The following is a 101,421-nucleotide window of genomic DNA, read 5'->3' as shown; positions in this document are numbered from 1 at the left end:
ATCTTATCAATTTCAGCCTTTGGAACTTTTCTAAGCTTAAGTCCGAAAGCCATGTTATCATATACAGTCATGTGTGGATACAGAGCGTAGTTCTGGAATACCATGGCGATATCTCTGTCCTTAGGCTCTACATCGTTAACAACTCTGTCACCGATCTTAAGTGTTCCTGAAGAGATATCTTCAAGTCCAGCGATCATACGAAGTGTTGTTGACTTTCCACATCCTGAAGGTCCTACGAAAATAATAAATTCTTTATCCTGAATCTCAAGGTTGAAGTCTTTAACAGCCTCAAAACCATTAGGATATACTTTAGTTACATGCTCAAGTGATAAACTTGCCATACCTTATATTCCTCCTAATTCATCAATAGCTTAATGCTATAAACAAGTATAGCGGTGGAGGTGTTTATTTACTATTCACTTATTTCACAAATATTTTACAATTCATTAGCAAAACTGACTAGCAATCAGGCGACTTTTCCACAATTCTGAAATATTGACGAAGAATCTAAAAATTCTATATGCAATTTGACCATTGCCTATTCGTGATAAAAGACTACCTGACCTGCTCCACGAGCTTTCGACTCCGTCAAAGCTGCTTTTGATGCAGCGAGAAGATTAGCATATTTTTTGCCATCCTTAGGTGCCACAGCTCCCCCAACACTCAGCGAAACTACGCCGTCCTCATTTCCCTTCATGGTCTTGAAATCATGCGTGAGCATTACCATTGAATCAACTTGCTTTCTGATATCCTTTCCGGCACTTATATCTTTCATAAAAACAACAAACTCACCGTTGTCAAATCCGCCGACAACATCTGACACCCTGTATTTTTCAGATAGCTTTTTGGCAAAACCAACAATAATTGCATCGACGATCTCTTCGCCTTTTGCTATTCGCAGGTCTTTTAAACCATTTATAGCAATAAGGAACATAAGTCCATATTGGCTATCGGATTCACCCAGGTATGCATTTATCTGCCTTTCAGTAGATTCTTCAGTCAAAAGACCTGTTCTTGTATCTCTATCCTTCTTATTTCTGTTTCTTTTGCTAAAAAATGTAGCTAAGAGATGTCCCAAAAACAGACTTACGCAGAGAAGTACAAGAAGCACCATAACCCAAATATACATGGCATAATAATCATGAAGCGGCTCATCTAAAGCCCTGTCCATGTTCTTATAACTTATATAAGCTACAAGAGCACCTCCGGAAAGTGGTGCCGGCACAGTGATCATATACCCGTATTTAGGCATTTCTTCAAAAAATGGATTACGCTGAGCTATAGCATGCTGGAATTTGTTCTGGTCAGAGCCTTCAGGTAACGCCTCCCAGATAAAATCAATATCCGCATCATTGTTGCGTAGCCTCTCACCATACTCTGTAAGGATATGACCTCTGACAGCAACCCACGCACCGTAGTCAATAAGCTCCTGTTTTTCAAATATTCCTTCTGATAAACTCTCGATATTGAGAATAGATATAAGATACCCTTTGTTTTCTTGCGATAAATTCAATCCATTTACAAAAGCAACGCTTCTGCCACCAAAGGGATCTTCATTGATAATGAGCACGCCGGAACTTCCGACATCAAAGCCTCCGACAACCTGCTCAAAGAAACTATAATCAGATAAATTTACAGTCTTTCCGCGCTCATTATACCCTGCACCTTCTATATCACAGATAAAAGAAGTATTGCTGTCTGTGCTATTTACAATAAGCTCCAGCCAGCTTATGATCTCTTTCTTATCTGAAATAAGATCACATCCGATAAGAGCCTTTGTGCAAGTATCCTGATAATCACGGATCCTGATATAATTTATATCTTTATCGTACATCACTGAAGAAAGCTCTGAAGAGACTGTCTCATTAACATACTTGGAAATGCCATCTCTTAGCACTTCCCTGTAAGATCTAAAAACAATCCCCATAAGAACCGCAAACATAAGCACTATTGTAGCGCACGTTACAAGAGCTTTCTTCATTTGTCACCTCTTAAAAACACAAGACAATCAATTCTGCTCTTCCTCATCAAGCTTCTTTATAGCTGCATCGAGTTCTTCCTCTTCAGAGAGGTTTTCCTCTTCAGGTTCAAATCGCTTGAACGTTCCATTATAGAGCATAGCATTTAAATAACTTGGTCCGGCAAATCCCAAAAGTATAAGTACCGGAACAGCTTTTAAGTCAAAGAAATAAAAAACAACAAGCGGAATTCCGGAAATGATAGTCATAAGAATTGTCTTTGGGAAAGCAAGTATTGCCATGAGCAAAGAATTCTTTAAGGTTGCTGCATTTGTATTTACAAACTTAGAAAGGATTGGAAATACATACAGTGAAACCATATAAAGGAATGCGCTCAGAGCAATGATCGCATATCTGTAAATTCCACTTAAATTATTAAGGATAAAGAAATCCAAAACAAGGATTCCGGCTATCGCAAATTTAATGATCTGAAGAATCATTCCCTGCTTAAAGTTCTCTTTGAATGATCTGAAATAGGTCTTTGTAATATAACTGTCTTCATCTCTTACGATCTTCAAAAGAACAAAATGCATAGCAGTACATGCAGGTCCTAAAATACTTGAACAGATAATACCAAATATCCATGCCCATAATACTGCGCTAAGGAAGTAGTTGTAATCAAGTTCAGCTCCATCAAAAAGAACCGGACCAAGCGCCGGTCCAAGGAAAAGAACCTGCTCAAAAATAAGTGGTATGGCAAATATCAAAGTAAGGATATTTACCCACATAACATCTGCGAGTCTTGTAAGAGCTCGCATCAAAGGACTCTCTAAATCAAAAATTTTTCCCATAAGTTAACTCCTCAAACAAAGCTTCATTGGTGTGAATCTGATGCCGTCGGCCGTCATTTCTTCAGCGACATCTTTAAATCCCCTTTTGTGGTAAAAACCGACAGCTATCGGTGCAGCATTGACTGTCAGTTCATCCACCCCCTCTTCTTCAAGAGCATACTTTGACACATACCTGACTAGTGCAGTCCCAATGCCATAATCATGGTAATCCCCGTCTACAAAAAGAAGTGATATGTGTTTCCGTTCTCTAAGAGAAATCATTCCCAGATATTTATCGTTATAAACCGCAACAAAAAGTTGATATTGCCCGGCGATAAACATCTTTCTGAGCATATCGTCATTTACAAAATTTCTGAAATTGGTTATTCCTTCTTCAGAATAATCAGGGGCGTCAAACCTTGCAAAAGTATCCCATGCAAGTTTCATCGCCCCATCCCAATCAGAATGGTAAGCACACCTTACCATTATTTTTGATCTGTCAATTTGCAGTGCCACTCTTTAACACTCTCATTATCCAAGCATACTGATCTTCGTATACTTTTTCTCTTCCAATCTCCTGCTGAAGTTCATGACGCATTCCGTCATAAATCTTAAGCTCTACATCTTTGATCTCAAGTTTATTCTTGTAAATATCGTAAAGTTTGCTAAATGCTTCTCCATAGTTTCCAACAGGATCTTCAGCACCACCTGTAATGAGAATAGGAAGGTTCTTAGGGATATCTTCCATTCTGTCAACATCCTGAATTCTTGTCAGAAGTTCAGCCATAGTCTTGAATCCGTTAAGAGTGAAAACGAAGTTACATCTTGGATCAGCAACATATTTATTAACGCTTTCTTCATTGTGTGAAAGCCAGTCAAACTTTGTCTTGTGATCAGGGATCTTCTTTAAATATCCCTTAAATGCCATGTTATTGATCATCTCAGAACGATACTTTGTTCCAAAAATAACCTGTAAAACACTTACCAAAGTGCTCAAAGACTTAACTGTTCCGCTTGGCATAGCAGCAGTTCCCTGGATTATAGCACCATTTATACCTGTGCCATAGCGTGTGATGTACTCTCTTGCTACAAAAGACCCAAAGCTGTGACCAAGGATAAATACCGGAACTCCGGGATACTCTTCCTGAGTCATCTTTTTCAATCTGTGAGCGTCACGTACAAGCACCGTTGCAGGGTCGTCTTTGCAAAAGAAACCATAGGTACCCTTTCCGGCTGTAACAGAACCGCCGTGTCCTAAATGATCGTTTCCCATTACAAGTATGCCTTTTTCTGCTAAAAAGTTCGCAAACTCTTCATAACGATCAATGAATTCCTGCATTCCATGAATGATCTGTAAGATAGCTACCGGCTTACCTTCAGGTATCCATCTGACTGCATGGAGCATGGTCTGTCTGTCTCTTGATTTGTAAGTCAATTCCTCTTTGCGTACCATTGGAAAAACCTCCCCATAATTGTTTGTATACTTATATGATACCATTTATTCCAAAGCTTCGCTCGAAAAACATATTATCAGCAGATTTCTGCTCCTGATGGCATATCTTTTTCAGGTGTCATAAGGGCAAGATTTCCTTCTGCATCCTCTGCGCAAAGGAGCATTCCCTCTGACATTACACCTGCAAGCTTAGCAGGCTTAAGGTTTACGAGAACCATTACCTTCTTGCCAACCATTTCTTCAGGAGAATAGTACTTTCTGATTCCTGATACGATCTGTTTAACCTGGCTTCCAATCTTAACCTGTGAACAAAGAAGCTTCTTGGACTTCTCAACTGCTTCACATTTGATGATCTCACCAACCTGGAACTGCATTGCTCCAAACTGGTCAAAAGTAATCTCTTCTTTTGCAGGGATATCAATAGCCTCTGCCTTTTCGCTCTCCTGCGCCTTTACAGGAGTAGCTGGAGCAAGTCCTGCTTTAGCCAGATTCTTTGCGGCTTCAGCCTGTGTTCTCTCAAACTCTTCCTTCTGCTTTTTGGTTATCTCTGCAGCCTTCTCAAGAACATCCTTTAAGTCCTTACGAGCAAAAAGCATCTCTGGATTCTCAGTAACTTTTGTACCATTCTTGCAAACGCCAAATGTACCAAGAGTATCAAAATCTCTATCAGGAGTATTAAGCTGCTCTTTTATCTTCTGTGCTGTCTCAGGCATAAATGGATCAAGAAGAGCTGCGCCAATTGAAATAGCTTCTACAAGGTTATAAAGAACTGTTGATAATCTGTCCTTTTTGCTCTCGTCTTTTCCAAGTACCCAAGGCTCTGTCTCATCAATATATTTATTGCATCTCTTGAACAGTGCAAATATCTCTGTAAGTGCATCTGCAACTCGAAGCTCATCCATCTTTGCTTCTACTTTTGCATAGCATCCTGTTACAACAGCCTTAAGATCAGCATCTACTGCCTCTGTAACGTTCTTGTCAGCCACAACGCCGCCAAGATACTTATTGCTCATAGCAATAGTACGGTTTACAAGGTTTCCAAGTGTATTTGCAAGGTCTGAGTTGAATCTTTCTACTAAAAGCTCCCATGTGATAACACCATCATTATCGAATGGCATCTCATGAAGAACAAAGTATCTTACAGGGTCTACGCCAAAGAGACTAACAAGGTCATCTGCATAGATAACGTTGCCCTTTGACTTACTCATCTTTTCACCGCCCTGAAGAAGCCATGGATGACCAAATACCTGCTTAGGAAGTGGCTCACCAAGTGCCATAAGGAAAATAGGCCAGTAAATTGTATGGAATCTTATAATGTCTTTTCCAATAAGATGAAGGTCTGCAGGCCACCACTTTTTGTACTCTTCTGAGCTGTTACCGTCAGCATCATAACCGATTCCTGTGATATAGTTTGTGAGGGCATCAAGCCATACATATACTACATGCTTTTTATCGAAATCAACCGGGATTCCCCATTTGAAAGATGTTCTTGAAACGCACAGATCCTGTAAGCCTGGAAGAAGGAAATTGTTCATCATCTCATTCTTTCTTGATGCAGGCTGAATAAACTCAGGATGTGTGTTGATATACTCAATAAGTCTGTCAGCATATTTGCTCATTTTAAAGAAATATGCCTCTTCCTCTGCAGGGTGAACAGGACCGCCGCACTCCGGGCACTTTCCATCCTTAAGCTGAGACTCTGTATAGAAAGCCTCACACTCAGTACAGTACATTCCCTTGTATGATCCCTTGTAAATGTCGCCCTGGTCATAGAACTTTTTGAATATCTTCTGAACCTGTTTAACATGATCCTCATCTGTTGTTCTGATGAATCTGTCATATGATGTATCCATGAGGTTCCAAAGACCCTTTATTGTGTCTGAAACCTGATCTACAAATTCCTTAGGTGAGCTGCATCCTGCCTCGATTGCTCTTGTCTCGATCTTCTGGCCGTGCTCATCTGATCCTGTCTGGAAATGAACATCAAATCCATCTCTTCTCTTATATCTTGCAATAGCATCAGCAAGCACTATCTCATAGCTGTTTCCGATGTGTGGCTTACCTGATGTATAAGCTATCGCAGTTGTAATATAGTATTTACCCTTATTCTGCATTAAATAAACCTCGTCTTTCTATATCAATTACCAGCACAAAAGCTCATAGCCTGTCTCAGTTACCAAAAGCTCTACTTCCCACTGTGCTGATGGCTTAAGATCTGCTGTATAAACAGTCCAGTCGTTGTCCTCATCGATGAATATCTCGTTAGTTCCCATGTTTACCATAGGTTCAATTGTAAATACCATACCCGGAACCATGAGCATTCCTGTTCCCGGCTTACTTACAAAGCTTACAAAAGGTTCTTCATGGAAAGCGTTTCCACATCCATGTCCGCCAATCTCTCTAACTACAGTATATCCATTCTTTAAGGCATGCTGATGAACCGCATTGCCCATATCTCCGATAGGTGTCCATGGCTTAACTGCCTTAAGTCCCTCTTCAAGGCACTCTTTGGTAACATCTACAAGTCTCTTTTTCTCAGGAGAAACATCACCTATGCAAAACATTCGTGATGAATCAGAGAAATAGCCATCAAGTATTGTAGAACAGTCAACATTTATTATGTCGCCATCCTTAAGGATAATATCTTTAGATGGAATTCCGTGGCACACTTCTTCATTAATAGATGTGCATACACTCTTAGGAAATCCTTCATAGTTAAGATCTGCAGGGATTCCTCCCATCTTGGTAGTTGTGTTATACACAATATCATCAATTTCCTGAGTGCTCATTCCGGCATGGATCTTTTCACCGATCTCATCCAAAACAGCCATATTTATGACTGCACTCTTTTTGATACCTTCAATATCCTTTTCAGTTTTGAAAAGGCTCCTGTCAGGGATTATCATACCCTGATGCTCGAACTGTATCAGTTTATCGTCAAAAGCAGCATGGCAACTCTTATATTTTTTGCCGCTGCCGCACCAACAGGCATCGTTTCTTTCTAATCTTTTATACATATCATTCCTTCTTCATAAAAACGATAATTTCACAAGTATAGTATGCCTTTTCAGGCTTTAACTGTCAACTTGCTGTTAACTATCTCCTTAACAGGACTGTTCCTTCTAAGGTAGTCGATCAAAAGATCCGGCATCTCATCAGGAAAGCTCTTTACTGTTTTGCTGTTTCCTATGCATGCATATCCGCCGGTACCTGTAGCTCTGTAATTGCTGGTAACAAGTGTGTATGTCTTATTGTCCTCGAGCTCAGTTCCATCAAGCTTCCTTAAAAGAGTGACTCTCTCTCCGAGAGGCTTTGTGATATCAAGAACATACTCAAGTCCTGCATAAAAGTCGTAGTTGTAATGCTCGATCTTTGGCTGTAAAAAGATATTTGAAATCTTAAGCTTTCCATCTTCATCGATCTCAAAATATTCAGCACATCTCTCAAGGGCTTGTTTGATTACAGCCTTTGTAACTTCTTTTACCTCAACAGTATTGGAGAACTGGTAAATTCCAAGAACGTCCCTTACTGTTATATCCTTCTTAAGTCCAAGAGGATCGTTGGAAAGGCTGGTGCATGAGAAGTCAGCACCTGTATATTCAAGCTGCACCTGATTAAATATCGCAGCAACCTTACTTCCCTTTATAGCAACTTCAAGCTTTGGCTCAGGGTCGATAGCCTTTTCAAGGCATCCGATCGGCTCATCGAGCCATTTCTGAATCTTTGAGTTGAGGTCATCCATGAAATCATGGGCTTTAGCGATTTCAGCATATTTTGCATCAGGTTCTTTTACCGGAACAAGGCTTGATGTGATATCCCAGGCACCATCCTTCTTGTCAGCAAATACTTCGCAGTACTTCATAGCCTTTGCCGGTGGCTGAACACCGTAGCTGCCCTCTATGCTGATGCCCTCCACAGCCATATGCTGATGGCCTGTAAGAACAATGTCAAAACCAAGCTCTCTCATGATCTTGCATGCCTGATTCTCTGTTGTATCAGATAAAAGCTCTCCGGATGAAAGATCTTCCTCGAAGCCTCCATGATAGATGCAAACTGTTATGTCGCATTTATCCTTCATTATTTCAAGTTCTTTTTTTACTGCCTCAATAGGATCAGAAACCACGAGCTCTGTAAGGTGGTCCTTCTGTTCCCAGACATTAACATATCCTGTAACAGCTCCTGTGATTCCGACTTTGGTGCCATCCTCAAGTGTATGAATCACATGTTTCTTTATTCCAAGGGCATCTCTCTTATCCTCTACATTTGCAGAAATAAGTGTTGCATTCATAGCAGTAACAAAATCGAGGATAGCATCATAACCAAAATTAAAGTCATGATTACCAAGTGTATAGTAATCAAGCCCCATAGCGTTAAAACCTTCTGCTGCAGGGTTGAAATCATATTCATCCTTATGCTCCAAATAATAGGAAAGAAGAGGTGTTCCCTGAAGGGAGTCTCCTCCATCCAAAACAAGTGTATTTCCGTCTTTGGAAATTTGTGCAGCTATGCAAAAAAGCCCCGCATTCTCGGGGCAATTGGTAGCGTAGTTAATTGGATACACATGTCCATGTGTATCAGATGTAAAAATGATGTGCATTAATTAAAAAATCCTTTCATCTGCCTATTATAGCTTTGAAGTTATCTATATTCTCTGTTATGTTTCCTTTGAATATACTTGATCCAGCTACAATAACATTCGCTCCAGCGTCTATAACTTCCTTTAAATTGTCACAATTGATTCCGCCATCAACTTCCAGATCAGTTGAAAGACCTTTTTCATCTAACATTTGTCTGGTTTTGCGAATCTTATCCATTGTTTCAGCAATAAATTTCTGTCCACCAAAACCTGGTTCAACAGTCATTATAAGAATCATTTCAACCTTGTCAAGATATGGAATGAGTTCATGGACTGAAGTGCCTGGCTTTATGGATAATCCGGCTTTTTTACCATATTTATGGATTTCATCAATTACTGCCTGTGGATTTGAGGTGGCCTCAAGATGGAAAGTTATAAGGTCTGCTCCGGAATCTACAAAATCCTTTATATACCTGATAGGATCTGTGATCATAAGATGCACATCAAAGACTTTGTCAGTTACCTTTCTTATACTTTTGATAACCGGCATACCATAGGAAATGGATGGCACAAATGTGCCATCCATAACATCAATATGAATATACTCTGCTCCGGCCTTGTCAGCTTCTGTGATCTGCTGTCCAAGCACGGTAAAATCTGCAGATAAAATTGAAGGGCTTAAAATTATCATTACTTAAGGAATTCCTTTACTGATGCGTATACACCCTCGCCGTCAAGTCCATACTTATGAACAAGTTCTGAAGCTGTTCCTGACTCGCCGAATGTATCCTGCATTCCGAGTTTCTTTACAGGAGTAGGTGCAAGTTCAGAAAGTGCATCGCATACAGCGCTTCCAAGTCCGCCTATAACGGAATGTTCCTCAACTGTTACAACTTTGCCTGTCTTCTTGGCAGATGCTGCTACAAGCTCTTTATCAAGAGGCTTGATTGTGCAGATGTTGATTACTTCTGCTGAAATGCCGTCTTTAGCAAGCATTTCTGCTGCACTTAAAGCTGAATCTACGCAAATTCCTGTAGCTACTATTGTAACATCTTTTCCTTCTCTGACAACATTTCCTTTTCCAATTTCAAATTTGTAATCAGGTCTGTCATTAATGATGCTGCATGCAGCACGGCCAAATCTGATATAAACAGGGCCTTCATGCTCAACTGCTGCACGTACGCAAGCCTTTGCTTCAATGTCATCAGCAGGGCACATAACAACCATTCCAGGGATTACACTCATAAGAGCGAAATCTTCGTTACACTGATGGCTGGCTCCGTCCTCACCAACTGTGATTCCGGCATGTGTTCCACCAATCTTTACGTTAAGATGAGGATATCCTACTGAGTTACGAACCTGCTCAAATGCACGTCCTGCTGCGAACATTGCAAAAGAACTAACGAAAGGAATCTTTCCTGTTGTTGCAAGTCCAGCTGCGATACCCATCATGTTGCATTCTGCAATACCACAATCAATGTGTCTTTCAGGGAATTTCTTCTGGAAAACTGCTGTCTTTGTAGAAGCTGCAAGGTCAGCATCTAAAACTACAAGGTTAGGATACTCATCACCGAGTTCTGCAAGAGCATTACCATAACTCTCTCTTGTTGCTATTTTCTTTACATCGCTCATAGTGCTGCACCTGTCCTTTCTAATTCTTCCATAGCAAGCTTAAACTCTTCATCGTTAGGAGCTTTGCCATGCCAACCTACCTGATTCTCCATAAATGAAACGCCCTTGCCCTTAACTGTGTGAGCAATGATAGCTGTAGGCTGTCCCTTTGTATTCTTAGCTTCTTCAAAAGCTTTTCTTATTTCATCAAAATTATGACCATCAATGTTGATTACATGGAAGTTAAATGCTTTAAACTTCTCATCGATAGGATAAGGAGAACATACCTTATCAATAGGTCCATCAATCTGTAATCCGTTGTTATCTACGATTACGCAGAGGTTATCAAGTTTTCTGAATCCGGCAAACATAGCTGCTTCCCAAACCTGTCCCTCTTCAAGCTCTCCATCACCAAGGAGTGTGTATACACGGAATGACTTGTTATCAAGCTTAGCTGAAAGAGCCATACCACAAGCTGCTGAGATTCCCTGTCCAAGAGATCCGCTGCTCATGTCAAGACCTGGAAGATACTGCATGCTTGGATGTCCCTGAAGTCTTGAACCAAGTTTACGAAGAGTTGTAAGCTCCTCCTTAGGGAAATATCCTCTCTCTGCCATTACTGAGTAAAGGCCAGGAGCACAATGTCCCTTTGAAAGAACGAAACGATCGCGGTCAACATTCTTTGTGTCCTTAGGATCGATATTCATTTCTTCGAAGTAAAGATAAGTGAAAATATCTGTTGATGACAGAGATCCGCCCGGATGTCCTGCCCCAGCTGCATGAAGTGCTGTGATAATACTTTTTCTGACTTCATTAGCTGTTTTTTGAAGTTCCTGATTGGTCATAATTATTTTTCCTTTCTATTTTTCTGCCCTCGCTAAGTGATTACTTTTGTCCATAATAAGCATTGGCGCCGTGTTTACGGTAATAATGCTTATCCTGAAGTTCTTGTGGAGCTGGCTTAACTTCCGGATTAATAGTTTCGCACCTATAGGCCATTTTTGCAACCTCTTCTGTAACTACTGCGTTATGAACTGCTTCATGCGCATCCTTGCCCCAGGTAAATACACCGTGGTTTTTGCAAAGAACTGCAGGTACAGCCACAGGGTCTTTTCCCATGCGCTCAAACTCATTAACAATAAGATGTCCTGTGTTCTCTTCGTAAGCAGATTCGATTTCTTCCTTTGTAAGACATCTTACACATGGTATCTCCCCATAGAAGTAATCCGCATGAGTTGTTCCATAGCAGGGAATACTTCTTCCTGCCTGAGCCCAGCTTGTAGCATAGGATGAATGTGTGTGAACAACACCGCCTACTTCCTTAAATGCTTTGTAGATCTCAACATGTGTAGGTGTATCGGATGATGGGTTTAATTTACCCTCAACCTTGTTGCCATTAAGATCCATAACAACCATATCGTCAGGAGTCATGGTATCATAGTCAACACCACTTGGCTTGATAACAAAAAGACCGCTCTCTCTGTCAATCGCACTAACATTTCCCCAGGTAAAAGTTACAAGTCCATACTTAGGTAACAATATGTTTGCTTCATAAACTTTTTTCTTTAATTCTTCTAACATTTTTCTACGCTCCAATGTTTATTCTATTATCAGACCGCTAATTAATCTTCGTAATTATTGCGATAGGCTTATCAATTTATAACATTACTTTAATGAATCAACTGCTGCTCTCTCTATAGCCAGACCTGCGTTGTAATCCTTCATAAAATCGTCAAAGCCTGCAACATCTTCTTTATTTGGTTCGCAGGTCTCAACCTTTCCGCTTGCAAACACCTTATCAGAAAGATATTTCTCAAGAGTCTCACCATCCTTTTTCTGCATCATGAATCCTGCAAGGATTGCCTGTCCCCAAGGGCCGCCTTCTCCAGCTGTCTCCATAAGTTTAATAGGAGTATTGAGCGCTGCTGCCATTACTCTGTCGCCAACGCCTCTTACCTTGAAGAAACCTCCCTGTCCAAAGAAGAAGTCTGCCTTAACATTTTCTTCTTTCATAAGGATGTCATTTCCTGCCTTGAGAGCACCAAGTGCAGTATAAAGATGTGTTCTCATAAAGTTAGAAAGATTGAATTTATCATCAGGTCTTCTCACAAACAGAGGTCTTCCCTCATTAAATCCTGTAATACTCTCCCCTGAGAAGTAGTTGTAAGCAAGAAGTCCGCCGCAGTCAGCGTCACCTTCCATAGCTTTGCGGTAAAGTGTTCCATATAATGTGTCATCATCAATGTCTTTTCCGATTGCTCCTGCAAACTCTCTAAACAGAGATACCCATGCGTTGAGATCAGATGTGCAGTTGTTGCAGTGAACCATTGCAACCTGCTCTCCTGATGGTGTTGTAACAAGGTCAAGCTCAGGATATGCCTTTGAAAGGTCATGCTCCAAAACAACCATTGAAAACACTGAAGTTCCAGCAGAAATATTACCTGTTCTAACTCCAACTGAGTTGGTTGCTACCATTCCTGTTCCGGCATCTCCTTCAGGAGGACAAACCGGGATACCAGCCTTCAAATCTCCTGATGGATCCAGCTTTTTGGCGCCTTCTTCTGTAAGAAAACCAGCTCTTTCACCTGCAGGAAGTGACTTTGGAAGGATGTCAGAAAGTTTCCAGTCAAAAGAATATGATGCAACCAGTTCATCGAACTGCTCAACCATCTTTTTGTTGTAATCGCATGTTTTTGAATCAATAGGGAACATTCCGGAAGCATCGCCAACTCCAAGAACTTTTTCTCCTGTGAGCTGCCAATGAATATATCCGGCAAGAGTTGTAAAGAAATCAACTTTTGAAACGTGCTCTTCCTTATTAAGAATAGCCTGATAGAGGTGGGCAATGCTCCATCTCTGTGGAATATGATATCCGAAAACCTCTGTAAGTTTGTCAGAAGCCTCTTCTGTAATAGTATTTCTCCATGTTCTGAATGGCACAAGAAGGTTTCCCTCTTTATCAAATGCCATATAACCATGCATCATGGCAGAAAAGCCCATAGCCCCCACGCCCACCAGCTTAATGCCATATTTCTTTTCAACATCATCTTTAAGGCCCTTATAGCAATCCTGAAGGCCGCCCCAGATATCATCAAGTGTATATGTCCAGATTCCGTTGTCCAGCCTGTTCTCCCAGCCATGTGAGCCGGATGCTATTGGATTATAGTCTTCATCTGTTAAAACAGCTTTGATTCTTGTAGAGCCGAACTCGATTCCAAGAAAAGTCTTCCCCTCTTCAATAAGCTTTTTTACGTCACCCATACCTTTTCTCCTTTTACCCCATTCTTTTACTTATATAACTAATATTTTAGTTTTTGGTAAACACAAGATAATTATATACGTATTCGCCTTTTTGTGTATATTTATTTCGCTAATTTTAAAAGAAGTTGCCCCCTTTTCGAGGACAACTTCCCGCTATTTATCAGTAATGTTCACATGTCAAAAGAGCTTTCTATTTTTATCACTTTATGATGTGAAGAAAAGCAAGTAGTTTAGCCATAAGCCCAGTCTTTACAGCAACTGCTGCGGCCGCTACAACAACTACAGTCGCTCCTCCTGCTGCTACAGGCACAACAGGGATTGGTGTTTTTTCCGAAGGAGTTGCCTGCTCATTTGAAGGCTTCTCTTCAGCACTTTGACCTGCGGTCTGAGAACCATTGTCACCTGAATTATCTGCAGTTGCTGCCGTTTCAGTCTGCTGTTCTTCTTGTGTACTGCCATCTGTCACTGTGTCTGAGTTTTCTTCTCTTTCAGCGCCGGCAACCTCCTGCTCGTCGTCCCTATTGTCATTTCCAAAGATACGATTCACAAAATTGTTAACCTTGTCAGCAACTTTTTTAACTACATTCTCAATTGCTTTTACTACAGGAACAGGTTCTACCTTCTTGGCAGGAACTGATTCAGAAGTACTTGTTGTATCAGATTCAGAAGAAGATGATTCTTCATCTGTACTTCCTGATCCCTCACTTGCTGAATCAGAATCTGATGTTGAACCCGATGAAGTTCCTGTTGAGCCACTCTCAGTTGTCTGCTCCTCTTTTGATGAACCTGATGAGCTTGATGATGACTCCTGTGTTGTTCCAGCAGAACCTGATTCCTCGCTTGACGCTGAGGAACCAGCCTCAGAACTTGATGCTGAAGAGCCTGCTTCTGAGCTTGCTTCTGAGCTTGCTTCGCTGGAAGGATCATTTTCCTCTGATGAATCATAGTTGTATGAAGCAGCTTCGTAGCTTCCATTTAATGTAGCAATCACGTCGGAATATGTAATACCTGCTTTAGCAAGTGTCTCCATTCCTTTATCAGTAAGCTTTAAGAAATCTCCAAGGTCTATTTTACCGTTGCTGCTTCTGATACTCTCTGCAACCGCAAGAGGATCCGCAGCGTTTGCGTAAGGTGCTTCAAGTGAAACAAACCAGTCGTCTGCTACCGTAAGGCCATCACTATTGGCAGATGCTCCATCGTTCCAGAAGAAATTGAGGGTACCATAAATCTTTGATGTGTCCTGTGTTCCCTTTGGCTTGAGCGTTTCGTTTGTGCTTGTTCCGGTTGTTCTGTATGAAAGCACGCCATCTACATAGAAATCAGTATTAGCTGTGTCATTTGTATAAAGAGCCACATTGCTGCCGCCGTTATTGAATGACATGCTGTTGTAAACCTGAATGTCAGGACCGGAGTTAGAATCAATACCTTTCGCTTTGTTGCCCCATGCAACAGAATTTATGAGCTTGTGTGGGCCTGACATGCTTGAACCGCCCATCTTAAATCCGTTACCGTTACCTTCATTTGTTCCGTCAACGCCATAACCATTTGCAAACGCAACACAGTTCTGGATTGTAACCTGCCCTATGCAACCTGATTCTACCTTGGCAAAAAGATCCCAACCGTCATCGGCGTTGTTATAGGAAATACATCCATCAAAAACTATTCCATCTGCAACTGTGAGCTTTGCCGCAAAGCCATCTGCATCTTCGTATCCCGCATCTGCATTGCTGTAGGATGTGCAGTTAAGGATAAGATCATCACTTGGCCAGTCATCCCATTCATCTGTAGAAAGATATCTGCTTACCTGGATACCTGTATTTCCATTTTCATATGCATGAACATCTTCAAGTGTTATATGACTTCCTGATACCTGGATACCCTTTTGGGAATTACCTGATCTTGTACAGTCAATTCCGCTCACATACCAGTAGTCTCCTGCAAATACAAAACCGGCGCATGCACTGTTAAAATCAAATACTGCTCTATCATCAGAATCAGCAATCATTCTGATTGGCTTAGATGAAGTTCCATCAATTCCCCTTGCAACTGTAACAGTACTCTTAAGTGAATATGTGCCGCCGGCAAGTCTTATTGTCTGTCCGGGCTGTACATATTTAACCGCTGTATAGATGTCTACTGGAGAATTCTCTGTTCCTTCCCCTGTGCTTGTGCCCTCAGGGGATACATATATCTCTTTTGCATCACTGATAGTCTTGTAATTTACAGTATGCGTAAATGTGCTTGCTTCATATGATGAAAGGAGCTGATACTCATCATCCTCAGGATGGAAAAATTCATCCGGGATAAATTTCACAGCAAAGGTGTTATCGCCCTTATTAAGTGTTGTTTCAACACTCTCAACTGCGTTTGCCTCCACAGTCTTGGCATTTACAAGAATATTTCCTTTTGCATCTGTAATTGTCAGTACGCCGTCCGCGTTACCTGTGTACTGAAGTGTATATTCAGCTGTATTGGAATAAGCAGCTGAAATGATCTTGTAGCTTGGTGTTACATACGTAATAGGTCTTTCTTCTGCCAATTCATCATCTTCAGGATTTACAAGTGTAAGTTCAATATCGCTGAAGGTTGCTGTAGCATTTCTTGATGCAAAGAATCCGGCATAAACATAGTCACTGTCAATATTTTCAAGCGCCTTAGTATCGTAATACTTGTTTGTCGTTGTGTTTCCTTCAGCATCTGTGTAGCTTACAAAGTATCCCGTGTTGTTCTTTTGAATCTTAAGTTTAAATTCTGTTATAGGATTTGCTACTGTTCCACTTACATCTTTCGAAGCATTGCCAACAATATTGTATGTACCTGCTCCGCTGCTGCCGCATGATGTCTCAAGTGTTCTCATTGTTGATGAGAATTCACCATTTACCGCGGTTGAATCGTTTGCTTTTAGTCTCTCCAGATTATCCTGGGTAACGCCTATCTTCTGCTGCGATCCAAGTCCAAGTTTCATTGAAATCTTGCTGGCGCTTGTGTCATCTGTCACTTCTCCGGCAACTGTATCATAATAGTATTCAACCTTTGTGGCACTTGCCATGTAGGAGTTATTCCAGAATACTGAAGAATCTCCATTTACTCCAACGGCGTCTGCTGCCATAAGTCCAAAGCCTTCCTGACCATTTGAAAGTGTCCAGGAATCTATTGTTACCGTTGCTGAAAGAGTAAAGTTCTTACTTGCAGGTATTGTCGCATAGTAGAATGCAAGACCGTCTGTAGAAGCAGGAACAAGCTTACCCTTACCGTTCGTTGATGCTACAGTGATTGATCCATCATCATGAACTGTTGCTTTGTTGTAGGAAGTATTAACTCCTGATCCGAAGGCAGCAAAAGTCCACTCCTGCTCACCATCTTCAGTAACTTCAATACTCATTGTGCTTTCAGCTGAAGTCTCTTCGCCTCTTTTTGCTGATAATACAAGCTTGTACTCATGGCCAACTGTAAGCCCCTTGAAGGTATAGTTGTACTCTGTTGAAGTATTTGTTACCACCTCTTCAGGAGTGTATGTTGTCTTTATTTCTGATGATGATTCATTTTCTGTATCAATGGCTAAAAGAGTATACTCAGTAGCCTCTTTTACAGAGTAGAATTTTACTGTTACAGTTCCATTCCCCTTATTTACCGCATTTTTAAACTGTGGAGCTGTAAGAGGAAGTGTAAAGTCAAACTGTTCGGACTTAGCGCTTGTCTTTGCCTCTGTTTCCGTGTCGTCATCTCTTGAGAGAGATGCTACGAAATAGTATTTACCACTAATATCAGGGGTAAAAGAAAAATCGAAGGACTCTTTTTCTGCTGAGGACTTAAGTGTTTCTTTTTCAGCTCCGCTCTCATCATACATTGTTACTGTAAGGGCGTCACCGCCATCTGTCCCGATAAGTGCATTTACTTTGACGTCAATCTTATTTGCATTGCTTTCGTTAAGTGCAACACTTTCGATAACAGGAGCACTCACACTGCTCCAGTCGGCTCTGGTTACTTCTTTTGCACCCTCTGTTACTTCAACTTTGTATATGTAATTATTATTTCCTGCACCTCCCAGATAATGTGTTCCTGCTTTTTCAAGTGTAAAACTTGTGATGTATAAAGAGTCCTTTTTAGATGCCTCACTAGATGTATACTCTGTTTTTCCTTCTGAATCCAAAACAGCCATCTGCCTGTCATCAGCACCTGCACCCCACCACACTTTAAGCTCAGCATTATCAATGGAGGTCGCAAATTTCACCGAATTTACGTTTGTTTTCGCGCCACCGCCAAAATTTATTCTTTTAGTTGCTGTAAAATCATCACCGAACGTTTTTGTTTTTTCTTCTACTTTTGAGCTTGAACTATAACTAATTGTAAAGAAGTCATCTGTACCAGCTTTTTCAGTATCACCATCTGCTTTTGCACCTTTGTCAAAAGTAGCTATATCAGCTGCGTTTAAGCTATATACTTTTTCACTATCTTCCTCTGCTGAACCCTGAGTTCCGCTAGCAACGGGTTCCTCGGCTGTTGTTCCATCAGGGAAAGTAATGGTCATGTCATTACCATTTTCCTCAAACGGATCCCATTCGCCCAAAAATGCTGCTACTGATATTGCTGTGCCATCTGAGCAAACAGCTGTTTCAGGCTGCTGTGCCCAAGTTACACGAGATGCACTGTTATCTTCTCCCGATACTTCATATGTGCCATATTCAACGCATCTTGAGGATTCGCCTCCAAGAGTTGTATTCCAACCTTCCGGCTGAATAAGTGATACTTTTGAGTCTGCGTCATAAACATACTTGCTACTTGAATCAAGACTCCAATTTGTAGCCTCTACTACAGTGTCAAAGAAAACTACCTCTGAAGTATTAGCCTGCCAAGGTCTGCCGAACTGTCCAGGCTTTGATGTATAGCTTGATGCTGTATCAACTCCAGGCGTTGCACTTGTAACTCTGCAGTTGTACATAAGATATCCGCGTGTACCTGAAGACTTCTGCTGAGCTGCTGTAATATAAGCAACATCGTTTTTATCTTCACTTGTGTTAAGAACAAGGTCGCACTTTGCGAATACTGCTGTCATTCCGCCAAAGATGTAGTCTGTTCCGCCATATACTGCACAATCATAGAACGCTGCTGTAGCACCTTCTCCGCCGTAGAGAGTATCCTGACGACCAATTATGCGGCAACCATCAAAATAACTTTCTGTAGCAGATGATGTAAGAGCAAGAGCTGCAGCTCTTTCTACATAGCTCTTATTCTGCAGCGTTGTATCGCCAGCTTCCATACCTGAACGGGCTGTAGTTCCCTCTTTTGCACCACTCTGAGGAACGATCACATCCTCTGCTGCCTTTGCTGACATATACTGGTTAAAAGAATTTTCAAAAATAATATCTTTTGCTTCAAATCCGGAAGCACTTACTACAACAGTTGCGTTCCAGTATGTCGCTGTTCCTGAACCAGGATTAACAACTGATGCATAGCCATTTGCTTTGTTAGTAGCAAGAACGTCGCTATCGTACTTGTAATCACTTCCCATACTGTAGTATGTGTAGCCATGTCCGTAATACCATGTAATACGAACTGCATTGTCATCAATATCTACACCTGAATTTGTAAGTGTGTTTGTAGGATTAGAACTTGCGTTTTTAAGTGTTACGTTAGGAACATCAATTACAAGCATTTCCTCATAGTTACCCGGTTCAATGCTTACTGTGACTCTTTCATTATCTTCTCTTTCCATGAGACGGATTGCTTCAAGAGCTTCTCCAATGGAATCATAATCTGCCGCTTCTGATGCTCCAACTAATATTTCTGACTTGTATTCTGTCTGATATACCGTTGCAATTTTGGTAATGTATGATGAACCCAGAACAGTTATGTCAAAAGTTCCCTTTTCACCATTGTAGTTGTAGGTAAAAATATCATTCTGACTTGTGGAATCTGTTTTCACATTAACGGATTCCTCTGACTCATTTTCAAAGTAATATGAATACTGATAATTGGCAGTTACCTGTATCTGGCACGCACCTTTTACCGGAACAGATATTGTTCCTGCTCCGGAGTATAAATATACTCCGTTATGTGATCTTCCATTTGTCCATGATAATCCGTTATAGGTTCCGGATGTTGCATTTGTAAATTTAGCCACAAATGACTCGGCACTAAAATCCCATTCTGTTATATCTGAAGAAAACATAATTTCTTTTGACACATCAGCGCCATTTACGATGAGATTGCTTGTGAGCTGCTGCACAAATTCACCTGAATTTGTTACCTCTACTACATACTGGCCATCCCTTAGTGCAATATTGTCAGTTCCTGTAAACTCATAGACATATCCGTCAGCCACATAATCATTTTCTGTATCAAGTCTTGTAAAGGTAAATGTTGCTTCTGCCAGATCATCAAGAGTTGCTCCACCCGGAACAATTGTAATGTTGTAAACCGGCTTTGGTTCAAATTCGATTGCATAATCAGTTTTACCGCCATTTACAGCTATTTCAGTAGTTAAAAGATTATAATCTTCAACCTTTGCATAGCTTTCCGTTGAAGTATCTTCTTTGTCCTCAACGCTAACTTTATAGGTAACTGCATCCTGAAGCTTTACTTCATAAGCAATAGCACCTTCCTCTGCTTTAAGTGTAATTGATGGGACAAATACTGACTCCTCATCATCGGGGGTAAATGTAAATTCTGCCGCGTTCACAAATTCTTCTGCATCTTGTGTATCTATACCTGTAATTTTGCCATTATACGATACAAGATTTACGCCTGTAACATCTACCTCAATAGAAGTATCCTCACTTATATTTACAGACTTATCCGATTTAATTACATAGCTATCAGCTCCCACTAAGGACATATCATAATCAAAACCTTCTGCAAGCTCTGCCGTAAATGAACCTTCACTGACCTCAGCTCTGACCTCGTTGCCATTTTGCCTATTAGTAAATACTATGGTAAAAGGCTCCGTTCCTTCATAACCAACTACTGTACCTGTAAGCTGAGCATATTTGGCATGTTCACGAAGAATTCTTGCTACTACAAGCTTCTCGGTAGCAGAATACAATTTGTATTGAGCTTTGCTTGCAGGGTAGTATACAAACTTCGATACTGTGCTTGAACCAGCAGTATGTGTATAACTGGTTGAATCATCTTTATCAGAGACATTTTCAAACACAACCTCTGAATCTTTTCCATTGCTTGCTACATATGCTGTGATGATATCATCAGCCTGGCATTCTACTGCTATATAAACATCCTCTGTAGATCCTTTATTTGAATAAAGATATCCACTGTAAACATTGCCAGCAGAGTCTTTTAATGACTTTGAGTCGTAACGAGTTAGCTTGGTGTTAGTGGTTCTTAATCTGTGTGTACCACTATATCCACCATCATCGAACAAGAAGTCCCCATCATCAACTGAGAATGATGCAATATTCACTCCTGTAGAACCTGCATCAACACTGTAAAAAGAGTTGATAGTATCTACTGTTAATCTGTTATTGTAAGCATCTCCTAAATCTTCTGCTCCAAAATCCCATACATCTGTCTTGGAGTCATCAAAGTTTCTATCTTCTGATTCTTCTTCAATCTCTTCTGTAGCTGCACTGCTTGCTGCTTCCACCGAAGAAGCACTACTTGCCGCAGAACCTTCAACTGAAGATGCACTTGTTGCTGCAGTTCCTTCTGATGATGCTTCACTTGCAGCTGAAGAGCTTGCAGATGCTGCTCCTGAAGATGCACTTCCACCAGCAGCTGCTCCTAGCAAGGTCGCTCCTGCTGTTGCTGCAGTCAAAGAAGTTGCCACTTCAGTTCCAGCCAAAGTTGTAGCTGCTTCCTCTGTTTTAACTGTTAATGTTTCTTCTTTTTCCTCATCAACACTTGATACTTCTGATGATGCATCAGAACTCCCATCAGTGCTACCCTCTTCGGAAATCTCACTTGTAGATTCTGATGAGTTGTCAGTTGTTTCTGCATAGACAACAGTCTGCGGCATCGCCAGGGTGACATTTGCCATCACGATCGTAGCAGACATAAGTACAGCCCCAACCTTTGTCCATGCCTTTTTGCATAGTCCCTTTCTTACCATTGTTCTCCTCCCAATTTATGTGTCTCCCACAAAACACAATTCATTAACGCCCCTATAAAAATGCAAGTTTATACTTTCTTAATAATGTAAACGCTTACATTTTTATAATTCGTGTTCCCATCATAACATAGAAATAATGACGAAAACAATATCTTAAAACCGGTTTTCGTTGTGATATTGCACTAATTAATCAACAAATTTATAGGGCAAAAACTGTGCATTTTTTATGATTAGCGATAGACAATATTTTTTTTGCATCTAACAATATGTAAAATTGCATTGTTAGCGCTTTCAGAGACCCCTACTAAAAAACGCCTGACCACCATAAGGCAATCAGACGTTTAATACTATATTCAAAAGTACTCGTATTTATTTGGGATCTCCCCTAAAGGTATTTCGAATCAGCAAAACAGGATTTGCTCTCTTCATTCGAAAGCCACCCTTGGAGATGTATAGAGGCTTTCCACCTTTTTTCCATAATGGTCTCCCCTCTCCGTTTGGATTTCCGGTTCTTACAAAAGCTGCCACGTAATCCATAATCAGTTCTGACGCAGCCTTATCCTTCTCGCCATAAGGCCGAAAGCTCTTATCAAGAGTTCCAAAGAAATACCTCAGATCCGAAGAATGAAAGGCACCGTTATCATCTCCCGGCGCATCAATATCAAAGAAATAGCGATATCCTCTATTGCTCTTTATAAATTTCCAAGCCATGTGGTAAAGGACCACATTGAACATATCGTTGGATGTGGTACCTGCCATATAGTCAATGCGCAAAGGATGCTTCACCAGCTGCGCCGTATCTTTTTCCAGAAGATAACCATCCACAACCGGCTGTGTGTTCACCAGATTGTCATTTCGCTCAGTTTTGATAACTTCAACAGCTGCCATCACTTCTTTTTCATCCAAGTGCCGGAATTCTTCTAAAGTCTTTACCCCGGCTATTTTCATTACTTCTTTCCAGTATTCTCTGGTTTCAGTAGCAGGCTTTGGCCTAGCTTTCTTAGGAAAAAGGCCTCCACCAGAGAGCATGATAGCACGCTTAAAGAGACCTTCTGCTTTTTGAGAAAGACAGAGGTATTGCAGAGAAATCGCTCCAGCGCTTTGTCCCATAGCTGTGATATTTTCAGCATCGCCGCCAAAGGAAGCTATATGTCTTTTTACCCATTTAATGGCAACTAAAATATCGTCCAGTCCAAAGTTTCCGTCGCGGCCATTCTTTTCCTGTATTTCCTCATGAGTCAGATATCCAAAGGCTCCCACCCTGTAGTTAATGCACACAAGTATGATTCCACGTTTCGCATAACCGGCACCGTCAAGATAGCCTTCAGAATTAGCCATGGAATTAAAGCCTCCGCCGTGGATAAATACAAGAACCGGTGCGTTTTTAGCATCTTTTGGCGCATAGATGTTGAGGTTCAGGCAATCCTCACTATAGGTAAAACTTAGTCCCTCTCTGAATTCCCGATGATAAAAAAGTCGCTCTGGCACATCAAGATGGGGAAAGTAGGTCCGGTACTGAGTACAGGCATCGCCGAAGTGCGTGGCATCATATGTCCCCTCCCATTTTTCTACGGGAACAGCATAGGAAAAACGCTCTGCCTTTGCATAGCGAATCCCAAGAAAGGCCAGGTCGTCTTCTCTCTCAAGGCCTCTGATCCTGCCAAGGCCTGTTTCTTTTTCAATAAACTTAATATCACTCATAGATTTTCATCTCCAAAGTATGCTTCCTTTTTTGCCTGAAGTTCTGTCACTTTCTCCTTTGAAAGCGGATACCAGACGATCAGGAATAGCGCCATCAGGGCAAACATTACAGCAGGGATCAGGGTTGCCAGTACATACATCAAAGACAGCTGTGCCCCGGTAAATTTGAATTCCAGCGTACTTGCAGTGTCATAATATCCCATTGCCAAAAGAGCTGCATTTACCGCAATAGCTGAGATTACCTGCCCCAATTTACGGAAGAAATTAAGGAACGCATAAGCTGTTCCGTTATCCTTACTTCCGGTTGTAACTTCGATCTCGTCTATGGCATCCCCCGCCATAGCCCACAACTGCAGGACAAATAGGTTTAAACCAAATCCGGAGACAAAGCACAAAAACATGAAAGGCATAAGTGCCGCTGCCGGATCCAGGAATTTCAAGAAAAACATTAAAAAGTTCGCTGCTGCCGCAATGATCATACCTACGGAAGTAATCTCTTTTTTGCCATACTTTCTGGCAAGCTTTGGAGTAAATGTCATCAGTATTGCCATTGGAATATAGGTAAGGATAGTCGGAAGTGATACAAAAATACCGCCCTTTCCAAAATAGTAGCGGATAAGATACACATAGTAGCTTTGAGTAAACATCTGCCCTGCCAAAAGAAGCATAGCTACCACTGAAATAGATAACATGGACTTGTTTCCAAAGATAAGCTTTAAAGCTTTGCCTGCTGTGCCCTTTTCATGATGCTTTGGCTCCGCCTTCACTCTCTCTTTTGTACCAAGGAATGCAAATAGAAGCGCTATCATAGATAAAAGAGCCATGAGAATAACGCCGGTTAAAAGAACATCATATTTTACAATGGATTGACCTGTTGTTTTATCAGTGCTAAAGCAAAGCATTGAAAGCACCATGACAGGCATAGAACCAAGAGCCGCACCAACAGCACGAAATACTGACAGTTTGGACCTTTCTTTGTCATCCAAAGTGATAACACTTGCAAGGGAGCCGTAAGGAATCTGAAGCATGGTATAGATCATTCCCCATGCAACATAGGTCACTGTCGCATAAATGTAGGCAGGCAGATTGTCTCCCGGCGTACCAAAACCCGGGAATTTACAAAACAACAGAATAGATGCTATAGCAAGCGGTATTGCCACGCGAAGAAACCACACACGATATCGACCATGCTTTGAGACCTTTGCTGTATCACAGATGCGCCCCATAATTGGGTCATTCACCGCGTCCCAGACTCTTGTCAACACAAACATGATCATGATAAAGAACGGACTTAAGATAAGTACATCCGTATAGTAGGTCTGAAGGATTGAAGTCACCAGCCCAAACACCAGGCATCCACCCGCATCCCCCAATGCATAGCAGACATATTCTGCGGTCCTAAGGCCACTGGCCCTTTGGATCACACTTTTTTCTTCATTTTTCCCCATAGAAATTACCCTCCTGTTCTTGAATAGAAAAATAGATACTGCTGCATAACCCCATTAAAAGGAGCATAGCTTTCAAAAGAAAAGCCTTTTTGATAATGTGCATCAAGAACTTTTTTTATCCAAACATCAATAGGAAACGCATCAAGCCTGTGATAGCCAAAAAGAATCTCACAATTTGCAACCTTAACCCCAACACCAAATAATTTAAGGAGATTCTCCATCAACTCTTCATCAGAAAGTTTCCCCCATCTATCAAGATCCACAGCGCCGCTTGCCACATCAAGTGCCGCCTGATGAACATACTTATCTCTATATCCAAGGCTACAGGATGATAGCTGCTCCATTGATAAAGCTGCTATTTTTTCAGGAGTGGGAAAAGAATATATTTTTCCAAACTCTTCTCCCTCATCAATTACATTCCCCGCAAGAGCGCAGAGTTTTTCAATTGAAGCTTTGATAGCTGGAATATTCTTTCTCTGAGATATGATAAAAGAAATAAGCATTTCCCACGGATCCTGCCTGAGAATCCTTATTCCTTTGCCATATTCAGAAGCATTATAAAGATATTCATCTTTGGTTTTATCAATCCTTGCACGAATATCGCTATAGCTGATGTCCATATCAAAATAGTTTTTCCAAAAAGAATCATATTCTTTTTGGTCACAGCTAAATTCGTACCTGTTTTCGTCAAGTTTTTTAACCAGCACATGTTTGTCTAATGCTGCAACGCTGTAATGCTCCTGCGACCCTTCTCCGCACCTGTTAAACCTGAAGCACTGACCGCTGTCAGCTATTTTCCCAAGATCAAAATCATCTTTAATTTCTATTATCACTTTTTGCTCCTGTTTTTCTCATTTCTTTTCCATGTTATCCACATAGCCCCTGTCCCAAAGCATGATGTTGAGCTTTGTAGCCAGCTCCACAGCAGGCTGTGTGAAGTACTGATTGGTCATGACAACACCAACCATCCTGCCATAGTAGTCGCGCCCCGCGTATATCTCCTGGATAGCCTTGACTCCAATTGGCTTATCGTAACATTTACACTGAAAAGCATATGTCACGCCATCTTTTTCAGCAAGGATATCAGCGCCAAAGTCGCCGCTGCCCTTGGTCACTTCAACTTCGAGAAAGCCATTGTTTTTTAACAGATCCGCGCAATAATACTCGAAGTCATGCCCCTCCATTTCATCCATAGGAAGCGGGCGCATTTTATGTCTTTTAATTAGATAAAGTATAAGGACAGCAAGTAAAACCACCGCTGCCCCTATAACTGCATAAATTATATTATCTCTAAACATTAAAGTTTCATATCTCCGTCTTTTACCCAGCCAAGTTTTTTAACACCTGCATTTATTATAAGTGAAAAAACAGCCGGAAGCACTATGGAAATCATTAAAAGTCCAAACCAGTCAAATCCTGTGATAGATGCCTTGGTGCCGTTTGCAACATCGCCAACCCATCCTGTATAAACTCCGATAGGTCCTACCATTCCGCAGGTTCCCATTCCTGATGAAACCGGAGCTCCATTCATCTGCAATCTGAAAAGACATGTAGCAATAGGGCCTGTTATGGCTGATGCAAGTGTTGGAGCAATCCAGATTCTTGGATTTTTAATGATGTTTCCCATCTGAAGCATTGATGTTCCGATTCCCTGTGAGACAAGACCGCCCCACTTATTTTCTTTAAAAGAAATAACTGCAAAGCCGATCATCTGAGCACAGCACCCCGCTACTGCCGCTCCACCTGCAAGCCCTGTAAGTCCAAAGGCCGCACAGATAGCTGCTGATGAAATAGGAAGTGTGAGCGCCACACCAACAAGAACAGAAACCAATATTCCCATGAGAAATGGCTGTAGCTCAGTTGCCCACATAATGAGGTTTCCTATCCACATAGCTGCCCTGCCAATAGGCGGTGCAATGAGCCATGAGAAAAATACTCCAATGCCTATAGTTACAAGAGGTGTAACCAGAATATCAATCTTTGTCTCCTTGGAAACTGCTTTACCAAATTCAGCTGCAAGTATTGCAACAAATAAAACTGCCAAAGGGCCGCCTGCTCCGCCCAAAGCGTTCGCAGCAAAGCCAACTGTTATCATTGAAAAAAGAACCAGTGGTGGGCACTTAAGAGCATATCCTATAGCTGCTGCCATTGCAGGTCCGCTCATCGCTGTAGCCAAACCGCCAACTGTATATTCTGTACCGGCAATCGTTGCCACTGTTTTCATCAAAAAAGGAACATGGAACTGAGTCCCGATTGTGTTGATGATAGTTCCGATAAGAAGTGAACAGAATAATCCCTGAGCCATGGCTCCAAGTGCATCAATCCCGTATCGCTTTAAAGAAATCTCAATATCTTTCCTCTTCAAAAACTCTTTAAACTTTTCCATACCATTCTCCCTGTTATAGTTTTGTTTTCTAGCATCCCCACGATTATACTATAACACTTTAGAGAATTGAACTAAAAAAGTGACAACAGACAGTATTTTCCGCAAATGCAAGTATATTTTTACTTTTGTGTCTTTATTTTCAGACCGCGCAAATACTCTTTTGCTTCATCCGTAATCCTATAGCTCTCAATTGCCTTCTGAATTGTCTTGTTATGGGTCCATACATCAAGCCTGTGATCTTGGATATACAAAATTGCTGACTCATACTGCTTGGCAAGAGCTGTAGCAAAATACCAGGCAATCATCATGTTGATGTAGTACTCATCTGATCTGATCTTTGACACTTCTTTAAGGTATTTTTCATCAAAGTCCTCGTCCAGAAAATGCTGCATCAGCATACCGATAGCAAACCTGATTGTGTAGGTTTTATCTGACTTAAGCCACTTTGGTATTTCTTTTAGCAAATCCTCTTTATGCTTCTTGAAAACCTTTGGTGACATCTGGTCGCACGTAGCCCAGTTATCCACAAATGGAAGGAACCTGTCCACCCGTTTTACACATTCAGCATAATCTTTTATCTCAGAGATGATAAACGCATGGAGCTGATTCTCATCGAAATACTTGTGTGGAAGGTCATTCAAAAACTCATCAATTCCCTCCGTCTTTGCCAGTTCTTTGGCATACTTCCTAAGATCAGGTGTCCTTACCCCTATAAACATCTCTTTTTCCGCAGTTGGTATGAGTCCGCTCTGGAAATCCCTATACTTTATATCCTGCAATTCAAAAAGCCTTGTTCTTATTTCTTCAATCATCGTAATCTCTCTTTCTCCATAATTATCCATAATGTTTTGCTCATTGGTTTTCTTCCCTTGAAGAGCCTTCCTCAATCTCATTTATCCGTGTAAAATACTCTGTTGCATTTTCATGATGAATATATGCTCCATTTTTTATCTGCACACGGAGGCTTGCAGGATTATCTTTATTAACAGACATATACACTTCATGAATGCACATCTGTCTTGCCTTCGTAAGGGTAAGCTCAAGTCCTTTTGTTGCATATCCCTTTCCACGATATTTTTTTGAAATACAATATCCAATATGACCAGGTCCTTCTCTCAAAAAATCATTCAGACAATGCCTTAAATTAAAAACACCGACATAAACATCTTCGTCAACGAGCACATATGTGGTATCAGGAACAAATCCTTCAGGAAGATTTTTCCCCATTGACCAATTTCTCTTTTTTTCAATCCACTCAAGAAATTGTTCATAGCTATAACCATATACATTATTCATGTACCCGTTTTCATTTTCAGGAAAGGACATATAAAGTTCATATGTTTTTCGATAATCAGAATCCTGTACTCTTACTAGTTCCATAACAAATCCTCCATTTATTTTTTTATATAAAGAAAGCCTCATCAAACTACTATTGTCTGATGAGGCTTCACTCTTTATAATAAATTTTAACAATATCACTAAATATATTGTCGTTCCTCATCATCTACAACGCCAAAAGTCCCCTGATTTGGATTCACGGGATTAGTATTTGGTGTATTAAAATTATTGAGGAATGTATATTTCATATCTTTTCTGCTTTCTTCAATTTTTTTATGAGTATAATCATGTAACGCCGTCATGTCAACCCAAAATCCTCGCATCATAGAATAATCAGCAAGATTTTCATTTTTTTACAACAACATATCTCTCTTACAGATATTCATTAAGTCCATAAAGATGTTATAAACATTGGCGATGCATCATTGCTCTTTTCAAAACCACAGTTCTGGTAAAAATGCATTTCCTTGTCATAGGCAATTACAGCTATTCTAAGATAATCCTGATACTTATCTTTAATCTTATTGATTAGTGTTCTTCCAATCATTTGATTATGATATTCGGGATTAACTAATAAATAATGGACATATGCATTCATTATTCCATCATCCATGGCGCAAACCATTCCGACTAATTTGTCCCCATCGTAGGCAGAAAAAACTGTGTTGAAATTTTTCATTGCAATGCATAGTTTTTCCGGATAATGACCTGATGACCAGTCAACTGACAGAAATAAGTCTTCTAACTCATTTTTATTAAAATCATGTTTATCTGTATATTTGATTTCCAACGCAGACTCCTATATTAGTTCCATTTCAGATTCCATTTTAACAAAGCCATATTTTTCGTATAAAGGCCGCCCCATATCTGTCGCTTCCAATGATATTTGATATATTCCACGTTCTTTTGAAACATTAACAAGCATATCTAAGGTTTTATACGCAATCCCTTGTCGTCTATAGCTCGGATCTGTATACATATTCATGATGTAAGCTTTCTTGCCACTGGGATTATGATAGGTCGGCATAACATTATAAAAGCTAACACCGCCAGCCCCTATAAATCTACCATCATCCATTACCAAAATCGCACAATGCCTACCATCAGCCAATGCCTTTTTATAATAATTGTAAGATTCTTTTTCTACCTCTGTCATATCAACAGAATCATCTAACTTATTTGCCGCTCTTAAAACTTTAACACGGGAAGCAGTCAATAAATCAATATCATCCAAGGTTGCTATTCTATATTCCAATATTTTTTCACTCCTATGATTGCTTTTGCTATATCATCTTAGTCTGTCCGTACCGAACCAAATAGAAAATCATCTTTTCTTTCATCTCTTTCTACATCTAAAAAAATGAAGTTTGTACAATGAACAAACCATCTCGACATGTGTTCTAATGTACAAACCAAAGTAACAAAGAAAAAGAACGAGCAAACCGCACACTGTAACATGATCCGCGGTAAAAAACCCGTTCCCAAAGAATTCTTTCTTATGCAGCAGCATCAATCAGGATCTTGACATTATCCGCTGTGAAAACATAAAAACATTTGGATGGGCGGCGTATCCATCATATCAGATTCCACTTAGGGAGCGCAGGGTGCCTTTCCTGCTCGTCAAATGTTCTTATATCCGGAGTTTAACATCAGATATTTCGCGTAGTCAAGTGGTTTTAACGAGCCTTCTTTGCCACTATAAGGTATCTGTGAATAGTACCTTCTACAAAACCATTCTTGTCAATTACTTCCTGCATTTCAAGTAATTTGTCAAAGCATTTTTCAACAGAGAAACCCGGAAATTCCCATTCGATAATATGCGCGAACCATACAAATGCCCCAACATCGTAGAACCTGATTGGTTTAAATACTTCTTCAGCTCTTATTATCTCAAAGCCTGCTTCTTCAAACTTCTTTCTCTGAATTGATAATTCAAGTTCCGGGAAAGGTGCAGGTACATCCGGTAGAACCATCTCAACAAGATCTCTGTCGTTCTTGCCTCCTACCTGCTGTGTAATAAAAAGCCCTTCCGGCTTGAGAAGTCTATGTGCTTCCACAGGATCAAAGCTTCCATGCCTGTTTATCATTATGTCAAAAGAGCTGTCAGCAAAAGGGATATTTGACTCATCATCGCAAGATCTGAAATCAATCCCAAATGGTAAGAGAACCTCCTTACACAATTCAACATTAGGGGCATATCCTTCAGTAGCTGCAGTATTCTTGTATGGGTGCTTCAAAGATAATAAAAACTCGCCACCACCTGTATCAAAATCCAACAGTTTCATATCAGGAAGAAGAAACTCTTCGATTATCTTTTTGTAGTCCCATGGGAGGTCATCCTCTTCTTCATATCTATCATGAATATGAGAAAAATCCCACCCATGTATGTGTGCAACCTTCTCCTCTGCTTCCCACTCTTTTCTTAATTCACTTATTCTATCTGTATTCATATCTGCTCCTTTTCAAATAAAAATCTGTTCTTCATTATTTGTTCGGTGCAGTATGTGACAGCAAATAAATTTTATTAACCTCGGTACAACCTGCTGTCAGCATTAAAACTGCACCGAGTAGTTATCTCGCATTCTCATGATTACCTCCCATGCGACATCTGTTTATCCAGATTGTCACAACAAAGATATTATATACAATGCTATAAGCACGCGTAAATACTAATCTAATTATAATCCAAGAGAACTAAGTCGCTGCGCGACGGCCTGCCAAGGCTGTGGCGCAGCGACTTAGTTCAACCAGACTATATCCATCAACCTGCATAGCAGTGGAAACTCTTGTATAGATATAGCATTTATTCTTCTGCCTTCATAAATAAGTAACCCTCCAAATTTCTGTTGACAATTATTACAAACCTCTTTAAGATAAAAATCAAGAAATGGGTTTATCATCGGGTAGGGCATCAGCCTGACAGGACTTGCTCGTTTCTTTTTTTATTTCCATAACATCATATAAATATTTCTTTCCGCTTCCCGCATGCCTGATTAAGAGTCTTGCGTGGAATATGTTGTATCCACTGTTTTCCCCATCATCACCGTAAACAGGCAGCCCGAATCTTGTATCATATCTGTACCATCCGTTTTTTGCATCACGTCCATGTTTTTTCTTCCTATTTTCCTCAAACACCCCATTTGTTGCTATTTCGATCATTTTTCTTTAGCCCGTCATAATAGGCTTTATATCTATAAGCTGTACGACGGCTGATATCTCCCCTATCTACAATCTCCATAATTGTAAGACCGTCCTCATATAGCGCCACAAAGTCGTTATATGACTTCATCCAATGCTCATCATGCTTCTGTCTACCGGCAAACTTTTTACTTTTATAGAATTCAAGTTCTTCCCTAAGTTTTTTATTCTCTTCTTCAAGTTCCGATATTCTTTTCAAAGCATCTTCAAGCGCCATAGCCATAATATCCTCCTTTGTGCCAATATTCTTATGGCACAATTATAATATTGTGTGATTGTAGTGTCAATTTACACTTGGCACCTATGCAGCACTCTTTTTATTTAACAGCCTTGAGTCATGAAGTATTCCTGACTTTTTGGAATTATCGAGAAGATCACTGTCTTCGTCAACCACTTCACCGTGGAATTCAAGTCCGGGATCAAAATCGAAATCGAAGCATAAAAAGGCTCCTTGCCACTGAACCTAATCAGTAGCGAGGAGCCTTGGTCTGCTTACTCTTCTTTTGTAAGAACTTTTCTCTGCCAGCTTCTTTTTCCACACTCCGGGCATTTCATATACCTTGTCCGTCCCATGTGCATAGCAAGATTTGTCTGCCAGTATGTAGGAACATATCTGTGGTGGCAATTCTGGCATTCATAGTATCCAGCCTTTTGCTCAATGCCCACGGCGATAAAAGCGACCGTAAAAATCATTATGAGAGCAAACACGATAAGTGCAATTCGCGGCCAGACTGGCATCTCTATAAATGAAGCCACAAACACCATGACCAGTCCGGAAATGACGGCAGGAAACGCGATCCAGTATTCCGTCTTAAGCATCTGTCTGTTCTTTTCCTCAACCTCTCGCCTCATTGCCAGCAGGTTTTCTTCTGCCCGTTTGTCATATGCTTCTGCCATAATTCTTTCGCCCGACAGGAGTTCGTTGACCTTAATTTTCAGAAGTTCACACAGCTCCAGCATAATCCCGGAATCCGGCATAGCCTTTCCGGTCTCCCATTTTGATATCGCCCGATCACTGATTCCGAGCTTCTCGGCAAGGACTGCCTGAGTCATGCCCTGCTCCTTCCTGCAGGATGCTATGAATTTTCCAATTTTGATTTGATCCATATCGGGCACCTCCTTTCATGACTCAAGCATAGCCGGAATTCATGTTAATTCACACGAACCGGCAGTTGATTTTTGTCCACTCTACCGCTGGTTGAGTGCAGAAAAGCTCATTTTACTTTAACTTCACATATAGCATCTGGATTATACTTTTTGCCAAACTCAATAAGTCTTAACCACAGATGCCTCATTGTTTCCTCGATGGCTTTAATGGCCCACTAACCCCGTCCCCAAGTGGTTCCTATTCAGTGCAACGACAGTTTCAACATGGCCTGACCAGCTAAACATATCGCAGGCACGGATCTTATTGAGCGCGTAGCCGCCATCAGCAAGAATGCGCAGGTCTCTGGCAAGAGTTGCTGAGTCACAGCTGACATATACAATACGGTCAGGACTCATCTTGAGCATTGTTTCAAGACATTTCTCATCACAGCCCTTGCGAGGCGGATCTACGACTATCACATCAGGATGGAGCGCTTTTGCATTATCTTCTTTTTCGTCACTCATACCTGATTCCGCGATTGCTTCTTCGTTCTTGGCTTCCTTACTTAGCCTCTCATAGAACTCCGGAAGCACTTCCTCTGCCTTTCCGCAGAAAAATTCAGCATTATCAAGGCCGTTTCTCTTAGCATTTCGCTTGGCATCTTCAATTGCATCAGGAATAATCTCAACGCCATAGACTTTTCCTGCAGTCTTTGCCATAGCCAGAGATATAGTTCCAATTCCGCAGTAAAGATCCCATACCGTCTCATTCCCTGTTAATCCGGCATAGGAAATTGCCTGCTCGTAAAGCCTTTGAGCCTGTTTGGGATTAACCTGGTAAAAAGAAAGAGGTGAAATTTCAAATTCTAGTCCACACAAAGTGTCTGCAATTGTATCTTTTCCCCAGATAGTATGGATCTCTGTTCCCATAATAACGTTGGTCTTATCAGTGTTTATGCTGACAGAAATGCTGGTCATGCCGTTAATATTCTGGAGTTTCTTAACAAGCTCATTCTGAGCCGCTATAAATTCATTGCTATTTCCAACAGCTTTTCCTCTATAGTTAATAACAAGGCACACCATAATCTGTCCACTTGTAAAGCCCTTCCTTATGAGAACATGCCTTATAAGACCCTTGCCTGTCGCCTCATCGTAAGCTGCAATTCCATGTTTTTCCATGTGTGCAAGCACAACATTAAGGATCTCTTTATTTTCATCAACTCCGATAAAGCAGTCATCCACAGGAATAATGCTGTGGGTTCTTCCTGCATAATAGCCTGCAACAGGCTTTCCATTCTTATCTGTCCCTATTGGATACTGCGCTTTATTTCGGTATCTCCAGGGCTCTTCCATACCGATTATTGGCTCCATGATACTGTCGATAAAAGACTCGTCAAATCCGCCTAAGCGAATGATATTATTCCTTACTTTATTCTGCTTGAACTCAAGCTGTCTTTCATAGGTCATGTTCTGAAGCTGGCATCCGCCGCACTGTCTCGCAATTGGGCATCTTGCTTCCTGTCTGTGAACAGATGGCTCCAAAACCTTTTCCAAATGGGCATAGGCATAGTTCTTTTTTGCCTTCATTATCTTGGCACTTACCTTGTCACCTATTACTGCATCTTTAATAAAGAGGGTATAGCCGTCAACCTTGCCTATGCCCTCTCCGTCATTTCCTATGTCAGTTATTTCTACTGTCAGCAGATCATCTTTTTGATATTTGCAATCTGTCTTTATTTTCTTACCCATACAATTTCCAATCTATTACAAAAAAATCTCGCTAGTATAAACTCCCTGTCATCACTCTTTCCAATGAAGTCTGTGAAGTTCGCCTTCTCTCTCAAGTCCTTTAAACTCGTTCTGCCTGAGAGCTTCATATAAAACTATCGCTACTGAATTAGACAGGTTCAAAGACCTAATGTTCTCTCCCATAGGGATTCGAATGCAGGTTTCTTCGTTGTCCACCAGTATCTCCTCAGGGATTCCGGCGCTTTCTTTGCCGAACATTATAAAGTCATCCATGCCAAAAGAAACATCGGTATAAGAGTGTTTCGCCTTTGTCGTAGCATACCAGATCTTAGCCCCGGGATGCTTTGCCTTGAAATCTTCGTAGTCAATATATTTGGTAACGTCGAGCTTTGGCCAGTAGTCCATTCCTGCTCTTTTAAGGGCTTTTTCATTGATACTAAAGCCAAGTGGCTCAATAAGATGAAGACTTGTGTTTGTTGCAACACATGTTCTTCCTATATTTCCGGTGTTCTGTGGTATCTCCGGCTGATGTAAAACTATATGCATTTAAATTACTCCTCGTCATCAGCATCCATTACTGCAGACTTTGGAAGTGAAAAGATAAACTCTGTTCCAACGCCCGGAGTACTGATAACATTAATATTTTCTTCGTGAGCCTTTATTATTTCTTTTACGATAGAAAGGCCAAGGCCTGTGCCCTTCTTATCCTTTCCTCTTGAAGAATCAGATTTATAGAATCTGTCAAAAATAAGCTTCTGATCCTCTTTGGGAATTCCAATTCCGCTGTCCTTGACTGAAACGAAAACCTTGCTGTGTTTCTCTGTAGTTTCAATCTTGATGGATGAATCATGATGACTGAACTTTATGGCGTTATCCACAAGATTATAGAGCACCTGCTGGATCTTATCCACATCTGCATTTACCAGCATCTTTTCATCTGTAAGGATCAGCTCAATGGCAATCTTTTTATTTCTGCAGGTTCCTTCAAAAGACTCTGCGACCTTTCTGATGGTCTGGTTTATATCAAAATCAGATTTGTTGAGCATCATACCCTTTGTGTTCAAGTTGTTCAAGGTAAGAAGCTCATTGGTAAGTTTGGTCAGTCTGTCCGTTTCATTGATTACAATTCCAAGGTATCTCTCGTGCATCTCCTGGGGGATCGTGCCATCCTGCATTGCCACCAGATATCCTCTGATAGATGTAAGCGGAGACCTGAAATCATGCGAAACATTAGCAATAAATTTCTTTTGATCATCTTCTGCCCGCGCAATCTCGCCCGCCATATAAGACAGAGATGCTGCCAGATATCCCATTTCATCTTCAGACTCAACCGAGAATTCATATCCCATGTTTCCTGCTGCGTACTGCTCTGTCGCCTTGGTTATCTTTCTGAGGGGAATATATACAAGCTCCGTAAAAAAGATAAGGATTATCAGGGACAACAGGAAAAGAACTATCAGCATCAGATAGGATATATTCAAAAATTCATTGGCCGATTCCACCAGGTCCGATACAGGTTCATGGATAACAACATATGCCTGAACCTTATAGTTGGCAGTTATGGGCGCAAACACACTTATGACATCCTCGTTAAAAGAGCCCCAGAAGTTGCCGGTCGTATAGTATGACCCACCGAGCACAGACGGATTAAAACCATCTATCACTATCTCATCTCCGGGCCCTATTACTCTCGACGAATCAAGGACAAGTCTGCCTGAAGGGTTGATTATCCATATGGGTTCATTGTCCATGTATTTGGACAATGTGACCATTTGCGTATGTACTGCTTCCAGTGAAGTTTCACTATTGTAAAGATCTGCTGCGTACGTGTTTGCAATCTGAGTAGCAACCTGATACATGTTGTCAGTTTTATCTCTTCGCAGTCTCTCATAGGTCATGCTGTAAACGAATGTGGCAACAACAACAAACCCAAACACACCAAACAGAAGATAGGCAAGAAGAAACTTCAGATAAATAGTTCTCTTCATTTATTCTGTTACCTCAAACTTGTATCCTATTCCCCAGATTGTTGCAAGACGCCAGTTCGCGTGATCACTTAATTTCTCACGAAGTCTTTTTATATGTACATCTACAGTTCTGGTATCGCCAACATATTCATAGCCCCAGATCTGATCAAGAAGCTGCTCTCTTGTAAACACGTGGTTTGGCGAAGCTGCAAGGAAGTATAAAAGTTCAAGCTCCTTAGGTGGCATATCCACGCGCTCGCCCATGTAATTTACTGAATAGTTGGTCATATTGATCTCAAGATCAGGATATCTTACTACCTTGTCATTAGACTCAGGAACTTCCTGAACCTGAGGCTTAAAGCGCCTTAATACCGCCTTTACTCTTGCCACCAGTTCTTTTGAATCAAAGGGCTTTTCCATATAGTCATCAGCGCCCATCTCAAGACCAAGAACCTTATCAAACACCTCACCTTTTGCAGAAAGCATAATGATAGGAGTCTGTGACCTGGTCCTTATCTCTCTGCAGACCTGGTATCCATCAATTCCCGGAAGCATCAGATCAAGCAAAATAAGATTTGGTTTAAATGTGTCAAAAGTGTTTATCGCAGATTCGCCGTCATTACATATCTTTGTCTCAAAACACTCTTTTACCAGATACAAAGATATGAGCTCTGCAATATTATTATCATCGTCTACTATAAGTATTTTCTGTTTGCTAACCATGTTTTCCCCCAAAGTTTATTTAATAAAAGTTACTATTGTAACACCAGCATCGCCTTCGCCGAATTCCCCAAGTTTAAAGGACTTCACGTAAGGAACGCCCTTCAAATAATTATGAACCGCCTGTCTCAGAATACCTGACCCCTTACCATGAACAACTCTCACATTGTTAAGATGTGACATGTAGGCGTCATCCAGATACTTATCAAGAGCTGCGATGGCATCGTCGCTGTTTTTACCAATAAGATTTATCTCAGTCCTGATGCTGGCAGCACGTGAAAGATCCATCTTTGAACCTGAACTTCCGCTTGTCCTGCCATAGAACTTCTTCATGGCTGTCTTGGCATCATCATCCTTTATAAGAACCAGATCCCTGATGTTGGCTTTGGTCCTCATGATTCCGCACTGCACATAGAGATTGCCATCCTTGTCAGGCTTGGAGCTTATAGTTCCTTTAAGTCCCATGGATACGATCTTTACTGACTCACCGAGCTTAAGCTGAGACTCTTTTAATATAGGATGAGTTTCTTTTGCCTTTTCAGCCTTCTTGGAAATCGCCTTATTTTTGTCAGATATCTTTTGTCCGACATTGGTCCTTGCTCTCTCAAGGTCCTGAATTGACGCGTTTGGTCCTGCTTTTCTGAAAGTCCTTATGGTCTCATCAGCAAGATCCTTTGCTTCCTGCAAAATAGCTCTCGCTTCTTCGTTGGCCTCTCTTATGATGTCATCCTTGCGGCTGTCGAGCTTTTCAGTCTTTTCCTCAAGCTGAGACTTAAGCTGCTCAACTTCTTTTTTGTACTCGGAAATCTCAAGTCGCTCATTCTCAATGATCTTTCTGCTCTTCTCCAGGTCAGCCAAAAGATCTTCAAAGCGCTTATCCTCAGTGCTGATCTGCTCCTTAGCGGCTTCGATTATCCTGTCCGGAAGCCCAAGCTTTGAAGAGATGGCAAAAGCATTACTCTTTCCGGGAATTCCGATAAGAAGCTTGTAGGTTGGTTTCAGTGACTCTACATCAAATTCACAGCTGGCATTCTTAATTCCGGGAGTGTTAAGGGCATAAACCTTAAGCTCGCTATAGTGAGTTGTTGCAAGTGTCCTTATCCTTCTGCTGTGCAGGTCGTTAAGTATTGATATGGCAAGAGCCGCTCCCTCTGTGGGGTCAGTACCTGCTCCCAATTCATCAAAAAGACAAAGTGAATTCTCATCAGCTTTTTCAAGGATCGATACTGTATTGGTCATATGTGATGAGAAGGTAGAAAGAGACTGTTCAATGCTCTGCTCATCTCCAATATCAGCAAACACCTCATTAAACACTGACAGCTCTGACTTATCTCCTGCAGGAATCGCAAGGCCGGCCTGTCCCATAAGTGTCAAAAGACCTACCGTCTTAAGGGTAACAGTCTTACCACCTGTGTTTGGACCTGTGATAATGAGCATGTCGAAATCTCTTCCGGCATATACGTCAATAGGAACCACCTTATCTTTTGCAATAAGAGGGTGTCTTCCCTTCTTGATATCAAATGCGTGCTGGTCATTGAAAACAGGTGTTGTTCCATTGATCTCAAGTGCATAGGAAGCCTTGGCAAATATGAAATCAAGATCAGTCATGATATCAGCGTTGTACTTGATAGAATCTATATGCTCAGCAACTTTAAGGCTGAGTTCGAGCAGGATCTTTTCAATCTCTGCGCTTTCCTGAAGCCCCATTTCTCTGAGCTTATTGTTAAGCTCTACAACTGCTGCCGGCTCTATAAAAAGAGTTGAACCGGATGAAGACTGATCATGAACAATACCATTTATCTGTGATTTGTACTCTGCCTTAACGGGAATGCAGTACCTGCCGTCCCTCATGGTGACAACAGCATCCTGAAGATATGTCCTCATTGAGCCATTCAGCATCCTGCCAAGCTGCTCATGTATTCTGTCATTGGTGAGCATTATGCCCCTTCTGATATGTTTGAGGGCAGGGCTTGCATCAGAGCTTATCTCATCCTCTGACACTATGCATCTTCTGATCTCAGCTGACACAAAAGTAAGTGGCTCAAGAAGTTCAAAAGACTCTGTGAGGGAGTCACCTGTTTCATCGTCCCTTGTAGGTCTTCCATAGGTCTTTACCCTGTTAACATTGTCGAGAAATGCAGCTATTCTTAGAAGTGATACCGGCTCAAGAGCACTTCCTATCTTAAGTGCCTTAAGAGTTCCCTCAAAGTTCCTGTTATCTCCAAAAGAAGTTGATCCTTTTTTGAATATTCTTGAAATAGCATCAGAGGTCTTTTTCTGATTATTCCTTATCTCATTGATATCTGAAGAAGGAACAAGCTCCTTGCAAAGCTTTCTTCCTGGCTCCGATGTGGCGTGATCCGCCAGTTTTTCTATTATTTTATCGTACTCAAGTACGTGTAATGCTTTTGCGTTCATAAATACTAGTCCTTAACATATGCTTTTTTACATAATTACCCAAAGTACAGTTTATCATTTATACCCCCTCATGGCTAGATTTAACCTATAAAAACGTCTATAATAAGTTAAATGTTTATTGGGGGAATACGAAATGCCACTTAATCCTGAAGATAACAAAAATGAGAATCTGGCGAACACTGATTTTATCAGTGAAAAGATAAAACAACGTCCTATCAATAGAAAAAAACTTCTGCGTCGCACGGTCATCACCGTTTCACTGGCAGTTATATTCGGAATGGTCGCTTGTCTTACATTCCTTATACTTCAGCCGGTTTTCAGCGACAAACTTTATCCCGAAAATGAACCGGAAATGATATCCTTTCCAGAGGAAAAACCAAGCGAAGAACTGACTCCTGAGGAAATGTTTGCAGATGACAATCAGATAGCCGCAAGTGAAGCTTTAAGCCTTGAGGAGAGTCAGAAGGATCAGATCGATCAGGCAATTGCCTCCTATTCTTTTGACGCTTACGACTATGAAAAAATGATCACTTCCCTTCGCAAGGTTACCACTCAGGTAGAGAAAAACATCGTAAAGGTAACTTCTATCTCAAGCGACTCCAACTGGTTTACGGATTCCTATGAGACAAAAGGCTCCACCTCCGGACTCATAGTTGCTGACAACGGCACAAATCTTTATGTTCTTGTTCCTTCAGCATCTGTGTCTGATGCTGAGTCAATCGGTGTAACTTTCTGTGATGGAGCTACCGCAACTGCTGAAATCAGTCTGATCGACACCATTACAGGGCAGTGCGTGCTTACTGTTCGCAGAACACAGCTTGCAGAGGGCACAAGGCAGACAATTTCTCCTGCAGAGCTTGGAAGTTCCAGCGCCGGAAGCCTGACCGGTTCTCCTGTTATTGCTGTTGGCAGCCCTATAGGGATCCAGGACTCAATAGCTTATGGAATTGTCACTTCAGAAAAGAGTCCCATGAATCTTGTAGACTCCTGCTATAAGCTGATCACTACCGATATCTACGGAAGTAGCGATGCTACCGGTGTTCTCATAAATTTACAGGGACAAGTCATCGGAATAATAGATACATCCCACAATTCTACAGGTATGAGCAATCAGATCTGCGGCATTGGAATAACTGAGCTAAAACCACTTATTGAAGACCTTTCAAACGCAAGGCCAAGACCATATCTTGGAATCCACGGCGCAACAGTTCCTCTCGACATGCAGAATACACAGAATCTCCCTTCGGGAGCTTACATATCAAGCACCGAGATGGGATCTCCTGCCATGAGAGCCGGTCTTCAAAGCGGCGATATCATCACTTCTTTTAACGGTTATGATATCAATACCTATGACCACCTTATAACAAGGCTTGCGAGCTGTTCCCCTGATGATGTAATATCAATTACGATCATGCGACAGGCACCTAATGAGTACATAGAACTTGAGATAGAAGCAACAATGTCAAGCTCTACAACTAAATAGATTTAATATTAGAAATGAGGTTTTTTAATGAAGTTCATCAAAGATCTAACCCCCGGTGACCGCATTGCGGACATCTACATGTGCAAGCACAAGCTCAGCGCAACAACCAAAAACGGAAAAGAGTACTACTCTGTAACTCTCCAGGACAAGACAGGCACTATTGATGCCAAGATCTGGGAGCCAAACAGCGACGGAATAGACGAATTTGACGACACAGATTACATCGATGTATTTGGGGAAGTAACAAGCTTTAACGGAGCTCTCCAGATCAATGTAAAAAGAGCCAGAAAATGCCACGAAGGCGAGTATGATCCATCTCTCTACCTTCCTGTTTCTTCCAAGGACATCGATGTTATGTACAAAGAACTCCTTGGAATAATCGGAACTATTGGAAATCCATATCTCAAAAAGCTCCTGGAAGAATTCTTTATTCAGGATGAAGCTTTCATCACTGCTTTCAGAAAATCCAGCGCTGCCAAGACTGTACATCACAGCTTCATCGGCGGACTTTTAGAGCACACACTCAGCGTAACAAAGCTCTGTAACTTCTACTGCACAGCATATCCGGCTCTTAACAGAGACCTTCTTTTAACAGCTGCAATCTGCCATGATATCGGTAAGACAAAAGAGCTAAGTCTCTACCCAGTAAATGACTACACTGACGAAGGCCAGTTCCTTGGTCATATTGTAATGGGAACCGAGATGGTCGGAGAAAAGATCCGCGGAATCGAAGGCTTCCCTGTTATTCTCAAGCAGGAACTTCAGCACTGCATACTTGCCCACCACGGCGAGCTTGAATATGGTTCTCCAAAGAAACCTGCTATCATCGAAGCTGTCGCACTTAACCTTGCTGACAACACAGATGCTAAGATGGAAACCTTCACTGAGATCCTTGGAAACATCACTACTCCAGGCTGGCAGGGATTCAATAAGTTCTTTGAGTCCAATATCTACTCTACCAAAATTGAGTAAACTTCTTTTATAGGTTAACAAAAAAAACTTTAGTTTTTTGTATAAAACGACAAATATTTAAAATATTTAAGATTAATCTAAAATATCTATTGACTGTCAATCCTCCTCTTTGTAAAATTGTCACAAAGAGATGTTCGTATGTACAATTTTTTTAGGAGGATTGACTATGAAAAAGAAAGTTCTAAGTATTATCTTAGCCGGCCTTATGGGCGCCGGTGTCCTTGCTGGATGTTCCACAACCACAGTTGAAGAAGCTGGTGAAGCTACCGCCGACACACAGACTGCTACTGATTCAGGAGCTGCTGAAACACAGTCCGAATCTACAACAGAAACTGTTACAGGTGAAGGTGATCAGACAATTCATGTATTCCTCTACATGCAGGAGCATGAAAAAGCTATCTACCAGAAGCTTATTGACCAGTTCGTTGCAGATCACAAGGATCAGGTAAAAGAAGTTGTATTTGAAGTAACAACACAGGATGAATACAACCAGAAGATGATCGCCAACATGACTGCCGGAGATATGCCTGATGTATTCTATGTTGGACCTGCAGCAGTTCGTTCATATGTTGATAATGGTTATGTTCTTCCTCTTGATGACTATGTTGATGATGCAACAATAAAGAGCATCTGGGGAACAACTCAGGAAATCTACAGATATGACGGAACCAACATCGGAAGTGGTTCTCTTTATGCTTTCCCTAAGGATCTTTCATGCTTTGCTTTTGCATACAACCAGGATCTTTTCGATGCAGCAGGACTTGAGTATCCTGATCCTGAAAATCCTTACACATATGATGAGTTCATCGAAGTCTGCAAGGCCCTTACAATTGATAAGGACGGAGACGGCGAGATCGATCAGTGGGGTGTTGCAAATGCAGACCAGTTCGGTATGACTCCTTACCTTTATTCTAACGGCGTTAAGTTCTTAAACGACGATATGACAAAAGTTAACGTAGCAAACAACCCTCAGCTTACAGAAGCTCTTACTTTCTATACAGACCTTACAAAGAACGGTCTTACACCTTCTGTTGAGCAGGATACAGCCCTTGGCGGATATCAGAGATGGCTTGATGGCCAGGTTGCATTCTATGCCTGCGGTACATGGGATGTTGCAGCATTCATGGATGATGCTACTTTCCCTTATAAGTGGAACCTTTGCGGATGGCCTGTTGGACCTTCAGGTGATGGCAAGAGCCACACATGGATGGGTTCTGTTGGATACTGCGTATCTGCAACAACAAAGTATCCTGACCTTTGCGCAGAACTTGTTGCTAAGCTTTCAACTGATGCAGATGGACAGAGAGAAGTTTCAGGTATCACATCAGGCGCTTCAATTCAGCTTCCAAACATTGTTGATCTTGCTTATGGCGAATTCAAAGATGCTGTAGCAAACGGAACTGTTCCTTACGCTTCAAACGTAGATGTTATCTTCGGATACTTTGATGGAAACGACCACTACGAAGCAGCCCTTCAGGAAACAGATTACACATACAATGCAGAGTGGTTCACTCCTTTCTGGTCAGGTGTATTCAACATCAAGAATGGTGATATCTCTGTTCAGGATTATCTCAACCAGGTAGAGCCTGAAATGCAGGCAGCTCTTGATGAAGCTATAGAACTTCAGAATTCTGCAACAAAATAAAAGGGCATTACATAAAAAGCACATACATAGAGCCCCTCATAGCACTTTGCTGAGGGGCTTTAAGTTTAAAATCGGAGCAAGATATGGCAAAAAACAAAGTTAAAATTCAAAGATCCGCCATGGCAAAAAGAGAGGAACGCTGGGCATGGCTCTTTATCGCCCCTCCATTCATTGGATTTATGCTTTTCATGGCATATCCAATCGTATTTGCAGTAATTGCCAGTACAAGTAAATGGACCGGCATCAACTCTCTGTGGGGAAATATTGTCGGACTTCAGAACTACATAAAAATCTTTTCAGATGTAAAGTTTTGGAAATCAATGGGAACAACCATTATCTACATGATCGGTATCCCCATCGGAATGATACTTGGAATCCTTATTGCCATGGGACTTAACAGAAAGATTCCGGGAAAAAGATTCCTCACTACAATGTACTATGTCCCTGTTGTTTCTTCACTTGTAGCCGTTTCAATCCTGTGGGCATGGGTATTTAACTATGATTACGGTCTCTTAAACGGTATTTATAAGCTTCTTACCGGAATGCACGGTCCTAACTGGCTTGGTGATGAACAGATGGTAAAAGTATCCCTCATCATCTTCATGGTCTGGAAAGGCCTTGGCGGTACAGTCATCCTTTATCTCGCAGGACTTCAGAATATCCCTCAGGACTACTATGAAGCTGCCATGATAGACGGAGCAAACGGATGGGAAAAATTCAGGAATATCACTCTTCCTCTTTTATCCCCTGTTACCTTCTATGTACTCATTACCTCACTTATCGGTGGTTTCCAGGTATTTGTAGAAGTTCAGGTTATGACTCCAAGCGGCGGACCAAACTACAGCTCAGCAACCGTTGTGTTCTATCTGTATGAAAAAGCCTTCACAAACGGACAGCTTGGCTATGGTAGTGCCGTTGCAGTAATTCTTGCGATCATCATATTCATTATCACGGCCATCAACTTCTGGGGCCAGGATAAATGGGTAAAAACTATAGACTAAGGAGGTGTGAAAATGGATACAGCTGCATTATTCAAAAATAAAGCCGGCAAAAAAGACTACCAGACAGACCGCGTCACAACTCCCAAGGAACGGATTTTTAACATAATCATCTTCATCATCCTGTTTCTTTTCGCCCTGACTATGGTTTTCCCTCTGGTATACATGGTCGCTACATCATTTATGACAAAGAATCAGATCCTGTCCGGATCTCTAACTCTTTTCCCAGATCCGATCCTCATAGGAAAATACTCTGAGGTCCTAAAGAAGGGACAGTTTATCACAGGTATATTCAATACTATAAAGGTTGAAATTCCTGTTCTGCTGATAGGTGGATTTACTTCATCCCTGGCAGCATTTGCTTTTGCAAAAATGGAATTTAGAGGAAAGAACATATTATTCCTGGCACTCCTTGCCACTATTATGATTCCTTTCGCCGTTGTAATGATTCCTCAGTATGTTCTTTTTACCAAGCTTCACTGGACCAACTCTCTTGCACCGCTTATCATTCCGGGATGCTTTGGCAATGTGAGCATGATATTCTTCTTAAGACAGAACCTTTACAGCATACCATCAGACCTTATGGACGCTGCCAAAATTGATGGCTGTAACTACTTTAAGATTTATTACAAGATCTTCCTTCCTCTTATGAAGGGAGCCCTTGGAACACAGCTTATGCTCTGGTTTATGGGAATATGGAATGATTACCTTGCTCCAACGATTTTCCTTAGAAGTGAAAAGAACTGGACACTTCAGGTAGTTATCCGCTCATTTAACTCATATTACGCAATACAGAGCGACTACGCGCTTATCATGGCGGCTTCCGTTATTGCAATGCTGCCAACTCTGGTACTGTTCTTCCTGTTCCAGAGAATGATAATCCAGTCAATCGCCATCAGCGGAATCAAATAAATAGCTTTTATTATACGCAATAAAAAGATGCCGATCTCTACATGACCGGCATCTTTTATATTGCGTTTTTATTATCTCTTTTACTGCTCTATAGGGCTATAGGCAAGCTTAACATTTATATCCTGATTGTAGTTTCCAAAGCCCTTACCGAATATTGTAAGTCCTCCTACATGTTCAGCATTATCAGGGACTTCAAGTTTAAGCTTAAGCGGGCTCTTTGAGCTTAGTTTAAACTGATCAATAGTCACATCGGATATCTTAAGTCCATCAATGAATGTTCCTTTGTGGTTGATCACCAGCATCTTAAGCATTCCATACTGATTCCAGTTAGGGAACCACCAGTCCGGTGTGAATATTCCTTTAACATCTCCAAAATCTCCGGGAGATGTCCATGTTCCCAAAAGAGTCTCATTCAGATAGAAGTAAATATCTGATGGCCACACATTGTTAACTCCAGGTGCTTCTGAGCTAAGTTCAGCAGAAATACATATCTCATCAATCTTCTGATTGGCTGGAACAAAATTAGGAATAAGATACTCCACATACCCCTTTGTAAACCAGAGTATATCTGCCTCAAATCTGTCGGGATGAGCAAAATATCTGGTATCATCCACTTCACCTATAAGTCTGCTTGAATTGGCAAGACCGCATGTTGGATATACTGAGTAATCAGAGAAAAGACCAACCTTGATATCTGTAGTGTAGATATTTTCATCCTGTGGCTTGTCCTGAAGCTCTATAAGGATCTTATCCAAATGGACGGAGCAAACTTTCTGATTGCCATGTCCTGGAGCTTCGGAAGATACAGTTACAACTCCACATTCCTCAAGCTTTTTTATATGGCTGGTAAGGGCTCCGTTTGTAATTCCGAGCCTGCTCGCCAGATCATTCATGTTCAATGGGCCTTCATTAAGAAGAATCTTTATTATCTCTGCCCTTATATCAGATCCAAGAGCCTTAAAGAGCTCCAATCCTTCATCAATCGATCTAATCTGTAACATTTTAAACACTCTCTTTCATAATTACTCAGTGGTATTTTTAAGATATTGCACACACCAGATTGAGTGATCATTATCGCCCACAGCGCTTATACAAAACGTATCGTTTCCTGCCTCGTCACTCATCCTTACCATTATACCATGATATGTAGCATCTTCTGACTCAATTGTTATGAAATTAGTTTTTTCATTTACGGTATAAGTTCCTGTTATTCCGCCGCTTATATTCCCGTCTTTAAACTGACACTCAACCGGCTCGTTGACGATATTATTAACCTCCAGTCCGTGATCCACAACATAAAATGTCCCAGAAACAGAATCAGTTGTATATCCCTCCTCAGAGAGCGCTTCCCCATTTGTAGCAAAAGGGAATATACACGGCCATCCATCTTCGTTCATCGCCATCTGATGAACTCTCACCGCATGATATTCACCGCTTTCCTTAAATCTCTGGTGGTAAACTATGTAAAGCTTTCCATCTCCATCTACAAATGTTGATTGTCCACCAGGAGCCATGTAGGTAACGTTAAGGCTTGGCAGAGTGTAATTGCCCATGAGCTTAACGCCATAACTGCTGTAATTATTCAGGTCATCTTTTATCCCAAGGGTTGCACCCGTTGCATCCTCATATGGTCCGTCAGGATTCTTTGATCTGAATACTCTGATCTGATATCCGCCCTCCATCTGGAGATTACCATATGATAAAAAGAGATAGTAATAACCTGCGTCTTTGTCGTAATGGATGTATGGCCCTTCTATAGGATGGTGGAAACCGCCAACAAGTCTTTTGCCAAAATAAGCATCGACGCCTTCATCGTCATTGGTCTCAGGGTGAATCGGTTCCCCTGTCTGTTCATCAAGTTCCAAAAGGAAAATTCCACCGGACCATGAGCCATATACCATCCACAGCTTGTCATTCTCATCGTAAAACATAGCCGGATCAATGGCATTAGGCCAGAGCTGGTTATTATAGGCTCCACCTGATATATAGCGACTCCTTACGTTTATATCATCTCCCATGATATCTGTATAATTGGTAAGTTCCAAATCAGGCTTAGTAAAGCCTGAATAGATAATGGTCTTCTCATAGTGATAGGGACCGCCTATATCATCTGCTGTAGCTATTACTATATTGGACTTAATGTAGGATGATGTAGTACAAAAATACATCATATACTTTCCTGTGGCCTTGTTATAAATAACACTTGGAGCCCAGACAGAATAACCATTCTGCTCATTTTTTCCCACAAATGAAAAAGCATCAAAAGGCTCTGCAATGAGATTATCAAAGATCTTATTTGAGCCATTTACACCATCAGCCCAGGTATTCCATTTTATAAGGTCAGTGGAGGTTGCTGCCGTCATATGTGTTCCATAGCAGTAATATGTTCCGTCTTCTCCGATTATGACCTGCGGATCATGAAGAGACCCTCCTGTATTGACTGAACCGGTATTTATATTCTCTATAGGCATCTCTTCCGGAATCCCCCTGTCAGCAGCCTGTCCACAGGACGCGCATGATAATGTCACAAGGCTTAAAGCCGACGCTATAGCCAGTTTAACTACTCTTCTATTCATTCTTGTTCACCATTTTCGTAAGACAAAACAGGCTTTCCTTCATCATTCCACATAACAGGCATAAGCCTTGCGTGTCTGCCGGGATTATAAAGGGGATCACCATCAATTACCTTTTCGTTTCTGGCATGGAAAACACAGATATCCCTGCCATCTTCATCAACAGTAAAGCTGTTATGTCCAGGTCCAAAAATACCTCTTTTCTCGTCTGACTTTAGGATTGGATATCTCTCTTTTTCCCAGACTCTTGGGTCAAGAAGGTCGTCTTCTTCAGATGCCGTGAGCATTCCCATGCAATATGCCTCGCCTGTGTCACTGGCAGAATATGTCAAAAAGATCCTGCCATTTCTTTTAATGACAGCCGGGCCCTCATTAACCCAATATCCTACCCTCTCCCAGTCATAATCAGGGGTTGTAAGTAAAACCTGCACTGTGGCAAGCTTCCAGGGAGTCTCCATTCTTGCGATATAAAGGTTACTTATCTGTTTGCCAACGCCGACTTTCTCAGCCCAGACATAGTAATAATCGCCTTTATTCTCAAATACAGTTGCATCAAGAGAAAAGGCTTCAAAAGAGAATTCATCTCCATCTGCCCTCTGTATCTTACCAAGTTCATTCCATTTTCCTGTAATGGGATCGGCATCCTTGCACTGTAGAATGTATGGCCTGATCTTCCATTTATCTTCCTTGTTGCCGGCAGAAAAATAGATGTACCACGCGCCATCAATAAAATGGAGCTCAGGTGCCCAGATATGGGCACCCATTACTCCGCTTTCGTGCATATGCCATATTTCGATTTCTTCAGCATCCTTGAGTCCTGACAGACTATCAGATCTTCTAAGTATTATCTTGTCATAAGCCGGAACAGATGCTGTAAAATAGTAGGTTCCGTCGACATGCCTGTAAACATACGGATCTGCTCTTTGCATTATCCATGGTTCATTATATTTCAGTTCACTATTCTTGCTCATGTTTACTCCAAATTAAAATATTTTATTATATTAATTGTAGAGTCTGAGCATTTTCATGTCAACGAATATTTTAGATTGTGTTGAAATATTTTAGAAAATATCAAATTTTCTTTAGGAAACGTTCTAACCTTTCCATAGCCATTTTTAAATTATCTAAAGAATATGCATAGGAAATACGAATAAATCCCTCGCCGCAGTCACCAAAAGCGGTTCCCGGAACTACAGCAAGCTTCTCCTCTTTTAGAAGTCTTGTACAGAACTCATCGCTGCTCATTCCAAACTTCTTTATGGATGGGAATACGTAAAAGGCTCCAAAAGGCTCAAAGCAAGGAAGTCCAAGTCTCTTGAACTCATTGAGAAGATATCTTCTTCTGTGATTGTACTCCTCACGCATGATCCTTACATCTTCATCACCGTTTTTAAGGGCCTCAACTGCAGCGTACTGGCTGGTTGTAGGAGCACACATGATGGCAAACTGATGTATCTTTACCATCTGCTTCATGATCTCCTCCGGTCCGCATGCGTATCCAAGTCTCCAACCGGTCATGGCATAAGCCTTGGAGAAACCGTTGATAAGAATTGTTCTATCTTTCATTCCTGGGAGAGATACAATTGAAACATGCTTGCCATTGTAAGTAAGCTCGCTATATATCTCATCGGAGATAACAAAAAGATCTTTTTCTATAACAACCTTTGCGATAGCTTCAAGGTCTTCTTTTCCCATTACTGCACCTGTTGGGTTGTTTGGGAATGGAAGAACCAGGATCTTAGTCTTGTCAGTAACCTTCTCAAGTACTTCCTCTGCAGTAAGTCTGAACTGGTTTTCCTCTTTTAACTCTATGATCACAGGAACCGCATCAGCCAAAATAGCGCAAGGCTCGTAGGAAACATAGCTTGGCTGTGGAATAAGGACTTCGTCCCCCGGATCCACCATAGCTCTAAGAGCCAGATCAATTGCCTCAGATCCACCTACTGTAATGAAGATCTCTTTTATCGGATCATAAGTTACATCCTGTGTTCTTTTGATATAATTTGAAACTTCCTGTCTAAGCTCCTTAAGTCCGGAGTTGGATGTATAGAAAGTCCTTCCTTTTTCGAGGGAATAAATACCCTCATCTCTTATGTGCCATGGAGTATCAAAATCAGGCTCGCCCACACCAAGAGATATAGCGCCCTCAGTCTCCTGAACAATATCAAAAAACTTTCTGATCCCTGAAGGCTTGATGTCTACTACCTTTTTTCCTATTGGATTTCTCATGGTGTAATGATCTCCCTTGTGTCTTCGTACTTTTTGGTCAAAATAGTTCCGTGATCCTTATATTTCTTAAGGATGAAGTGTGTCGCTGTACTAAGCACGTTATCCAAAGTAGCAAGCTTGTTATTCACAAAGCCTGCAACCTCCAAAAGAGATTTACCTTCAACTATAACCATAAGGTCAAAACCGCCACTCATAAGATAAACGCTTGTAACCTCAGGATATTTGTAAATTCTTTCTGCAATATTATCAAAGCCCTGTCCTCTTGTAGGTGTGACCTTAACCTCTATAAGGGCATTGACCTTTTCTATGTTGGTCTTAGACCAGTCGATCATTGAGTGATATCCGCAGATAACGCCCTCATCTTCAAGAGCTTTCAGCTCATTGGCAACAAGTATCTCTTCCGCCCCCAGAAGAACACTGAGTTCATGTACATCAATGCGGCTGTTTTTCTCGATAATGCTTAATATCTCTTCTCTGGTATTCATAAACAAAAAGCTCCTCCAAATTATCTTTATCCAAGGATTTTATGGATCTCATCTGCCTGTGGCATCTCCAAAAACCTTGATTCATCTTCGTTAATTATATCTTTTCTATTACCTTCCTGCAAAAAACCTATGACAGAAGCGGGGATTCCCGCATTCTTAAGATCATCTACAAGCTTTTCTCCGTCATCTGTGGCAAAAAGAAGCGCCCCACCTGATAAAAGCTGATAAGGATTTATCTCAAAAAACTCGCAGATCTCAACTGTTTCCTGCCTCAAAGGTATGCTCTTCAAATTTACTTTTAGTCCACAGCCTGCGCGTTCTCCCATTTCCCAAAGAGAAGCAAAAACTCCGCCATTTGAGAGATCATGAACTGCACTGACTCCGGACTTAATGGCGACTGCAGCCTCTGACTCTACAGACATATATTCTTTAAAATCTATAGCGTCATTGATAAAGGGCGCCGGATACTTAGTTGTAAGCTCCTGCTTTTTTTCTTTTGCCAAAAGAGCTGTTCCCTCAAGGCCTACCCACTTGCTTATTACAAGCGCCTGTCCCGCTTTGGGCTTTCCAAAAGAAATATCATTTTCCTTATACCCTACGCAGGTTGCTGTGATGACAGGTCTTTTTACTGCTGTGGAAACCTCTGTGTGACCGCCGGCATATACCGTTCCCGCAGCCTTACTGCCATCTATACAGTCCCTGACTATTTCTTTTAAGCGCTTTTCTTCGATATCTTCGCTTAAGAGGATACTTACATCCACGTGGTCTGGCACAATTCCCTGCGCCCTCAGGCCATTTGCAGCCTTAACCACAGCATAATATCCAACTTCTTTAGCATCCAAAGCATATGTCGCTACAGATGAAAATACTTTTTTAGATTCAGAAAAAGCGCAGTCTGCCCCTACAGCTGCGCCTGTTCTTTCTTTAAATTCTGTTTTTATAAGTTTTAAAACTGAACGCTTTAAAGCATTCTCAGTAATTTTTCCAATTCTCATATAATTGCCAATGATCAGCCTTCTGTCTGTATAGTTTCTGCAGTATCTGTTCCTTCAGCACTCTCTGCCGGCTGTGCTTCCTGCGCTGCCTGCGCCTCTGCCTGCTGCTGGGCAAGCTGAGCGTTTGCCGCATTGACAGCATCTGCTGCCGCCTGAGCTGCTGCAGCTTCATTTTCTGTTCCTGCAGCACTTCTGGCCGCACCAAGTGCACCGGCAACAGCCTTAACGGTAGCCACATCACCTGTAGCTATTGCTGTGTTTATCTGTGCCATTGCAGTCTCATCAGCTCCTGCTGTACCAATTGTTACAATCTTAGGAACCATTTTGTAGTTACTGCTGTTTATAACTTCTCTGCTTACTTCAGAGCCGTTCTCAGTTACAATCTTCCAAAGCTGAGCCTTGTATCCAAGGTGGGCAGACTGTGTTCCAACATAGCCAATAGCCTGTGATCCATCACATACGAACTGATCTGCTGAAGCAGGTGTTGTCTCAAGGACTTCACTCTTAAAGCTGACCTTACGTCCGGCGTCTCTTGTCTCTACCCCGTATATCGTAAAGGTTATGTGCTTGTCAGATGTTGTTGATCCTTCAATATATATAGGATACTCGGTATTATTGACAAACTTAAAGTTCTTTCCGCCGGATTCTGCTATGGCAGCATCTGCAGAAGGCTCTACATAAGTAACTATCATTGAATGGTTGTGACGCTCAGTAACTTCAAGCTCTGCCAAAAGAACTGCATTATAAAGTGTAGTAGAAACCTGACAAATACCGCCTCCAACACTCTCAACTACAAGTCCGTTCAAATAAGAACCTGCAGGGAAATAGCCATTTGCTTCAGTAAATGGAGTAATTGTATCAAGTACGGAGAACTCTTCTCCGGGATAAACTGTAGTGCCATTTATGAGAGAACAACCATTTGCTACATTGGCGCTTCTGGCAGCACCTGAAGTCTTATAGCTTGTTGTAAAGGTACCAAGAACATCTTTTACCTTTGCCAGATCCTCTGCACTTCCAAGAGGCTTATCTTCCTTAACAGAAAGTGTGATCGTAGTGTTCTCCGGTGTGAGCTCATTTTGAACAAAGCTCTTTATTACAGAAGCAGATGCCTCTTTATCCACAATATAACCTGTCTGGCCATCAGTAACTACGAAGCCCTCATCTGTCTTTTTCAAGCTGTAGTTAACTTTTTCCTGGTCAAAAGAGCTGCTGCATCTGTCGATGATAGCTGCAAGAGCCTCATCATCAAAACCATATTCGATTTCAAAAACATGATTGGATTTCTCAAGATCTTTTAAGGCTTTATATCTCTGGATGATATTTCCCTGATGTCCAAGGGCATAGGCCTCGTTCACAACATCAGTGTTTTCCCATGTTATTCCAAGATCAGAGCCAAATATCGTAAGATTCTTATCTTCACCAACAGTAAGCGTTATTTCTGAATTTCTCTGGCTCTCAACAAATGACGAAACTGCCTGCCCCGCCTCATCAACAGTCATTCCTGAAACATCAAGCGAACCAATATATACACCACTTGCGATTGTTTTAGAGTCAGCAGCGTCTACAGGCGTTCCTGGCCAGATTACAAGAAAAGACAAAAAGAGGACCAATCCTCCAAAAAATTTTTTCATAATGCTTCCTCTGTGTTATGATGAAAATAAGCATAACTTATTACGGTTAACTGAAAGGATATTATAGATGAAATTACCTTTTTTAGCAAGTTTCATTATACTTGCTGTCTTTTTTAATATCAGCATGCGAAGGGTATCCAGAAAGATTGAAAAAAAGGAAGCTGACTTCTGGGAAAAAGAACGCGAAGCCAACAGTGTAAGGCGAAAAAGTCTTGAAAACCTTGAATATGTGCATATTCCTTACCACCTGCTTCCCTTTGATACTGCAGGAGACAATGAAGCTCTTCAAAAAGCCGAAGATGAATTAAGGGCACTGCAATTTGAAAAAATAGTTAATTTCACCGGAATCAGCAATACCGATCTAAAGCTCGAATATGGAACTGCCAATATTACCTCACTTACCCAGTACGATCAGAATTACACCACTTTAGTGCGTGCCCTGCAAAACTGGGGAGAGCTTTTATATAATGCAGGAAGATTTGAAGACGCTGCCAATGTTTTGGAATTTGCCGTTAAAACAAGAACCGATATCTCCGGAACCTACAGACTTCTTGTGGACATGTACAAAACAAAGCTTGGCCTGAATGAAGAAGAGATTCAGAAAAAGATCGATGGTCTCATACCAATTGCCAAAAACCTAAACTCATTAAGCAAAAACCAGATTCTTAACATGCTCGGTGTTGAGACTCCCACTCAAAAGAAAAAAGCTCCGCTTGTAACTTTTTGATATTTATTTTCCGGCTCTCCTATTACAATAGGGGAGCTTTATTTTTAACATTTTGACAGGCTTATAAAACAAAGAGATATTTATTATAAGTAGTTTAAAGGGGTAATATATAGTCACAAAATACATATTTGTCTGGTTAAAACCAAGGAGGTTATATGATCGATCAGGAAATGAAAAAAGCTGTTCTTGAAAACTTCGAGAAAGCTTATGGAAAAAAAGAAAATGTAAAAGCATACTTTGCTCCGGGCAGAGTTAATCTTATAGGAGAACATACAGACTACAACGGAGGTCATGTTTTCCCTTGTGCTCTTACCATCGGTACTTATGCAGCAGCTGCAAAAAGAGATGACAGAATGATCCAGCTCTTTTCTTTAAATCAGGATAAAGTTGGTGTTGTTTCATTTTGCCTCGATGACACAATCGCTCCTTCAGAGTCTGCAGGCTGGACCAATTATCCTATGGGAGTTGTATGGGCCTTTGAAAAAAGAGGCATGAAGCTTGATACAGGCTTTGACATGGTGATCTACGGAAACATTCCTAACGGATCAGGACTTTCATCATCTGCATCCCTTGAAGTTCTTACAGGTTTTGTTTTAAGAGACCTCTATGGATTTGAAGTAACAAACCAGGAGCTTGCTCTTATCGGTCAGTATTCTGAGAACAACTTCAACGGCTGCAACTGCGGTATCATGGATCAGTTCGCTGTAGCAATGGGCAAGGAAAACAGTGCCATCTTCCTTGATACAGCTGATCTTTCTTTTGAATACGCACCAATTAAACTTGAAGGTGCAAAGATTATCGTTACAAACACAAATAAAAAGCATAAACTTACAGATTCTCAGTACAACGCTCGCCGCAGCATGTGTGAAGAAGCTCTTTCTATCCTTCAGAAAAAGCTTGATATCAAGGGACTTGGCGATCTTTCTATCGAAGAGTTCGAGGCTAATAAAGCTCTTTTAACCGATCCTGATATGCAGAAAAAGGCTAAACATGCAGTATACGAGAACCAGCGTACTATTGAAGCCGTTAAAGCCCTTAAGGATGGAGATCTTGAGCACTTTGGAAAGCTTATGAGACAGTCACATGAGTCACTTCGCGATGACTATGATGTAACAGGCATTGAGCTTGATACTCTTGCAGAAGAAGCCTGGAAGGTTCCCGGTGTTATCGGCTCACGTATGACAGGCGGCGGCTTTGGCGGCTGCACAGTTTCTATCGTAAAAGATGAGGCAATCGAAAACTTCAAAAAGACAGTCGGCGAGAACTACAAGAACAAAATTGGCTACGAAGCTACATTCTATACAGTAGAAATCGGCGGTGGCCCTGAAGTTATCTGATCTGATTGTTAATAATGTCAGGAGCAAAATATAGCTGTTCCTGGCATTTAAGCTTTAAATATGAGGAGTTATCATGGATATACAAAACGCAATCAATAACCTTGTTGCATATGCCCTTAAACAGGGCCTTATAGAAAAAGAAGACGTGATCTACGCCATCAATTCAATCCTTATTGATCTTGGAATTGACGCTGCTGATTATGAAGCAGCAGACATAGAAGCCCTGGCAAAAGAGCTTCCTGCAGATGAGATTGAAAAGGGAACATTCCTTGAAAATGTTCTTAAAGTGCTCGATGACTATGCCGCTGCAAATGGTCTTTTAGAAAATGACAGCGTTGTCTACAGAGACCTGTTTGATACAAAGCTCATGGGCGAGCTTACAGACAGACCAAGCAACATCATCAAAAAGTTCAATGAAAAGCTTGCAGAAAGTCCTGAGGCAGCTACAAACTTCTACTATGAGTTTTCAAAGAACACAGATTACATCAGAAGATACCGCATTTCCAAGGACATGAAATGGATCGCTCCTACAGAGTACGGCGACCTTGATATTACAATCAATCTCTCAAAGCCTGAAAAAGACCCTAAGGCAATTGCCGCTGCAAGAAATGCCAAGCAGTCAGGTTATCCTAAATGTCAGCTTTGCTGGGAGAACGAAGGCTATTCAGGAAGAGTTGATCACCCCGCAAGAGAGAATCACAGGATCATTCCTGTAACAATCCAGAACTCAAAATGGGGATTCCAGTATTCTCCATATGTTTACTACAATGAGCATTGCATCGTGTTTAATTCAAAGCACATCCCTATGAAGATTGAGCATGATACCTTCTGCAAGCTCTTTGATTTTGTTAAACAGTTCCCTCACTACTTTGTAGGATCCAATGCGGATCTTCCAATCGTTGGTGGTTCAATCTTAAGTCATGACCACTTCCAGGGCGGACATTATACCTTTGCCATGGCAAAGGCTCCTGTTGAGAGAACCTTTACCGTTAACGGCTTTGAAGATGTTAAGGCAGGCATTGTAAAGTGGCCTATGTCAGTTATAAGGATTTCTGCTCCTGACGTAAATAGAGTAATTGCACTTGCTGATGTGATCTTAAATAAGTGGAGAGGCTACACAGACGAAGCTGCATTTATTTATGCTGAGACAGACGGAACACCTCACAACACCATCACTCCTATCGCAAGAAAACGCGGCGAAGACTTCGAGCTTGACCTTGTTCTTAGAAACAACATTACAACAGATGAACATCCTCTAGGTGTATACCACCCTCACGCAGAGCTTCATCATATTAAAAAGGAGAACATCGGCCTTATTGAAGTTATGGGCCTTGCAGTACTTCCTGCAAGACTTAAGAAAGAAATGGCTGATCTTAAGGAAGCAATCCTTTCAGGAAAAGATATAAGAAAAGACGAAGTTCTTGAAAAGCACGCTGATTGGGTTGATGCCTTCAGCAAAAAATATGATCACATCGATGAAACAAATATCGATGACATTATCCAGAATGAGATCGGCGAAGTTTTCATGCATGTTCTTGAAGACGCCGGAGTTTACAAAAGAACTCCCGAAGGGCAGGAAGCTTTCGACCGCTTTGTAAAAACTCTTTAATGATAAATAATAAGACTCAGTCATCTGACTGGGTCTTATTTTTCCCCTTCATAATATTTATAACGCCTTTGGCACCGCAGAGTCCTGACCAATGATAAATCTCATAAAGGAGATTGGTCCTAAAAAAGTTGAAAGCCTGGACTTTATCTCACTGTTATAAATATCATTTTCAATCGCCATTTCTTTTTTGAGATTATAGACTGTAACTATATTTTCCCAATTTTGCGGACCATAGGATTTCTTTTTTCTTATTGCTTTATAGCTTGAATAATCATATCGATACAGTTTTTTCTCGGAAACAACGCATTTATCAGCCTTCATAAGCGCATGAAGCATAATTATCTCATCATCATAATAGCGGATTTTTTCTCCGGCATATTCTTCCATGCCACATAGAGCTTCTCTCTTGATCAATGTATTCCAAAGGTAACCTGTATATGAATTGTCATCACTATCAAGCTTTCCAAAAAGCATTTTCCCAAAGGAGTCGATTATCTTTTTGCTTGAGTAATTCCCCGGGAACATCTCAGAATCATAGACCTTCGTATCAAAGCCTTCCCTTTTGATTATCGCTCCAAAGAATATAATATCCGCATCATTTTCTGCTGCAACTGAGTGCATCACTTTATATCTTTTTTCAGCACATACATCATCGGCATCAATAAAGCTTATATATTCTCCTCTGGATACTCTGATGCCCTCAAGCTTCGCCAGGAAGAGGCCTCTGTTCTCCAGCTGCCTATAAACTACATTGGGGCATTTCCATGCATAATCCATGCATATATTTGGTGTATTATCTGTTGATCCGTCGTCAACTATTATGAGCTCATCATTCTCTCGAAGGCTAAGTAGAGCGTTCTCTATACATTCTGCTATTGTTTTTTCTGAATTATAAACCGGTAAGATCACACTGATGTTTTTTTCACTCATCACTATATAGCCCCCTTTCACCAAGTCAAAGTTTTGTTGTTAATAACATAATAAAATTTTACAGTGCTAAAGAAAAGTGACAGAGTATTTTACAAAAAAATCATGAAAGTAAAACACTCTGTCACTTGCAACGGCGCGACTTTTGATATATTTTAGTTTACAAAACTAATCTTATTGGGAGGATACTAAAATGAAAAAATTTAGTAGCTTACTTGTTCTTGTACTTGTTATTTTTAATCTCACATTTACTATTTCATTTCCATTCGTTACTGTTTCAGACAATACAAATACAAACACTGAGACAACAACTGTTTCTGTAAGTGATTTAGTTGGTGACACAACTGTATCTGAAGAAAACATTATTACTCTTCAGTCACACTTCCCAAGAACTGCGTTCAAGAATCAGTAATGCATCCAATCTTCTTTTTTTTCAATCATTTCCTTAATTAAGTTATAGTATTCTTTATGGACGGAGTTGTTGATAAAATCACATATCTTTATCATTTTATCAATGCTCTGTTCATAATATTCATTATCTCTTTCCTCTTTTTTAGCATTATTTCTTAGCAGCATAAACAATGCTCCATGAAGATCAAATAGTCTGTGGCTCTTTAATTCTAAAATTAACAATTCCATTGCTATTTCTTCAACTTTTTCTATTCTGTCTGCATCGCTATATTCATCTGCCAGCCAGATCATTACCGTCTCATACATGCCATAATCAACTGGTTGTCCACCCAATTCATGATTATTACAAAAGAACTGCAAATACTCCATCAAATGCTTTTTGATATTAAGTTCCTCAGTAAACTTTCCAATATCAAGCAATACATTTAATTCAGCATGGCTAAGATAGCCATTTTCTATCTCCATAATAGGAACAGGAAGTGTTAAAGCCAGATTTTCTTTCAATTTAGATGTATATTGTTCCTCTGTTATCTTACCTTCACCCATGATAATATACAGTTTTATAGCGTCCCAAAGTTGTTTATTGGAAGTATACGAAAAGTCTATCCTTTTTTCCAATTCTGTATAAATTTGTTCGTAATCTGCTGCCACATAATTATTTAGCATATTTGCGAACGAATAATACTCATTCACCAATTCCCTATCATCAGTAATTAAATCTGAACGAGTATAGTCACAGTTTATATTCAGTTCATCCATAATAGGGCGCAGAACGGCCTTCTGGGCTGAAATAGCACCATTTTCAATACGCATCAGTGTCCTATAGGAACATTTAACCCTGTCTGCAAGTTCTTCTCTGCTTATCTGCAGCATCTGTCTTCTGGATTTAATAACATCTCCAAAACAGTAAATATCTGAATCTCTGTAGATATAGCAGTTATAATCCATAAAATAGTCCACATCGTATTCACTATAGATTTCTGCAAAAAGGTCATATAGTTCTTTTGATTCTTTTAGCGCCTCTTCATTACCGGTTTCTTCCAATACGCTGATCTTTCCCGAAAGAATCTCAGCTATATAATAGCTCCTGCTCTTTTGCTTTAAGTAGTTCAAAGCCTTGTCGTACTGCTTAAGAACTGTCTTTTTGTCCACATGAACATAATCATTCTTATGAGCAATGTTTCCCAAAGCAACAGCTCCTGCTGTATATACTTTCGCTTTTCCCAGAATATCAATAGCTGACTCTTCAAGATGATCAAGCAATGACAAGCAAACATCTGCTATCTTAGAGCTTTCATCAGGTGTAACTGAGCATTCTGCCTTGGCTTCCAACATTTTAAACAACAAAAAGTATTCGGGCGTTGCCCACACGCCAAACTTTTTCTCACATACTTCTTCAACGATCATAGTAAGAGAGCATGCTTTTTCATACATTTCATAGACTTCGCCCCAGGGAGCCTTTCTAAAATGTAAGCATCTTGCCTTCATGTCATAGTAGAACTGAAGCTCTAATTTATTCAGGTTTAAATCTTCATCAAAAATAACCTGATCAATTTGCTCTTCTGCTTCAGCAAAGCTTTTTGACTCAATGAGCTTAATAAGCTCCATCCTCTTTAGATATCTTTTGTATTCATCAGGTTGTAAAAAGTCCTCATAACCTTCTGATGAAATACCCAATCTGGACATGATACGGTTACGCATCATATAGTCAGGAAGAGTTGTTCCTTTTTCTATCTGCGCCATCATACTCTTTGTATAAAGTCCTTTTCCAGCCTCCTCAAGAGATACGTTGGCAGCTTCTCTGGTCATCTTCATAAATGCATGGAATTTTATGTCGTCTTTCATTCTGTAATACCTTCCTGTATTGATGAAATGTTCCTTGAAACATTCTCGCACCGCAACTAGATTCCATAATATATGAAAAGGAGCATAGAATCATTGATGGTTCTACGCCCCCTCATATATATTTTTTAATCTTAGTTCTTTGCAGCTTCTAAAAGCTTATCTTTAAGCTGATTTTCGATCTGAGCAAGCTCTGCCTCGGCTTCACGACGCTTTGTCTTGCCTTCTGTCTGAATCTTTAACACTTCATCGAGAGTTGAGATAAGAGACTCATTTGTATGCTTAAGAGTTTCAATATCAACAATTCCTCTCTCTGCTTCTTTTGCACTCTCGATTGTAGCTGTCTTAAGCGCATCTGCATTCTTTCTAAGGAGCTTATTAGTCATATCGTTAACTTCACGCTCTGCCTGAGCAGCCTGAGTTGCATGCTCAATACCAATTGCGATTACCATCTGGTTCTTCCAAAGCGGAATTGTATTTACGATGGTTGACTGGATCTTTTCAGCCATTACTGTGTCAGAACTCTGAACCATGCGGATCTGTGGACCTGTCTGCATTGCAATTGTTCTTGTAAGTTCAAGATCGTAGATTTTTTTCTCAAATCTGTCGCACTTGTTAGCAAAGTCTTTTGCCTTCTCAGCATCCTCAGGAAGGCCTGATTCTGCAGCCTTTTTCTGAAGCTCTACAAGAGTTGTATTTCTCTCTTCCTCAAGTTTCTTTTTACCTGCAAGGATGTACATCGTAAGCTCTTTGAAATAGTTGAGGTTAAGATCATACATTCTGTCCAAAAGCTCAACGTCCTTCATAAGTGTTACCTGGTGCTTTTCAAGTTCGTTGCTGATTGTCTGGACGTTTGTTTCAACCTTGCTGTACTTGGCCTTTAATGACTCGATCTTGTTGGCACTCTTTTTGAATAATGCCTTTAAGCCTTTTTCTTCCTCTTCAACGTCGAAGTTTTTAAGCTGTGTAACAAGATCAGTGATCATGTCACCAACTTCGCCCATGTCCTTGGTCTTGACATTATCAATTGCTTTCTCTGAGAAATCTGCAAGCTTTTTCTGTGTGCCAACACCGTAGTTCATGATGCCTGTTGAATTAGAGATATCAATCTGCTTGCTGAACTCATCTACCTGCTTAAGCTCTTCAGCAGAAAGCTGTGCTTCCATAGCAATATTTCCGTTGTCTTTTTTCTCCTCTTCAGGTGCCGGTGCTGCAGCTGTCTGAGCCTGCTCCTCTGCCCCAAATGTTAGTGATGGTGCAGCCGGTGCTGCATCAAATTCTAAATCTACTCCCATTTTTTCCTCCTAAAATCCTCATACAATACTATTAACAGCCGATTCGCTGTTTATGCGACATTTTGATCATTCTGATTTTGGCATAGTCTGCATAGCCATGCCGCCATCATTTGTAAGTCCGTCCTGCGCCATCATGGTCTTCATAACAGAAATATCTGAAGAAATATCCCATGCCATATCCTGGAACAGACTGTCTAAAAGCTTTTCAAAAGCTTCATTTATGGTATCCATTGCTGAATCAATCTCATTCTTGGTCTGCTGAACATTTTCTCCCTGAACAGTCTGTCTATCCAGTTCCACATAAGCTTCCAAAAGCTTTTTGGTAGTTGGAAGATAATAGTTCATGAGCTTGTGAAGATCCTCAGCACTCTGGGGATTCTTTTTTACCTGCTCAAAGATCCTGTTCATGATGCTCTCAAGTCTGTAGAGCTTATTAGACATGTCTTCTGTGTCAGGAATAATATCATTAGTAGCTCTTACGTACTTAATATAGTCCTCACCATCAGCAAGGATAGCATCAACTCCTGTAAGGTTCTCTCTTGATCTGCTGTCCACATTTATTGAAGCCTTCTGCTGATCAAGCTCTCTTTTCTCTCTCTCGAGTCTGTCTTTCTCAGCGCCAAGATAAAGCTGATATGCTTCGTCTGTTATCATACAGGTTGTCTCTGTAGCATCAAGCCGTGCTCTTGGCAGGTAACCTTTTTTAATCATCTTCTTAATGTCTTTTAACACTTCAGAATCTGACTTAAGAACTGCCTTTGCAAGATCAGAGATCTTAAAGAACTCATTCTCTTTAACAGCATTGCCATATTGATGAAAAAGCTTGGCCAGCTTCAGTTTGCCTATCCCTGGAAAAACTAAAGCCCCGCTGACCGTAGCTAAAATTCCAAATCCAAGTAGTGACCACCAACCACCTACAAAGGCTGTAGCAATTACTAAAGGCAGGAAGCAAAAGAATACTGAAGTTCCCACAATAACCTCGAGAAGTCCCTGATATTTACTGACTCTTTTTGCAAAAAACGGGTACTGTGGCTGTTTGTAATTATTTGTCTTTGTCGCGCTATACTGTGTAGCGCCGCTTCTTCTTGCACTTGAATAAGTAGTCTTCGGTTCAAAACTGACTGACTTTATCGTGTTTGTTATATCACTGGCAAGCCTGCTATAATCGTTTTTATCTATGGCCGCGGTCACACTTTTTAAAATTTCACCGCTGGCTCTTATTACTTCTTGGGTATTATTATCCACAACTAGCCTCCACTGCGTGTTGCTGAATCGCAAATGCAAATTTATTTTACAGTAATTGCATCATACATTCAACTTTATTTAGGGTAAAATAGCAGCCCCTATCTGGCATTAATTGGGGTCATTGGATTCCATATGTCTTGCCTCTATCAGCTGCTCCACCTGCTTGAGATGTTCCTTGCTGCTAATGGCGTTATCGCTCTTTGGCAGTGACTTCCTGAACTTTGATGGCGAAACGCCCTTTTCCTGTCTGAAGGCTTTGGAAAAGACAAGTGGATCCGAATATCCACAGGATATGGCCACAGCCTCCACTGATAGAGCTGTAAGCTGCAGAAGCTCTGTCGCCTTGGCAATGCGATAGCTGGCCAGATACTGTTGAGGTGAGATTCCCAAACTATTTTGGAACAAAGTATATAGATAGCTTCTGTTTATACAGACGTAATCTGCAATATCAGTGACCTTGATGGGATTGCAGTAATTACTGCGCACAAATGCCTGTGCCCTGGTCACATAATCATTGTCTGTTCCCGAATCACTTTTAGGTGTAACGGAAAGGCCAGAAGCAATTACTGACAAAAACATTGAAAGCAGTCCGTTTCTTCTAAGGTCATCCTCCACACTAAATGTATTGTGCTCCATCATGTCTTTTACCAGATTATAGATGGTTTCTGACTTATCGCTTTTAAATACGGGCTGCTGCAAAGAAAGCCCAAGCTGTGAAACTATTTTTTCAGCCCTTTTCCCACCAAAACCAATCCACACATATGTCCATGGATTTTCCTCGTCTGCCACGTAATAAGCAAGCTCATCTGGAACAATCAAAAAACCATATCCCTCTTTTAGTGGATAGGTGTTGCCTCCTATCGTAAAACTGCCCTTTCCACTCATGATATAGTGGATCATAAAATGGGGCTTGAGTGCAGGGCCAAAGCTATGATGCGCCTCTGTCTGAGAAAGTCCGCAGCAATAGACGTACAGATCATCTGATTCTTCAGTGTTGAAAAGCAGTTTATAGGCCTTTTCCATAGGTACCCCTTTCTATAACAGTTCATTTCTTTGTGCAACATTATAACAACTATGAATTGGGTTTTAAAGCACAAAAAAGCAGTGCCCAAGAATATTTTTGGACACTGCCGCATTTTTTAATATAACATTTTTACATTTCAAGCTTATCCAGATGCCATACGTCGTCTACATATTCCTGGATAGTTCTGTCAGATGAGAATTTTCCACAGCTTGCAGTATTAAGAAGTGCCATTTTTGCCCAACGCTTCTTGTCCTGATATGCATCAGATATTCTCTTCTGAGCCTCAAGGTATGGCTCGAAATCCTTAAGGATAAAGTACTGATCTGCCCTGTTTGAATTCACTGTATTTAACAGACAGTTATAAAGCGGTCTAAAGAGCTCTCTGTCTTTAGAGAAGGTTCCATCTACCAGCATATCAAGAACTTTTTTCACATTAGGATTGCTGTTGTAGATATCCATTGGATTGTAGCCGCCGTTTCTCTCATAATCCATAACTTCCTGTGAAGTAAGACCAAAGATAAACGCGTTCTCTTCACCAACTTCGTTAACAATCTCAACATTTGCTCCGTCAAGGGTTCCAAGAGTTACTGCTCCGTTAAGCATCATCTTCATATTACCTGTACCGGAAGCCTCTTTTGAAGCGGTAGAGATCTGTTCTGATACATCTGCTGCCGCAAATATAAGCTCTGCATTTGAAACTCTGTAGTCCTCTATAAATACAACTTTGATCTTGCCTCCTATATCAGGATCATTATTTACAACATCCGCTACTGAATTGATAAGCTTGATAGTAAGCTTTGCTGTAAGATAACCGGCTGCTGCCTTGGCGCCAAAGATATAAGTCCTTGGATAAAAGTCCTTATTAGGGTGTGTCTTGATATCGTTGTACTTATGAATAACCTGAAGGATATTAAGGAGCTGTCTCTTGTATTCGTGAAGTCTCTTTACCTGAACATCAAAGATTGACTTAGGATCGACTTCAATTCCGTTGTGCTTCAGGATGTATTTAGCAAGGCGCTTCTTATTCTGAAGCTTGATATCCATAAACTCCTGCTGAGCTTTCTTGTCGTCAGCAAAGGCTTTGAGCTTCTCCATCTGTGACAGGTCAACGATCCAGTCATCACCGATCTTTTCTGTTACCCAGTCAGCCAAAAGAGGATTTGCATGCAAAAGGAATCTTCTCTGAGTGATACCGTTTGTCTTATTGTTGAACTTCTCAGGCATCATCTCATAGAAATCCTTAAGCTCTCTCTTTTCAAGGATCTCTGTGTGGAGCCTTGCAACGCCGTTAACTGAGTGTCCGCCCACAATTGCAAGATGTGCCATCTTAACCTGATTGTCATAGAGAATAGCCATGCTTCTGATCTTGGCCTGAACATCGATTCCTGCTGAACCTGAGTACTGACGCATAATCTGATCAACAAATCTTCTGTTGATCTCATCAACAATCTGATAAATTCTTGGAAGAAGTCTCTGGAACAGGTCTACAGGCCACTTTTCAAGGGCTTCTGCCATGATCGTATGGTTGGTGTAGCAGCAGGTCTTGGTTGTTACATCCCAGGCCTCATCCCATGAAAGATAGTATTCATCCATGAGAAGTCTCATAAGCTCAGCAACTGCAACAGTTGGATGAGTGTCATTTAGCTGGAATACATTCTTTTCATAGAACTTTCTGATATCCTCATGATGCTTAAGATATCTCTGAAGAGCAGTCTGTACTGAAGCAGATATAAAGAAATACTGCTGCTTAAGTCTCAGCTCTTTTCCTGCAATATGATTATCATTTGGATAAAGAACTTCACAGAGCTGGCTCGCAAGATTCTCCTGCTCAACAGCTTTCTGATAATCACCCTTATCAAAAGAATCAAGCTGGAAGCACTGAACCGGCTCTGCATCCCATATTCTGAGGGTATTGACCACTCCGTTTCCATATCCAACAACCGGAAGATCATAAGGAACAGCTCTTACCACCTGATAGCCTTCCTGCTTGAACATGGTTCTTCCACGCTCGTCTGTATACATATTTACATAGCCGCCAAACTTAACTTCTTTGGCGTACTCATTTCTTCTAAGCTCAAATGGATTGCCGTTCTCAAGCCATGTATCCGGAACTTCTACCTGATAACCATCCTGAATTTTCTGACGGAACATTCCGTATTTATATCTGATTCCACAACCATAGGCCACGTATCCAAGAGTTGAAAGAGAATCCAAAAAACATGCAGCAAGTCTTCCAAGTCCACCATTTCCAAGGGCTGGATCCGGCTCCTGATCCTCAATTAGATTTAAATCAATATTGAGCTCATCAAGGGCCTCTTTTACCGGCTTATATGCCTGAAGGTTTATCAGGTTATTTCCAAATGCTCTTCCCATAAGAAATTCCATGGACATGTAATACACAATCTTTGGATCCTGCTCAGCTGCTTTTTTCTGTGTGGTCATCCAATGATCTACAATTGCATCCTTTATGGCATAGGCTGCTGCCTGGTAAAGCTCTTGCTCAGTAGCTTCTTCCATGGTCTTTCTGTAGAGAGTCTTTACGTTGTACTGGACACTTCTTTTGAATAAGTCCTTATCAAACTTTAGTGGTTTTTTCTTCATGTTGCCTCCTCATAGAACTGATTGCAATCCATATTTTTATTTCATAAAAAAATATGGTATACGAAATAATTTTACCGCATATCCGTTTATAATTCCATAAAATCCAACAAAAAAGACATAAAAAAAGCCTCCGGACTTCCCTGTCCATGAGGTTTCACATTTGTTTTTATTATTATTGTAATAACGCTAACACTCCCTGATTTGTCTGATTGGCCTGGGCCAGCATTGCCTGACCCGCCTGCTCAAGAATCTTTTGGTTTGAATATCTGACCATCTCCTCCGCCATATCTGTGTCACGGATTCTTGACTCAGCAGCCTGAGTGTTTTCTACCACATTGTCCAGATTCTTAATCGTATGCTCAAGGCGGTTTTGCATTGCACCATAATATGAGCGCATTGTACTCACATTTATAAGCGCTCCCTTGAAGAAACCAATTGCCTCAAGAGCATCAGCCCTGGTAAGTGTGTTGGCCGTAGCTACACCTATTGCCTGTGCATTCATTGCAAATCTCTTAAGTGCAATCTGATTCTCTGAAGATGTTTCTGAACCCACCTGAAGATAAAGAACTGTTTCATCTGTATCATCCGTAATAGCGCTGGCACTGGATTCTTTTACATACATCAGCTGTTTAGTTGTCACCGTTGTACCTAGAACGTCTGAAGAATTAAGGTCAGATGCTATAATTGATCCCGCACCATTAAGAGATGATGAGCTTTTGCTGGCGTTTGTCAGATCAAGAACAAATTGTGCTGCTGCCTGCTCACCGCTGTTTATATTACTAATGACCTGATCCATCGTAAGACCCGACGAAGCAATAGTATTTTTAATTACTGTTTTAAATGAATCCGCACTACCACCTGAAGAATAACTTTCTTCATTTGACAAAAGTGCACTAAATATCTTATTAGCACCTGTCAGCAAGCTGCTTTTGCTTACATCTGGAGCCCCACTTGCCAACTGGCACAGATATGCACATGCAAGATACCCATGTCCATATACTCTCTCTTCAACTGTATACTGAGAAAGATATGACTGGACATTTGACAATTTTTCTGCATCACTTAAAGAGCTCTTTGCAATATACATAAGGGCATCATTCCAGCCTGTCGTGAATCCGCCGCCTATAAGCTGAGCCGTGCCTTCTACGAACCACTTGGGAAAATTATAGTTATCGTCAGCAGTATCACTTTTACACATTCCTTCAGGAAGAGTTATATCCATAAGTCCATGCATAAGCTCATGGGCTATTGTTGATTCAAGCATCTGTTTTGTTTCTTCATCCAGAGAATCTGATGTATAATCTGCAGAATCAACTTTCATTAGAAGCGTTTCAACTGCAAAAACGTCCTCAGCTCCATTATATGGATAATGCGCTCCCTGCATGTATGCTAATGTTCCCCCGGCTCCATCTATATATGCTATCTGTAAATCCATGGCACCGGCAGTATCTGTATTTGAGGTTATTGTTCCAAGAGCTGCTCCCAGAGACCCTGAAAGTGCGGTGATCATCTGAGAAACTGCTGTCGGAATCATTTCGTTGGCAATCTTATTTAAAAGCTGCTTTTGGGCTGAAGTGGCTTCAGTAATTGCAGAACCGTTTTTAGGGAAAATAGGGATCTCATTAAAAGTCGTCTTACCACCTATGGCATCAATTTCTTCTTTAAGCTTTGAAATTTCCTGATTGATATATGACCTGTCTTCAGCAGTAAGAGTATCATTTGCAGCTTTTACGGCAAGTTCATTTCCTCTTTGAATCATGTCATGAACTTCTGTAAGTGCCCCATCGGCAATCTGAACAAAAGAAACTCCATCCTGAGCATTTTTTGAGGCCTGCGTAAGCCCCCTTACCTGACGGCGCATCTTTTCAGAAATGGATAGACCTGCAGCATCATCAGCAGCACGATTTATTCTATATCCTGACGAAAGTTTTTCTGATGATTTAGCCTGTATTCCAGTCGTAATATTCAGTTGTCTGTTGGCATTCATGCCACTTATATTATGTTGTACGACCATACTTCCCTCAAAGATCTGTAAGTATCTATATTACTGAAGGAGTGATAAAACTCCCTGGTTTGTCTGATTTGCCTGAGCAAGCATAGCCTGCCCCGCCTGCTGTAATATATTGTTATTTGAATATTTGACCATCTCCGCAGCCATATCCGTATCTCTTATTCTGGATTCGGCCGCTTGTGTATTTTCAACAACATTATCTAAATTAAGGACTGTATGCTCCAATCGGTTTTGATACGCTCCCATGCGGCTTCTCTGCTCACTAACAAATTCAAGCCCGTTTTTTATACTTTCTATCGCACTTTTAGCCAGTTCATGACTAAGTACACTAATAGAGTCAATCTTGCAGGTCTGAGCGCATATATATGGCATTTCCAGCGTTATCTGATTTTCAGAAGATGTCTCTGAACCTACCTGTAAGATTATGTCGCCTTCAGCATCATCGTACTTTGTCTGTTGCAGCGCCACTCCATTGCCAAATAATCCATATCCATTTCCAGATGTGGCCGTAGGCCTGTTATCATGTATTATCAATACTCCATTTCCACCGTCTTCAAATTCAGTGAAGTGCCCTGTACTTAATGCTGCAATCTTTGCTACTATGTCATTACCATTACTGCATCCTGAAATATCAACGTTATATATATAATGCTGACCACTTGTTTCCATGCTGTCGCCATCACCGTTATTGAATTTAATGCTGTAGTGATTATAACAAGTACAACAAGTGGTATTAACTCCAGTTCCTGCCAATTCCTCTTTCTTTGCATCTGAACCATCAAATGCACTAAAATCAACTTTTGATGCCACGTAATTATTTGTTCCATCATTATATGTACCAGACATGTAGCCACCGTCAGCATCAGAAATAATCGCCCATGAAGGCATCTGAGTATCACTGTCTATACTCACTCCAAGATCTATCCCGCCTGTGACTTTTCCTTTTAATACATATATTTCATTGAAAGTTGTTTTGCCATTTATAGCATCCACTTCCTCTTTTATTCTATCTATTTCCGCCTGTATGTAAGATCTGTCCTGACCTGTCAATGTGTCATTTGCGGCTTTTACTGCCAGCTCATTACATCTTTGGAGCATGTCATGCACTTCAGCCATAGCACCATCAGCTATCTGAACAAGAGAAATGCCATCTTGAGCATTGGCTGATGCCTGAGTAAGCCCTCTTACCTGTCTTCTCATTTTTTCGGAAATAGCAAGACCTGCTGCATCATCTGCAGCACGATTGATCTTATAACCAGAAGACAGCTTTTCAGACGACTTGGCCTGCATCCAAGTCGTCATTCCAAGCTGTCTATTAGAATTCATAGCAGTTATATTGTGCTGAATCACCATGGCAAAGATCCTTCTACTATCCCTATTGATTTAGGGATTTCCTAAACACAAGCATCCTTGCATGTAATGCCGCATCCTTACGGCTATTAATGATATCGGTTATTATTGAAAAAAAATTACATCTTTATTAAAATCATAGAATTTAAAATACAGTTTCAAAAAAATGTTTAAAAAAAAGACGGTTTTATAAAATGACCGTCCTTTTACCATTAATACTATTTTTCATTATGCGGTGATGCGACTGTTGCAAGTTTTGAACGGTCAAACATCCAAGAAAGAACTCCCATGACTTCCACATATGCCTTTTTTAACGTTTCCCTGCGCTTTTTGGCGCAGAGAACACTCTATCACAGCTGTCATAACAGTACAATTAGCAATACAATACAAAAAAATATGTCGGATTTGTGATAACTCTGTTGTTCAATTTCAACACTCGTTTGTTGGTTTGAAATTTTATTGTCGCCATTCACAGAATATCGATAATTCCTAGCAAAAGGAAATATCGCTTATCTGCCATTGTTTCACGCCGCTAACATAATTATATGTGTAATTTGTGAAAAAATAATCCGTTCTGAATCGCACGCCCCTTATATTAATCGTTTTTTAGTTTTTTATTAATCGGTATAATAATTCGATTGATCGGTTTCTTCTTATTACCCAGAAAACTTACACAATGTTTTGTTTATTTTTTACCAAACAAACGTTTATCAAAATTTTCTCAAGCATGCCACAAAGCGCATACTCATAGCATTTTCTTACTCTTTCCTGTTATTTTTCTGTGTTACGCTAACTAAATAAAGCGCAGCTTCTTTAGCTACGCTTTTTCTCATTATTTTCATAAATGATACAACACTTATCGTCATCATGTATAATTTCTATTTTTTTATATTGCGTTCGTTCTTAACAAATAATCTTACCATCTCTGTTGCCATATTCTTATTCTGAGGCGATAATTGGTGATAGTAATAAATCAGTTCCAAATCTTCAGGTTCCATCCACTCTTTCAATTCTCTGTCACTCATCTCCGGACAGTTATTGATGAACTCAAGATATAACGGATCAAGCGAGGATGACATTGGATTATCAATGAATAGCCCATCAAATCCTCCTTGTTTTAACTTTTCAAGCTCTTCTTTCTTTGACACTGCTGACAGTTTTATAAGATGCATCAACGGAACTTCATAAAGGATAGAAAGCTTGTTCAATATATCATTTGAAGGAATCGTTATGCCTGTTTCATAGTGTGAGTAGTTAGCTCTTGTGGTGCCAATATAATCTGAAACCTTTTTCTGTGTATAATGATGACGTTTTCGTAACATTCTTAGCTGTTTTGTTAATGGTGTGTCCGCCATGATTATCTCCTGAACCGCTTATTTATTACATAATCTCTATATTTAGGCTAGTCCAGGAATTATCAAAATGTAATAGTTAGAAATGCTTTTTATCATATTTATAAAAACGGTAAGTATTTTATCCTTTTTATTCCCATCACTTAAACAGATATTTATATCGCCTTTTCATCTCCAGAATCACTTCCACAACACGTTCTTTTTCCTTATCTGTGTAATTGTTCTCTGTAAAACATATATCCTCCACCTCTTCTTGCGAAAAATGAAATGAAATATTCTGTCCATAGAGTTTTTCTGATATTTCAAGTTGCTCCTCAAAAGATGTTGAAAATGTTTTGGGTTTAACATCATTTATCTGTGAAAAAACATCTCTCTCCAAAGGATAATCCATCTTTGTATCTGAAAGAAGGCCTGCTCCATTATCAAATACCGGACACAATCTAAACTCATGCTTATCATTCATAAGAACTGCTATATTGTGCGTATGTCTGTCTTCATTAAGAAATAGCGCATCAATAGTAAGCAATTTGTTCATATAAGCCCCAAAACCTGTAAGCCCTGTAATGCGCTCGGTCTGATTAACTATCAGTTTTAGTCTGTCTTCATGGCTCTGAGTTCGATATATCAACTTATTAAGCGACTCTCCAAAATTATCCGCAAAAAGCCTTTCAAGAGTAATTAATTTCCATCCATCGGTGAAATCAATGCTTTTACATCCTCTATAAGTATTTCCCTTATAACCTATTGTCTCAAAGTCATAGCTCACATACTCATCTTTTTCAAGGGATGATTTTGTTAAAAGAGCTGATATTACACATTCTGCCAATCCCTCATAACCCATATTATCAGCCTTGTACCACACTCCATCTCTCTCAAATTTGAGTTGATTACCTTTTGAAGACTTTCGATTTTCAGTTTTTATATCTTTATCTAAAAGCTCTACCATGCTTTACCACTCCAATTTTATCCAAAAGTCATCGTCAGCCATACGGCCTTGCGTTTTCTCAATTATCATGATTGGATCATAAAAAGGTATGTCTAATCTTTTTAGCTCAAGTTTGAGTTTATCCCTGCTCTCCGGAAAACATCTGGATTTTATAAACTCTACATATTCGTCATAGGTGGGCTCAGTATTAACTCCAAATGCTCTATACAATGGATTGGAAATATAGTTGTGTATTAACACCTTCTTTTCCATCTCGTCAACATCAATTATTGTGCACACGAAATCATGATACATGTACCACAAACGCATTTTGTATTTTTTCTGTGGAACCGAAAGTTCTTCCGCCAATCCATGATTCTTGATTATTAAATCTGATAGCACCGTAATAGGACCCGTTATTTGTTCATCTGTGGATTCCCATCTTTCAACTGTACGCTTCGAAACATTTACAAACTCCGCAAATTCCTTTTGCGTCATTCCCAAAATCTCTCGTACAAGCTTTATTTCTTCTGCGGTCACTCCTGTAGGAGTTATATACTTTGCCATAGCTTAGTCCTCCATAAATTATTATAACCACATTTTTGGCGGCTATTCAACTTAATTTTACCGAAAAAAATGTGGTAGCAATTATTGTTTTTCCATATCCGGTAAAGTGGTATTATTTTTTCGGAGGTGAAAAAAGTTATGTTACTAACAATCGCAAGCATCTTTTTTGCTATAAAAATCAGCACCGGAATGATAGTTGGTATAGGACTTATAGCTGGGGGAGCTCTTTTTTCCTATATCTCATACAGAATAATAAAGTCTACTAAAGATATGATCAAAAACTGCAGCGGCGCATGCACCGGTAAAGTCATTGATTATTATAATGACACTGACCACGAAGGCCACAGAATTTACATTCCTGTTGTTCAATATGTAGTGGATGGCACGGAATATACTATAGAAGGTAGCCAGAGCCACCTTGAAGAAAATCTCCCTCCGATCGGAGAGATTTTGCAGATTCTATATAATCCTCAGAATCCGAATCAGGCGTATACTGCTACAAATTTTTCCGGCCAAAAGATAACTTCTACAATATTTATTATCACCGGCATCATTCTTTTCCTGGTTGGATTTTTCATTTTATTTTTCAGTTTATAAACTCTTTTTGAAAAAGAAACACCCTATAGAGCAATGTTTGGCATTAACTCTATAGGGTGTATTTAATATCAAACTTTTTCTACGCCGATTGTAACTTTCTCGCCGTTGATATCCCACTCTTTTGCATTTGCTACATCAGAGCCATAGATAATCTCATTAGCAAGAACCTTTGTTGAGATGCTGCTTTCATTAGCCTTGATGATCTCAGCAAGCTTGTCATTGCCATTTAAGGAAACCTTGATGTGATCCATAACTTCGAATCCGGAATCCTTACGCATTGTCTGAACCTTACTGATTACTTCAAGTACGAAACCTTCATTCAAAAGTTCTTCTGAAAGGTTTGTATCAAGAACAACTGTGATACCCCAGTTCTCCTGAGAAATAAAGCCTTCCTTCTGAGCCATCTCAATGAGAAGATCTTCCTTAACAAGCTCTACATCAACGTCATTTACTGTGAACTTGATGCTTCCGCCTCTGTTAAGCTCATCCATTGTGGCATTTCCATCAAGACCTTCAAGATAACTCTTGATAGCTCCGATGTTCTTACCATACTTAGGTCCTAATGTCTTAAGCTGTGGCTTGAATGTATAACTTGTGAAGTCACGAACATCGTCTGTAAAGCTTACATTCTTAACATTGAGCTCTTCTCTGATGATCTCAGTATAGAACTCGCCAACAGTCTCTTCTGCTTTTACATACATCTGACCGATAGGCTGACGATTCTTGATGTTTGCTGCATTTCTTGCTGCACGTCCAAGAACAACGATATCAAGAACTTCTTCCATATCTTTCTCAAGCTTTGTATCGATCATGCTCTCATCAACCTCAGGGAAATCGCAGAGGTGAATACTTTCAGGAGCATCCTTGAAGCTGTTTCTTACGAGGTTCTGATAAATCTCCTCAGTCATGAATGGAACCATAGGAGCTGCTGCCTTACATACTGTTACAAGTGCTGTGTAAAGAGTCATGTAAGCAGAAATCTTATCCTGCTCCATTCCCTTAGCCCAGAATCTTTCACGTGAGCGGCGTACATACCAGTTAGACATCTCGTCTACAAAGCTATCAAGTGCCTTGCCTGCTTCAGGAATACGATAGTTTGCAAGATTCTCATCTACAGCCTTTACGCAGCTGTTAAGCTTTGAAAGAAGCCACTTATCCATAACTGTGAGCTTATCTGTCTCAAGCTTATAGTTTGCAGCATCGAATCCATCGATGTTTGCATAAAGTGTAAAGAACGCATATGTGTTCCAAAGTGTTCCCAGGAACTTACGCTGTCCTTCCATAACGGCATCTCCTGAGAATCTACTAGGAAGCCATGGAGCACTGTTAGTGTAGAAGTACCATCTGATAGCATCTGCGCCGTATTTTTCAAGTGCATCGAAAGGATCAACCGCATTGCCCTTTGACTTACTCATCTTCTGTCCATTCTCATCCTGCACAAGGCCAAGAACTATAACATTCTTAAATGCAGGTTTGTTGAAAAGAAGTGTTGCCTCAGCGTGAAGTGAATAGAACCATCCTCTTGTCTGGTCTACAGCCTCTGAAATAAACTCAGCAGGGAACTGCTTCTCGAAGAGTTCTTTATTCTCAAATGGGTAGTGAAGCTGAGCAAATGGCATTGCTCCTGAATCGAACCAGCAGTCGATAACTTCTTTTACCCTGTGCATCTTCTTGCCGCACTTAGGACATGTGATCTCAAATTTATCAATATATGGTCTGTGAAGCTCAACAGTCTGCGCTGAAGGATCTCCTGAAAGCTCAGCGAGTTCTTTCCTTGAACCAACAGAAAGCTGATGTCCACAGTCATCGCACTCCCAGATATTAAGAGGTGTTCCCCAATATCTGTCACGTGAGATACCCCAATCCTGGATGTTCTCAAGCCAGTCACCAAAACGTCCCTTACCGATTGACTCAGGAACCCAGTTGATCTCTTTATTGTTGCGGATAAGGTCATCCTTAACTTCTGTAACTTTGATGAACCATGATGAACGAGCATAGTAAAGAAGTGGTGTTCCACATCTCCAGCAGTGAGGATAATCATGCTCCATCTTTGGTGCGCCAAAGAGAAGTCCTCTCTTATCAAGGTCTTTTAATACCTCTGGATCTGCACTGATAGCACCCTCGTCCATTTCCTTCTGTGTAGGCTTACATCTCATACCTGCAAAAGGAGTTTCAGGTTTAAGGCGTCCCTCTGAATCAACCATCTGAACAAGAGGAGCATCATACTTACGACCAACTCTTGCGTCGTCTTCACCGAATGCAGGAGCGATATGTACAATACCTGTACCATCTGTCATAGTTACATATGTATCGCAGTAGATAAAGAAGGCCTTCTTGTGCTGTTTCTCTGTCTCATCAGCTGCGCACTGATAAAGTGGCTCGTACTCTTTGTACTCAAGATCTGTACCAACGTATGTCTCAAGAACTTCATAGGCCTTTTCGCCTTCTTCTTTTGCAAGGCTTCCAAGTACGTTATCTGCAAGTGCCTGTGCAAGATAGTATACATTGCCATCTGCTGCCTTAACCTTGACGTATTTCTCATTAGGATTTACGCAAAGTCCGATGTTTGAAGGAAGTGTCCAAGGTGTTGTTGTCCATGCAAGGAAGTAAGCATCCTCGCCCTTAACCTTGAAACGCACGATAGCTGAACGCTCTTTTAATGTCTTATAACCCTGTGCAACCTCGTGTGATGAAAGAGGTGTGCCACAACGAGGACAGTAAGGAACTACCTTAAAGCCCTTGTACAAAAGACCTTTCTTCCAGATCTCATTAAGAGCCCACCATTCAGACTCAATGAAATTGTCATCGTATGTGATATATGGGTGTTCCATATCAGCCCAGAATCCGACTGTGCCTGAGAAATCTTCCCACATTCCTTTATATTTCCAAACAGATTCCTTACATTTTTTGATGAAAGGCTCTATTCCGTACTCTTCGATCTGCTCTTTGCCATCAAGACCAAGCATCTTCTCAACTTCGAGCTCAACAGGAAGACCGTGTGTATCCCAACCAGCCTTACGTGGAACTGTATATCCCTTCATTGTACGGTATCTCGGGATCATATCCTTGATAGCACGGGTAAGAACGTGTCCGATATGTGGCTTACCATTGGCTGTTGGCGGGCCATCATAGAACATATACATTTCACCCTTACTTCTGGTGTCAACACTCTTCTGGAAGATGTTTTCTTTTTTCCAGAATTCTTCAATCTTTTTCTCTCTGCCGACGAAATTCATGTCAGTTTCGACTTTTGAATACATTTTTGAGCTCCTTTCTTAACAACAAAAGCCCCGTCCTTGTAAAAAGGACGAGGCTGTAATTACACTCTCGTTATACCACCTGTTTACACATACGCGCCATTTAAAATGGTTGAATACGCTTCCCGTTAACGAAGGGATACTCGTCAGGATCTACTATAGGTTCAATCCTGCAGCTCAGAAGTGATTTTCGATAGCGTCTACTCGCACCAGCTCACACCAACCGCCGGCTCTCTGAAAGCTTTCATACACTGCCTACTGTCTTCGTCACAGCTTTTTTATTCTTAATAACGTTCATATAATACTACTTATTTTTTTACCATGCAAGATAAAAATTACTCTTCAAGATAATTATACAAAAGAGCTGCAATTGCTGCCCCTGCAAGTGGTCCAACAATGAAAACCCAAAGGCTTGCAAGAGGAGCTGAATTTCCTGTGAATGCTGCAAACAGTGCAGGGCCGAAACTTCTTGCCGGATTTACAGATGTTCCGGTAAGTCCGATTCCAAGAATATGAACAAGAACAAGAGTAAAGCCTATTATAAGTCCGCCAAAAGAGCCGTGACCTGCTTTATCTGATGTAACACCGAGAATAGTAAATACAAATACAAATGTAAGAACTATCTCAACGCAAAGGCCTGCCAGAGGATTGCCATTTACACCGGCCAGTCCGTTTGCGCCAAATCCTCCTGTCTTATCAGTCACGCCGCCAACTCCAAAGATAATTGCCAGGATCCCTGAACCGATTATTGATCCCAAAACCTGAGAGATCACATAACCGATGAAATCATTAAGCGATAACCCGCCTCTCATGAATACACCAAGTGAAACCGCCGGATTGATATGGCATCCCGATATATTGCCAACACAATAAGCCATGCCAACGATGGTCAGACCAAAAGCAAGCGCAGTCAGAAGATATCCACTGCCATTTGCCGCATCGCACCCAACAAGCATCGCTGTTCCACAGCCCAATACCACTAATACCGCTGTTCCAATACACTCTGCTACATATTTCTTCATACCTTTTCCCTCCTGATGTAAAAAATTGCCGCCCCATCGGCAAATTTCAAGCTACAACTGTATTATAACCCTTTTGTTTAGGATTTTGCATATTATTTTAATGTTTTTTCGTATGGTTGAAACTGCGTGATTTAAGGTCATTTTCAGATAGATTCATTTTTTCTCTGCACGTATGATGGATTTATACATTAGAAAAGAGGATTTCCTATGAGTATTTGTTTTGATTTTCTTTTAGATTACAGAGTTGCCGATACCTTCGCAGAAATCTTTTGGGATCTTCCGCTAGATGCAGATCCTGCTTGTGAGTACCTGGTGGTAAATGCCGAGACTCTTGACACCATAAAGACTAATAAGACCCACGCTTCTCTCACAGGTCTTACTCCTGATACTTCCTATGGAATATCGGTTTATATCGTCTATTCTCCTGAGAAGGATGGACCAGGCAAAAAAGATCCGGTTCTTCTGGGGGATCTTAAGATCCACACGAAAAAAACACGTGAGAGGATTGACATCACAAAAGCTCCATATTATGCAGTTGGCGATGGAAAAACATTAAACACCGATGCTATCCAGGCTGCTCTTGATGCCTGTGATGACAAGACATCTCTCTATATTCCCGCCGGAACATTTTTGACAGGCGCTCTAAACGTCCATTCAAACACAGAAATATACCTTGATGAGGGAGCTCTTTTGCAGGGCTCTGAAGAGCCTTTCGACTATCTTCCCAAGATAAAGAGTCGCTTCGAAGGCTATGAAATGGAGTGCTACAGAAGCCTTCTGAATATGGGCGAGCTCGACCATGACGCCGGATACAATTGCGAGAATGTACTGATCCACGGAAAAGGAAGCATCATGGGCGGTGGAGCTACTCTTGCGAAAGCCATTGCCAGAATTGAGGGCGAGCGCCTTAAGGACTACATCGCCTCTCTCGGAGATAAGATAAAAGAATATGAAAAGCCTGAGACCATTGCCAGTAGATTCCGCGGAAGGCTCATCAACATGAGCAACTGTCAGAACATTTGGATCCATGGTCTCACCCTTGGATACGGACCTTCCTGGAATCTCCACTTCATCTATTCCGACAGAGTCGTAACTGACCACTGCATTTTGAAATCTGAAGGGGTCTGGAACGGAGATGGCTGGGATCCCGATTCATCAACAAACTCCACGCTATACGCCTGCGAGTTCTACACCGAGGATGATTCAGTAGCTATCAAATCCGGTAAAAATCCTGAAGGAAACGTTATAAACAGGCCCACCAAGCACATTCGAGTTTTTGACAGTATCTGTCACTTTGGCCACGGACTTTGCATAGGAAGTGAAATGTCTGGAGGAGTTGAAGATGTAAGGCTTTGGGACTGCGATATGGGACCCACCTGGTCCGGAATTGAAATCAAAGCCACCAAGAAACGAGGCGGGTATGTTAAAAATGTCATTGTAAGAGATATAACTGCTTCCCACATCCAGATGCATTCTGTTGGCTACAACGACGACGGTGAAGGTTCAAAAGTGCCTCCGGTACTAGGTTTTTGCCATTTTGAAAGACTCCATATCCTAGGGCGCTACCTCGACAACAATGCCGGCAAAAACGAATGGCACGACTGCCCTTCAATACTCCTATGTGGATTTGATGAGCCCGGTTACGAGATAAAAAATATTTCTTTTAAGAACATAACCATGGAAAATCCTGCAGAAGGGTCTGATAGCATCCATATGGAATATTGTGAGAATGTCTCTTTTGAAAATATAAAAAGCGTTCCACGAATTAACTAATAAAAAGAAAAAGCTTACCCTCTAAAACAAGGTAAGCTTTTTCTTTTTGTTGAGTATTATAAATATTTAAATAGCGTATCAATATCTTCTACTGTTGTTGCCCAGTCTGTGGCAAATCTCACAACAGTATGGGTATCATCAAGCTTCTCCCAGAATCCGTAGCTTACATGCTCTGAAAGCTCTTTTAACTTATTATCTTCCATAACAACAAACTGCTGGTTTGTTGGGGAGTCGATATATATCTGATAACCTCTCTCAACAAGCTTATTTCTTAGGATCTCAGCCATTTCTATTGCATTCTTGCTGATCTTCATGTAGAGATCATCTGTAAAAAGAGTGTCGAACTGAAGGCCAAGGAGCCAACCCTTTGCAAGAAGTGCGCCGTGCTGCTTTATCACAGGGACAGGATGCTTAACAGGGACACCCTTTGTAAATACAACTGCTTCTCCAAACAATGCTCCAACCTTGGTTCCGCCCACATAGAACACATCTACAAGTCTTGCAATGTCTTCTATTGTGACATCAGTTCTTTTGCTCATAAGACCATAGCCTAGTCTTGCTCCGTCAAGAAACAGAGGAATCTTGTACTCTTTGCAGATTCCTGATATCTCCTCAAGCTCAGCCTTGGAGTACAATGTGCCATATTCTGTGGGATGGGAAATGTAAACTGCCCCTGGGAAAACCATGTGCTCATGGTTGTCATCGGCGTAAAAATCATCAATGAGTTTCTTTAGATCAGCGCCTTTTATCTTTCCGACCTGGTCTGAATAACAGGGCTTTTCCTTGTCCGTAAACTGCGGTTCTTCATTAAAACTTGGAAGAGTCAGGACTTTATGGCCCGAGAATTCGATGGCACCGGCTTCATGGGCGGCAACATGGCCTGTCTGCGCCGCAACAACGCCTTCATATGGCTCAAGAAGCATATCGATGACCGTTTGGTTTGTCTGAGTACCTCCGACTAAAAAGAACACATCTGCATCTTTTGCATTGCAGCTCTTCTTGATTTTATCTGCTGCACTCTTGCAATAATCATCTGTTCCGTAGCCGGTGATCTGTTCAAAATTTGTCTCCTGCAAACGCTGCAAGATCAGTGGGTGAGCGCCCTTTGTGTAATCACTGGAAAAAGAAATCCTATCCTTCATATCGTTATTTTACCCCTTATTGTTCCTGCATTTTATGATTATAAACAGACAATTAAACGTTTATAAACTGTTATTCAAAAGATATTCCACTAAAATCCACTACTTCTTCAAGCGCTTTTACAAAGCCCTCAAGACCTGTTTTATCTTCCTCTGTAAATCTGCTAAGGCTTGGACTGTCTATATCAAGAACGGCTACTACCTTTCCATCTTTGTGGATCGGTACTACGATTTCAGAATTTGATGCACTATCACAGGCAATATGTCCCGCAAACTCATGAACATTTTTTACAAGCTGTGTCTCATCATTTCCTGCTGCTGTTCCGCAAACGCCTTTTCCAAGCTCTATTCTGATGCAGGCTACCTTTCCCTGGAATGGTCCCAGCAAAAGAGATCCTTTATCCATAAGGTAAAATCCCGCCCAGTTAAGGTCCTCCATGTTTTCATATAATAATGCTGACGCATTGGATAAAACAGGTAAAAAATTGGGTTCATCCTCTGCCAGCACTTTGATCTGCTGCGCTAAAAGTTTGTAATCTGTCATAACTCTGCTCCTTATTACTATTATCCGATACTGGGCAGGTATGTGCCCACCGCTCATTAGCACGATTCTATCATTATTTTGTCTTGTGTACAATCTATTAATAATGGTGACCGGAACAAAAGTTTTCACATGAGTGCTATAATAGTGAATTATAGAGGAGCACTATGATTAACAGAAATAAGATCAAAAACAGGATCACCAACCAGGAACAAATCTCAAATTCTTTATTTTTAAACCTTATATTAGCCTTCAGCGGAGGTTTTCAAGACGCTTATACATATATAGTTCGTGATAAAGTCTTTGCCAATGCACAGACAGGAAACATCGTACTAATGAGCACTTATCTTATGGAAGGACACTTAGCCAGAGGTCTTAAATATCTTTTCCCACTTCTCTCTTTTGTGAGCGGAATATTTATTGCTGATATTGTGAAAAGCAAATATAAGAATGCAAAAGCGCTTCACTGGAGACAGGGTATCGTCCTTGCAGAAATCGCAATAATGATCGTGGTAGGTTTTCTTCCACAAAATACTAATACATTGGCAAGCTGTATGATCTCTTTTGCCTGCGCATTACAATTATATTCATTCCAAAAAGTTCATAAAAACCCTTACGCCAGCACCATGTGTATCGGTAATATGAAAAGTGGCACCACTGCTTTTGCAGCCTTTTTAAGAAACAGAGATAAAAAAGATCTGTTCAAAGCTTTTGATTATATGGCTGTGGTCTTTACCTTTGCTTGTGGAGCAGGCATCGGCGGTAATTTTTCGCAATTATTTGGTGAGGTAACAATATGGACATCTGCGGTACTGCTTTTTGTCTGCTTCCTTATAATGGATCTGGACAGAAAGACCGGAGATAACGCATTTTAAAATTATATGAGGTAAGTACTATGAAAATTGCAATGGCTAATGATCATGCTGGAACACAGATGAAAGAAGAGATAAAGGCATACCTTATCTCTCAGGGACACGAAGTTAAGGACTTTGGCACTTACGATAACAACTCATGTGATCTGTCCGACTTTGTTTATCCTGCTGCCCTGGCAGTTGCCAAAGGCGAATGCGACCGAGGTATTTTTTGCGACGGAGTAGGCTATGGCAGCGCTCTTATCGCCAATAAAATAAGCGGATGCTACGCAGCAGTTTGTCAGGATCCTCTTTGCGCCAAGCTCGCAAGAGAGCACACAGATTCTAACATCCTGTGCCTCGGAGCTAAGATCATCGGCGGCCTTATGTCCATGGAAATCGTTAAGACATGGCTGTCAACTGATCCTCTCATGGAGGAAAAATACAGAAGAAGAGTTCAGAAAGTCTGCGACATAAACGACAAGCACTGCGTCCCTGTAAAATAAAGAACAAAAAAACCTCAGACATTGTCTGAGGTTTTTTCTTACAAGAGCGATAGACGGGGCTCGAAGTATTTTATCAAGAAAAGAAGAGAGGAAACATGCGGGTTTCCAGCCGTCCGCCCCGGCTATACACACACTTAGTCACACAATCTATTTAGCATGTACTATTAGGTAAAACAACAGTTTTCACTCTTGTGATTTCCTTTTAAGCAGCCAAAAATGATTTTGATTATCATCTGAATGCATTACATTACATCCAAGATTTCTCTTTTTTCCTGGATTGTCCTTAAGTAGCATACCAAGCATGGTATTAGCAAATGCCACATTATGAACCTTTGCAGGCTCTACTTTAAATAAAAGCGCATATTCTCGGCCATCTTCTAGTTTGGAGAATTCCTTGTAATACTCTTTGACATGATTCCATCCATGTTTTTCATAAACAATTTCGTAAGCGGGATTATTTAAAAAATCCAGGAAATTGTCCTCTTCTTCTCCATCTTCACTATCTTCATAGTCCTGATAGTCATAATCACTATCATCACTTCTTGAGATCATGCTTTCAAAAAAGTCTGTAACACCATCTATCATCTGGCTATATGATTCCTTATCAATTTCAAACTCTTCTGAAGGATCATATCCTTCCATTTGCTTCCGAACCTGATCTCTTATAATTTCTAATTTCTGTCTCATGTCTTTTATTTCGCGCTGATATGACTGACGGATTTCTTTCATTCTTTGAAGTAGCTTTTCCTGTTTACTAATCTTTTGGGAAAATGCATCATAGATAGTTTCATCATCTGCGCTAAGAAGTTCTTTTATTTCATCAATTGTAAATCCAACAGACTGCAAATTTTTAATCTTTAAATAATCAATCGCCTGCTCCTCATCATAATAACGATATCCAGTCCATTCATCTACCTTAACCGGTTTCAGCAGATTCATGCGATCATAGTATCTTATAGTCTGAGGGTTGCATCCACACAGCTTAGAAAACTCCTTTATAGTCATATCACGCATCTCCTTTCTGAAACCGTTTTATCATTATAGTTAAGTATAAGGTCAATATTATTATTGCTGTATTGCTTAGTGGATTTCAAGTGGACCACGAAACAAATCAGGACACGCAGATGTATTTAAAAAAAAATATAATGAAAATCAAACAAAATAGTGTTATCTTTTAATTAGACCGTAGGAAGGCAAGGGTAATGCCTGAATCCAAATATTCCATTAGCGGGATTAAGAATGGTATATCCATTCTTTTTTTATCTAAAGGGAAGTAAATAACTTATGAATTACAGAATAATGACAGAAAAAGATCTAAATTATGTTGTCGAAAAGAACATTGAATACTATAACGCCGTTGAAGATTGCTGCTGGACATTTGAAAAAGCGTATAAGAGAATTCATCAGGTATTAACAACGGAAGATTCCATGTGTATGGTCCAGCTTGATGCCAATAATAATATAACAGGCTATTTAATGGGATATTTCAAAGAATTCGATGACGTAAGGGGATACTTCCTTGAAGAAATTGTTATATTTAAGGGCTTTCAAGGAAAAGGTTATGGAACAGATTTTTTAAAGGAACTAGAACATATGGTTCAAAAGAATGGTGCTTCTATCATAGAGCTAAATAGTGTAAATGATGAGATGCACAAACACTTTTATTCAAAACTTTCTTATTATGAGACAAAAAATTTTGTAATGATGGGAAAATTTTTGAATTGAGCTCTCGTCACAAATAAAAAAGGAAACATGCGGATTTCCAAGTTGTCTACCTTGTTATACACACACTTATACACACATTTAGCAGAAAAGGAAGATGCACAGATGTACACCTTCCTTTAATCATCACTTGTCTTGATAGTCGTCTCTTGTTATAGCAACATATTTAGCATTGATATCCTCGGGAACATCCAAATCAAGCCAGGTACGTTGACTTTGGAGCTGTATTTACTGAGGAAGTCTATCTGAGAATACAATCAGATTTGCTGTTGCCTTTTCTGATTGAGTAAGAGGTTTGTACTCGCCGGAATCATATAATTTATCCAGTACAATCATAGCAATAGTATTATCAACATACCATTTTACAAATTCAAATACTATGAAGTCCTGCATCTGCGGCGGATAATTCTTTGCAAGCATAACAGCCTGCTCTATAGCAATCTTTGCAAACTCATCAAGCTGATCCTTATCTGGAGAAGGGATTAATGCATCAAACTCTTCCATGGATTTCTTGACAACCAACACATTTAGTTTGCCATCATCTGTTATAAAACCTCTCTCACGAAGACGCTTGAACTTTTCTTCATTTGCCTTGTTATCCTCGATGTCCCCGCAGATTACTTCATCTATGGCATCGTAATCCGTATTGAGGTTGTTTTGCCACATCCCTTTACGACTGGAAAATCTGCTGTCGTTTGACCATGATTGGACTGCAGGGTACTTCCATGCATTTCGCATCATTGAACCACAGGCAGTGTAATCTCTGGTACTTTCTTCTATGGTTGGTTTAAAGTCAGGATCAATAATCTCCGGCTTAAGATTTACAGTAACATAGTATTCTCCACCATCAAGCGTTTTTACAAGATATGGAGCTACGTTCCTTTCAATAGACAGATTGCATTTATTAGTAATGGCATAAAATATGCATGTAGCTTCAAAAAGCTCCGGGTTGCCATCGGGAATATACACATCTGTAATCTTTTTTATTGCTTCCTTTACCTTAGGAACATAGTTTTTTAGTAAACTATCTGCAACTTTTATCTTGCACTTTAGTATCTCTTCTTCCTGCTCCAGACTGCGCTCCTTTGGAGTGAACTTTACGTATGTGGTATACCTTTTCCCGCTTGTTTCTACCAAGAACCCGTTTTTTTCAAGTACAGCAATTCTGTCTTCGAGATAAACCGGTGTCATGCCCATTTCTTCGGCAATTCCTTCCTTGGTTTTGGGGCTATCATAGACACTATATACAATGTTAAGGTTAATCTTATCATTCAAATAAACATCCGGCCCACCTTTACTCCCCGGGTGTCCATTGTGATTAATACTCATAGCTTCGATTGGTGCAATTCCCAAGCTTCCTACTTTTCTTTCCATAGAAAAATTCTCCTTCAAATCATTTCTGGCTTTATTCAGATGCCATTTTACTGTTCCTTCCGAAAGATTCTCTTCAGCTGCTATTTTCTGAATAGATTTTCCTTCGTAATAAAATGAATAAATGATCTGTCGTCTTTTTTCAGAAAGAAAGCCAATCTCCTGGCGGAGTTTCTTGAGATCTTCATCTTTTTCTCCGAGATTGTAGTTATCGTAATATGGAAGCTCCATTCCGTCCAAAGAAATGCCTCGGTACTTTTTTGCGGTATTTACATATTTTGCATATGTATGCTCGCAAATACGCCAGACATAGCCTTCCACGTTGAATACTTCATTAGCCTCAAGTAATGATAAATACACTTCTTTTACCATCTCTGCCGCAAGTTCTTCCGATTCCTCAAGGGAAAATGCTTTCTTTACTGCAAATCCGTAGATTTTTGGAGAGTATTCTATTATAAGTTTGTCTGCTTTTTCCTTGATCATACTCATTCCCCAACATATCATTTATCCGTACCAGCGCTGTACGGATATATAGTGTAAGAAAAATAAAAAAGGTTGGTGAAAAAATAAAAAAAATTCAATTAAGTGCAAAGAATATTATTGAAAATCTTAACCACAACAAAATTTAAATCTTTATTCAGAGAAGCTCTTTGCTCTGAATAATTCCACTACTTCTCCGGAAGAGATGCATTTTGGCTGGTCTGTATGAATGTAGTAAATAACCACATGCAATATGCTAATTAAATGACAAGGTACAGGAAATGAGCCTTATAACTCACTTCTTGTACCTTGTTATCATTTTCCAGTTCGGTGGGAAGCCCATAGAATCAAGAAGTATTTTCTCTGATAATATTGGTGAACTCTTGTCTGTCTTAGCTATTAATGCACTTAATGATTTTTTAAATGCTATAAAGTCTTCATTTGAAAGCAAATATCTAAATGATATTACTACAGAAAATAAGTCTTTTTTACCAAGAATATACTGTTGTCCTCGCATTGGAATCCCAAGCTTTTGATGCAAAACTGTATCAGGAATATCATATCTGTCTTTATAGCTGAAAAGCCTCTCGTTGTGGGCACAGACGTTTCTAAAGTGCGTTAAAAGTCGAAGATACATTGATAGATCCAATTGATTAACGCCTTGAAAATGCTGACTGATACGCGATTTTAATGAGGGAGACAATAGTGAATACATCTTTGAAGTCTGGCCAAGTGTAAGTGTCTTCATCAATGCATACAAAGGAACGTTACCGTATGTTTTGCGTTGATATACAATATATTCATGCTCAGTATCGGTATTGGCAGTATAATTCAATATTTTGATTAGCTTGGGTATACTTGCCTTGCTATGCTTGGTATTGTAGTAGTTAGCAGGATTCAAATAGGCGCTTTGAATATTAGAATAAGTATCACAAAAATGATACGAAATGAGAGATCGCATCTCCTGTTCAATGATTCTGATATACTTGAAAACCAAATCTCTTAATGCATCATCAAAATTGTAAAGAACAAGAACATCATCAAAAGTAGTTCCTTTTTTATAAGTGCGACTCATTCTGTCATAAAACAGATCCTTATATCCGCCAATAAGAGCATAATATGATATTTTTTCGAGAGATTTTTCAGCAGCTTGAACATCTTTTATAATTAGCCCTTTATTAGTAGACAGGTGCTGTATCTGCTGAGCGTAAGTAAGGAAAGGCTTTATTGGTTTCATGTGTCGTCCTTAAAAAGTGTTATAAAAACAGAAAAGAAGGGCCCGTGGGTCCTTCTTCCGATCGCAGGCATCGCGAGTTTCTGCGACCTGATCACTAATATTATAATATCAGTTTAGAACTTGAATTACAATATCGTAATTTTTAAGCCTTCATAAAACAAAGAGTTATTTATAAAACTGAAATGCATATAATAAGCCCAACATAGAAACTCCGTCCTTGGTTTCATTATTTTTTAGCATCTCAAGTACTTGTTCTTTCGGAAGCCATTTTTTATATGCAACTTCATCAGTATCGAATAGTGAGCCTTCCATATCTACTCTGGCCGCAAAGCAGTGGCATATACAGTCTGACATACCATTGGCAGGATTTTGAGAACAAAGAAAACCTACGTCTTTCAAAGAACAGCCGGTTTCTTCAATACATTCTCTTCTAGCAGCTTCTTCAGGGCTTTCGCCTTCTTCGATTTTACCGGCTGGGATTTCCCATTCAAGTCTTCCAACAGTATATCTTCTGTGGCGAATAAGCAGCACTTCATCTTTTTCATTAAAAATCGTCACACAAACAGCTTCCTTTGGATAATGCACCTGATGGTACTTTTCAATAATATAGCCACTTGGAAGTTTTACCTTGTCAGCGTACAAACAAACAAAATCACTTTCATATATTACTTTTCTATCAAGCCTTTCAGGCATAATTATATTTTCCATATTGTCCTTTCCGATTTACTTTATCCTATGAATCCTACTTATTCTTTCACAGGTTTCTCAATCTATCACATCAACAATCTTCATTTCAGTTACAGCTTACCGGTGGTTTCCAAGGTTTAGGACAGAGAAGTGTAGTTCTGCCTATATCCGGAAGAACATCATATATAGAACATCCCATACGAACTTCAAAATCTTCTTTTATCTTGAATGCAATCTCCCAGCCTTTTATGTAGCCTTCCATAATTCCGTATCGTCTTGTAACATCAACAAATCTTTTTTCCAGAATTACAAAACCATAATCTGCGGCAAGAGAATCACAGAGCTGGATCAGCTTGTCATAATCATTCGGCTCACCACAATTTATTATGTAATCTTTGATAGCCTTCTCATGTCCTGTTTCGGGCTCGTAGCTAAACTCATTCTGCATGCGAAGATAGGAATGTGTCATGCAAATTCTGGCTGGCTCATCCCATCCTTTTTCCATGCAGTATTTGTATCCCTCATATACATGCCTTGGAATATTTACTATACCTACTCGTCTGCCTATATCATGAAGGAGTCCAAGTATATAGGCTTTCTCTGAATCCATATCATGAATCTTTTCAGCAATGTTACGAGCTGCTATGCCAACATTTTTGGAATGATCTACCCATGGTCCGGGATTTAGTTTTCTTGCTATTTCTAAATCTTCCAAAGCTTCTTTGACACTTGGAAACATCTGTTATACCTCCAATCTTATCTTTACTATATTCAGGCGCGCACTGAACTTATATCATGCTATAATCAAATTATAAAAGGTGACGTTACGTAACCTTCAAGCACTTTTTAACTATAATGCCTAAATGGAGAAATCTTTATGAATAAAAAAGGCTACTATTCATCCGGACAATTTGCCAAAATGGCTCACGTATCTGTAAGAACTATAAGATTTTATGACCAGAAGGGTCTGCTTGCGCCATCTTATATAACCGAATCAGGTGCGAGATTTTACACAGATTACGATTTTGCTATTCTACAGCAGATATTGCTTTTAAAGTACCTGGGATTTTCTCTGGATGAGATAAAAGAAATACCAAACGGTCAGACTGATAATCATTTCATTCTAAATGCCCTAAAAATGCAGAAAAAGCTGCTTTCAGAGCGAATTGATGAAATGAAAAATGTTGAGGCAGGTGTAAATGCCACCATTAAAGCTATAGAAAGCTCTGCCACTCCCGATTGGAAGCAGATGCTTGATCTGATTCACATGACTTCAATGGAGAACAACTTAAAGAGCCAATATCAAAATGCCAGCAACATCTCTGCCAGGATAGAACTTCATGACAAATATTCTACAAATAAACAAAGATGGTTTAATTGGGTATTACAGGAATGTGATATCTCTTCCGGGAAGAATATTCTTGAGCTGGGTTGCGGTAATGGAGCATTATGGGCTGAGAACATAAGCGAATTGTCCAGGCACAAATATAAAGATATACAAATAACTCTTTCAGATATCTCTGCAGGTATACTGCATGATGCAAAGCAAAATATAGAAAGTGCTGAAAAACCATATTCAAAAGAACTACGAAACATATCATTTTCTTACAAAGCATTTGATCTTAATGATATACCATTTGAAGATAATTCTTTTGATCTAGTAATTGCGGGTCACGTCCTTTTTTATTGTGAGGATGTCCAACTTGCCTGTAAGGAAATAAGCAGAGTGCTAAAGCCTGGCGGAAGACTAGTCTGCAGCACATATAGCAGTAACCATATGAAAGAAATCAGAGAGCTGGTAAAAGAATTTGATGATAGAATAGTGCTTTCCAGCAATGACTTATACAAAATATTTGGTTTGGAGAATGGTGCTGATATATTGCGCGGCATATTTGGAGAAGTGGAGCTAAAGAAATACAAGGATGAAATAATCATTACTGATGCTGGTCCTCTAATAGATTATATTTTTTCGTGTCACGGTAATCAGAACCACTATCTTCTGAACAGGTATGCAGAATTTAAGAATTATATTATGAAAAAGGTAAGTCATGAATTCCACATCACCAAGGATGCCGGGCTCTTTATCGCAATTAATTAAAAAGACCACTTCGAAGACTACTAAAATTATTCTTATTTACGATTTGTATTTCGGTTGTCATATTCTTGGTGTATACTATGAGTACGAATTGGGGTATGTGTTTGCGGACACATACTTGAGAGGATTGGAGAAATCTGGTCCTCTTTTTAATTAATGATTTATATAGTCTTTTATGCTGAAAAGAAAAATACAGATTGACACAAAGATGTCAGCCAATTATACTTACAACTAACAATTTTCAGGAAACGAGTAGCTATGATAAAATTCAGCCTCACTACAACAGAGACAGTCACTACTACATCCGTGAATACAGTTCAGGGATCTGTTTTTGTTATGTATGATGAGGAAGAAGTTTTGTATAGAACATAATCATTGTTATACAACTAATAATGTATCTAAAGCCTCATCAAGCGAGAGTTTGATGGGGCTATTTTTATGAATAAAGGAGCTTTTGAAAATGGGATATGTTTTTAATGTTAAGGATAGACAAAATACTTTTAATGATATCGTATCAATTGCTAAAGAATGCAATAAAATAATTTCCCTGGTTCAAGTCGGATCTGGATCTGCAGGATATCATGACGAAAAGTCTGATCTGGACTTTGTGGTAGCACTTGATTCAGGTAATTCCATGTTGGAAGTGATGGATTTTATGCAGCAAAGAATATGCGAAAAATATGATGTTTCTTTGTTTAGACAGGATGAAGCAAGACATCTACAAGTTTATGTATTAGCAAATCTTTTAGAGATAGATATTGGATATGGTGGTTATCAGCATGCGGCAGCCATAAAACCAGGTTTTAAAGTCATCTATGATAAATCAGGTACTGTTGAGGATAAAATGAATCAATCCAGAGAGTATATGGACGACAGGATATTTGGAGATAAGTATAAGAAGGACGTGGAGTCTATTCAGAATTCTTTTTGGCTTCATCTAATGCATGCAGCGGTAGCTGTTAACCGAGGAAATACTTTACGAGCGATTGGATAACTTGAATTTGTCAGAAATCAGTATATTGATTTGCTTGGGGATTGCCATAGGTTAGAAAGCGCGTTTAATCGTGAAATGGATAATCTGCCAGAAGATGCCAAAGATAACATTAGAAGTACATATGTATTTAGTGAAAATCCGAGGGATCTATGGACGAGCATATTAAATCTTACAGATTTGATATATGAAGAGATGAAAGATTATTCAATTCCAATCTCGCAAGAATTGCTTTGTGAGTATTATAATAGCCTTAAGTAACTACAGAAGAAAATAAATCAGAGCCCATACATAAGCATGGGCTCTGATTTGATGACATTTTCTTTCGATAGTAAACTATCTAGCTGGATTGTGGCCTGAATGTCAAACCCTTCAGTAAGGCTCCTGTTATCACCCTTTTCCAGCGGGGCCATAACTTTCATCACCTGAACGGGGTCTCATGTACCTCGTTTTCTTTGATTTATATATATCATTTTTTTCGGTTTGTCTATGATAAATCAATAAAAATAGGACGTTGCCGTAGCACCGCCCCGTCAAAGCATTTCTGCTTTTTATGTTATCTTGATTGTATAAGGTTCTGTTTCAAATTGTCAAGGATTATCTTATCATAGTCACGCAAATGGGCAAAATGAATCTATACACACACATACACAAAAAAGAATCGTGAATTTTGGACAAATAAAAAATTCCGAAAAGCCTATAAATACTAGACATTTCGGAATCTAAAGGTTAGAGCGATAGACGGGGCTCGAACCCGCGGTCTCGACCTTGGCAAGGTCGCGCGTTACCAACTACGCCACTATCGCATATATGTAAAGTCGCTTTCGCGACAGCAAAAATAATATTAAAGCATTATGCGATAGATGTCAATATTTTTTTAACAAATTATATGAAAATTATTTCCTTCTTATTGATCTGCAGCCCTTTGCAGTGTCGCCACTAATGTCTCCAGATCCATGTCAACGCCAAAGCTCGCAAGACTCTTAAGCGGCATTCCTTTTATCATTTCAACAAGCATCATATCAGGATTTTCTTTGTCTGTAGCTGCAGCAAACAATCCGGATTCTTCGGACAGTTCGTTCATCATCTTCTCATAGGCCTTTGCAGTTCTCGGATCAGTAGCCAGTTCCTCTATTGTAGTTGCTCCATCAATCTTAAATGGTGGCAGTACTTTTGTTTCATTCTGCACAGAAGCGCTGCACAAAATATGGTCGCTGGAATCTCCAACCAGGATTTCATAATCTCCTGAAGGAGCATACCATCCCTTCATATCACTGTTCCAGTAAGCCAGGCTGCGACTATCGATTGTTATACTAACCGTCTTTGTTTCTCCCGGATTTAAAGAAACTTTCTTAAAGCCCTTTAGCTCTTTTACCGGTCTGCCGGAAGTACCTGTGTGGTCGCTCACATACAGCTGAACAACTTCTTTTCCTGCCATGTTTCCTGTATTTGTTACATCTACAGAAACTTCTATTTCAGAATTGTCAGTCATTGTGCTGCTGGAAAGCTTCAGATTATCAATCTTAAATGTTGTATAGGACAGACCATGCCCAAATGCCCATCTGACAGGCACTTTCTTGGTGTCATAATATCTGTATCCTACATAAACACCCTCGGCGTAATCAATTGTTCTTCCATCACCGGGGAAATTCAGATAACTTGGGTTATCCTCAAGATGACACGGGAAACTCTCTGCAAGGTGTCCGCTTGGACTTATCTCACCAAACAAAAGCTTGTCTGTAGCCTCACCAACTCCCTGTCCACCAAGGTACATTTCAAGGATTGCTCCCACATTATCTGCCCAATCTGCTTCGATAGGACTTCCGTTATGAAGTACTACCACTGTATTTTTCTGAACTTTTGCTATCTCTTCAATAAGCTTTATCTGGGCAGAAGGAAGCTTCATATCTGCTCTGTCATACCCTTCAGACTCTATATAGTCAGGCAGACCTGCAAATATAACTGCAACATCTACAGATTTTGCCAGTTCAATTGCATCTGTCAGATCTTTTTCGGTTATGCTGTCTGCATCGATTGGAAATGCCGGAGCAAATTCAACGTTTCTATTTCTTTTAATCGCTTCATCAAGAGCACTTACTACTTTTGAAGAATTTATATGACTGGAACCGCCGCCCTGGTATCTTGGTGTTTTTGCAAATCCGCCGATGTAGGCAACCTTTTTGTCTGCAGCAATAGGAAGTACTCCGTTATTCTGTAAAAGAACTGCACATTCACCTGCAATCCTGACAGCCTTGTCATGATCTTTATCTCTGTCAAATACTGCGTCAGCGTGTTTGCCATGGTTATCCACAAATCTGTAGACTATCTCCAATATCTTTTCCACAGCTGCATCAAGCTTGTCCTCTTCGAGAGCACCGCTCTTTACTGCTTCTACGATTTTTTTATCGTTGAGCGTTCCGGGTCCCGGCATCTCAAGCTCAAGACCTGCCTTTATTCCCTGCACTCTGTCATCTACAGCTCCCCAGTCAGTCATAACAAAGCCTTCAAAGCCCCACATATCTCTGAGAACATCTGTCAAAAGATATTTATTATCCGAAGCATATGTGCCATTTATCTTGTTATAACTGCACATAACCGTCCAGGGCTGAGACTTTTTTACTGCTATTTCAAAGGCAGGAAAATAAATCTCATGAAGTGCCCTTTCGGAAACCTCAGCTGAGGTGCTCATTCTACGATATTCCTGATTGTTTACTGCGAAATGTTTGATACTGGTTCCTACATCCTGTGACTGCACGCCATTTATATATGACGCAGCCATCTCCCCAGCTAAAAATGGATCTTCAGAAAAATATTCAAAATTACGTCCGCACAGTGGACTTCTTTTGATATTAACAGCAGGACCAAGGACGACACCTACATTTTCAGCCTGGCACTCATTGCCGATTGTTTCTCCCATATCTCTGATAAGATCCACGTCGAAGCTTGCAGCCGTTGCACAAGCAGCAGGAAAACAAACAGCTGAGATACTGTCATTGATTCCAAGATGATCAGCTTCTTCTGCCTGTTTGCGAAGACCGTGAGGTCCATCGGATACCATGATTGCAGGAACTCCTAAACGTTCCACTGCCTTAGTATGCCAAAAATCGGCTCCTGAACACAGACTAGCCTTTTCCTCTATTGTCATGTCCTTGATAATATTTTTTATTGAATTAGGCATTTTATTACCCTCCTAAATGTAGGAACTACACTTTATCAACAGTCAAGTATAAAAGACGCTGTTACATCTCATCACAGACCTGATATATCACGAATTTCAAATAATAAGATGAAGTTCCGCCAACCAAAATCGGGTGGTCAGCTGCCTGCTGCCTGAACTCAACCTGCTTTATTCTCTTATGAGCATCATGGGCTGCATCAGCAATTGTCTTAAGGAACAACTCTTCATCCATAAAATGTGAGCATGAACATGTGGCCAAAAATCCGCCGTTTTTAACGAGCTTCATTCCACGCATATTTATCTCTTTATATCCTGTAGCTGCTTTTTTTATTGACGCTCTGGACTTTGTAAAAGCCGGAGGATCAAGGATCACAACATCAAAGAGCTCTCCCTTTTTCTCGAGATCCGGTAAAAGTTCAAACACGTCTGCGCACTGAAATTTTGCGATGTTTTCAAGGCCATTAAGAGCTGCGTTTTCTTCAGCCTGCTTGCAGCCAAGGTCGGAAGCGTCTACACCAAGCACAGATTCAGCGCCTGCTGCCGCGCAGTTAAGTGCAAAAGATCCTGTGTGAGTAAAGCAGTCCAAAACTTTTTTACCCTTACAAAAAGATGCAATAGCTTTTCTATTGTTCTTCTGATCAAGGAAAAATCCGGTCTTCTGACCATTTTCCACATCTACGTAGTACTTAACACCATTCTCTGTAATGATGACCTTTGTATCGAACTCTTTTCCGATAAAGCCTTTAGTTCTCTCAAGTCCCTCAAGTTCTCTTACCTTGGCATCACTTCTCTCATAGACGCCCTTAATCTCAATGCCATCTTCTTTCAAAACTTTTTTACAAAGATCAATTATGAGCTCTTTCATCCTGTCTGTTCCAAGAGCAAGTGACTCTATTACAAGAACATCTGAGAATTTATCAATTGTTATTCCGGGCAAAAAATCTGCCTCACCAAAAATAAGTCTGCATGAAAGCTCATTTATCGGCTCGTTGGTCGCAAGTACAGCTTTTCTATACTCCCAGGCATCACGGATTCTCTTTTCAATGAGTTCCTTGGTAACAGGATTCTCTTTTCTGCGTGACATCATTCTGATCCTGATCTTGGACTTAACATTGATGAAACCATACCCCATGAAATATCCATCGAAATCATGAAGCTCTATAATATCTCCATTTTCAAAAGAGCCTTCAACTTTATCTATTTCATTGTCATAAACCCAGAGACCTCCCTTTTTAAGCTCGCGGCCCTGGCCCTTCTTTAATATTGCTACAGCACTTGAATTACTTATTTCTGACATTTTAATTCCTCTATAAAATAAAAATTTGAATTATATGTTGACAATACACTAAATTTATTCTAAAATCAATTCGTTGTCACAGATGTGACACTCATATGAATGCGATAGTGGCGTAGTTGGTAACGCGCGACCTTGCCAAGGTCGAGACCGCGGGTTCGAGCCCCGTCTATCGCTCTACTACCCAGATTTATTATCTGGGTTTTTTATTATCGAGGCGTGGCTCAGTTTGGTAGAGCGCTGCGTTCGGGACGCAGAGGCCGCAAGTTCGAATCTTGTCGCCTCGATTCAGAAATAAAGGCTGAGCCGTCAAAAGCTCAGCCTTTACTAATTTACTCTACAAGCTGTCCGTAAAAAAGAAGCTCCGGATTCTCGCTGTCTGTGAGAATCATATATTTAAACGGTTCATCTGCTACGAACTCTTTTACTTCGGGCTCTTCAAGAGCACAAGCTTCAGTCACCATAACTGCTGTAGCAGCTGCGGCTTCAATACCTTTCTCGTCCACCTTGATCTTAGTTTTCTGAATAATATCAGAAATAAAAAGTTGCATCTCGTCGCTCATTATTGAGAAGTCTGCATCAGATGTAAATGCTGCCTCAGCCCCATGGGCTTTGCAGAAATCTATTAGCTGATTTTCTGACAGCGCTGTCTCTGATTCAAATTTCGGAAGCTTAACTTGAACCTGCTGAGAATCTGCTTCAGCCATCCTGGCTATAACATCATCCACTTCACCAATGATAAATACAGCATTTATGCCACCATTCATTGGAAGGACTACAAACTTTCCTTTCTCATCCTCATAATACTTGAACTTGTTTTCCTGATTCATGAAATCTTTTTTTACTGTTTCTCCGGAAATAGTTTTAAAATCGCCTTCTTCCGTAGCATATTCATAGAAATCATTTACCCAGTAGGTGCGTAGATACAGCGTATTTACCAAAATAAGATCGGCATATGACAGGTCGTTACTGATGTATGGGATTAGACCATTGGTGTTTTCGTTGATCCAGCCATTTACTGTATCTGTAATCTCGTCTTCAGAGACATTTTCAGCAGTTGCTCCGAAAGTATCTCTCACATATTTCATATATTTCACGGACAACTCTCCGCTGGATTTTGTATTTCTCCAGATGGAGTTTTCCAAATTAAAAGCTCCTTCCGGCTCCTTGGCATCATCACCGTAATAATCCTTGTATTTGTTAAAATCTTTTCTGGCTGACTTTAACCATTCATCATATGTATCCACCGATTCTGATACACTTTTGTACCATGCGGTCAGCTCATCCATGCTGCTAAATCCCATAACATTCAAAAGTTCATCTTTTGTCTCATTATCGGCGCCTGCCACAGCAAGAGACAGAGCTGCTCTAAAGGAAGTCGGGGATATCATGTAGTTCTTGTCTTCAAAGCCGGTTTTCTCGATAAAATCTATAAGCGAACTGTTAAAATCCATGTTTATATCCACATCCTTAATCTCCGAAACCGTAACCTCTGAAACATCAGTTGTGCTCACATCTGTATTTGAGCTTTCATCTTTCTTGGACGTTATCTGTGTATTTCCCGGTTTTTCCGTATTCCCACATCCCAAAATAACGCCGGTAACTAGTAATATTGATATTAAAGCTGATATTATTCTTTTCATAATGTTCTCCCTTGTCATTACTGTCTTACGAATACTCTCCATACTCCTTCATTGGGATCAATGTGCACTACTATCGCATCCTCATTAAGTACAAAGAATTCTGTCTCTGCTGACCTGTCAAAGTTCTGCTGTCCATCATCTGAAGGTTCGCCATCCGTATATGATGTGACCTTAAGTAAGTCATCGTCTAAGATTTCGCCGATATACTCTTCGCCGGAGTCTTTGTAAAGTGCTCCCCCGTACATTAACATTGCAGGATAGTCGGAGTCATCAGTCTCTGTAATTACAGCTTCTTCACTTTCCTCAGGAATAGCCTCCAATGTTGTGATTTCTTCTGTTTCATCTACAGACTCATATACAGTAGTTACATGATTGTTTCTGATCACAATTCCTGCCACAACCATAAGCAAAAGACCTGCCACAGCAAGATAGTAACTACGAAAACGTGCTATTTTACTATGCTTTGAAACTGCTTTGTCAGCGTTTTTTATGTACTTGGGATTAATGCCGCCGATGGCATCTAATAGATCATGTTCGTTCATACAGTGAATCCTCCGTCTGCGAGATGCTTCTTAAGTTTTTCCCTCATCCTGAAAAGCGTGGTCTTTACTTTACTCTGGGGAAGAGAGTATTTTGCACATATCTCAGTTACGGAATCAAAGTACCAGTATCTTCTGACAAAAATATTTCGTTGCTCCTCCGGGCATGCTTCCAAAAACTTGTTTATGGTCTCCGAAAGCTCCTTTGCATCGAATTCCTGCGAAACATCAATATTCCCCGGGATACACTCCTGCATCTCGTCAGTAAGCTCGCAGTACAGGGCAGATCTCTTTTGCCTGTTCTCATGACGAAGCCTGTCTATAGCTAGATGCCTGACAATCTTTCCGACAAATGAAAAAAGATACGTCCTTGGCTCGTTGGGCGGTATCAGATTCCAAGTCTGGAGGTATGCATCGTTTTCGCATTCCTTGGAAGTTTCTGCATCTGATAGTACGTTCTGGGCTATTCTTTTAAGTTTGGTTCCGTATTTCTGAGATGTCTGCGTTATAGCTGATTCATCTCTTGATAAGTAGAGCTCTACAATCTGTGAGTCATCCATGAAGATGATCCTCTCTTTCTTTTTAAGGCCTTCACCTTATATAGCGACATTAATCATAGCATGGTTACATTTTTTGAAAAAATATTATTTCGAGTGATATGTTTTAATGTCCTGAATCGTATTCCAATTATTTTATTATGCATTTTCCGATTGGATTTGGAAAAATCTTACCTCCAACCTCCGGTTGTATATACTTGAAAACTGCGTCATTGTGCGTAACAGTACAATACTTTACAATTGTTCATGTAAGAACTGAAATGAAGCTTCGTTTCTTCAAAAATCACACAAGGCTGAGGAAATATATGTAACTAATCACAAGGAACATATATGTATGGATCATCTTCAGGCACAGGCAAGAATTTATGAAATACTTGGAAAATTTGAGGATGCCATTAAGTATGTCGAACTACAGATTAAATATCTGGAAGAAGAATGGAATATCACTGAAGGTGCGGATGTTGCAGCTCTTTTTGAGGAAAAGAGAAGACTTCTAGATAAGATAAAGGCAGATTTTTGATTTAAGCTTTCTTTTATCACCTAGCTATATCTTCAATTATTGTTCATTATTATGTTAATATTTATATAGAATAACAATCACGGAGGTAAGAGCAGGCATGAGAACAAAAGAAAAGAAAATCATAAATCATAAAATTCTCGATAAGCATTGGCTTATTGGAACAATAGGGCTTATGCTTTGGGGCGCGATCATAAGTAATGTTGTTGCATCGATAGCTTCTATCGTACTAAAAAGAATCATTCCATTACCAACAGAAGATATTAATTATATTGGTTTAATAGTTGGTGCTTTCATTACACTATGTATTTATAAAAGATGGTTCTATCCCGAGTATGAGGGCACTCTTAAAACAGTTAATCTTGGCAGATGGATCATTATTGGTTTTATCATAGTTATAATATGGCTTTTACCGGATGTTATAACTTCCCTCATTCTTAAAACAAACTTTGCACCTCCCACATTGCACTCTGTCCTTATGGCCTGTGTCGCAGGAACTGTTGAAGAAACTATATTCAGAGGACTTCCTGCTTCATACCTGATGAGACAGATAAAAAAGAAATCTCTAATACCATGGGTAGTCATAGCAACAGGATTAATATTCGGCCTGGTACATGCTGCAAACATATTAGCAGGCGCAAGAATAGATTCTTCTATTTTACAAGTAGTTAGCGCAACCTGTTCAGGCATCATGTTCGCGGCACTTTTCCTTCGAAGTGGAAGTCTTTTACCATCAATTATCGCTCATACAATTAACGATATATATGCTTTCATGAATGTTGATCTGGTATCAGAAGGAATACTGGATGGCGCTCTAAAAACTTCAGATATAGTTCTAAATCTTGTTCTTTCTGTAGTTGAACTTGTAATTGCATATTTTATATTGCGCCCGGCTGTATGGGACGAAGTTATGGAAACCTGGAATAGAAAATGGAACCAGCCCAATGAGTCAACTTAAAGAAAAAAGCGGATTTGAGAATTTCTCAAATCCGCTTTTTGGTAAGCAAATGTATCCACCTTCTTTTGTTACTCCCAGAACAATTCATCAAGTGTTTTATCAAGAGCCTTGCATATAGCAATACAAAGGCTGATTGTGGGATTGTAGTCCCCCTTTTCTATGGCATTGATCGTCTGCCTTGATACCCCGCACAGGTCGGCAAGTTGCTGCTGGGATAGATCCTTGCCGGCGCGGGCAGCTTTCATCTTAAGATTCTTCATCCGCAGCACCTCTCTTATCCAATAAATACTTGATCGCTATACCAACAAGAACTATCGCAAAAGAAACTGCAAACAAAGTATTAAATGAAAAACTTGTTGCAAAACCTGCATCATTAAAGCCGCGATCAAGACTTACTATTGCACAGTATGCATTGCTTATAGTAACTATAAGCAGAACTATTATCCATGTTTTTGCCTTCTGGCCAACCTGCAGATATGCATCGTTAAATATGCAGTACAATGTGTAAACAACTATACCGATGTATGCAGATGCAAGTACCACAAACTGTGGAGAAACAAACTCTTTTGTTATCCCATAGAAGAAAAGAGAATAAAATACATTTATACAGACAACTGTCATGAAGCTTATCTTATAGCCCTTGCCTCTTATAAGTATCTGCCTTTCGTCGTAGTGCTCCTCTCCTGCATGATACTTTTTCCTAAGAAAAAATGATATCAGTAAAATCGCAAATGTAACTGCAATTCCAACTATTACTCCCAATGAATAACTACTCATAACTAACCTCCAAAAAAGAATCAAATTTATAAACTACTTTGTCAGCTGATAGTTACATAATACACTTGCGATAGCATAATGTCAATTATATTTTACATTTTGTCATTATGATTTTCTCTTCTTTTTCTTCTGACTCTGTTGATATGCCTCACAAAGTCCCCATTTTCAATGAGTTCAGCAAGAATATACTGTTCAAGGGCAGGTACAGTACAGGAGTAAAAACCAATTTTGTCTCTAAACTGCTCTTCAAGCCTCTCAGGAATTACCATATAGGCAGTTCTCATAAAAGAGCCGATGGTTCTGCTAAAAGTATTAACATAGATAACTCTTCCACTGTCATCCCTTGAATATAGCGTCTCTTCAGGCTTTCTGCTCTCTGAAAACTCTGATTCAAAATCATCCTCAATAATAATTCCGTTTTTCTTCTGACTCCAATTGATATACTCAGATTTTTTTGCAGCAGAAGCTGTAACTCCGGTGGGAAAGCTTCGATAGGGTGTAACATGAAGAACCTCTGCGCTGCTACCCCACAGATACTCACTTTCAATTCCGTCCGGCCCCAGCAAAAGCCGCTCAGTCTGTATTCCCTCCGCCTCATACACATCGCGGATTTTGTGATACGAAGGATCCTCAATAGCAAAAATCTTTTCTCTCCCCAAAGCTCTTACTATGAGGCCATACAAATATTCGGCTCCGGAGCCTATGACAATTCTTCTATAATCTGCCTCTATCCCCCTGTTTTTGGCAAGATAATCCGATATGGCCATTCTTAAGTTTT

The 101,421-nt window shown here is 40.3% G+C and carries 85 protein-coding genes, 3 tRNA genes and 1 other annotated feature (1 of these 89 cut by a window edge); of the genes, 20 read left to right on the top strand and 68 right to left on the bottom strand.

The genetic code is table 11. The features are described from left to right. The 32 genes from E7303_RS01545 to E7303_RS01390 form a co-directional block, all read right to left on the bottom strand. The coding region (locus E7303_RS01545; protein ID WP_292143529.1) for an ABC transporter ATP-binding protein at nucleotides 1–341 on the bottom strand (341 nt) is incomplete at its 3' end. 197 nt (nucleotides 342–538) lie between these two features. Then, complete coding sequence (locus E7303_RS01540; protein ID WP_292143528.1) at nucleotides 539–1,981, bottom strand: GGDEF domain-containing protein; 1,443 nt, start codon at nucleotides 1,979–1,981, stop codon at nucleotides 539–541. 27 nt (nucleotides 1,982–2,008) lie between these two features. Then, a complete protein-coding gene (locus tag E7303_RS01535) occupies nucleotides 2,009–2,809 on the bottom strand; it encodes a YesL family protein (protein ID WP_292143527.1) in 801 nt (266 codons plus the stop codon). A 3-nt stretch (nucleotides 2,810–2,812) separates the two neighbouring features. Next, entirely contained in the window at nucleotides 2,813–3,304 is a 492-nt protein-coding gene (locus E7303_RS01530) for a GNAT family N-acetyltransferase (RefSeq protein WP_292143526.1), read from the bottom strand. Beyond that, nucleotides 3,288–4,241 carry an alpha/beta fold hydrolase gene (locus tag E7303_RS01525; RefSeq protein WP_292143525.1) on the bottom strand — a complete coding sequence of 318 codons (954 nt, stop codon included), beginning with the start codon at nucleotides 4,239–4,241 and terminating at the stop codon, nucleotides 3,288–3,290. The genes E7303_RS01530 and E7303_RS01525 overlap by 17 nt, the downstream gene beginning before the upstream one ends. A gap of 77 nt (nucleotides 4,242–4,318) precedes the next feature. After that, a complete protein-coding gene (gene metG, locus E7303_RS01520) occupies nucleotides 4,319–6,355 on the bottom strand; it encodes a methionine--tRNA ligase (RefSeq protein ID WP_292143524.1) in 2,037 nt (678 codons plus the stop codon). A gap of 27 nt (nucleotides 6,356–6,382) precedes the next feature. Continuing rightward, complete coding sequence (locus tag E7303_RS01515) at nucleotides 6,383–7,258, bottom strand: methionyl aminopeptidase (protein WP_103870057.1); 876 nt, start codon at nucleotides 7,256–7,258, stop codon at nucleotides 6,383–6,385. A gap of 50 nt (nucleotides 7,259–7,308) precedes the next feature. Next, the gene (locus tag E7303_RS01510) at nucleotides 7,309–8,838 is read right to left on the bottom strand and encodes a bifunctional metallophosphatase/5'-nucleotidase (protein ID WP_292143523.1); all 1,530 of its coding nucleotides are present in this window, start codon (nucleotides 8,836–8,838) and stop codon (nucleotides 7,309–7,311) included. A 16-nt stretch (nucleotides 8,839–8,854) separates the two neighbouring features. After that, nucleotides 8,855–9,508 carry a ribulose-phosphate 3-epimerase gene (gene rpe / locus E7303_RS01505; RefSeq protein WP_292143522.1) on the bottom strand — a complete coding sequence of 218 codons (654 nt, stop codon included), beginning with the start codon at nucleotides 9,506–9,508 and terminating at the stop codon, nucleotides 8,855–8,857. Next, entirely contained in the window at nucleotides 9,508–10,449 is a 942-nt protein-coding gene (locus tag E7303_RS01500) for a transketolase family protein (protein ID WP_022772350.1), read from the bottom strand. Before E7303_RS01500 ends, rpe begins: the two co-directional genes overlap by 1 nt. Then, nucleotides 10,446–11,273, bottom strand: coding sequence for a transketolase (locus E7303_RS01495; RefSeq protein WP_292143521.1), 828 nt, complete (start codon nucleotides 11,271–11,273; stop codon nucleotides 10,446–10,448). Before E7303_RS01495 ends, E7303_RS01500 begins: the two co-directional genes overlap by 4 nt. Nucleotides 11,274–11,313: 40 nt before the next feature. Then, nucleotides 11,314–12,009 carry an L-ribulose-5-phosphate 4-epimerase gene (locus tag E7303_RS01490; RefSeq protein ID WP_022772347.1) on the bottom strand — a complete coding sequence of 232 codons (696 nt, stop codon included), beginning with the start codon at nucleotides 12,007–12,009 and terminating at the stop codon, nucleotides 11,314–11,316. Between the two features lie 84 nt (nucleotides 12,010–12,093). Further along, entirely contained in the window at nucleotides 12,094–13,689 is a 1,596-nt protein-coding gene (locus tag E7303_RS01485; protein WP_292143520.1) for a xylulokinase, read from the bottom strand. A 199-nt stretch (nucleotides 13,690–13,888) separates the two neighbouring features. Beyond that, entirely contained in the window at nucleotides 13,889–21,754 is a 7,866-nt protein-coding gene (locus tag E7303_RS01480) for a pectinesterase family protein (RefSeq protein ID WP_292143519.1), read from the bottom strand. Nucleotides 21,755–22,123: 369 nt separating this feature from the next. Beyond that, nucleotides 22,124–23,455: a carboxylesterase family protein gene (locus tag E7303_RS01475; RefSeq protein ID WP_292143518.1), complete on the bottom strand. Its 1,332-nt coding sequence runs from the start codon at nucleotides 23,453–23,455 to the stop codon at nucleotides 22,124–22,126. Beyond that, nucleotides 23,452–24,903: an MFS transporter gene (locus E7303_RS01470; protein ID WP_292143517.1), complete on the bottom strand. Its 1,452-nt coding sequence runs from the start codon at nucleotides 24,901–24,903 to the stop codon at nucleotides 23,452–23,454. The genes E7303_RS01475 and E7303_RS01470 overlap by 4 nt, the downstream gene beginning before the upstream one ends. Before the next feature lie 5 nt (nucleotides 24,904–24,908). Continuing rightward, nucleotides 24,909–25,736 carry a DNA-3-methyladenine glycosylase family protein gene (locus E7303_RS01465; RefSeq protein WP_330601599.1) on the bottom strand — a complete coding sequence of 276 codons (828 nt, stop codon included), beginning with the start codon at nucleotides 25,734–25,736 and terminating at the stop codon, nucleotides 24,909–24,911. Between the two features lie 18 nt (nucleotides 25,737–25,754). Next, complete coding sequence (locus E7303_RS01460; protein ID WP_292143516.1) at nucleotides 25,755–26,201, bottom strand: restriction endonuclease; 447 nt, start codon at nucleotides 26,199–26,201, stop codon at nucleotides 25,755–25,757. After that, nucleotides 26,201–27,289: a PTS transporter subunit IIC gene (locus E7303_RS01455; protein WP_292143515.1), complete on the bottom strand. Its 1,089-nt coding sequence runs from the start codon at nucleotides 27,287–27,289 to the stop codon at nucleotides 26,201–26,203. The genes E7303_RS01460 and E7303_RS01455 overlap by 1 nt, the downstream gene beginning before the upstream one ends. 119 nt (nucleotides 27,290–27,408) lie before the next feature. Continuing rightward, nucleotides 27,409–28,131, bottom strand: a complete 723-nt coding sequence (locus tag E7303_RS01450) for a DNA alkylation repair protein (RefSeq protein WP_292143514.1) — start codon at nucleotides 28,129–28,131, stop codon at nucleotides 27,409–27,411. Nucleotides 28,132–28,141: 10 nt separating this feature from the next. Continuing rightward, nucleotides 28,142–28,669, bottom strand: coding sequence for a GNAT family N-acetyltransferase (locus tag E7303_RS01445; protein ID WP_292143513.1), 528 nt, complete (start codon nucleotides 28,667–28,669; stop codon nucleotides 28,142–28,144). A gap of 343 nt (nucleotides 28,670–29,012) precedes the next feature. Further along, nucleotides 29,013–29,417, bottom strand: coding sequence for a GNAT family N-acetyltransferase (locus E7303_RS01440; RefSeq protein ID WP_292143512.1), 405 nt, complete (start codon nucleotides 29,415–29,417; stop codon nucleotides 29,013–29,015). A 9-nt stretch (nucleotides 29,418–29,426) separates the two neighbouring features. Continuing rightward, nucleotides 29,427–29,882, bottom strand: coding sequence for a GNAT family N-acetyltransferase (locus tag E7303_RS01435; RefSeq protein WP_292143511.1), 456 nt, complete (start codon nucleotides 29,880–29,882; stop codon nucleotides 29,427–29,429). Between the two features lie 421 nt (nucleotides 29,883–30,303). After that, on the bottom strand, nucleotides 30,304–31,077 hold the full coding sequence (locus E7303_RS01430; protein ID WP_292143510.1) for a methyltransferase domain-containing protein: 774 nt from the start codon (nucleotides 31,075–31,077) through the stop codon (nucleotides 30,304–30,306). Between the two features lie 430 nt (nucleotides 31,078–31,507). Beyond that, complete coding sequence (locus E7303_RS01425) at nucleotides 31,508–31,786, bottom strand: hypothetical protein (RefSeq protein ID WP_292143509.1); 279 nt, start codon at nucleotides 31,784–31,786, stop codon at nucleotides 31,508–31,510. After that, nucleotides 31,755–32,048, bottom strand: a complete 294-nt coding sequence (locus tag E7303_RS01420) for a helix-turn-helix domain-containing protein (protein ID WP_292143508.1) — start codon at nucleotides 32,046–32,048, stop codon at nucleotides 31,755–31,757. Before E7303_RS01420 ends, E7303_RS01425 begins: the two co-directional genes overlap by 32 nt. Before the next feature lie 269 nt (nucleotides 32,049–32,317). Next, nucleotides 32,318–32,932, bottom strand: coding sequence for a helix-turn-helix domain-containing protein (locus E7303_RS01415; protein ID WP_292143507.1), 615 nt, complete (start codon nucleotides 32,930–32,932; stop codon nucleotides 32,318–32,320). A 204-nt stretch (nucleotides 32,933–33,136) separates the two neighbouring features. Then, entirely contained in the window at nucleotides 33,137–34,660 is a 1,524-nt protein-coding gene (rlmD, locus tag E7303_RS01410; RefSeq protein ID WP_292143506.1) for a 23S rRNA (uracil(1939)-C(5))-methyltransferase RlmD, read from the bottom strand. 51 nt (nucleotides 34,661–34,711) lie between these two features. Then, nucleotides 34,712–35,206 carry a tRNA (cytidine(34)-2'-O)-methyltransferase gene (locus tag E7303_RS01405; protein WP_292143505.1) on the bottom strand — a complete coding sequence of 165 codons (495 nt, stop codon included), beginning with the start codon at nucleotides 35,204–35,206 and terminating at the stop codon, nucleotides 34,712–34,714. Nucleotides 35,207–35,211: 5 nt separating this feature from the next. Further along, nucleotides 35,212–36,648, bottom strand: a complete 1,437-nt coding sequence (locus E7303_RS01400) for a HAMP domain-containing sensor histidine kinase (RefSeq protein ID WP_292143504.1) — start codon at nucleotides 36,646–36,648, stop codon at nucleotides 35,212–35,214. Continuing rightward, entirely contained in the window at nucleotides 36,649–37,350 is a 702-nt protein-coding gene (locus tag E7303_RS01395; protein WP_292143503.1) for a response regulator transcription factor, read from the bottom strand. It lies immediately after the preceding gene. 15 nt (nucleotides 37,351–37,365) lie between these two features. Then, entirely contained in the window at nucleotides 37,366–39,765 is a 2,400-nt protein-coding gene (locus E7303_RS01390) for an endonuclease MutS2 (protein WP_292143502.1), read from the bottom strand. Between the two features lie 133 nt (nucleotides 39,766–39,898). Here E7303_RS01390 and E7303_RS01385 point away from each other — a divergent pair, with 133 nt between their 5' ends. From E7303_RS01385 to E7303_RS01365, 5 genes are all read left to right on the top strand, one after another. Then, nucleotides 39,899–41,248 (top strand): S1C family serine protease, encoded by a 1,350-nt coding sequence (locus E7303_RS01385; protein ID WP_292143501.1) that lies wholly within the window; start codon nucleotides 39,899–39,901, stop codon nucleotides 41,246–41,248. Nucleotides 41,249–41,275: 27 nt separating this feature from the next. Further along, complete coding sequence (locus tag E7303_RS01380) at nucleotides 41,276–42,220, top strand: 3'-5' exoribonuclease YhaM family protein (RefSeq protein WP_292143500.1); 945 nt, start codon at nucleotides 41,276–41,278, stop codon at nucleotides 42,218–42,220. Nucleotides 42,221–42,386: 166 nt separating this feature from the next. Beyond that, entirely contained in the window at nucleotides 42,387–43,865 is a 1,479-nt protein-coding gene (locus tag E7303_RS01375; protein ID WP_292143499.1) for an ABC transporter substrate-binding protein, read from the top strand. An 83-nt stretch (nucleotides 43,866–43,948) separates the two neighbouring features. After that, nucleotides 43,949–44,866: a carbohydrate ABC transporter permease gene (locus E7303_RS01370; protein WP_292143498.1), complete on the top strand. Its 918-nt coding sequence runs from the start codon at nucleotides 43,949–43,951 to the stop codon at nucleotides 44,864–44,866. Nucleotides 44,867–44,878: 12 nt separating this feature from the next. Continuing rightward, complete coding sequence (locus tag E7303_RS01365) at nucleotides 44,879–45,775, top strand: carbohydrate ABC transporter permease (RefSeq protein WP_292143497.1); 897 nt, start codon at nucleotides 44,879–44,881, stop codon at nucleotides 45,773–45,775. A gap of 80 nt (nucleotides 45,776–45,855) precedes the next feature. Here the strand turns inward: E7303_RS01365 and E7303_RS01360 are convergent, their stop codons facing one another. From E7303_RS01360 to E7303_RS01330, 7 genes are all read right to left on the bottom strand, one after another. Beyond that, nucleotides 45,856–46,776 (bottom strand): ArsR/SmtB family transcription factor, encoded by a 921-nt coding sequence (locus E7303_RS01360; RefSeq protein ID WP_292143496.1) that lies wholly within the window; start codon nucleotides 46,774–46,776, stop codon nucleotides 45,856–45,858. 21 nt (nucleotides 46,777–46,797) lie between these two features. After that, entirely contained in the window at nucleotides 46,798–48,351 is a 1,554-nt protein-coding gene (locus E7303_RS01355; protein ID WP_292143495.1) for a glycoside hydrolase family 43 protein, read from the bottom strand. Then, complete coding sequence (locus E7303_RS01350; RefSeq protein ID WP_292143494.1) at nucleotides 48,348–49,319, bottom strand: family 43 glycosylhydrolase; 972 nt, start codon at nucleotides 49,317–49,319, stop codon at nucleotides 48,348–48,350. The genes E7303_RS01355 and E7303_RS01350 overlap by 4 nt, the downstream gene beginning before the upstream one ends. A 100-nt stretch (nucleotides 49,320–49,419) precedes the next feature. After that, nucleotides 49,420–50,577: a pyridoxal phosphate-dependent aminotransferase gene (locus tag E7303_RS01345; protein WP_292143493.1), complete on the bottom strand. Its 1,158-nt coding sequence runs from the start codon at nucleotides 50,575–50,577 to the stop codon at nucleotides 49,420–49,422. Then, nucleotides 50,574–51,062 (bottom strand): Lrp/AsnC family transcriptional regulator, encoded by a 489-nt coding sequence (locus E7303_RS01340; RefSeq protein ID WP_292143492.1) that lies wholly within the window; start codon nucleotides 51,060–51,062, stop codon nucleotides 50,574–50,576. Before E7303_RS01340 ends, E7303_RS01345 begins: the two co-directional genes overlap by 4 nt. A gap of 26 nt (nucleotides 51,063–51,088) precedes the next feature. Further along, the gene (locus tag E7303_RS01335; RefSeq protein ID WP_292143491.1) at nucleotides 51,089–52,057 is read right to left on the bottom strand and encodes an AIR synthase-related protein; all 969 of its coding nucleotides are present in this window, start codon (nucleotides 52,055–52,057) and stop codon (nucleotides 51,089–51,091) included. Nucleotides 52,058–52,071: 14 nt separating this feature from the next. Beyond that, nucleotides 52,072–53,688: a VanW family protein gene (locus E7303_RS01330; RefSeq protein ID WP_292143490.1), complete on the bottom strand. Its 1,617-nt coding sequence runs from the start codon at nucleotides 53,686–53,688 to the stop codon at nucleotides 52,072–52,074. Nucleotides 53,689–53,755: 67 nt separating this feature from the next. On the opposite strand from E7303_RS01330, the gene E7303_RS01325 reads away from it, so the two are divergent. The 3 genes from E7303_RS01325 to galT all read left to right on the top strand — a co-directional run bounded on the left by E7303_RS01325 (nucleotide 53,756) and on the right by galT (nucleotide 57,361). Continuing rightward, a complete protein-coding gene (locus tag E7303_RS01325) occupies nucleotides 53,756–54,415 on the top strand; it encodes a hypothetical protein (protein ID WP_292143489.1) in 660 nt (219 codons plus the stop codon). Between the two features lie 155 nt (nucleotides 54,416–54,570). Beyond that, nucleotides 54,571–55,752, top strand: a complete 1,182-nt coding sequence (locus tag E7303_RS01320; protein ID WP_292143488.1) for a galactokinase — start codon at nucleotides 54,571–54,573, stop codon at nucleotides 55,750–55,752. 73 nt (nucleotides 55,753–55,825) lie between these two features. Next, nucleotides 55,826–57,361 (top strand): UDP-glucose--hexose-1-phosphate uridylyltransferase, encoded by a 1,536-nt coding sequence (galT, locus tag E7303_RS01315; RefSeq protein ID WP_292143487.1) that lies wholly within the window; start codon nucleotides 55,826–55,828, stop codon nucleotides 57,359–57,361. Nucleotides 57,362–57,418: 57 nt separating this feature from the next. Here the strand turns inward: galT and E7303_RS01310 are convergent, their stop codons facing one another. Next, entirely contained in the window at nucleotides 57,419–58,291 is an 873-nt protein-coding gene (locus E7303_RS01310; RefSeq protein WP_292143486.1) for a glycosyltransferase family 2 protein, read from the bottom strand. A gap of 190 nt (nucleotides 58,292–58,481) precedes the next feature. On the opposite strand from E7303_RS01310, the gene E7303_RS01305 reads away from it, so the two are divergent. After that, nucleotides 58,482–58,700 carry a hypothetical protein gene (locus E7303_RS01305; protein WP_292143485.1) on the top strand — a complete coding sequence of 73 codons (219 nt, stop codon included), beginning with the start codon at nucleotides 58,482–58,484 and terminating at the stop codon, nucleotides 58,698–58,700. Here the strand turns inward: E7303_RS01305 and E7303_RS01300 are convergent. The 10 genes from E7303_RS01300 to E7303_RS01255 all read right to left on the bottom strand — a co-directional run bounded on the left by E7303_RS01300 (nucleotide 58,694) and on the right by E7303_RS01255 (nucleotide 72,911). Further along, nucleotides 58,694–60,544 carry a helix-turn-helix domain-containing protein gene (locus tag E7303_RS01300; RefSeq protein ID WP_292143484.1) on the bottom strand — a complete coding sequence of 617 codons (1,851 nt, stop codon included), beginning with the start codon at nucleotides 60,542–60,544 and terminating at the stop codon, nucleotides 58,694–58,696. The genes E7303_RS01305 and E7303_RS01300 overlap by 7 nt on opposite strands. A 131-nt stretch (nucleotides 60,545–60,675) precedes the next feature. Continuing rightward, nucleotides 60,676–61,836, bottom strand: a complete 1,161-nt coding sequence (locus E7303_RS01295; protein ID WP_292143483.1) for a toxic anion resistance protein — start codon at nucleotides 61,834–61,836, stop codon at nucleotides 60,676–60,678. A 66-nt stretch (nucleotides 61,837–61,902) separates the two neighbouring features. After that, on the bottom strand, nucleotides 61,903–63,081 hold the full coding sequence (locus tag E7303_RS01290; protein ID WP_292143482.1) for a 5-bromo-4-chloroindolyl phosphate hydrolysis family protein: 1,179 nt from the start codon (nucleotides 63,079–63,081) through the stop codon (nucleotides 61,903–61,905). 108 nt (nucleotides 63,082–63,189) lie between these two features. Beyond that, the gene (locus tag E7303_RS01285; protein ID WP_292143481.1) at nucleotides 63,190–64,104 is read right to left on the bottom strand and encodes an AraC family transcriptional regulator; all 915 of its coding nucleotides are present in this window, start codon (nucleotides 64,102–64,104) and stop codon (nucleotides 63,190–63,192) included. A gap of 130 nt (nucleotides 64,105–64,234) precedes the next feature. Next, nucleotides 64,235–66,706 carry a glycogen/starch/alpha-glucan phosphorylase gene (locus E7303_RS01280; RefSeq protein ID WP_292143480.1) on the bottom strand — a complete coding sequence of 824 codons (2,472 nt, stop codon included), beginning with the start codon at nucleotides 66,704–66,706 and terminating at the stop codon, nucleotides 64,235–64,237. 172 nt (nucleotides 66,707–66,878) lie between these two features. Next, on the bottom strand, nucleotides 66,879–68,720 hold the full coding sequence (locus E7303_RS01275) for a flagellinolysin (RefSeq protein ID WP_292143479.1): 1,842 nt from the start codon (nucleotides 68,718–68,720) through the stop codon (nucleotides 66,879–66,881). Between the two features lie 30 nt (nucleotides 68,721–68,750). Continuing rightward, the gene (locus tag E7303_RS01270) at nucleotides 68,751–70,070 is read right to left on the bottom strand and encodes a flagellin (protein WP_292143478.1); all 1,320 of its coding nucleotides are present in this window, start codon (nucleotides 70,068–70,070) and stop codon (nucleotides 68,751–68,753) included. Nucleotides 70,071–70,945: 875 nt separating this feature from the next. After that, entirely contained in the window at nucleotides 70,946–71,422 is a 477-nt protein-coding gene (locus E7303_RS01265; protein ID WP_292143477.1) for a helix-turn-helix domain-containing protein, read from the bottom strand. Between the two features lie 136 nt (nucleotides 71,423–71,558). Continuing rightward, on the bottom strand, nucleotides 71,559–72,365 hold the full coding sequence (locus E7303_RS01260) for a hypothetical protein (protein WP_292143476.1): 807 nt from the start codon (nucleotides 72,363–72,365) through the stop codon (nucleotides 71,559–71,561). A gap of 3 nt (nucleotides 72,366–72,368) precedes the next feature. Then, nucleotides 72,369–72,911 carry a helix-turn-helix domain-containing protein gene (locus E7303_RS01255; protein WP_074888002.1) on the bottom strand — a complete coding sequence of 181 codons (543 nt, stop codon included), beginning with the start codon at nucleotides 72,909–72,911 and terminating at the stop codon, nucleotides 72,369–72,371. Nucleotides 72,912–73,049: 138 nt separating this feature from the next. Here E7303_RS01255 and E7303_RS01250 point away from each other — a divergent pair, with 138 nt between their 5' ends. Then, complete coding sequence (locus E7303_RS01250; RefSeq protein ID WP_292143475.1) at nucleotides 73,050–73,508, top strand: DUF3592 domain-containing protein; 459 nt, start codon at nucleotides 73,050–73,052, stop codon at nucleotides 73,506–73,508. A gap of 68 nt (nucleotides 73,509–73,576) precedes the next feature. Here the strand turns inward: E7303_RS01250 and ileS are convergent, their stop codons facing one another. After that, a complete protein-coding gene (gene ileS, locus E7303_RS01245; RefSeq protein WP_292143474.1) occupies nucleotides 73,577–76,768 on the bottom strand; it encodes an isoleucine--tRNA ligase in 3,192 nt (1,063 codons plus the stop codon). 40 nt (nucleotides 76,769–76,808) lie between these two features. Beyond that, nucleotides 76,809–77,045, bottom strand: a binding site (T-box leader). A gap of 55 nt (nucleotides 77,046–77,100) precedes the next feature. Further along, complete coding sequence (locus tag E7303_RS01240) at nucleotides 77,101–77,787, bottom strand: MIP/aquaporin family protein (protein WP_103869846.1); 687 nt, start codon at nucleotides 77,785–77,787, stop codon at nucleotides 77,101–77,103. Nucleotides 77,788–77,994: 207 nt separating this feature from the next. Here E7303_RS01240 and E7303_RS01235 point away from each other — a divergent pair, with 207 nt between their 5' ends. Beyond that, the gene (locus E7303_RS01235; protein WP_292143473.1) at nucleotides 77,995–79,560 is read left to right on the top strand and encodes a glycoside hydrolase family 28 protein; all 1,566 of its coding nucleotides are present in this window, start codon (nucleotides 77,995–77,997) and stop codon (nucleotides 79,558–79,560) included. 56 nt (nucleotides 79,561–79,616) lie between these two features. Here the strand turns inward: E7303_RS01235 and E7303_RS01230 are convergent, their stop codons facing one another. Together E7303_RS01230 and E7303_RS01225 are read right to left on the bottom strand one after the other, a co-directional pair. After that, nucleotides 79,617–80,702 carry a threonine aldolase family protein gene (locus E7303_RS01230; protein WP_292143472.1) on the bottom strand — a complete coding sequence of 362 codons (1,086 nt, stop codon included), beginning with the start codon at nucleotides 80,700–80,702 and terminating at the stop codon, nucleotides 79,617–79,619. Nucleotides 80,703–80,772: 70 nt separating this feature from the next. Continuing rightward, nucleotides 80,773–81,243, bottom strand: a complete 471-nt coding sequence (locus E7303_RS01225) for a GAF domain-containing protein (protein ID WP_292143471.1) — start codon at nucleotides 81,241–81,243, stop codon at nucleotides 80,773–80,775. Nucleotides 81,244–81,407: 164 nt separating this feature from the next. On the opposite strand from E7303_RS01225, the gene E7303_RS01220 reads away from it, so the two are divergent. Further along, nucleotides 81,408–82,115, top strand: a complete 708-nt coding sequence (locus tag E7303_RS01220; RefSeq protein ID WP_292143470.1) for a YoaK family protein — start codon at nucleotides 81,408–81,410, stop codon at nucleotides 82,113–82,115. Nucleotides 82,116–82,135: 20 nt separating this feature from the next. Next, nucleotides 82,136–82,597, top strand: a complete 462-nt coding sequence (locus E7303_RS01215; RefSeq protein ID WP_074888022.1) for an RpiB/LacA/LacB family sugar-phosphate isomerase — start codon at nucleotides 82,136–82,138, stop codon at nucleotides 82,595–82,597. A gap of 183 nt (nucleotides 82,598–82,780) precedes the next feature. On the opposite strand, the gene E7303_RS01210 is transcribed toward E7303_RS01215, so the two are convergent. Then, nucleotides 82,781–83,602, bottom strand: coding sequence for a helix-turn-helix domain-containing protein (locus E7303_RS01210; protein WP_292143469.1), 822 nt, complete (start codon nucleotides 83,600–83,602; stop codon nucleotides 82,781–82,783). Nucleotides 83,603–83,881: 279 nt separating this feature from the next. Between E7303_RS01210 and E7303_RS01205 the strand changes: the two genes are divergently transcribed. Next, nucleotides 83,882–84,322, top strand: a complete 441-nt coding sequence (locus E7303_RS01205) for a GNAT family N-acetyltransferase (RefSeq protein WP_292143468.1) — start codon at nucleotides 83,882–83,884, stop codon at nucleotides 84,320–84,322. A 225-nt stretch (nucleotides 84,323–84,547) separates the two neighbouring features. On the opposite strand, the gene E7303_RS01200 is transcribed toward E7303_RS01205, so the two are convergent. The 4 genes from E7303_RS01200 to E7303_RS01185 form a co-directional block, all read right to left on the bottom strand. Beyond that, nucleotides 84,548–86,173: a sigma-70 family RNA polymerase sigma factor gene (locus tag E7303_RS01200; protein ID WP_292143467.1), complete on the bottom strand. Its 1,626-nt coding sequence runs from the start codon at nucleotides 86,171–86,173 to the stop codon at nucleotides 84,548–84,550. A 292-nt stretch (nucleotides 86,174–86,465) separates the two neighbouring features. Next, entirely contained in the window at nucleotides 86,466–87,407 is a 942-nt protein-coding gene (locus E7303_RS01195) for an Abi family protein (RefSeq protein ID WP_292143466.1), read from the bottom strand. Nucleotides 87,408–87,572: 165 nt separating this feature from the next. Beyond that, nucleotides 87,573–88,115: an NUDIX hydrolase gene (locus E7303_RS01190; protein WP_292143465.1), complete on the bottom strand. Its 543-nt coding sequence runs from the start codon at nucleotides 88,113–88,115 to the stop codon at nucleotides 87,573–87,575. A gap of 85 nt (nucleotides 88,116–88,200) precedes the next feature. Then, nucleotides 88,201–88,833 (bottom strand): HDOD domain-containing protein, encoded by a 633-nt coding sequence (locus E7303_RS01185; RefSeq protein WP_292143464.1) that lies wholly within the window; start codon nucleotides 88,831–88,833, stop codon nucleotides 88,201–88,203. Between the two features lie 138 nt (nucleotides 88,834–88,971). Here E7303_RS01185 and E7303_RS01180 point away from each other — a divergent pair, with 138 nt between their 5' ends. Both E7303_RS01180 and E7303_RS01175 read left to right on the top strand, forming a co-directional pair. Beyond that, nucleotides 88,972–90,192 (top strand): MerR family transcriptional regulator, encoded by a 1,221-nt coding sequence (locus E7303_RS01180; protein WP_292143463.1) that lies wholly within the window; start codon nucleotides 88,972–88,974, stop codon nucleotides 90,190–90,192. Between the two features lie 457 nt (nucleotides 90,193–90,649). Then, nucleotides 90,650–91,183, top strand: a complete 534-nt coding sequence (locus tag E7303_RS01175; RefSeq protein ID WP_292143462.1) for a hypothetical protein — start codon at nucleotides 90,650–90,652, stop codon at nucleotides 91,181–91,183. 730 nt (nucleotides 91,184–91,913) lie between these two features. Here E7303_RS01175 and E7303_RS01170 read toward each other — a convergent pair. From E7303_RS01170 to E7303_RS01160, 3 genes are all read right to left on the bottom strand, one after another. Then, nucleotides 91,914–91,986: transfer RNA gene (locus E7303_RS01170), tRNA-Gly, on the bottom strand. Nucleotides 91,987–92,087: 101 nt separating this feature from the next. Continuing rightward, a complete protein-coding gene (locus E7303_RS01165; protein ID WP_292143461.1) occupies nucleotides 92,088–94,358 on the bottom strand; it encodes a glycoside hydrolase family 3 C-terminal domain-containing protein in 2,271 nt (756 codons plus the stop codon). A 61-nt stretch (nucleotides 94,359–94,419) separates the two neighbouring features. After that, the gene (locus E7303_RS01160) at nucleotides 94,420–95,655 is read right to left on the bottom strand and encodes a class I SAM-dependent rRNA methyltransferase (RefSeq protein WP_292143460.1); all 1,236 of its coding nucleotides are present in this window, start codon (nucleotides 95,653–95,655) and stop codon (nucleotides 94,420–94,422) included. Nucleotides 95,656–95,756: 101 nt separating this feature from the next. On the opposite strand from E7303_RS01160, the gene E7303_RS01155 reads away from it, so the two are divergent. Beyond that, nucleotides 95,757–95,829: transfer RNA gene (locus tag E7303_RS01155), tRNA-Gly, on the top strand. A gap of 36 nt (nucleotides 95,830–95,865) precedes the next feature. Then, nucleotides 95,866–95,939, top strand: a tRNA-Pro gene (locus E7303_RS01150). A 45-nt stretch (nucleotides 95,940–95,984) separates the two neighbouring features. Here E7303_RS01150 and E7303_RS01145 read toward each other — a convergent pair. Genes E7303_RS01145 through E7303_RS01135 form a run of 3 tightly spaced genes read right to left on the bottom strand, consistent with a single transcriptional unit; the run spans nucleotide 95,985 to nucleotide 98,394 of the window. Beyond that, nucleotides 95,985–97,295, bottom strand: coding sequence for a serpin family protein (locus E7303_RS01145; protein WP_292143459.1), 1,311 nt, complete (start codon nucleotides 97,293–97,295; stop codon nucleotides 95,985–95,987). A gap of 17 nt (nucleotides 97,296–97,312) precedes the next feature. Continuing rightward, the gene (locus E7303_RS01140) at nucleotides 97,313–97,837 is read right to left on the bottom strand and encodes a hypothetical protein (protein WP_292143458.1); all 525 of its coding nucleotides are present in this window, start codon (nucleotides 97,835–97,837) and stop codon (nucleotides 97,313–97,315) included. Continuing rightward, on the bottom strand, nucleotides 97,834–98,394 hold the full coding sequence (locus tag E7303_RS01135; RefSeq protein ID WP_292143457.1) for an RNA polymerase sigma factor: 561 nt from the start codon (nucleotides 98,392–98,394) through the stop codon (nucleotides 97,834–97,836). The genes E7303_RS01140 and E7303_RS01135 overlap by 4 nt, the downstream gene beginning before the upstream one ends. A 331-nt stretch (nucleotides 98,395–98,725) precedes the next feature. Here E7303_RS01135 and E7303_RS01130 point away from each other — a divergent pair, with 331 nt between their 5' ends. Both E7303_RS01130 and E7303_RS01125 read left to right on the top strand, forming a co-directional pair. Continuing rightward, nucleotides 98,726–98,911, top strand: a complete 186-nt coding sequence (locus E7303_RS01130) for a hypothetical protein (protein WP_292143456.1) — start codon at nucleotides 98,726–98,728, stop codon at nucleotides 98,909–98,911. Nucleotides 98,912–99,008: 97 nt separating this feature from the next. After that, the gene (locus tag E7303_RS01125; RefSeq protein ID WP_292143455.1) at nucleotides 99,009–99,866 is read left to right on the top strand and encodes a CPBP family intramembrane glutamic endopeptidase; all 858 of its coding nucleotides are present in this window, start codon (nucleotides 99,009–99,011) and stop codon (nucleotides 99,864–99,866) included. A gap of 68 nt (nucleotides 99,867–99,934) precedes the next feature. On the opposite strand, the gene E7303_RS01120 is transcribed toward E7303_RS01125, so the two are convergent. The 3 genes from E7303_RS01120 to pdxR form a co-directional block, all read right to left on the bottom strand. Beyond that, nucleotides 99,935–100,126 (bottom strand): helix-turn-helix transcriptional regulator, encoded by a 192-nt coding sequence (locus tag E7303_RS01120; RefSeq protein ID WP_022772280.1) that lies wholly within the window; start codon nucleotides 100,124–100,126, stop codon nucleotides 99,935–99,937. Next, the gene (locus tag E7303_RS01115) at nucleotides 100,113–100,643 is read right to left on the bottom strand and encodes a hypothetical protein (RefSeq protein ID WP_292143454.1); all 531 of its coding nucleotides are present in this window, start codon (nucleotides 100,641–100,643) and stop codon (nucleotides 100,113–100,115) included. The genes E7303_RS01120 and E7303_RS01115 overlap by 14 nt, the downstream gene beginning before the upstream one ends. Before the next feature lie 92 nt (nucleotides 100,644–100,735). Then, nucleotides 100,736–101,421: the 3' portion of a MocR-like pyridoxine biosynthesis transcription factor PdxR gene (pdxR, locus tag E7303_RS01110; RefSeq protein WP_292143453.1), read on the bottom strand. 382 nt of this gene lie beyond the right edge of the window; 686 of the gene's 1,068 nt are visible here — the last part of the coding sequence; its start codon lies beyond the right edge, outside the window; its stop codon occupies nucleotides 100,736–100,738.

Origin of the sequence: Butyrivibrio sp., from assembly GCF_015056685.1 — a bacterium.
Taxonomy (GTDB): Bacteria; Bacillota; Clostridia; order Lachnospirales; family Lachnospiraceae; genus Butyrivibrio.
The sequence above is the reverse complement of the archived record's forward strand: the minus strand, read 5'-3'. Positions and strand labels throughout refer to the sequence as shown.

What these genes read in the sequence shown, in the direction of transcription:
- E7303_RS01540 (WP_292143528.1), bottom strand. Translation starts at nt 1,981, where the DNA reads ATGAAGAAAGCTCTTGTAACGTGCGCTACAATAGTGCTTATGTTTGCG.
- E7303_RS01535 (WP_292143527.1), bottom strand. Translation starts at nt 2,809, where the DNA reads ATGGGAAAAATTTTTGATTTAGAGAGTCCTTTGATGCGAGCTCTTACA.
- E7303_RS01525 (WP_292143525.1), bottom strand. Translation starts at nt 4,241, where the DNA reads ATGGTACGCAAAGAGGAATTGACTTACAAATCAAGAGACAGACAGACC.
- metG (WP_292143524.1), bottom strand. Translation starts at nt 6,355, where the DNA reads ATGCAGAATAAGGGTAAATACTATATTACAACTGCGATAGCTTATACA.
- E7303_RS01515 (WP_103870057.1), bottom strand. Translation starts at nt 7,258, where the DNA reads ATGTATAAAAGATTAGAAAGAAACGATGCCTGTTGGTGCGGCAGCGGC.
- E7303_RS01510 (WP_292143523.1), bottom strand. Translation starts at nt 8,838, where the DNA reads ATGCACATCATTTTTACATCTGATACACATGGACATGTGTATCCAATT.
- rpe (WP_292143522.1), bottom strand. Translation starts at nt 9,508, where the DNA reads ATGATAATTTTAAGCCCTTCAATTTTATCTGCAGATTTTACCGTGCTT.
- E7303_RS01500 (WP_022772350.1), bottom strand. Translation starts at nt 10,449, where the DNA reads ATGAGCGATGTAAAGAAAATAGCAACAAGAGAGAGTTATGGTAATGCT.
- E7303_RS01495 (WP_292143521.1), bottom strand. Translation starts at nt 11,273, where the DNA reads ATGACCAATCAGGAACTTCAAAAAACAGCTAATGAAGTCAGAAAAAGT.
- E7303_RS01490 (WP_022772347.1), bottom strand. Translation starts at nt 12,009, where the DNA reads ATGTTAGAAGAATTAAAGAAAAAAGTTTATGAAGCAAACATATTGTTA.
- E7303_RS01485 (WP_292143520.1), bottom strand. Translation starts at nt 13,689, where the DNA reads ATGGGTGACGTAAAAAAGCTTATTGAAGAGGGGAAGACTTTTCTTGGA.
- E7303_RS01480 (WP_292143519.1), bottom strand. Translation starts at nt 21,754, where the DNA reads ATGGTAAGAAAGGGACTATGCAAAAAGGCATGGACAAAGGTTGGGGCT.
- E7303_RS01475 (WP_292143518.1), bottom strand. Translation starts at nt 23,455, where the DNA reads ATGAGTGATATTAAGTTTATTGAAAAAGAAACAGGCCTTGGCAGGATC.
- E7303_RS01470 (WP_292143517.1), bottom strand. Translation starts at nt 24,903, where the DNA reads ATGGGGAAAAATGAAGAAAAAAGTGTGATCCAAAGGGCCAGTGGCCTT.
- E7303_RS01460 (WP_292143516.1), bottom strand. Translation starts at nt 26,201, where the DNA reads ATGTTTAGAGATAATATAATTTATGCAGTTATAGGGGCAGCGGTGGTT.
- E7303_RS01455 (WP_292143515.1), bottom strand. Translation starts at nt 27,289, where the DNA reads ATGGAAAAGTTTAAAGAGTTTTTGAAGAGGAAAGATATTGAGATTTCT.
- E7303_RS01450 (WP_292143514.1), bottom strand. Translation starts at nt 28,131, where the DNA reads ATGGATAATTATGGAGAAAGAGAGATTACGATGATTGAAGAAATAAGA.
- E7303_RS01445 (WP_292143513.1), bottom strand. Translation starts at nt 28,669, where the DNA reads ATGGAACTAGTAAGAGTACAGGATTCTGATTATCGAAAAACATATGAA.
- E7303_RS01430 (WP_292143510.1), bottom strand. Translation starts at nt 31,077, where the DNA reads ATGAATACAGATAGAATAAGTGAATTAAGAAAAGAGTGGGAAGCAGAG.
- E7303_RS01425 (WP_292143509.1), bottom strand. Translation starts at nt 31,786, where the DNA reads ATGATCGAAATAGCAACAAATGGGGTGTTTGAGGAAAATAGGAAGAAA.
- E7303_RS01420 (WP_292143508.1), bottom strand. Translation starts at nt 32,048, where the DNA reads ATGGCTATGGCGCTTGAAGATGCTTTGAAAAGAATATCGGAACTTGAA.
- E7303_RS01415 (WP_292143507.1), bottom strand. Translation starts at nt 32,932, where the DNA reads ATGGATCAAATCAAAATTGGAAAATTCATAGCATCCTGCAGGAAGGAG.
- rlmD (WP_292143506.1), bottom strand. Translation starts at nt 34,660, where the DNA reads ATGGGTAAGAAAATAAAGACAGATTGCAAATATCAAAAAGATGATCTG.
- E7303_RS01405 (WP_292143505.1), bottom strand. Translation starts at nt 35,206, where the DNA reads ATGCATATAGTTTTACATCAGCCGGAGATACCACAGAACACCGGAAAT.
- E7303_RS01400 (WP_292143504.1), bottom strand. Translation starts at nt 36,648, where the DNA reads ATGAAGAGAACTATTTATCTGAAGTTTCTTCTTGCCTATCTTCTGTTT.
- E7303_RS01395 (WP_292143503.1), bottom strand. Translation starts at nt 37,350, where the DNA reads ATGGTTAGCAAACAGAAAATACTTATAGTAGACGATGATAATAATATT.
- E7303_RS01390 (WP_292143502.1), bottom strand. Translation starts at nt 39,765, where the DNA reads ATGAACGCAAAAGCATTACACGTACTTGAGTACGATAAAATAATAGAA.
- E7303_RS01385 (WP_292143501.1), top strand. Translation starts at nt 39,899, where the DNA reads ATGCCACTTAATCCTGAAGATAACAAAAATGAGAATCTGGCGAACACT.
- E7303_RS01380 (WP_292143500.1), top strand. Translation starts at nt 41,276, where the DNA reads ATGAAGTTCATCAAAGATCTAACCCCCGGTGACCGCATTGCGGACATC.
- E7303_RS01375 (WP_292143499.1), top strand. Translation starts at nt 42,387, where the DNA reads ATGAAAAAGAAAGTTCTAAGTATTATCTTAGCCGGCCTTATGGGCGCC.
- E7303_RS01370 (WP_292143498.1), top strand. Translation starts at nt 43,949, where the DNA reads ATGGCAAAAAACAAAGTTAAAATTCAAAGATCCGCCATGGCAAAAAGA.
- E7303_RS01365 (WP_292143497.1), top strand. Translation starts at nt 44,879, where the DNA reads ATGGATACAGCTGCATTATTCAAAAATAAAGCCGGCAAAAAAGACTAC.
- E7303_RS01360 (WP_292143496.1), bottom strand. Translation starts at nt 46,776, where the DNA reads ATGTTACAGATTAGATCGATTGATGAAGGATTGGAGCTCTTTAAGGCT.
- E7303_RS01355 (WP_292143495.1), bottom strand. Translation starts at nt 48,351, where the DNA reads ATGAATAGAAGAGTAGTTAAACTGGCTATAGCGTCGGCTTTAAGCCTT.
- E7303_RS01350 (WP_292143494.1), bottom strand. Translation starts at nt 49,319, where the DNA reads ATGAGCAAGAATAGTGAACTGAAATATAATGAACCATGGATAATGCAA.
- E7303_RS01345 (WP_292143493.1), bottom strand. Translation starts at nt 50,577, where the DNA reads ATGAGAAATCCAATAGGAAAAAAGGTAGTAGACATCAAGCCTTCAGGG.
- E7303_RS01340 (WP_292143492.1), bottom strand. Translation starts at nt 51,062, where the DNA reads ATGAATACCAGAGAAGAGATATTAAGCATTATCGAGAAAAACAGCCGC.
- E7303_RS01335 (WP_292143491.1), bottom strand. Translation starts at nt 52,057, where the DNA reads ATGAGAATTGGAAAAATTACTGAGAATGCTTTAAAGCGTTCAGTTTTA.
- E7303_RS01330 (WP_292143490.1), bottom strand. Translation starts at nt 53,688, where the DNA reads ATGAAAAAATTTTTTGGAGGATTGGTCCTCTTTTTGTCTTTTCTTGTA.
- E7303_RS01325 (WP_292143489.1), top strand. Translation starts at nt 53,756, where the DNA reads ATGAAATTACCTTTTTTAGCAAGTTTCATTATACTTGCTGTCTTTTTT.
- E7303_RS01320 (WP_292143488.1), top strand. Translation starts at nt 54,571, where the DNA reads ATGATCGATCAGGAAATGAAAAAAGCTGTTCTTGAAAACTTCGAGAAA.
- galT (WP_292143487.1), top strand. Translation starts at nt 55,826, where the DNA reads ATGGATATACAAAACGCAATCAATAACCTTGTTGCATATGCCCTTAAA.
- E7303_RS01310 (WP_292143486.1), bottom strand. Translation starts at nt 58,291, where the DNA reads ATGAGTGAAAAAAACATCAGTGTGATCTTACCGGTTTATAATTCAGAA.
- E7303_RS01305 (WP_292143485.1), top strand. Translation starts at nt 58,482, where the DNA reads ATGAAAAAATTTAGTAGCTTACTTGTTCTTGTACTTGTTATTTTTAAT.
- E7303_RS01300 (WP_292143484.1), bottom strand. Translation starts at nt 60,544, where the DNA reads ATGAAAGACGACATAAAATTCCATGCATTTATGAAGATGACCAGAGAA.
- E7303_RS01295 (WP_292143483.1), bottom strand. Translation starts at nt 61,836, where the DNA reads ATGGGAGTAGATTTAGAATTTGATGCAGCACCGGCTGCACCATCACTA.
- E7303_RS01285 (WP_292143481.1), bottom strand. Translation starts at nt 64,104, where the DNA reads ATGGAAAAGGCCTATAAACTGCTTTTCAACACTGAAGAATCAGATGAT.
- E7303_RS01280 (WP_292143480.1), bottom strand. Translation starts at nt 66,706, where the DNA reads ATGAAGAAAAAACCACTAAAGTTTGATAAGGACTTATTCAAAAGAAGT.
- E7303_RS01275 (WP_292143479.1), bottom strand. Translation starts at nt 68,720, where the DNA reads ATGGTCGTACAACATAATATAAGTGGCATGAATGCCAACAGACAACTG.
- E7303_RS01270 (WP_292143478.1), bottom strand. Translation starts at nt 70,070, where the DNA reads ATGGTGATTCAGCACAATATAACTGCTATGAATTCTAATAGACAGCTT.
- E7303_RS01265 (WP_292143477.1), bottom strand. Translation starts at nt 71,422, where the DNA reads ATGGCGGACACACCATTAACAAAACAGCTAAGAATGTTACGAAAACGT.
- E7303_RS01260 (WP_292143476.1), bottom strand. Translation starts at nt 72,365, where the DNA reads ATGGTAGAGCTTTTAGATAAAGATATAAAAACTGAAAATCGAAAGTCT.
- E7303_RS01255 (WP_074888002.1), bottom strand. Translation starts at nt 72,911, where the DNA reads ATGGCAAAGTATATAACTCCTACAGGAGTGACCGCAGAAGAAATAAAG.
- E7303_RS01250 (WP_292143475.1), top strand. Translation starts at nt 73,050, where the DNA reads ATGTTACTAACAATCGCAAGCATCTTTTTTGCTATAAAAATCAGCACC.
- ileS (WP_292143474.1), bottom strand. Translation starts at nt 76,768, where the DNA reads ATGTATTCAAAAGTCGAAACTGACATGAATTTCGTCGGCAGAGAGAAA.
- E7303_RS01240 (WP_103869846.1), bottom strand. Translation starts at nt 77,787, where the DNA reads ATGAAGAAATATGTAGCAGAGTGTATTGGAACAGCGGTATTAGTGGTA.
- E7303_RS01235 (WP_292143473.1), top strand. Translation starts at nt 77,995, where the DNA reads ATGAGTATTTGTTTTGATTTTCTTTTAGATTACAGAGTTGCCGATACC.
- E7303_RS01230 (WP_292143472.1), bottom strand. Translation starts at nt 80,702, where the DNA reads ATGAAGGATAGGATTTCTTTTTCCAGTGATTACACAAAGGGCGCTCAC.
- E7303_RS01225 (WP_292143471.1), bottom strand. Translation starts at nt 81,243, where the DNA reads ATGACAGATTACAAACTTTTAGCGCAGCAGATCAAAGTGCTGGCAGAG.
- E7303_RS01220 (WP_292143470.1), top strand. Translation starts at nt 81,408, where the DNA reads ATGATTAACAGAAATAAGATCAAAAACAGGATCACCAACCAGGAACAA.
- E7303_RS01215 (WP_074888022.1), top strand. Translation starts at nt 82,136, where the DNA reads ATGAAAATTGCAATGGCTAATGATCATGCTGGAACACAGATGAAAGAA.
- E7303_RS01210 (WP_292143469.1), bottom strand. Translation starts at nt 83,602, where the DNA reads ATGACTATAAAGGAGTTTTCTAAGCTGTGTGGATGCAACCCTCAGACT.
- E7303_RS01205 (WP_292143468.1), top strand. Translation starts at nt 83,882, where the DNA reads ATGAATTACAGAATAATGACAGAAAAAGATCTAAATTATGTTGTCGAA.
- E7303_RS01200 (WP_292143467.1), bottom strand. Translation starts at nt 86,173, where the DNA reads ATGATCAAGGAAAAAGCAGACAAACTTATAATAGAATACTCTCCAAAA.
- E7303_RS01195 (WP_292143466.1), bottom strand. Translation starts at nt 87,407, where the DNA reads ATGAAACCAATAAAGCCTTTCCTTACTTACGCTCAGCAGATACAGCAC.
- E7303_RS01190 (WP_292143465.1), bottom strand. Translation starts at nt 88,115, where the DNA reads ATGGAAAATATAATTATGCCTGAAAGGCTTGATAGAAAAGTAATATAT.
- E7303_RS01185 (WP_292143464.1), bottom strand. Translation starts at nt 88,833, where the DNA reads ATGTTTCCAAGTGTCAAAGAAGCTTTGGAAGATTTAGAAATAGCAAGA.
- E7303_RS01180 (WP_292143463.1), top strand. Translation starts at nt 88,972, where the DNA reads ATGAATAAAAAAGGCTACTATTCATCCGGACAATTTGCCAAAATGGCT.
- E7303_RS01175 (WP_292143462.1), top strand. Translation starts at nt 90,650, where the DNA reads ATGGGATATGTTTTTAATGTTAAGGATAGACAAAATACTTTTAATGAT.
- E7303_RS01165 (WP_292143461.1), bottom strand. Translation starts at nt 94,358, where the DNA reads ATGCCTAATTCAATAAAAAATATTATCAAGGACATGACAATAGAGGAA.
- E7303_RS01160 (WP_292143460.1), bottom strand. Translation starts at nt 95,655, where the DNA reads ATGTCAGAAATAAGTAATTCAAGTGCTGTAGCAATATTAAAGAAGGGC.
- E7303_RS01145 (WP_292143459.1), bottom strand. Translation starts at nt 97,295, where the DNA reads ATGAAAAGAATAATATCAGCTTTAATATCAATATTACTAGTTACCGGC.
- E7303_RS01140 (WP_292143458.1), bottom strand. Translation starts at nt 97,837, where the DNA reads ATGAACGAACATGATCTATTAGATGCCATCGGCGGCATTAATCCCAAG.
- E7303_RS01135 (WP_292143457.1), bottom strand. Translation starts at nt 98,394, where the DNA reads ATGGATGACTCACAGATTGTAGAGCTCTACTTATCAAGAGATGAATCA.
- E7303_RS01130 (WP_292143456.1), top strand. Translation starts at nt 98,726, where the DNA reads ATGGATCATCTTCAGGCACAGGCAAGAATTTATGAAATACTTGGAAAA.
- E7303_RS01125 (WP_292143455.1), top strand. Translation starts at nt 99,009, where the DNA reads ATGAGAACAAAAGAAAAGAAAATCATAAATCATAAAATTCTCGATAAG.
- E7303_RS01120 (WP_022772280.1), bottom strand. Translation starts at nt 100,126, where the DNA reads ATGAAGAATCTTAAGATGAAAGCTGCCCGCGCCGGCAAGGATCTATCC.
- E7303_RS01115 (WP_292143454.1), bottom strand. Translation starts at nt 100,643, where the DNA reads ATGAGTAGTTATTCATTGGGAGTAATAGTTGGAATTGCAGTTACATTT.